The sequence below is a fragment of the Streptomyces sp. ADI95-16 genome, assembly GCF_003721495.1.
GTDB classification, from domain to species: Bacteria; Actinomycetota; Actinomycetes; order Streptomycetales; family Streptomycetaceae; genus Streptomyces; species Streptomyces goshikiensis.
On the sequence record NZ_CP033581.1, the window covers coordinates 2,285,736 to 2,399,045 of the forward strand.

General features: G+C 72.1%; 106 protein-coding genes, 3 rRNA genes, 1 pseudogene and 1 riboswitch (2 of these 111 running past the window's edge). Of the genes and pseudogenes, 42 read left to right on the forward strand and 68 right to left on the reverse strand.

Translation table 11 applies throughout. The features are described 5' to 3' along the window. Nucleotides 1-1,318, forward strand: partial view of a PucR family transcriptional regulator gene (locus tag EES41_RS09870; protein ID WP_123077347.1) — the 3' portion only. It extends 302 nt beyond the left edge of the window; only the last 1,318 of its 1,620 coding nucleotides appear in the window; its start codon lies off the left edge, out of view; it ends in the stop codon at nt 1,316-1,318. Between the two features lie 49 nt (nt 1,319-1,367). Here EES41_RS09870 and EES41_RS09875 read toward each other — a convergent pair whose 3' ends face one another. The 8 genes from EES41_RS09875 to EES41_RS09910 form a co-directional block, all read right to left on the reverse strand. Then, entirely contained in the window at nt 1,368-1,928 is a 561-nt protein-coding gene (locus EES41_RS09875) for a hypothetical protein (protein ID WP_123077349.1), read from the reverse strand. A gap of 44 nt (nt 1,929-1,972) precedes the next feature. Continuing rightward, nucleotides 1,973-3,784, reverse strand: coding sequence for an alpha/beta hydrolase (locus EES41_RS09880; protein WP_123077351.1), 1,812 nt, complete (start codon nt 3,782-3,784; stop codon nt 1,973-1,975). A gap of 8 nt (nt 3,785-3,792) precedes the next feature. Beyond that, entirely contained in the window at nt 3,793-4,233 is a 441-nt protein-coding gene (locus EES41_RS09885) for a hypothetical protein (RefSeq protein ID WP_164495800.1), read from the reverse strand. Nucleotides 4,234-4,329: 96 nt separating this feature from the next. After that, nucleotides 4,330-5,442, reverse strand: coding sequence for a glycosyltransferase family 4 protein (locus EES41_RS09890; RefSeq protein WP_254211393.1), 1,113 nt, complete (start codon nt 5,440-5,442; stop codon nt 4,330-4,332). A gap of 307 nt (nt 5,443-5,749) precedes the next feature. Further along, nucleotides 5,750-7,477 carry a DNA repair protein RecN gene (gene recN / locus EES41_RS09895; protein ID WP_123077358.1) on the reverse strand — a complete coding sequence of 576 codons (1,728 nt, stop codon included), beginning with the start codon at nt 7,475-7,477 and terminating at the stop codon, nt 5,750-5,752. A gap of 81 nt (nt 7,478-7,558) precedes the next feature. Beyond that, complete coding sequence (locus EES41_RS09900) at nt 7,559-8,500, reverse strand: NAD kinase (RefSeq protein ID WP_123077360.1); 942 nt, start codon at nt 8,498-8,500, stop codon at nt 7,559-7,561. Between the two features lie 8 nt (nt 8,501-8,508). Further along, complete coding sequence (locus tag EES41_RS09905) at nt 8,509-9,324, reverse strand: TlyA family RNA methyltransferase (protein WP_008742731.1); 816 nt, start codon at nt 9,322-9,324, stop codon at nt 8,509-8,511. A 7-nt stretch (nt 9,325-9,331) separates the two neighbouring features. Then, nucleotides 9,332-9,601, reverse strand: coding sequence for a hypothetical protein (locus EES41_RS09910; protein WP_123077362.1), 270 nt, complete (start codon nt 9,599-9,601; stop codon nt 9,332-9,334). Nucleotides 9,602-9,665: 64 nt separating this feature from the next. Here EES41_RS09910 and EES41_RS09915 point away from each other — a divergent pair, with 64 nt between their 5' ends. Continuing rightward, nucleotides 9,666-10,013, forward strand: coding sequence for an SCP2 sterol-binding domain-containing protein (locus tag EES41_RS09915; protein ID WP_037799459.1), 348 nt, complete (start codon nt 9,666-9,668; stop codon nt 10,011-10,013). 48 nt (nt 10,014-10,061) lie between these two features. On the opposite strand, the gene EES41_RS09920 is transcribed toward EES41_RS09915, so the two are convergent. From EES41_RS09920 to EES41_RS09935, 4 genes are all read right to left on the reverse strand, one after another. After that, nucleotides 10,062-10,928, reverse strand: a complete 867-nt coding sequence (locus EES41_RS09920; RefSeq protein ID WP_123077364.1) for an ABC transporter ATP-binding protein — start codon at nt 10,926-10,928, stop codon at nt 10,062-10,064. Then, complete coding sequence (locus EES41_RS09925; protein ID WP_164496100.1) at nt 10,925-11,989, reverse strand: iron chelate uptake ABC transporter family permease subunit; 1,065 nt, start codon at nt 11,987-11,989, stop codon at nt 10,925-10,927. The genes EES41_RS09920 and EES41_RS09925 overlap by 4 nt, the downstream gene beginning before the upstream one ends. Nucleotides 11,990-11,991: 2 nt before the next feature. Further along, nucleotides 11,992-13,041: an iron ABC transporter permease gene (locus EES41_RS09930; RefSeq protein ID WP_174261665.1), complete on the reverse strand. Its 1,050-nt coding sequence runs from the start codon at nt 13,039-13,041 to the stop codon at nt 11,992-11,994. Nucleotides 13,042-13,112: 71 nt separating this feature from the next. Further along, nucleotides 13,113-14,150, reverse strand: a complete 1,038-nt coding sequence (locus tag EES41_RS09935; protein ID WP_123077370.1) for an HAD hydrolase-like protein — start codon at nt 14,148-14,150, stop codon at nt 13,113-13,115. An 88-nt stretch (nt 14,151-14,238) separates the two neighbouring features. On the opposite strand from EES41_RS09935, the gene EES41_RS09940 reads away from it, so the two are divergent. Beyond that, nucleotides 14,239-15,510 (forward strand): DUF1015 family protein, encoded by a 1,272-nt coding sequence (locus tag EES41_RS09940; RefSeq protein WP_123077372.1) that lies wholly within the window; start codon nt 14,239-14,241, stop codon nt 15,508-15,510. A gap of 69 nt (nt 15,511-15,579) precedes the next feature. Here the strand turns inward: EES41_RS09940 and EES41_RS42310 are convergent, their stop codons facing one another. The 6 genes and pseudogenes from EES41_RS42310 to EES41_RS09970 form a co-directional block, all read right to left on the reverse strand. Further along, the gene (locus EES41_RS42310; RefSeq protein ID WP_254211746.1) at nt 15,580-16,422 is read right to left on the reverse strand and encodes a tetratricopeptide repeat protein; all 843 of its coding nucleotides are present in this window, start codon (nt 16,420-16,422) and stop codon (nt 15,580-15,582) included. An 828-nt stretch (nt 16,423-17,250) separates the two neighbouring features. Next, nucleotides 17,251-17,934, reverse strand: a pseudogene (locus EES41_RS43805) (tetratricopeptide repeat protein); the annotation flags it as partial. 183 nt (nt 17,935-18,117) lie between these two features. Continuing rightward, nucleotides 18,118-18,234: ribosomal RNA gene (rrf, locus tag EES41_RS09955) — 5S ribosomal RNA — on the reverse strand. Between the two features lie 106 nt (nt 18,235-18,340). Further along, nucleotides 18,341-21,462, reverse strand: a 23S ribosomal RNA gene (locus EES41_RS09960). A 286-nt stretch (nt 21,463-21,748) separates the two neighbouring features. Then, a 16S ribosomal RNA gene (locus EES41_RS09965) occupies nt 21,749-23,273 on the reverse strand. Together the 16S, 23S and 5S rRNA genes form the textbook arrangement of a ribosomal RNA operon. A gap of 618 nt (nt 23,274-23,891) precedes the next feature. Further along, nucleotides 23,892-24,533, reverse strand: coding sequence for a DNA-3-methyladenine glycosylase (locus tag EES41_RS09970; protein ID WP_123077376.1), 642 nt, complete (start codon nt 24,531-24,533; stop codon nt 23,892-23,894). A 122-nt stretch (nt 24,534-24,655) separates the two neighbouring features. On the opposite strand from EES41_RS09970, the gene EES41_RS09975 reads away from it, so the two are divergent. The 3 genes from EES41_RS09975 (at nt 24,656) to EES41_RS09985 (ending at nt 26,679) form a co-directional block, all read left to right on the forward strand. Continuing rightward, complete coding sequence (locus EES41_RS09975) at nt 24,656-25,438, forward strand: sporulation protein (protein WP_008743857.1); 783 nt, start codon at nt 24,656-24,658, stop codon at nt 25,436-25,438. Nucleotides 25,439-25,493: 55 nt separating this feature from the next. Further along, the gene (locus EES41_RS09980) at nt 25,494-26,027 is read left to right on the forward strand and encodes a YbhB/YbcL family Raf kinase inhibitor-like protein (RefSeq protein WP_123077378.1); all 534 of its coding nucleotides are present in this window, start codon (nt 25,494-25,496) and stop codon (nt 26,025-26,027) included. 148 nt (nt 26,028-26,175) lie between these two features. Continuing rightward, the gene (locus EES41_RS09985) at nt 26,176-26,679 is read left to right on the forward strand and encodes an HNH endonuclease (RefSeq protein WP_037795412.1); all 504 of its coding nucleotides are present in this window, start codon (nt 26,176-26,178) and stop codon (nt 26,677-26,679) included. Between the two features lie 57 nt (nt 26,680-26,736). Here the strand turns inward: EES41_RS09985 and EES41_RS09990 are convergent, their stop codons facing one another. The 4 genes from EES41_RS09990 to EES41_RS10005 all read right to left on the reverse strand — a co-directional run bounded on the left by EES41_RS09990 (nt 26,737) and on the right by EES41_RS10005 (nt 29,974). After that, complete coding sequence (locus EES41_RS09990; protein ID WP_174261666.1) at nt 26,737-27,513, reverse strand: sulfite exporter TauE/SafE family protein; 777 nt, start codon at nt 27,511-27,513, stop codon at nt 26,737-26,739. A gap of 89 nt (nt 27,514-27,602) precedes the next feature. Further along, on the reverse strand, nt 27,603-28,571 hold the full coding sequence (locus EES41_RS09995) for an SPFH domain-containing protein (RefSeq protein WP_008743861.1): 969 nt from the start codon (nt 28,569-28,571) through the stop codon (nt 27,603-27,605). A gap of 104 nt (nt 28,572-28,675) precedes the next feature. Beyond that, nucleotides 28,676-29,104: an NfeD family protein gene (locus EES41_RS10000; protein ID WP_008743862.1), complete on the reverse strand. Its 429-nt coding sequence runs from the start codon at nt 29,102-29,104 to the stop codon at nt 28,676-28,678. Between the two features lie 75 nt (nt 29,105-29,179). After that, nucleotides 29,180-29,974 carry an ABC transporter ATP-binding protein gene (locus EES41_RS10005; protein WP_008743863.1) on the reverse strand — a complete coding sequence of 265 codons (795 nt, stop codon included), beginning with the start codon at nt 29,972-29,974 and terminating at the stop codon, nt 29,180-29,182. A 145-nt stretch (nt 29,975-30,119) separates the two neighbouring features. Between EES41_RS10005 and EES41_RS10010 the strand changes: the two genes are divergently transcribed. After that, a complete protein-coding gene (locus tag EES41_RS10010) occupies nt 30,120-30,902 on the forward strand; it encodes a hypothetical protein (protein WP_123077380.1) in 783 nt (260 codons plus the stop codon). Nucleotides 30,903-30,970: 68 nt separating this feature from the next. Here the strand turns inward: EES41_RS10010 and EES41_RS10015 are convergent, their stop codons facing one another. From EES41_RS10015 to EES41_RS10025, 3 genes are all read right to left on the reverse strand, one after another. Then, nucleotides 30,971-31,207: a chaplin gene (locus EES41_RS10015; protein WP_100583365.1), complete on the reverse strand. Its 237-nt coding sequence runs from the start codon at nt 31,205-31,207 to the stop codon at nt 30,971-30,973. 151 nt (nt 31,208-31,358) lie between these two features. Continuing rightward, nucleotides 31,359-32,009 carry a response regulator transcription factor gene (locus EES41_RS10020; protein WP_123077382.1) on the reverse strand — a complete coding sequence of 217 codons (651 nt, stop codon included), beginning with the start codon at nt 32,007-32,009 and terminating at the stop codon, nt 31,359-31,361. Continuing rightward, nucleotides 32,002-33,132 carry a GAF domain-containing sensor histidine kinase gene (locus EES41_RS10025; RefSeq protein ID WP_123077384.1) on the reverse strand — a complete coding sequence of 377 codons (1,131 nt, stop codon included), beginning with the start codon at nt 33,130-33,132 and terminating at the stop codon, nt 32,002-32,004. The genes EES41_RS10020 and EES41_RS10025 overlap by 8 nt, the downstream gene beginning before the upstream one ends. 157 nt (nt 33,133-33,289) lie before the next feature. On the opposite strand from EES41_RS10025, the gene EES41_RS10030 reads away from it, so the two are divergent. From EES41_RS10030 to EES41_RS10040, 3 genes are all read left to right on the forward strand, one after another. After that, nucleotides 33,290-34,087, forward strand: a complete 798-nt coding sequence (locus EES41_RS10030) for an SDR family oxidoreductase (protein WP_123077386.1) — start codon at nt 33,290-33,292, stop codon at nt 34,085-34,087. Between the two features lie 44 nt (nt 34,088-34,131). After that, nucleotides 34,132-35,175 carry an S-adenosylmethionine:tRNA ribosyltransferase-isomerase gene (locus tag EES41_RS10035; RefSeq protein ID WP_123082374.1) on the forward strand — a complete coding sequence of 348 codons (1,044 nt, stop codon included), beginning with the start codon at nt 34,132-34,134 and terminating at the stop codon, nt 35,173-35,175. Between the two features lie 313 nt (nt 35,176-35,488). After that, the gene (locus tag EES41_RS10040; RefSeq protein WP_123077388.1) at nt 35,489-36,160 is read left to right on the forward strand and encodes a transglycosylase SLT domain-containing protein; all 672 of its coding nucleotides are present in this window, start codon (nt 35,489-35,491) and stop codon (nt 36,158-36,160) included. A 120-nt stretch (nt 36,161-36,280) separates the two neighbouring features. Here the strand turns inward: EES41_RS10040 and EES41_RS10045 are convergent, their stop codons facing one another. After that, nucleotides 36,281-38,779, reverse strand: coding sequence for an FHA domain-containing protein (locus EES41_RS10045; RefSeq protein ID WP_123077390.1), 2,499 nt, complete (start codon nt 38,777-38,779; stop codon nt 36,281-36,283). Nucleotides 38,780-39,513: 734 nt separating this feature from the next. Between EES41_RS10045 and serB the strand changes: the two genes are divergently transcribed. Next, complete coding sequence (gene serB, locus EES41_RS10050) at nt 39,514-40,713, forward strand: phosphoserine phosphatase SerB (protein WP_123077392.1); 1,200 nt, start codon at nt 39,514-39,516, stop codon at nt 40,711-40,713. 93 nt (nt 40,714-40,806) lie between these two features. On the opposite strand, the gene EES41_RS10055 is transcribed toward serB, so the two are convergent. The 4 genes from EES41_RS10055 to EES41_RS10065 all read right to left on the reverse strand — a co-directional run bounded on the left by EES41_RS10055 (nt 40,807) and on the right by EES41_RS10065 (nt 43,227). Beyond that, nucleotides 40,807-41,328, reverse strand: coding sequence for a histidine phosphatase family protein (locus EES41_RS10055; protein ID WP_123077394.1), 522 nt, complete (start codon nt 41,326-41,328; stop codon nt 40,807-40,809). 67 nt (nt 41,329-41,395) lie between these two features. Further along, the gene (locus EES41_RS10060; RefSeq protein ID WP_123077396.1) at nt 41,396-41,635 is read right to left on the reverse strand and encodes a hypothetical protein; all 240 of its coding nucleotides are present in this window, start codon (nt 41,633-41,635) and stop codon (nt 41,396-41,398) included. Between the two features lie 159 nt (nt 41,636-41,794). Beyond that, on the reverse strand, nt 41,795-41,914 hold the full coding sequence (locus EES41_RS42900) for an SGM_5486 family transporter-associated protein (RefSeq protein WP_254211394.1): 120 nt from the start codon (nt 41,912-41,914) through the stop codon (nt 41,795-41,797). Nucleotides 41,915-41,919: 5 nt separating this feature from the next. After that, a complete protein-coding gene (locus tag EES41_RS10065; RefSeq protein WP_123077398.1) occupies nt 41,920-43,227 on the reverse strand; it encodes an MFS transporter in 1,308 nt (435 codons plus the stop codon). A 70-nt stretch (nt 43,228-43,297) separates the two neighbouring features. Between EES41_RS10065 and EES41_RS10070 the strand changes: the two genes are divergently transcribed. Then, nucleotides 43,298-43,969, forward strand: coding sequence for a FadR/GntR family transcriptional regulator (locus tag EES41_RS10070; protein WP_123077400.1), 672 nt, complete (start codon nt 43,298-43,300; stop codon nt 43,967-43,969). Between the two features lie 56 nt (nt 43,970-44,025). Here EES41_RS10070 and EES41_RS10075 read toward each other — a convergent pair whose 3' ends face one another. From EES41_RS10075 to fabG, 3 genes are all read right to left on the reverse strand, one after another. Further along, complete coding sequence (locus tag EES41_RS10075; protein WP_367995810.1) at nt 44,026-44,313, reverse strand: hypothetical protein; 288 nt, start codon at nt 44,311-44,313, stop codon at nt 44,026-44,028. A 438-nt stretch (nt 44,314-44,751) separates the two neighbouring features. After that, nucleotides 44,752-45,522: an enoyl-ACP reductase FabI gene (gene fabI, locus EES41_RS10080; protein ID WP_008743222.1), complete on the reverse strand. Its 771-nt coding sequence runs from the start codon at nt 45,520-45,522 to the stop codon at nt 44,752-44,754. Between the two features lie 5 nt (nt 45,523-45,527). Next, nucleotides 45,528-46,247: a 3-oxoacyl-[acyl-carrier-protein] reductase gene (fabG, locus tag EES41_RS10085; RefSeq protein WP_037794840.1), complete on the reverse strand. Its 720-nt coding sequence runs from the start codon at nt 46,245-46,247 to the stop codon at nt 45,528-45,530. Nucleotides 46,248-46,432: 185 nt separating this feature from the next. Here fabG and EES41_RS10090 point away from each other — a divergent pair, with 185 nt between their 5' ends. The 3 genes from EES41_RS10090 to tyrS all read left to right on the forward strand — a co-directional run bounded on the left by EES41_RS10090 (nt 46,433) and on the right by tyrS (nt 50,693). After that, the gene (locus tag EES41_RS10090) at nt 46,433-47,956 is read left to right on the forward strand and encodes a TldD/PmbA family protein (protein WP_123082376.1); all 1,524 of its coding nucleotides are present in this window, start codon (nt 46,433-46,435) and stop codon (nt 47,954-47,956) included. Further along, nucleotides 47,953-49,356 (forward strand): metallopeptidase TldD-related protein, encoded by a 1,404-nt coding sequence (locus tag EES41_RS10095; protein WP_123077402.1) that lies wholly within the window; start codon nt 47,953-47,955, stop codon nt 49,354-49,356. Before EES41_RS10090 ends, EES41_RS10095 begins: the two co-directional genes overlap by 4 nt. A 71-nt stretch (nt 49,357-49,427) precedes the next feature. After that, complete coding sequence (gene tyrS / locus EES41_RS10100) at nt 49,428-50,693, forward strand: tyrosine--tRNA ligase (protein ID WP_123077404.1); 1,266 nt, start codon at nt 49,428-49,430, stop codon at nt 50,691-50,693. Nucleotides 50,694-50,792: 99 nt separating this feature from the next. Here the strand turns inward: tyrS and EES41_RS10105 are convergent, their stop codons facing one another. Beyond that, nucleotides 50,793-51,068 carry a GlsB/YeaQ/YmgE family stress response membrane protein gene (locus EES41_RS10105; protein ID WP_123077406.1) on the reverse strand — a complete coding sequence of 92 codons (276 nt, stop codon included), beginning with the start codon at nt 51,066-51,068 and terminating at the stop codon, nt 50,793-50,795. A gap of 130 nt (nt 51,069-51,198) precedes the next feature. On the opposite strand from EES41_RS10105, the gene EES41_RS10110 reads away from it, so the two are divergent. Beyond that, complete coding sequence (locus tag EES41_RS10110; RefSeq protein WP_174261667.1) at nt 51,199-51,579, forward strand: DUF3099 domain-containing protein; 381 nt, start codon at nt 51,199-51,201, stop codon at nt 51,577-51,579. Nucleotides 51,580-51,717: 138 nt separating this feature from the next. After that, a complete protein-coding gene (locus tag EES41_RS10115) occupies nt 51,718-51,972 on the forward strand; it encodes a hypothetical protein (protein WP_123077410.1) in 255 nt (84 codons plus the stop codon). A 39-nt stretch (nt 51,973-52,011) separates the two neighbouring features. Here EES41_RS10115 and moaA read toward each other — a convergent pair whose 3' ends face one another. From moaA to EES41_RS10130, 3 genes are all read right to left on the reverse strand, one after another. Further along, nucleotides 52,012-53,001, reverse strand: coding sequence for a GTP 3',8-cyclase MoaA (gene moaA / locus EES41_RS10120; protein WP_123077412.1), 990 nt, complete (start codon nt 52,999-53,001; stop codon nt 52,012-52,014). Between the two features lie 207 nt (nt 53,002-53,208). Continuing rightward, nucleotides 53,209-54,843 (reverse strand): cation acetate symporter, encoded by a 1,635-nt coding sequence (locus EES41_RS10125; RefSeq protein ID WP_123077414.1) that lies wholly within the window; start codon nt 54,841-54,843, stop codon nt 53,209-53,211. After that, nucleotides 54,840-55,205 carry a DUF485 domain-containing protein gene (locus EES41_RS10130; protein WP_008743232.1) on the reverse strand — a complete coding sequence of 122 codons (366 nt, stop codon included), beginning with the start codon at nt 55,203-55,205 and terminating at the stop codon, nt 54,840-54,842. The genes EES41_RS10125 and EES41_RS10130 overlap by 4 nt, the downstream gene beginning before the upstream one ends. Nucleotides 55,206-55,465: 260 nt before the next feature. Between EES41_RS10130 and EES41_RS10135 the strand changes: the two genes are divergently transcribed. Further along, nucleotides 55,466-57,007: a S8 family serine peptidase gene (locus tag EES41_RS10135; RefSeq protein ID WP_123077416.1), complete on the forward strand. Its 1,542-nt coding sequence runs from the start codon at nt 55,466-55,468 to the stop codon at nt 57,005-57,007. A 79-nt stretch (nt 57,008-57,086) separates the two neighbouring features. Here EES41_RS10135 and EES41_RS10140 read toward each other — a convergent pair whose 3' ends face one another. From EES41_RS10140 to EES41_RS10170, 7 genes are all read right to left on the reverse strand, one after another. After that, nucleotides 57,087-58,130, reverse strand: coding sequence for a zinc-dependent alcohol dehydrogenase family protein (locus EES41_RS10140; protein WP_073798853.1), 1,044 nt, complete (start codon nt 58,128-58,130; stop codon nt 57,087-57,089). Nucleotides 58,131-58,180: 50 nt separating this feature from the next. Beyond that, complete coding sequence (locus tag EES41_RS10145) at nt 58,181-58,813, reverse strand: lysoplasmalogenase (RefSeq protein ID WP_164496101.1); 633 nt, start codon at nt 58,811-58,813, stop codon at nt 58,181-58,183. A 41-nt stretch (nt 58,814-58,854) separates the two neighbouring features. Then, nucleotides 58,855-59,844: a sterol desaturase family protein gene (locus EES41_RS10150; RefSeq protein ID WP_123077419.1), complete on the reverse strand. Its 990-nt coding sequence runs from the start codon at nt 59,842-59,844 to the stop codon at nt 58,855-58,857. 199 nt (nt 59,845-60,043) lie between these two features. Further along, complete coding sequence (locus EES41_RS10155) at nt 60,044-61,267, reverse strand: amidohydrolase family protein (RefSeq protein ID WP_123077420.1); 1,224 nt, start codon at nt 61,265-61,267, stop codon at nt 60,044-60,046. Beyond that, nucleotides 61,264-62,556: an amidohydrolase family protein gene (locus EES41_RS10160; RefSeq protein ID WP_123077421.1), complete on the reverse strand. Its 1,293-nt coding sequence runs from the start codon at nt 62,554-62,556 to the stop codon at nt 61,264-61,266. The genes EES41_RS10155 and EES41_RS10160 overlap by 4 nt, the downstream gene beginning before the upstream one ends. A 12-nt stretch (nt 62,557-62,568) precedes the next feature. Then, a complete protein-coding gene (locus tag EES41_RS10165) occupies nt 62,569-63,453 on the reverse strand; it encodes an SDR family NAD(P)-dependent oxidoreductase (RefSeq protein WP_123077422.1) in 885 nt (294 codons plus the stop codon). Nucleotide 63,454: 1 nt separating this feature from the next. After that, nucleotides 63,455-64,252, reverse strand: coding sequence for an acetoacetate decarboxylase family protein (locus tag EES41_RS10170; RefSeq protein WP_123077423.1), 798 nt, complete (start codon nt 64,250-64,252; stop codon nt 63,455-63,457). A gap of 123 nt (nt 64,253-64,375) precedes the next feature. Here EES41_RS10170 and EES41_RS10175 point away from each other — a divergent pair, with 123 nt between their 5' ends. From EES41_RS10175 to EES41_RS10195, 5 genes are all read left to right on the forward strand, one after another. Continuing rightward, the gene (locus tag EES41_RS10175; RefSeq protein ID WP_123077425.1) at nt 64,376-65,020 is read left to right on the forward strand and encodes a TetR/AcrR family transcriptional regulator; all 645 of its coding nucleotides are present in this window, start codon (nt 64,376-64,378) and stop codon (nt 65,018-65,020) included. A 105-nt stretch (nt 65,021-65,125) separates the two neighbouring features. Beyond that, nucleotides 65,126-66,103 (forward strand): DEDDh family exonuclease, encoded by a 978-nt coding sequence (locus tag EES41_RS10180; RefSeq protein ID WP_123077427.1) that lies wholly within the window; start codon nt 65,126-65,128, stop codon nt 66,101-66,103. Nucleotides 66,104-66,167: 64 nt separating this feature from the next. Beyond that, nucleotides 66,168-66,401, forward strand: coding sequence for a hypothetical protein (locus tag EES41_RS10185; RefSeq protein WP_008743243.1), 234 nt, complete (start codon nt 66,168-66,170; stop codon nt 66,399-66,401). Nucleotides 66,402-66,512: 111 nt separating this feature from the next. Next, complete coding sequence (locus EES41_RS10190) at nt 66,513-67,319, forward strand: SURF1 family protein (protein WP_123082377.1); 807 nt, start codon at nt 66,513-66,515, stop codon at nt 67,317-67,319. Between the two features lie 9 nt (nt 67,320-67,328). After that, the gene (locus EES41_RS10195; RefSeq protein WP_123077429.1) at nt 67,329-68,084 is read left to right on the forward strand and encodes an SDR family oxidoreductase; all 756 of its coding nucleotides are present in this window, start codon (nt 67,329-67,331) and stop codon (nt 68,082-68,084) included. Between the two features lie 232 nt (nt 68,085-68,316). On the opposite strand, the gene amaP is transcribed toward EES41_RS10195, so the two are convergent. Genes amaP through EES41_RS10220 form a run of 5 tightly spaced genes read right to left on the reverse strand, consistent with a single transcriptional unit; the run spans nt 68,317 to nt 70,535 of the window. After that, nucleotides 68,317-68,880 carry an alkaline shock response membrane anchor protein AmaP gene (amaP, locus tag EES41_RS10200; protein WP_123082378.1) on the reverse strand — a complete coding sequence of 188 codons (564 nt, stop codon included), beginning with the start codon at nt 68,878-68,880 and terminating at the stop codon, nt 68,317-68,319. Nucleotides 68,881-68,890: 10 nt separating this feature from the next. After that, nucleotides 68,891-69,478 carry a DUF6286 domain-containing protein gene (locus tag EES41_RS10205; RefSeq protein WP_123077431.1) on the reverse strand — a complete coding sequence of 196 codons (588 nt, stop codon included), beginning with the start codon at nt 69,476-69,478 and terminating at the stop codon, nt 68,891-68,893. Beyond that, complete coding sequence (locus EES41_RS10210; RefSeq protein WP_254211395.1) at nt 69,475-69,816, reverse strand: alkaline shock response membrane anchor protein AmaP; 342 nt, start codon at nt 69,814-69,816, stop codon at nt 69,475-69,477. Before EES41_RS10210 ends, EES41_RS10205 begins: the two co-directional genes overlap by 4 nt. A gap of 26 nt (nt 69,817-69,842) precedes the next feature. After that, a complete protein-coding gene (locus tag EES41_RS10215; RefSeq protein ID WP_123077435.1) occupies nt 69,843-70,061 on the reverse strand; it encodes a hypothetical protein in 219 nt (72 codons plus the stop codon). 24 nt (nt 70,062-70,085) lie between these two features. Further along, nucleotides 70,086-70,535 (reverse strand): Asp23/Gls24 family envelope stress response protein, encoded by a 450-nt coding sequence (locus EES41_RS10220; protein WP_037794857.1) that lies wholly within the window; start codon nt 70,533-70,535, stop codon nt 70,086-70,088. Nucleotides 70,536-70,765: 230 nt separating this feature from the next. On the opposite strand from EES41_RS10220, the gene EES41_RS10225 reads away from it, so the two are divergent. After that, nucleotides 70,766-71,716: a zinc-binding dehydrogenase gene (locus EES41_RS10225; protein WP_123077437.1), complete on the forward strand. Its 951-nt coding sequence runs from the start codon at nt 70,766-70,768 to the stop codon at nt 71,714-71,716. Between the two features lie 85 nt (nt 71,717-71,801). Here EES41_RS10225 and EES41_RS10230 read toward each other — a convergent pair whose 3' ends face one another. From EES41_RS10230 to EES41_RS10240, 3 genes are all read right to left on the reverse strand, one after another. Then, nucleotides 71,802-72,581, reverse strand: a complete 780-nt coding sequence (locus EES41_RS10230) for an enoyl-CoA hydratase/isomerase family protein (protein WP_123077439.1) — start codon at nt 72,579-72,581, stop codon at nt 71,802-71,804. A gap of 219 nt (nt 72,582-72,800) precedes the next feature. After that, nucleotides 72,801-73,022: a helix-turn-helix domain-containing protein gene (locus tag EES41_RS10235; RefSeq protein ID WP_008743254.1), complete on the reverse strand. Its 222-nt coding sequence runs from the start codon at nt 73,020-73,022 to the stop codon at nt 72,801-72,803. 353 nt (nt 73,023-73,375) lie between these two features. Beyond that, nucleotides 73,376-74,974, reverse strand: a complete 1,599-nt coding sequence (locus EES41_RS10240; RefSeq protein ID WP_008743256.1) for an ABC-F family ATP-binding cassette domain-containing protein — start codon at nt 74,972-74,974, stop codon at nt 73,376-73,378. 262 nt (nt 74,975-75,236) lie between these two features. Here EES41_RS10240 and EES41_RS10245 point away from each other — a divergent pair, with 262 nt between their 5' ends. Together EES41_RS10245 and EES41_RS10250 are read left to right on the forward strand one after the other, a co-directional pair. Beyond that, the gene (locus tag EES41_RS10245) at nt 75,237-76,127 is read left to right on the forward strand and encodes a neutral zinc metallopeptidase (RefSeq protein WP_123077441.1); all 891 of its coding nucleotides are present in this window, start codon (nt 75,237-75,239) and stop codon (nt 76,125-76,127) included. A gap of 69 nt (nt 76,128-76,196) precedes the next feature. Continuing rightward, nucleotides 76,197-76,592, forward strand: a complete 396-nt coding sequence (locus tag EES41_RS10250; protein WP_037794869.1) for a VOC family protein — start codon at nt 76,197-76,199, stop codon at nt 76,590-76,592. An 80-nt stretch (nt 76,593-76,672) separates the two neighbouring features. Here EES41_RS10250 and EES41_RS10255 read toward each other — a convergent pair whose 3' ends face one another. Both EES41_RS10255 and EES41_RS10260 read right to left on the reverse strand, forming a co-directional pair. Further along, complete coding sequence (locus EES41_RS10255) at nt 76,673-78,028, reverse strand: hypothetical protein (RefSeq protein ID WP_254211748.1); 1,356 nt, start codon at nt 78,026-78,028, stop codon at nt 76,673-76,675. Between the two features lie 256 nt (nt 78,029-78,284). Further along, nucleotides 78,285-79,418 carry an alpha/beta hydrolase gene (locus tag EES41_RS10260; RefSeq protein ID WP_254211396.1) on the reverse strand — a complete coding sequence of 378 codons (1,134 nt, stop codon included), beginning with the start codon at nt 79,416-79,418 and terminating at the stop codon, nt 78,285-78,287. A 368-nt stretch (nt 79,419-79,786) separates the two neighbouring features. On the opposite strand from EES41_RS10260, the gene EES41_RS10265 reads away from it, so the two are divergent. The 7 genes from EES41_RS10265 (at nt 79,787) to EES41_RS10295 (ending at nt 88,305) form a co-directional block, all read left to right on the forward strand. Continuing rightward, complete coding sequence (locus EES41_RS10265; RefSeq protein ID WP_123077447.1) at nt 79,787-81,055, forward strand: inorganic phosphate transporter; 1,269 nt, start codon at nt 79,787-79,789, stop codon at nt 81,053-81,055. Nucleotides 81,056-81,083: 28 nt separating this feature from the next. Further along, the gene (locus EES41_RS10270) at nt 81,084-81,305 is read left to right on the forward strand and encodes a hypothetical protein (RefSeq protein WP_037797364.1); all 222 of its coding nucleotides are present in this window, start codon (nt 81,084-81,086) and stop codon (nt 81,303-81,305) included. A 155-nt stretch (nt 81,306-81,460) separates the two neighbouring features. Further along, nucleotides 81,461-81,547, forward strand: a riboswitch (cobalamin riboswitch). A 58-nt stretch (nt 81,548-81,605) separates the two neighbouring features. Then, a complete protein-coding gene (locus EES41_RS10275) occupies nt 81,606-82,565 on the forward strand; it encodes a cobalamin biosynthesis protein (RefSeq protein WP_123077449.1) in 960 nt (319 codons plus the stop codon). Next, on the forward strand, nt 82,562-84,082 hold the full coding sequence (locus EES41_RS10280) for a cobyric acid synthase (protein WP_123082379.1): 1,521 nt from the start codon (nt 82,562-82,564) through the stop codon (nt 84,080-84,082). Before EES41_RS10275 ends, EES41_RS10280 begins: the two co-directional genes overlap by 4 nt. A 70-nt stretch (nt 84,083-84,152) precedes the next feature. After that, nucleotides 84,153-86,276, forward strand: a complete 2,124-nt coding sequence (locus tag EES41_RS10285; protein ID WP_123077451.1) for a putative cobaltochelatase — start codon at nt 84,153-84,155, stop codon at nt 86,274-86,276. Then, nucleotides 86,276-86,875, forward strand: a complete 600-nt coding sequence (gene cobO / locus EES41_RS10290) for a cob(I)yrinic acid a,c-diamide adenosyltransferase (RefSeq protein WP_037797369.1) — start codon at nt 86,276-86,278, stop codon at nt 86,873-86,875. The genes EES41_RS10285 and cobO overlap by 1 nt, the downstream gene beginning before the upstream one ends. 5 nt (nt 86,876-86,880) lie before the next feature. Further along, on the forward strand, nt 86,881-88,305 hold the full coding sequence (locus EES41_RS10295) for a cobyrinate a,c-diamide synthase (RefSeq protein ID WP_123082380.1): 1,425 nt from the start codon (nt 86,881-86,883) through the stop codon (nt 88,303-88,305). Nucleotides 88,306-88,307: 2 nt separating this feature from the next. Here EES41_RS10295 and EES41_RS10300 read toward each other — a convergent pair whose 3' ends face one another. Beyond that, nucleotides 88,308-89,033 (reverse strand): ZIP family metal transporter, encoded by a 726-nt coding sequence (locus EES41_RS10300; protein ID WP_037797370.1) that lies wholly within the window; start codon nt 89,031-89,033, stop codon nt 88,308-88,310. A gap of 89 nt (nt 89,034-89,122) precedes the next feature. On the opposite strand from EES41_RS10300, the gene cobC reads away from it, so the two are divergent. Both cobC and EES41_RS10310 read left to right on the forward strand, forming a co-directional pair. Next, nucleotides 89,123-90,544 carry an Rv2231c family pyridoxal phosphate-dependent protein CobC gene (gene cobC, locus EES41_RS10305; RefSeq protein WP_254211397.1) on the forward strand — a complete coding sequence of 474 codons (1,422 nt, stop codon included), beginning with the start codon at nt 89,123-89,125 and terminating at the stop codon, nt 90,542-90,544. Nucleotides 90,545-90,619: 75 nt separating this feature from the next. After that, a complete protein-coding gene (locus tag EES41_RS10310; protein ID WP_123077453.1) occupies nt 90,620-91,834 on the forward strand; it encodes a CapA family protein in 1,215 nt (404 codons plus the stop codon). Between the two features lie 8 nt (nt 91,835-91,842). Here the strand turns inward: EES41_RS10310 and EES41_RS10315 are convergent, their stop codons facing one another. Both EES41_RS10315 and EES41_RS10320 read right to left on the reverse strand, forming a co-directional pair. Beyond that, the gene (locus EES41_RS10315) at nt 91,843-92,781 is read right to left on the reverse strand and encodes an SCO1860 family LAETG-anchored protein (RefSeq protein WP_123077455.1); all 939 of its coding nucleotides are present in this window, start codon (nt 92,779-92,781) and stop codon (nt 91,843-91,845) included. Nucleotides 92,782-93,016: 235 nt separating this feature from the next. Next, nucleotides 93,017-94,114 (reverse strand): amidohydrolase family protein, encoded by a 1,098-nt coding sequence (locus EES41_RS10320; RefSeq protein ID WP_073778677.1) that lies wholly within the window; start codon nt 94,112-94,114, stop codon nt 93,017-93,019. Nucleotides 94,115-94,178: 64 nt separating this feature from the next. Here EES41_RS10320 and EES41_RS10325 point away from each other — a divergent pair, with 64 nt between their 5' ends. Further along, a complete protein-coding gene (locus EES41_RS10325) occupies nt 94,179-95,270 on the forward strand; it encodes an alanine--glyoxylate aminotransferase family protein (RefSeq protein WP_123077457.1) in 1,092 nt (363 codons plus the stop codon). Nucleotides 95,271-95,283: 13 nt separating this feature from the next. Here the strand turns inward: EES41_RS10325 and EES41_RS10330 are convergent, their stop codons facing one another. From EES41_RS10330 to EES41_RS10365, 8 genes are all read right to left on the reverse strand, one after another. Further along, nucleotides 95,284-96,342 (reverse strand): aminotransferase class V-fold PLP-dependent enzyme, encoded by a 1,059-nt coding sequence (locus tag EES41_RS10330; protein WP_123077459.1) that lies wholly within the window; start codon nt 96,340-96,342, stop codon nt 95,284-95,286. Nucleotides 96,343-96,420: 78 nt separating this feature from the next. Then, nucleotides 96,421-97,128: a DsbA family oxidoreductase gene (locus tag EES41_RS10335; protein WP_123077461.1), complete on the reverse strand. Its 708-nt coding sequence runs from the start codon at nt 97,126-97,128 to the stop codon at nt 96,421-96,423. Nucleotides 97,129-97,199: 71 nt separating this feature from the next. Then, on the reverse strand, nt 97,200-97,691 hold the full coding sequence (locus tag EES41_RS10340; RefSeq protein ID WP_123077463.1) for a GNAT family N-acetyltransferase: 492 nt from the start codon (nt 97,689-97,691) through the stop codon (nt 97,200-97,202). A 63-nt stretch (nt 97,692-97,754) separates the two neighbouring features. After that, a complete protein-coding gene (locus EES41_RS10345) occupies nt 97,755-99,203 on the reverse strand; it encodes a penicillin-binding protein 2 (protein WP_123077465.1) in 1,449 nt (482 codons plus the stop codon). Nucleotides 99,204-99,265: 62 nt separating this feature from the next. Continuing rightward, nucleotides 99,266-99,961 (reverse strand): response regulator transcription factor, encoded by a 696-nt coding sequence (locus tag EES41_RS10350; RefSeq protein ID WP_123077467.1) that lies wholly within the window; start codon nt 99,959-99,961, stop codon nt 99,266-99,268. Beyond that, complete coding sequence (locus tag EES41_RS10355; RefSeq protein ID WP_123077469.1) at nt 99,958-101,244, reverse strand: sensor histidine kinase; 1,287 nt, start codon at nt 101,242-101,244, stop codon at nt 99,958-99,960. The genes EES41_RS10350 and EES41_RS10355 overlap by 4 nt, the downstream gene beginning before the upstream one ends. Then, entirely contained in the window at nt 101,244-102,272 is a 1,029-nt protein-coding gene (locus tag EES41_RS10360; RefSeq protein ID WP_216827254.1) for a hypothetical protein, read from the reverse strand. The genes EES41_RS10355 and EES41_RS10360 overlap by 1 nt, the downstream gene beginning before the upstream one ends. A gap of 93 nt (nt 102,273-102,365) precedes the next feature. Continuing rightward, nucleotides 102,366-103,151: an IclR family transcriptional regulator gene (locus tag EES41_RS10365; protein WP_123077472.1), complete on the reverse strand. Its 786-nt coding sequence runs from the start codon at nt 103,149-103,151 to the stop codon at nt 102,366-102,368. 211 nt (nt 103,152-103,362) lie between these two features. Here EES41_RS10365 and EES41_RS10370 point away from each other — a divergent pair, with 211 nt between their 5' ends. The 4 genes from EES41_RS10370 (at nt 103,363) to EES41_RS41355 (ending at nt 106,848) form a co-directional block, all read left to right on the forward strand. Further along, the gene (locus tag EES41_RS10370) at nt 103,363-104,901 is read left to right on the forward strand and encodes an aldehyde dehydrogenase (NADP(+)) (RefSeq protein ID WP_123077474.1); all 1,539 of its coding nucleotides are present in this window, start codon (nt 103,363-103,365) and stop codon (nt 104,899-104,901) included. 111 nt (nt 104,902-105,012) lie between these two features. Further along, nucleotides 105,013-105,234 (forward strand): hypothetical protein, encoded by a 222-nt coding sequence (locus tag EES41_RS10375; protein ID WP_037797386.1) that lies wholly within the window; start codon nt 105,013-105,015, stop codon nt 105,232-105,234. A 53-nt stretch (nt 105,235-105,287) separates the two neighbouring features. Then, a complete protein-coding gene (locus EES41_RS10380) occupies nt 105,288-106,568 on the forward strand; it encodes a TerD family protein (RefSeq protein WP_123077476.1) in 1,281 nt (426 codons plus the stop codon). A 103-nt stretch (nt 106,569-106,671) separates the two neighbouring features. Beyond that, nucleotides 106,672-106,848, forward strand: a complete 177-nt coding sequence (locus EES41_RS41355; RefSeq protein ID WP_164495802.1) for a hypothetical protein — start codon at nt 106,672-106,674, stop codon at nt 106,846-106,848. A 73-nt stretch (nt 106,849-106,921) separates the two neighbouring features. Here EES41_RS41355 and EES41_RS10385 read toward each other — a convergent pair whose 3' ends face one another. Both EES41_RS10385 and EES41_RS10390 read right to left on the reverse strand, forming a co-directional pair. After that, nucleotides 106,922-108,361, reverse strand: coding sequence for an alkaline phosphatase PhoX (locus EES41_RS10385; protein WP_123077478.1), 1,440 nt, complete (start codon nt 108,359-108,361; stop codon nt 106,922-106,924). A 165-nt stretch (nt 108,362-108,526) separates the two neighbouring features. Further along, nucleotides 108,527-110,047 carry a hypothetical protein gene (locus tag EES41_RS10390; RefSeq protein ID WP_123077480.1) on the reverse strand — a complete coding sequence of 507 codons (1,521 nt, stop codon included), beginning with the start codon at nt 110,045-110,047 and terminating at the stop codon, nt 108,527-108,529. 342 nt (nt 110,048-110,389) lie between these two features. On the opposite strand from EES41_RS10390, the gene EES41_RS10395 reads away from it, so the two are divergent. Further along, nucleotides 110,390-112,231 carry an endonuclease/exonuclease/phosphatase family protein gene (locus EES41_RS10395; RefSeq protein WP_123077482.1) on the forward strand — a complete coding sequence of 614 codons (1,842 nt, stop codon included), beginning with the start codon at nt 110,390-110,392 and terminating at the stop codon, nt 112,229-112,231. 174 nt (nt 112,232-112,405) lie between these two features. Next, the gene (locus tag EES41_RS10400; RefSeq protein WP_123077484.1) at nt 112,406-112,663 is read left to right on the forward strand and encodes a hypothetical protein; all 258 of its coding nucleotides are present in this window, start codon (nt 112,406-112,408) and stop codon (nt 112,661-112,663) included. Between the two features lie 120 nt (nt 112,664-112,783). On the opposite strand, the gene dapD is transcribed toward EES41_RS10400, so the two are convergent. Continuing rightward, a protein-coding gene (dapD, locus tag EES41_RS10405; protein ID WP_123077486.1) for a 2,3,4,5-tetrahydropyridine-2,6-dicarboxylate N-succinyltransferase crosses the window boundary here: on the reverse strand, nt 112,784-113,310 show its 3' portion. The gene runs 454 nt beyond the window's last position; only the last 527 of its 981 coding nucleotides appear in the window; the start codon falls outside the window, past its right edge; it ends in the stop codon at nt 112,784-112,786.

The window sequence follows — 113,310 nt, forward strand, 5'->3', positions numbered from 1 at the left end:
CGTCGAGACGGCGCGGGCGGCGGGGCTGCCGCTGGTCCAGCTGCACCGGGAAGTCCCCTTCGTGGCGGTGACGGAGGAGGTCCACACCGAGATCGTCAACCACCACTACGCGCTGCTCCAGCGGGCCGAGGAGGTCCACCGGCGCTGTACGGAGGCCCTGCTGGGCGGCGGCGGCATCCCGCAGGTGCTGCGGATCCTGGCGGACTTCACCGCGAACCCGGTGTTCCTGGAGACCCCCGACGGGCAACTGCTGTACGGGGCCGGCCCGGTCTCCGGGGAGGCCGCCGCGGACCCGCTCCAGGTGTGGGAGGGCCTGCGGGGGCAGCGCGAGGCGGAGCCGTCGGCCAACACGGTGGTCATCGACGTCCCCGGCGGCGGGCACGGCACGGGATCGGTCCGCGCGCGGGTCGTCCTGGTCGGGGTCTCGGCGCCGCTGCAGCCGGTGCACCGGATGGCGGCGGAGCGGACGGCGGGGGTGCTGGCCGTCGTACTGATGCAGGCGCGGCAGGAGGACGAGCTGGCGGCGCGCGGGCGCGGGGACTTCCTCACGGACCTGGCGGAGGGCCGCATCTCGGCCGAGGACGCACCGGCGCAGGCACGCGTCCTGGGCTTCAAACCGGGCTCCGGACCGCTCCTGCCGGTGGTCATGCGGCTGTCCTCGGACCTCGGGCCTTCGGGCAACTGGGCCGTCCTGGCCCGGGCGGTCCTGGAGGAGCTCTCCTCGGTCGGGGTCCCCGTCCTCCTCGGGGTCCGCCCGGTGGAGGGCCGGGTGCCGCTGCTGATCTCGCTCCGCGCGGAATCGGAGCGCACGACGGTCGCGGACCGGGTCGCGGCGGCGCTGCGGGCGGGCGTGGAGCGGGCCGGCCTGGACCGGGCCGCCGCCCCGCCGGCGGTGGTGGTCGGCGTCGCGGGCGGCTGGGCGGCGGCTTCCGCGGGGCTGCGCCACGCCGCCGAGACGGCGACGGCCGCCCACGGCCTGCCGGCCCGGCCCTGGTACGACGCGCGGCGCCTGGACATCGACCTGCTGCTGTGGCGGCTGCGGGAGCATCCCGACCTCGCGGCGTTCGTGGACCGCGCGATCGGCCCGCTCCGGGTGCACGACACCACCTCGCGGCCGCCGCTGCTCCCGACCCTGGAGACGTACCTGGCCCACGCGGGCCGCAAGGCGGAGACGGCGCGCGAGCTCCACCTGAACCGCCAGACGCTGTACAACCGGCTGGCCCGCATCGCGGAGCTGCTGGGCACGGACCTCGACGACCCGGAGACGGTCCTCTCCCTGAGCCTCGCGCTGCGCGCCCGCCGCCACACGACCTCCTGACGCCGCCCGGGGCGCCGCCCGGGCGGAACCCCGGGGCGCCCCGCCCGGGTCAGAACCTGTCGACTTCCTTGCCCTCGGGGACCTGGTAGCAGCCGGAGACGACGGTCAGGCTCAGCTTCGGCGGGTCGTTCTTCTTCATCTGGACGACGCTGACGCTGTACTTCTTCTCGGTGTTGTCCGCGGTGAGGTTGAGGTTCTTGTTCTGGCTCGTGTCCGGCTCGTACCGGACGACCTTCCAGCCGTGCTTGGGCAGTTCGGCCTTGAGCCGCTCCATCGCCTCGTCGAGCTGGTCGGCCGAGGCCGGGTAGAAGCTCCACGGGTGGAAGACCTTGAAGTACGTGGCCGGGTCCTTGCCCTCGCACTCCATGACGCCGGAACGGCTCTCGGAGCCCTTCCCCTTGACCCCGATCAGGTCGTAGAGCTCGCTCGACGCCTTCTCCACGGCGGCGGCCGCGTCGCGCGAGGTGCTGGTGCCCACGAGGGGGGCTTCGGCCGAGTCGGCGGAGCCGGAGGGGGCGGAGGAGCCGGAGGAGTCGTTCATGCCGCATCCAGTGAGGGTGATGAGGGCCAGGGACACGAGGAGCGCCGGGGCGCCCGGTTTGATCTTCAAATCGGGAGTCTCAATCGTCGGTCGGACCGGGGAGCGGGAATGCCTTACTTCACGTGCTCCCAGTGGTTCGGAGGCGGCTTCAGGGTCACGTTCTCACCGTGGCCCGCCACGACCTGACCCTGGTTGCGCAGGCTCTCGGACCCCTCCTTCCAGTATTCGCTGTGGCCGGAGACGTTGCTGCCGGTGGTCATCTGGTTCGCCCCGAACACCTCGTCGCTGGGGATCCGCCACGGACCGTCCCAGTCGGTGCCGCCGTGCCCGAAGCGGCCGATGTCCGGTACCGGGTCGCCGTCGGCCTCCTGGTTCCAGACGTGCCCCTTGGGCACGTCCAGCTGCTCCGCCTTGGGCACCTGGACGCCCGGGCTGCCCGCGGTGATGATGTCGTCCGCGTTCAGGTCTCCCTGCCGGGCCGCCGATCCGATGAGGGTCGTCCCGTACGAGTGGCCGATCGCGGTGCGGTGCGGGTCCGAGTCGCCGGTGTGCGAGGCGTCGAGGCCGTCCATGAACCGGTTGAAGGCCGGGGCCCCGTCGTTGGCGTAGTGGCTGAACGGCGAGTCCTTGACGATGTCCTGCGGGGCGTCGTAGCCGAGCCAGGTGATCGTGGAGACCGGCTTGCCGTCCGCCGCGTCGGTGGCCGTGCGCCAGACGTTCTCCATGCGCCCGATGTCCCCGCCGATGCTCCCCAGGTTCGAGGTCGTGCCCGGTACGTAGACGGCCTGGTGGACGGCCGTGTCCGGGTTCCCGTTGGCGACGATCGCGCGGCCGTTGCCTTCCGGGCTGAAGCCGAGCAGGTACGCCTCGGGCAGGTCGTTCAGCCCCGTCGCGTCGAACCGCTTCTGGATGCTCTCCATCCCGTGGAGGGAGGTCTTCAGGTGCCGGTACTCGTCGCCGTACTTCTTGTCCCACTCCATCCATTCGTCGGTGTGCACCTTGGAGGGGTACATCCCGGCGGTGATCCACGTCCACTCGTTGGCGGGCGGCTTGGGGATGCCGTTCAGCGTCGTCTGGTACGTGCCCCGCTTCTCGTCGAAGACCGTGCGGTTGGCCTCGTCGCGGGTCGTCGCGGGCAGGCCGTCGAGCCCGCCGACGGCGTCCGGGCGGAGCGAGATCCACGCTGCCTGCTGGCCCGCGTCGAGCCCCTTCCACCAGTCCGCGTTGGCCTGCGGGCTGCCGTCCTTGGGGGGCTGCGGCAGCGAGTCCAGGTAGTGCCGGCCCGCCCCGCTGACGCCCTCCGCGTCCTTCCCGACGTCCGCCCAGTCCCCGTCGGAGACGACCAGGTCGTCGTCCGCCTTGAGCCCCCGCAGCTGAGGCGCCCACTTCTGGTCCGCCTCGGTGGCCTCCCGCACCGCCTCCGCGATGCGGTTGGCGATGTCCTGGGCGAGCGCGTAGTTCGGGTTCGGGTCGAAGTTGCCGGCCTGCCGCTGGAGCGCACGGGCCTGCTCGGACAGGGTGCCGTTCGCCGAGCCGGGCCCGGGCGGCGAGCCGCCGGGGTTCTCGCCCGCCGCCGGATAGGACACCGAACCGTCGGCGCCCACCGTGAACTTCCGCTCGGCTGCCTCCGACAGCGCCTGCTCCAGCTTCTTCTGCGCGGGGCGCACGTCGGCCGCGAAGGCGTTCAGGGCGGTGCCCACCAGGCCGCACTCGACCTGGACGTAGTGGAAGTCCTGCGCCACCTCACGCAGCTGGGTGACCGCGGCGTCGACCGCCTTGCCCTTGAGGGCCTTCTGCATCTGGGCCGTGATCCGCTGCTCCAGCGCGTCCTTGGCCTGGCTCGCCATGTCACTGGCCGAGCGGTACCCGGTCGCCGCCTCCTCGAACTCGTGCGGCTTGAAGGTCTTCAGTGCCTCGATGTCCATGGCTCAGGTCACCTTTCCTGACCGCCGGTGGCCGGGGTGTCCTGGTAGTGCTTCGCCAGCTCGGTGAAGAGGCCCTTGAGGTTGTCGTCGGTCAGGAACAGATCGTTGCCCGCCCGCTCCAGCTTGCCCTGCAAGGCGGTGCACCGGCCGGACAGCGCCTCCAGGTACGTCTTCCAGCTCGTGTACACCTCGGACTGCGCGCCCGCGCTCTCCACGCCCTTGGCGGCGAGGCCCGTCTGGCCGGTTTCGAGACCGGTCAGCGCCTTCTTCACGTCGCCGGCCAGGCCGCCGACCGCGGTGCCCGCCGCCGTCCACGCGGGCCTGGTGGACTGCACGTCAGCGTCCCCGCCTCCGCCGCCGTCCGCGGCGGGGACGCTGGCGAGCCGCATGCCGGGCTCACCCGAAGCGCCGCCCCTCAGACGCGCCCATTCCTCCTCGAACGAACCCACCCGGTTCCCCCTTGCATGTACCCGTCACAGGATTCCCGGGGGCAACCCTACGCAAGGGCCTTCCCGGGGACGCCAGGAGGTGGCCCCCCGGGAGCGTCAGCGGGGCCGGCGTTCCATCAGCTCGTCGTAGACCGCCAGGACCTGCGCCACCGTGTCGTCCTCCGACGGCCACGTCGCCGCCTGCGCCCGGCCCGCCGCGGCGAGTTCGGCGCGCCGGGCCGGGTCACCGAGCAGCCCGGCGACCGCCGCGGACAGCGCGCCCCGGTCCCCGTACGGCACCAGCACCGCCGCGTCCCTGACCAGCTCGGGTACGCCCCCCACCGCCGTGGCCACCAACGCCACCCCGGCCCGCAGCGCCTCCTGCGCGAGCAGCGAGCGGCCCTCCCAACGGCTCGTCAGCACCGCGACGTCCGCCGCCGCCAGCAGCTCCGCCGCGTCCCGGCGCCGGCCCAGCAGCCGCACCGGCAGCGCCTCCAGCTCGATCCGCCGGGCCAGTTCGTCCCGTTGCGGCCCCTCCCCCGCGATCACCAGCAGCGGTACCGGGTCCAGTCCCCGCCACTCCCGCGCCGCGTCCAGCAGTACGGAGTAGCCCCGCCGCGGCACCAGACTGCCGACCGCGATCACCAGCGGCCTCTCCACCGCCCCGAGTTCCGCCCGTGCCTTCCCCGGATCCGCGGCGGTGGCCGCCACCGGCCCCGGGGCGGCCACCGCCGCGAGCCGCGCGTCCCGCGCACCGCGCAGCCGTGCCAGGTCCACCTGGTCCGACGAGGACCCCAGGACCACCGCCGCCGCCCGCGCCACCCGCCGCTCCAGCAGCCGGCTCAGCCGCCCCAGCGCGCCCCCGGCCTCCGGGGCGCCGTGCCAGGACACCACCAGCGGCGCCCGGTGCCCGCGCAGCGCCAGCGAGGCCCGCAGCCCGGCCCGTACGCCGTGCGCGTGCACCACGTCCGCCCCGGCGCACGCCGCCCGCAGCGCGCTCACCGCGTCCGGCGCGAACGAGGCCCCGGCGCCGGTGAAGTCGTACTCCCTCTCCGCCTCGGCGGGGGCGCACACGGTGACCCGCACCCCGCGCGCGGCGAGCCCGGTCGCGAGCGACCGCACGTGCGTACCACTGCCCGCGCCGACGCCGTCGAGCACTTGCACGGTGCGCAGCGGCGTCCGCCCGTACGGCGGGGCCTGGGCGGGTACCGGGACCGGGGAGCTGCTCACGGGCCGAAGCTCCTGGGTGAGGGAGGGAGGCAGAGACGACGCCCAGAATGCCAGTCCGCACGCGCGTTCCGGGACCATACGGGTGCGTATCCCGTACGAGATACCGCGAGACGCCCCCCAGCCTCACCCACAAGGACTACCCCCGCCCACCCCGACGCCCTGTCAGAGGCCCCTGGGATCCTTGCCGTCAACGGACGCGGTCCGGCGACTACCACGAGGGCGGATACGGGCGGATGGGCCGGCCCCGGCTCATGGAGGAGTTCCACGTGCCCCCGGCTGACGCGGGCCGGGGGCCGGGTGTCGGCGGTTATGCGTCCGCGCGGGCCGCCGCGAGGAGTTCTTCGGCATGGGCCCGGGCGGTCTCCGAGTCCTCCTGGCCGGCCAGCATCCGGGACAGTTCGCGGATGCGGTCCTCGCCCTCCAGGACGGTGACGCCGCTTCGGGTCACGGCCCCGTCGACGGTCTTCTCCACGAGGAGCTGCCGGTCGGCGAACGCGGCCACCTGCGGAAGGTGCGTGACGACCACGACCTGCGCCGACTTGGCCAGCTTCGCGAGCCGCCGGCCGACCTCGACCGCCGCCTTGCCGCCGACGCCCGCGTCGACCTCGTCGAAGAGGTACGTCGGCACGGGGTCGGAGCCCGCGAACACGACCTCCACCGCCAGCATCACCCGGGACAGCTCACCGCCCGAGGCGCCCTTGGCGATCGGCCGCGGCTGGGCACCCGGGTGCGGGGCCAGCAGCAGTTCGACCTCGTCGGCGCCCGAGGGGCCGTACGCCACGTCGCGGCCGCCGACCTCGACGCCGTCGGTACCCTCGGCGGACTCGGTCTGGCGGATGTCGAAGGTGACCCGCGCGTGCGGCATCGCCAGCGAGGCCAGCTCCTGCGTCACGGCGGACGCGAACCGTGCGGCCGCCTCCACCCGGGCGTCGGTCAACGCCTGCGCCAGCTGCGAGAGTTCCTCGCGCAGCCCGTCGCGCTCGGCGGTGAGTTCGGTGATCCGCCCGTCGTCGCCGTCGAGTTCCAGCAGCCGCGCCGAACCCCGCTGGGCCCACTCCAGTACGGAGTCGATCGAATCGCCGTACTTGCGGGTCAGCTGCGTCAGCGCCGCCCGGCGCTCCTCCACTGCGGCGAGCCGCAGCGGATCGGCGTCCAGGTCGTCGGCGTACCCGGCCAGTTCCCCGGCCACGTCGCCGAGCAGGATGCCCAGCTCCCCGATCCGCTCGGCGAGCGCGCCGAGGGCCGGGTCGTGCGACCGTACGGATTCCAGTGCCCGGTGGGCGCCCGCGACCAGGGTGTTCGCGTCGATGCCCTCGGGGTCCTCCGGATTGCCGGCCAGGGCCGCGTGCGCGAGCTGCGCCGCCGAGGCCAGCCCCTCCGCGTGCCCGAGCCGTTCGGCCTCGGCCGCGAGTTCGGTGTCCTCGCCGGCCAGCGGCTCCACGGCGGCGATCTCCTCCAGCCCGAAGCGCAGCAGGTCCGCCTCCTGGGCCCGCTCCCGGGCCCGGGTGGTGATCTCCTCCAGTTCGGCGGCGACCGCGCGCAGCCGCCGGTAGGCGCCCGCGTACTTCTCCAGGGGGACGGCGACGGCGTTCCCGGCGTACCGGTCGAGGGCCTGGCGCTGCCGGGCGGGCCGCAGCAGCCCCTGCTGGTCGGTCTGCCCGTGGACGGCGACCAGGTCGTCGGCGAGTTCGGCGAGCAGCCCGACGGGCACGGAGCGGCCGCCGACGTGGGCGCGCGAGCGCCCCTCGGCGGACACCGTCCGGCTGATCAGCAGGGCGCCGTCGTCGAGCTCGGCCCCGGCTTCCTCGGCGCGTACGGCGGCGGCCGCGTCGGGACGCATGACGAGGCGGCCCTCCACGACGGCCGCCTTCGCGCCGATCCGTACCAGGGCCGGGTCGGCGCGGCCGCCGAGCAGCAGCCCGAGGCTGGTGACGACCATGGTCTTGCCCGCGCCGGTCTCGCCGGTCACCGCGGTGAAACCGGGCGACAGCTCGACCACCGCGTCGTCGATGACACCGAGCGACCGTATCCGCATCTCCTCAAGCACGGGACGACGATACCGAGGTTGACCGGTGCCATGTGACGTCACCCTTGGAGAGTTCCCCGAACGGATGTGCTAATGCGGTGCCCCGCGCCACCCCGACACGGGCAGCGCGAACTTCGCGACGAGCCGGTCCGTGAACGAGGCGTGGTGCAGCCGGGCGAGCCGTACCGGCACCGCGCCCCGGCGGACCTCCACCCGCGCGCCCGACGGCAGCTCCAGCGTCCGCCGCCCGTCGCACCACAGCACCCCGTGCGGGGTGCCGGTCTGCACCTCCACCGCCAGCACCGAGTCCGGCGAGGTCACCAGCGGCTTCGCGAACAGCGCGTGCGCGCTGATCGGAACCATCAGCAGCGCCTCCACCTCCGGCCAGACCACCGGCCCGCCCGCCGAGAAGGCGTACGCCGTCGAGCCCGTCGGCGTGGCGCAGACGATCCCGTCGCAGCCGAAGCCGGACACCGGGCGCCCGTCGACCTCCAGGACCACCTCCAGCATCCGCTCCGGGGACACCTTCTGGACGGCCGCCTCGTTCAGCGCCCAGTCCTGGTGGACGACGTCCCCGTTGGTCCGCACGATCACGTCGAGGGTCATCCGCTCCTCGACCTCGTACTCGCGCGTCACCACCCGGTCGACGACCTTGTCCAGGTCGTCCCGCTCCGCCTCGGCGAGGAACCCCACCCGGCCCAGGTTGACGCCGAGCATCGGCACCCCCGAGCCGCGCGCGAACTCCGCGCCGCGCAGCAGGGTGCCGTCCCCGCCCAGCACGATCAACAGCTCACAGCCGTCGAACACCTCGGGCGTGCACTCGTCGACGAGCTCCACCTCGGGCGGCAGCGGCAGGTCCGCGGCCTCGTACCGCAGGACCCGCACCCCCAGTCCGCTGCGCAGCAGGCCCCGTACGACCAGCTCGGCGCTCCGGATGGCCGCCGGCCGCCCGGTGTGCGCGAGCAGGAAGACTGTGCGGCCCTCCGCGGCCCCCGTCTCCGAAGCCCGTTCCTCTGAAGTCCGTTCCCCCACAGAATCTGTCACTGAGGCCCCTCCGCCACTGCACGGTCAACTTCCGCCGGGTCGAGCGCCGGTGCCCCCGCCCTAAGCCACAGAAAGTACTCGACGTTGCCCGAGGGCCCCGGCAGCGGACTCGCCGTCACCCCGGCCACGCCCAGTCCCGACTTCCACGCCTGCGCCGCGACGTCCCGTACCGCCTCGGCCCGCAGCTCGGGGCTGCGGACCACTCCGCCGCTGCCCAGACGCTCCTTGCCGACCTCGAACTGCGGCTTGACCATCAGCACCAGATCGGCGTCCGGGGCGCAGCAGCGCACCAGTGCGGGCAGGACGAGCCCGATGGAGATGAAGGACAGGTCTCCGACGACCAGGTCGGCCGGTACCCCGTCGATCAGCTCCACGGTGAGTTCGCGGACGTTCGTCCGGTCCTTGACGGTGACCCGCTCGTCGCTCTGCAGCGACCAGGCGAGCTGTCCGTAGCCGACGTCGACGGCGACGACGTGGGCCACGCCCGCGCGCAGCAGCACGTCGGTGAAGCCGCCCGTCGAGGCCCCGGCGTCCAGCGCCCGGCGGCCCTCGACGACGAGCCCCTGCGGCCGGAAGGCCGCGAGGGCGCCCGCCAGCTTGTGGCCGCCGCGCGAGACGTAGTCGGGGTCGCTGTCGTCCTTGAGGACCACGAGGGCCGCGCTGGTCTCGACCTGGGTGGCCGGCTTGGTCGCGGTGGCGCCGCCGACGGTCACCCGGCCCGCGGCGATCAGCTGGGCCGCGTGCTCGCGCGAGCGGGCCATGCTGCGGCGTACCAGTTCGGCGTCCAGGCGGCGTCGTGCCACTCCTGCCACGTTCGGTTCAGCTCCTGTTTTCGTACGGTCCGGGGACGGGCGGTGCGTCCAGCGCGGTCAGCGCGTCGCGCAGTCCCCTGTGCACATCCTCGTACACCTCGACGTGCCCGTCCGCCGTGAGGTGGTCGGCGTCGGCCAGCCGCTCCAGGCGCGCGTCCACCCCGGCGTGGCCGGTGGGGGTGCGTACGAGGCCCAACGGCACGGGCGCCGCGGGCGCCGCGAGGTCCTCGGGCTCCTCGGGGACGTCCGGAGCGGATGCGGGCACTTCGTCGGTCATGCCCCGACGCTACCCCGTAGCGCGCCGCGACCACACACGGCTCTGCGGTACGGTCGTGATCACGATGGCTACGATCGAGGAGTGCCGCGAAGCACTCGACCAACTCTCCGGCAACCTGGCGCGGGCCGACGGCGACGTGCGCGGCGCGGCCGCGCTCGACCGCTCCCTGAGCTGCCACATCACCGACCTGGACCAGACCTTCACCGGCCGCCTCGAAGGCGGCCGGATCCGGGTCGACGCGGTCGCGCCCGGCCCGCCCGCCGCCAAGGCCGAGATCCGGCTGGCGATGACGGGCGACGACCTGGTGGCGATGGTGGCGGGCGAGCTGAAGTTCGCCAAGGCCTGGGCCTCCGGCCGGGTCAGGCTGGAGGCCGGCTTCCGCGACCTGCTGCGGCTCAAGAGCCTGCTCTGACCCCTCAGGCCCCTCAGGCCCCTCTGACCCCTCAGGCCCTCAGACCTCTCAGACGGAGGTCCTCGCCCGAGCCTGCCGGGCTGCCGGGATCACCAGCGGGGTCCCCGTCTCGGGGTCGTCGATGACCTGGCAGCGCAGCCCGAACACCTTCTCCACCAGCTCCGCGGTGACCACCTCGGCCGGCGGCCCCTCGGCGATGACCTCGCCGCCCCGCAGCGCGATCAGGTGCGTGGCGTAGCGGGCGGCGTGGTTGAGGTCGTGCAGCACGGCGACCAGGGTCCGGCCCTGGTTCTCGTGCAGCTCGGCGCACAGGTCCAGCACGTCCAGCTGGTGCTGGATGTCCAGGTAGGTCGTGGGCTCGTCGAGCAGCAGCAGCGGCGTCTGCTGGGCGAGCGCCATCGCGATCCACACGCGCTGGCGCTGCCCGCCCGACAGCTCGTCCACGGCCCGGTCGGCGAGTTCGGCGACCCCGGTGGAGGCCATCGACTCGTGGACGATCCGCTCGTCCTCCTGCGACCACTGGCGCAGCAGCCCCTGGTGCGGGTAGCGACCGCGCGAGACCAGGTCGGAGACGGTGATGCCGTCCGGGGCGATCGAGGACTGCGGGAGCAGCCCGAGGGTCTTGGCGACCTTCTTCGCGGGCAGCGACCCGATGGCCTGCCCGTCCAGCAGCACCCGGCCGGCGGACGGCTTCAGCATCCGCGACAGGGCGCGCAGCAGCGTGGACTTGCCGCACGCGTTGGGACCGACGATCACCGTGAAGGAGTTGTCGGGTATCTCCACCGAGAGGTTCTCGGCGATGACCCGCTGGTCGTAGCCGAGGGTCACGTTCTCCGCGGTCAGCCGCTGCACTTGGGTACTCCTAGGGTTTACGAGCCCGGCGGCCGATTCCGCCCCGCTCACGGTCGCGCTCATATCCGTCCCGCCTTGCGCTCGGTGACGAGCAGCCACAGCAGGTACACACCGCCGACGAGCCCCGTCACCACGCCCACCGGAAGCTGGTCGGCGCCGAAGGCCCGCTGCGAGGCCCAGTCGGACAGCATCAGCAGGACGGCGCCCATCAGGGCCGCGGTCAGCAGCCCCGCCCCGGGCGAACGGGTCAGCCGCCGGGCCAGCTGCGGCGCGGCCAGCGCGACGAAGCTGATGGGCCCGGCCGCGGCGCTCGCCGCCGTGGTCAGCAGGATCCCCGCCACCATCAGCAGCAGCCGGGTCCGCTCCACCCGCACGCCCAGGGCGTGCGCGGCGTCGTCGCCCATCTCCATCATCCGCAGGGCCCGGCCCTGGCCGAGGACCAGCGGGAAGAGTACGGCGCAGGCCGCCAGCAGCGGCCACACCTGCCCCCAGTCCCGGCCGGCCAGCGAGCCGGTCAGCCAGACCATCGCCCGGGTGGCCTCGACGAGCTGGGCTTTCGTCAGGAGGTACTGGATCACCGCGACGAGCATCGCGGAGGCTCCGATGCCGACGAGCACCAGCCGGTAGCCGTTGATGCCCCGCTTGTACGCGAGCACGTACACGGCGAGGCCGGCGATCAGGCCGCCGACCAGGGCGCCGAGCGCCACCTCGGTGGCGCCGCCCTTGAACACGATGATGACGACGAGCGCGCCGACCGCCGACCCGTACCCGAAGCCGAGCAGGTCCGGGGAGCCGAGCGGGTTGCGCGAGACGGACTGGAAGACGGCGCCGGACATCCCGAGGGAGGCGCCGACCAGCAGTGCGACCAGGACGCGCGGCAGTCGCAGGTCGTTGACGATGAAGTCGTTGGCGGGGGTGCCGTTGCCCAGCAGGGTCTGCACGACGTCCGCCGGGGCTATCTGGAAGTCGCCGGTCCCGATGAGTACCACGGCCAGCGCGAGCGCCGCCACGGCGAGCAGCAGCCCGACGGCGAGCGCGCGCCGTTCCAGACGCAGGGATACGCCGCCGGGGATCCGCAGCGGCCGGGGCCCGGCGGGCCGGCCCGCCCGGAGTTTCGTGGGCACGGTCACAGCTGGGCCATCCTCTTGCGCCGAACCAGGTAGATGAAGACGGGGCCGCCGATGAGGGCGGTGACGATGCCGACCTGAAGTTCGGCGGGCCGGGTGACGATCCGTCCGACGACATCGGCGCCGAGCAGCAGCGCGGGCGACAGGGCCGCCGAGTAGGCGAGCACCCAGCGCATGTCCGGGCCGGTGAAGAACCGTACGAGGTGCGGGATCATCAGGCCGATGAACACGATCGGCCCGCACGCGGCGGTGGCCGCCCCGCACAGCAGGGTGATGGCGACCATGGCGCCGATCCGGGTCCGCGTCAGGTTGGCCCCGAGCGCGCGGGCGGTGTCGTCGCCCATGGCCATCGCGTTGAGCGGCCGGCCGAGCGCCAGCGCGAGGACCGCGCCGACCAGCAGGAACGGGGCCACCTGCGTGACGGTGTCCATGGTGGCCGAGGCCAGCGAACCGACCGTCCAGAAGCGGAGCTTGTCCAGCGCCTTGCTGTCCATCAGCTGGACGGCGTTGATGTAGCCGACCAGGGCGGCACTGGCTGCCGTACCCGCGAGGGCCAGCCGGACCGGGGTGGCGCTGCGGCTGCCGCCGAGGACGTACACGACGACGGAGACGACCCCGGCGCCGAGGAACGCCCACCAGACGAACTCGCTCAGGGAGTTCGCCCCGAGGAAGCTGATCGCCGATACGACGGCGGCCGCGGCGCCCGCGTTGACGCCGAGGATGCCGGGCTCGGCCAGCGGGTTGCGGGTCAGCGCCTGCATCACCGCGCCGGACAGGCCGAGGCCGAGCCCGACCAGCAGCCCGAGGATGGTGCGCGGCACCCGCAGGTCCCGCACCACCACGTCGGAGGTGGTTCCCGAGTAGTGGAAGAGGCCGTGCCAGACCTCGTCGAGCGGCATCTGCTTGGCGCCCACGGCGACGCTCGCCACCGCGATCAGGGCCAGCACCGCGAGGGCGGCCAGCAGGCCGACGGCGCGCGCGCCGTGGCGTGACCGGGTGGCAGCGGCTTCGGACGCCGCGCTCTGTTCTGGGGGACTCTCGACCAACACGGAGGTTAGGTTAGCCTACCCTGCTATCCACAAGATCCCCCGGATGGGTAGTCACCACCCGGCCACCCGGCCTACAGTGCCAGCCGGCCCAGCGCCTCGCCGGCGTCCAGACCGCACGAGCCGTCCCCGGCCTCCGTCCAGGCCGCCGCGCACAGCGCCCGGAGCCCGTCCAGCGGATCCCCGTCCTCCCCGCGCAGCTCCAGTGCCCCGTCCACCGCGACCGCCGTCCAGGCCCCGCAGCGAAAGCCCCCGTCAGTCGCTCCGACGACCTCCGGCTGACCCGTGAGCAGCCCGCGCAGATCCCGGTCCACGTACGTCGGCCGGTGCCTCGGCTCGGCGCGCAGCAGCTGCTCCGCGTCCGTCACCCCGGTCAGCACCAGCAGCGAGTCCACCTCCCCGTTGAAGGCGCCCTCGATGTCGGTGTCCAGCCGGTCCCCCACCACCAGCGGCCGCTCCGCCCCGGTCCGCAGCACCGTCTCCCGGTGCATCGGCGGCTGCGGCTTCCCCGCCACCCGCGGCTCCGCGCCCGTGGCGATCCGTACGACCTCCACCGCCGCCCCGTTCCCCGGCGCGATCCCGCGTGCCGACGGAATCGTCAGGTCCGTGTTCGAGGCGAACCAGGGCACCCCGTGGTTGACCGCGTACGAGGCCTCCGCGAGCCGCGCCCACTCCAGTTCGGGCCCCCCGTACCCCTGGACCACCGCCGCGAGGCCCTCCTCGTCGGCCGACTCCACCGGCACGAGCCCGCGCTCGCGCAGCGCGACCCGCAGCCCCTCGCCGCCGATCAGCAGCACCTTCGAGCCCGCCGGCACCTGCTCCGCGATCATCCGCGACACCGCCTGCGCCGAGGTGATCACCTCACCGGCCTCGCTCGGGACGCCCAGCTCCGTCAGGTGCGCGGCCACCGCGTCCGGTGTCCGCAGCGCGTTGTTCGTGACGTACGCCAGGTGCATCCCGTCCGCCCGGGCCGCCACCAGCGAGTCCACGGCGTGCGCGATGGCCTCCCCGCCCGCGTACACGACCCCGTCGAGGTCTAGGAGAGCCGTGTCGTACGCCCGGTGCAGACTGCGCTCACTACCCCCGGGACGGGTCCTGCTCTGCGAGGTCATCGAGCCCTCTCCTCATACAGTCGATCTTGTCTCATTTCCGTACTCCCCCGATCATCCCGCATGCCGAGACGCGTCTTACGATGCACCAATGACCACTTCTGACCCTGCGGAGCACGGGCTGCGGCTGATCCCCTTCCCCGGACTGCGCTATGTACCGGAGCGTGTGGGCAGCCTCGCGGCCGTCACCTCCCCGCCGTACGACGTGGTCGTGCGCCCCGACGGAGTCGACTACCTCGAATCCGCGGACCCGCACAACATCGTCCGCCTGATCCTCCCCCAGGCCGACACCCCCGCGGCGCGCAACGACCAAGCCGCCCGCACCCTCCGCGACTGGCTCGCCGAGGGCGTCCTCAGCGCCGACGCCGAGCCCGCCCTCTACGTGTACGAGCAGCGCAGGGCCGGCATCCTCCAGCGCGGCGTGGTCGGCGCCCTGGCCCTGTCCGACGCCGCCGCCGGCATCGTCCTGCCCCACGAGGACGTCATGCCCGACGTGGTCACCGACCGCGCCGGCCTGATGCGGGCCACCTCCGCCAACCTCGAACCCCTGCTGCTCACCTACCTCGGCGACGGACCCGACCAGGGCACCGCCGCGGTCGTCGAGCGCACCGCCCAGCGCCCGCCGCTGTTCTCCACCACCACCGAGGACGGCTTCCGCCACCGTCTCTGGGCCATCACCGACCCCGCCGACCTGGCCGCCGTCACCTCGGACCTCGGCCACCGTCAGGCCCTCATCGCCGACGGCCACCACCGCTGGGCGACGTACCTGCGCCTCCAGGAGGAGCACCAGTCCCCCACCGGCTGGGACTTCGGCCTGGTCCTGCTCGTCGACACCGCCCGCTACCCGCTCCAGGTCCGCGCCATCCACCGGATGCTGCGCCGCCTGCCGCTCGCCGAGGCCCTCGCCGCGCTCGACGGCTCCTTCCAGGTCCGCCCCGTCGACGGCCCGCTCCCGCTCGCCCTGGAGGCCCTCTCGGACGCCGTCGAGCGCGGCAACGCCTTCCTGCTGACCGGCGACGGCACCTTCCACCTGGTCACCGACCCCGACCCGGCCCTGATCGAGCGCACCGTCCGCCGCGACCGCCCCGAGGCCTGGCGCCGGCTGGACGCCACCGTGCTCCACGCGACGCTGCTCGACACGCTGTGGCACGTCCCGGACGCCCCCGAGCACATCGCCTACATCCACGACGCGGAAGCCACCGTCGCCATGGCCGAACGCCACGGCGGTACGGCGGTGCTGCTCCACCCCGTACGGGAGGCCGTGGTCCGCGACCTGGCCCGCCAAGGCGTCACCATGCCCCGGAAGTCGACCTCCTTCGGACCAAAACCAGCCACCGGGCTGGTCCTGCGCAGCATCGACTGAGACCCGGAAAACACGAAAGGGCGGCACCCCCCGGAGGGGGTGCCGCCCTTTCGTTCAGGCAGGCGCGGACTAGGCCTTGTCGTCGGCCCGGTCGTCGTCGAGGTCGGCGACGACCTCGTCGGTCACGTCGATGTCGGCCTCGGAGCCCTCGTCGAGGGGCTCGTACTCCTCGTCGTCCTCGTCGTAGTACTCGGCCTGGTCCGAGGCGCGCTCGGCGGCGGCGACCTCGGCGTCGTCCGCCTCGTCGTCGTCCTCGTCGACCTCGTCGGCCTCGTCCTCGTGCATCGCGTCGACGAACTCGACACCGTCCAGCTCGGCGAGCCGGTCGGAGGCGTCGGTCGCGCCGTCCTTGTCCCCTTCGAGGGTCTTGCCGAACCACTCGCGCGCCTCGTCCTCACGACCGGCCGCCAGCAGGGCGTCGGCGTAGGCGTAGCGCAGGCGCGCGGTCCACGGCTGGACGGAGCTGGAGGCCAGCTCCGGGCTCTGCAGGGTCACGATCGCGGCGTCGAGCTGACCCAGGTCGCGCCGGGCACCGGCGGCGACGAGACGCATCTCGACCTGGCCGGCCTTGTCCAGCTTCGCCACCTCGGGCTCGCCGGCCATGGTCAGCGCCCGCTCCGGACGGCCGAGGCCGCGCTCGCAGTCGGCCATGACGGGCCACAGCTCGACGGAACCGGTCATGCGCTTGGCGGCGCGGAACTCGGCGAGCGCCTCGCTGTACTTCTGCGTCGCGTACGCGGCGAAGCCGGCGGCCTCGCGAACGGCGGCGACACGGGAGGCCAGCCGCAGGGCGATGCGCGAGTACGCGTACGCCTGCTCGGGCTCCTCGTCGATCAGCCGGGCCACCATGACCAGGTTCTTCGAGACCTCCTCGGCCAGACCCTTGGGCAGGCTCAGGAGCTCCTGACGCACATCGGCGTCGATCTCGAAACCGGTGACGTCCTCGTCGATCGGAAGCCGCTTGACCGGGTCCCGGTCGCGGTCCGCGCGGAAGTCACGGTCGCCACCACGGTCGTCACGCCCACCGCGGTACCCACCACGGTCATCGCGCCCACGGAACCCACCACGGTCGCCACCACGGTCATCGCGGCGCGGGTAGGACGGACGGTCGCCACCACGGTCATCACGGCCACCGCGGAAACCACCACGGTCGTCATCGCGACGGGGGTAGCTCGGACGGTCCCCACCACGGTCGTCACGGCGCGGGTACGACGGACGGTCGCCACCACGGTCATCACGACCGCCACGGAACCCACCACGGTCGTCATCACGACGCGGGAAGCTCGGACGGTCCCCACCACGGTCATCGCGACGCGGGTAGGACGGACGGTCGCCACCACGCTCGTCACGACCGCGGAAACCACCGCCACCACCGGAGGGACGACCACCACGGTCATCATCGCGACGGGGGTAGCTCGGACGCTCGCCACCACGGTCATCGCGACGCGGGTACGACGGACGGTCGCCACCACGGTCATCACGACCGCCACGGAACCCACCACGGTCGTCATCACGACGCGGGAAGCTCGGACGCTCGCCACCACGGTCATCGCGACGCGGGTAGGACGGACGGTCGCCACCACGCTCGTCACGACCGCGGAAACCACCGCCACCACCGGAGGGACGACCACCACGGTCATCATCGCGACGGGGGTAGCTCGGACGCTCGCCACCACGGTCATCGCGACGCGGGTACGACGGACGGTCGCCACCACGCTCGTCACGACCGCCACGGAACCCACCACGGTCGTCATCACGACGCGGGAAGCTCGGACGCTCGCCACCACGGTCGTCACGACGCGGGTAGGACGGACGGTCGCCACCACGCTCGTCACGGCCACGGAAACCACCGCCACCACCGGAGGGACGACCACCACGGTCATCATCGCGACGGGGGTAGCTCGGACGCTCGCCACCACGGTCATCGCGACGCGGGTACGACGGACGGTCGCCACCACGCTCGTCACGGCCACCGCGGAACCCACCACGGTCGTCATCACGACGCGGGAAGCTCGGACGGTCCCCACCACGGTCGTCACGACGGAAACCGCCGCCACCACCGGAGGGACGGCCGCCACGGTCGTCATCACGGCGCGGGTACGAGGGACGGTCGCCACCACGGTCATCACGGCCGCGGAAACCGCCGCCGCCACCACCGGAGGGACGGCCGCCACGGTCGTCATCACGACGGGGGTACGAGGGACGGTCGCCACCGCGGTCGTCACGGCCACGGAAGCCGCCGCCGGAAGGACGGTCGCCGCCGGAAGGACGGTCGCCGCCGGCGGGACGCCCGCCACGGTCGTCACGGCGGAAACCGCCGCCACCACCGGTCGGACGGCCACCGCGGTCGTCGCGACGGAAGCCGCCACGGTCACCGCCACGGTCGTCACGACGGAAGCCGCCCCTGTCACCGCCGTCGTTGCGCCGAGGCTCGCGCTCCGGACGATCGTCGGGAGAGTTGGACATGGGTGTGACTCCTGTCTTCGGGGTACCGCTAGTCATTCTCGCGCAACCAACCCATGGCCGCGCTTCGGCGTAAAAAAGGTGAAAAACAAAAAGACCCTTGGTCCAGCGTTGAACGCTGGACCAAGGGTCCTTTGAAAGATTGTTCGGCGGCGTCCTACTCTCCCACAGGGTCCCCCCTGCAGTACCATCGGCGCTGAAAGGCTTAGCTTCCGGGTTCGGAATGTAACCGGGCGTTTCCCTAACGCTATGACCACCGAAACCCTATCGGTTTCGAGCGAACAAGCACACTTTGTAGTTATGTTCTAGCTCTAGAAACCAGCAACCGTTCGTTGCTTCAGAACTAACACAGTGGACGCGAGCAACTGAGGACAAGCCCTCGGCCTATTAGTACCAGTCAGCTCCACCCGTTACCGGGCTTCCACATCTGGCCTATCAACCCAGTCGTCTACTGGGAGCCTTACCCTCTCAAGGAGGTGGGAATACTCATCTTGAAGCAGGCTTCCCGCTTAGATGCTTTCAGCGGTTATCCCTCCCGAACGTAGCCAACCAGCCATGCCCTTGGCAGGACAACTGGCACACCAGAGGTTCGTCCGTCCCGGTCCTCTCGTACTAGGGACAGCCCTTCTCAATATTCCTACGCGCACAGCGGATAGGGACCGAACTGTCTCACGACGTTCTAAACCCAGCTCGCGTACCGCTTTAATGGGCGAACAGCCCAACCCTTGGGACCGACTCCAGCCCCAGGATGCGACGAGCCGACATCGAGGTGCCAAACCATCCCGTCGATATGGACTCTTGGGGAAGATCAGCCTGTTATCCCCGGGGTACCTTTTATCCGTTGAGCGACGGCGCTTCCACAAGCCACCGCCGGATCACTAGTCCCGACTTTCGTCCCTGCTCGACCCGTCGGTCTCACAGTCAAGCTCCCTTGTGCACTTACACTCAACACCTGATTGCCAACCAGGCTGAGGGAACCTTTGGGCGCCTCCGTTACCCTTTGGGAGGCAACCGCCCCAGTTAAACTACCCATCAGACACTGTCCCTGATCCGGATCACGGACCGAGGTTAGACATCCAGCACGACCAGAGTGGTATTTCAACGACGACTCCACAACCACTGGCGTGGCCGCTTCAAAGTCTCCCACCTATCCTACACAAGCCGAACCGAACACCAATATCAAACTGTAGTAAAGGTCCCGGGGTCTTTCCGTCCTGCTGCGCGAAACGAGCATCTTTACTCGTAGTGCAATTTCACCGGGCCTATGGTTGAGACAGTCGAGAAGTCGTTACGCCATTCGTGCAGGTCGGAACTTACCCGACAAGGAATTTCGCTACCTTAGGATGGTTATAGTTACCACCGCCGTTTACTGGCGCTTAAGTTCTCAGCTTCGCACGCCCGAAAGCGCACTAACCGGTCCCCTTAACGTTCCAGCACCGGGCAGGCGTCAGTCCGTATACATCGCCTTACGGCTTCGCACGGACCTGTGTTTTTAGTAAACAGTCGCTTCTCGCTGGTCTCTGCGGCCACCCCCAGCTCACGGAGTAAATCCGATCACCAGTGATGGCCCCCCTTCTCCCGAAGTTACGGGGGCATTTTGCCGAGTTCCTTAACCATAGTTCACCCGAACGCCTCGGTATTCTCTACCTGACCACCTGAGTCGGTTTAGGGTACGGGCCGCCATGAAACTCGCTAGAGGCTTTTCTCGACAGCATAGGATCATCCACTTCACCACAATCGGCTCGGCATCAGGTCTCAGCCTTAATGAGGGACGGATTTGCCTACCCCTCGGCCTACACCCTTACCCCGGGACTACCACCGCCCGGGCTGGACTACCTTCCTGCGTCACCCCATCGCTTACCTACTACAAGTCTGGTTCGTCGGCTCCACCACTTTCCTTTCCCCGAAGGGTCCGGAACGGCTTCACGGACTTAGCATCGCCTGATTCGATATTGGGCGTTTCAAAGCGGGTACCGGAATATCAACCGGTTGTCCATCGACTACGCCTGTCGGCCTCGCCTTAGGTCCCGACTTACCCTGGGCAGATCAGCTTGACCCAGGAACCCTTAGTCAATCGGCGCACACGTTTCTCACGTGTGTATCGCTACTCATGCCTGCATTCTCACTCGTGAACCGTCCACAACTAGCTTCCGCTGCTGCTTCACCCGGCACACGACGCTCCCCTACCCATCACAACACCCGTTGGGGCTATACGCTGCAATGACACGACTTCGGCGGTACGCTTGAGCCCCGCTACATTGTCGGCGCGGAATCACTTGACCAGTGAGCTATTACGCACTCTTTCAAGGGTGGCTGCTTCTAAGCCAACCTCCTGGTTGTCTCTGCGACTCCACATCCTTTCCCACTTAGCGTACGCTTAGGGGCCTTAGTCGATGCTCTGGGCTGTTTCCCTCTCGACCATGGAGCTTATCCCCCACAGTCTCACTGCCACGCTCTCACTTACCGGCATTCGGAGTTTGGCTAAGGTCAGTAACCCGGTAGGGCCCATCGCCTATCCAGTGCTCTACCTCCGGCAAGAAACACGTGACGCTGCACCTAAATGCATTTCGGGGAGAACCAGCTATCACGGAGTTTGATTGGCCTTTCACCCCTAACCACAGGTCATCCCCCAGGTTTTCAACCCTGGTGGGTTCGGTCCTCCACGAAGTCTTACCTCCGCTTCAACCTGCCCATGGCTAGATCACTCCGCTTCGGGTCTAGAGCGTGCAACTCAATCGCCCTATTCGGACTCGCTTTCGCTACGGCTTCCCCACACGGGTTAACCTCGCTACACACCGCTAACTCGCAGGCTCATTCTTCAAAAGGCACGCAGTCACGACCGTTGTTCCGAAGAACAACGGCGACGCTCCCACGGCTTGTAGGCACACGGTTTCAGGTACTATTTCACTCCGCTCCCGCGGTACTTTTCACCATTCCCTCACGGTACTATCCGCTATCGGTCACCAGGGAATATTTAGGCTTAGCGGGTGGTCCCGCCAGATTCACACGGGATTTCTCGGGCCCCGTGCTACTTGGGAGATTCTTAAGCAAGCCGCTGATGTTTCGTCTACGGGGGTCTTACCCTCTACGCCGGACCTTTCGCATGTCCTTCGACTACATCAACGGTTTCTGACTCGCCGACCGGCCGGCAGACCGATCAAAAGAATTCCCACAACCCCGCATGCGCAACCCCTGCCGGGTATCACACGCATACGGTTTGGCCTCATCCGGTTTCGCTCGCCACTACTCCCGGAATCACGGTTGTTTTCTCTTCCTGAGGGTACTGAGATGTTTCACTTCCTCGTTCCCTCCACACTGCCTATGTGTTCAGCAGTGGGTGACAGCCCATGACGACTGCCGGGTTTCCCCATTCGGACACCCCCGGATCAAAGCTCAGTTGGCAGCTCCCCGGGGCCTATCGCGGCCTCTCACGTCCTTCATCGGTTCCTGGTGCCAAGGCATCCACCGTGCGCCCTTAAAAACTTGGCCACAGATGCTCGCGTCCACTGTGTAGTTCTCAAGCAACGACCAGCCACCCATCACCCTCATCCCTAAGGACCAGGTTCACTGGGGCCGGCATCGCGAAGATAAGACCTTACGGCCGTACCTTCAGATACCCAACAACGTGCCAGGCACGATCCCCCTCAACTATCACTGTTTTCCACGCCGAAGCAGTACTTACAGGATGTCTCGGAAGACCGTGCCAAATAATCAACGTTCCACCCATGAGCAACCGTGCGAGTCATTCGCTCGCAGTCGGCTATATGCTCCTTAGAAAGGAGGTGATCCAGCCGCACCTTCCGGTACGGCTACCTTGTTACGACTTCGTCCCAATCGCCAGTCCCACCTTCGACAGCTCCCTCCCTTACGGGTTGGGCCACCGGCTTCGGGTGTTACCGACTTTCGTGACGTGACGGGCGGTGTGTACAAGGCCCGGGAACGTATTCACCGCAGCAATGCTGATCTGCGATTACTAGCAACTCCGACTTCATGGGGTCGAGTTGCAGACCCCAATCCGAACTGAGACCGGCTTTTTGAGATTCGCTCCACCTCACGGTATCGCAGCTCATTGTACCGGCCATTGTAGCACGTGTGCAGCCCAAGACATAAGGGGCATGATGACTTGACGTCGTCCCCACCTTCCTCCGAGTTGACCCCGGCGGTCTCCTGTGAGTCCCCATCACCCCGAAGGGCATGCTGGCAACACAGGACAAGGGTTGCGCTCGTTGCGGGACTTAACCCAACATCTCACGACACGAGCTGACGACAGCCATGCACCACCTGTATACCGACCACAAGGGGGGCACTATCTCTAATGCTTTCCGGTATATGTCAAGCCTTGGTAAGGTTCTTCGCGTTGCGTCGAATTAAGCCACATGCTCCGCTGCTTGTGCGGGCCCCCGTCAATTCCTTTGAGTTTTAGCCTTGCGGCCGTACTCCCCAGGCGGGGAACTTAATGCGTTAGCTGCGGCACCGACGACGTGGAATGTCGCCAACACCTAGTTCCCAACGTTTACGGCGTGGACTACCAGGGTATCTAATCCTGTTCGCTCCCCACGCTTTCGCTCCTCAGCGTCAGTAATGGCCCAGAGATCCGCCTTCGCCACCGGTGTTCCTCCTGATATCTGCGCATTTCACCGCTACACCAGGAATTCCGATCTCCCCTACCACACTCTAGCTAGCCCGTATCGAATGCAGACCCGAGGTTAAGCCTCGGGCTTTCACATCCGACGTGACAAGCCGCCTACGAGCTCTTTACGCCCAATAATTCCGGACAACGCTTGCGCCCTACGTATTACCGCGGCTGCTGGCACGTAGTTAGCCGGCGCTTCTTCTGCAGGTACCGTCACTTTCGCTTCTTCCCTGCTGAAAGAGGTTTACAACCCGAAGGCCGTCATCCCTCACGCGGCGTCGCTGCATCAGGCTTTCGCCCATTGTGCAATATTCCCCACTGCTGCCTCCCGTAGGAGTCTGGGCCGTGTCTCAGTCCCAGTGTGGCCGGTCGCCCTCTCAGGCCGGCTACCCGTCGTCGCCTTGGTGGGCCATTACCCCACCAACAAGCTGATAGGCCGCGGGCTCATCCTTCACCGCCGGAGCTTTCAACCCCCACCCATGCGGGCGGGAGTGGTATCCGGTATTAGACCCCGTTTCCAGGGCTTGTCCCAGAGTGAAGGGCAGATTGCCCACGTGTTACTCACCCGTTCGCCACTAATCCACCCCGAAGGGCTTCATCGTTCGACTTGCATGTGTTAAGCACGCCGCCAGCGTTCGTCCTGAGCCAGGATCAAACTCTCCATGAATGTTTACCCGTAATCGGGTGCACACGCACTTAGAGCGGGTCAGTCATGTCGGAATAAGACCGACTGACCACTGCGTCCTCGCTGTGTAATTGCCTGCAAGCATCACCCGAAGGCGGCCTCACAGGTCTTTTTCAAAGGAACCTCATCCACCGAAGTGGACGGGGTATCAACTTCTGGCGTTGATTTTTGGCACGCTGTTGAGTTCTCAAGGAACGGACGCTTCCTTTGTACTCACCCTCGCAGGCTTTCCTCCGGGCTTTCGTTCTTCGTTCTTGCGTTTCCGACTCTATCAGAGTCAGTCCCGCTCGCTTTCCAGGTGATTCGCTTTCGCGTTTTCCCTTTCCGGCGGTTCCAACCTTACCAGATCATTTCCGTGTCGTTTCCGACTTGGATTTGAATTCGGTGGCCGTTGGAGGGCCTTTGCCTTTCGGCGCTCCACCACATTAGCGCTTGTCCCTTGCGGCTCATAATCGGCCGCTTGGAATCGAATTCGGGCATGCCGAATAGGACCCCGCCAGGGGCAAGTCGTAGTGGGTGGTTTGGCCGCTCTGGGGGTCTGCTGATGGCAGTGCCCCGTTCAAGCGGCTCGGGCTACGTTAGGCGTCCGCCAGACCCGAGTCAAGTTGAGCGGCGCCGTGGCGCGTGGGCGCGGTACGGGCTCACCGTCGGGTCGTGGGTGATCCAGTAGCGGTACGGGTGGGCCGCGCCGGCGCCGCCGACTCCGGTGCGGGGGCCCGAGCTCACCAGGTCGGGCGGGGTGGGCGTGCCCGCCAGCAGGGACAGGGGGGAATCGCCGCCGCCGCAGAGGTCCGTTCCGTCCAGGGAGCGGTCCACGTCCAGGGCGGTGGCCAGGCAGGCCGGGCCCTTGGCCAGTTCTCGGTCCGATCTGGCGGAAATGCGGCGTTTGCGGGCGAGGTCCGCGCCCGTGGTGATCTCCCCCGCGCGCAGCAGGACACCGCTCGCGTGGTCCGGCGGGCCGCACACCAGGTTGAGGCTGAACCACATGCCGTAGATGAAGTAGACGTACGCGTGTCCGGGCGGACCGAACATCGACGCGTTGCGGGCGGTGCGGCCCCGGTAGGCGTGGGAGCCGGGGTCGGCCTCCCCCTCGTAGGCCTCGACCTCCGTGATGCGGAGTTCGAGGGGGCCCTGCGGGGTGCGGCGGACCAGGGTGCGGCCGAGGAGGTCGGGGGCCACGGTGAGGACCGGCCTGTCGTAGAAGGACCGGGGCAGGGGCGTACGGTCGGGACGCGCGCTCATCCGGTCGAGCGTAGTGGAACCGGCTCGAATCCCCGGGTGGTGCAACCGGGGCCTAAGGTTCCGCGTGGGTATGAGGTAGTCGCACAACAGTCCTTCAGCAGTCCGTTTAGGGGAGTCAGAGCATGGGGTTCAGGAAGCTGTTCGCGAGCCTGGGTGCCGGTGGTGCTTCGGTGGACACGATCATCACCGAGCCGAACGTGGTTCCGGGCGGGATCGTGCAGGGCGAGGTCCGGATCCAGGGCGGATCCGTGGAGCAGCAGATCGAGGGGCTGTCCGTCGGCCTGCAGGCCCGGGTCGAGGTCGAGGCCAACGACGGCGAGTACAAGCAGGACATCGTCTTCAACAAGCAGCGCCTCGGCGGGGCCTTCCAGGTGCAGGCGGGCGCGCTGCACGTCGTGCCGTTCGGGCTGGAGATCCCGGCGGAGACGCCGATCACCCACTTCGGCGGTCAGCACCTGCACGGGATGAACATCGGGGTCAGCACCGAGCTGGAGATCGCTCGCGCGGTGGACGCCGGTGACCTCGACGCGATCAACGTGCACCCGGTGCCGGCGCAGCAGGCGATCCTGGATGCCTTCCGGCAGCTCGGCTTCAGCTTCCGCAGCGCGGACATGGAGCGCGGGCACATCCGCGGGACGCGTCAGACGCTGCCGTTCTACCAGGAGATCGAGTTCCTGCCGCCGTCGCAGTACCGCGGGCTGAACCAGGTGGAGCTGACCTTCGTCTCGGACGGCCACGAGATGGACGTCGTCCTGGAGATGGACAAGAAGCCGGGTCTGTTCAGCGAGGGCAGCGACACGTACCGCTGCTTCCAGGTGGGTCTGCAGACGTACCAGAGCACCGACTGGGCCGCCTACCTGAACCAGTGGATCGCCTCGGTCGGTTCGCAGCGCAACTGGTTCTGATCGGTCCTAGGCTCGCAGCCGTAGTCGTACCGGTCCGCGATCAGGAGGTTCATCAGTGACCGAGCAGAGCAGGGCGCCCCTCCCCCACGACTTCCACCCCGAGGTGCACGCCTTCTCCGTCGTGAGTTCGGACATGACGCACGGGGCGGATCTGGGTGACGCCCAGGTCCTGCGGGGCGGGAACGTCTCGCCGCAGCTGCGGTGGGAGGGCTTCCCCGAGGGGACGAAGAGTTTTGCCGTGACGTGCTTCGACCCGGACGCGCCCACGGGCAGCGGGTTCTGGCACTGGGTGCTCTTCGACCTGCCGGCGTCGGTCACCGAGCTGCCGGCCGGGGCGGGCAGCGGGAAGTTCGAGGGGCTGCCGGCCGGGGCGGTGCGGGTGCGCAACGACTACGGCACGAAGGACTTCGGCGGGGCGGCCCCGCCGGCCGGTGAGCGGCACCGTTACGTGTTCACCGTGTACGCGGTGGATCAGGAGAAGCTCGGTCCCGGTGACGACGTCTCGCCGGCCGTGGTCGGGTTCAATCTGCGGTTCCACACGCTGGGGCGTGCTCAGCTGATCGCCGAGTACGAGGCTCCCGCGGGCTGATCTTCGCCGAGCGTTTGCCCGGTCCTGGTCTAAAGACGACCAGGACCGGGCATTTTTATTGCGTTGTCCCGCGTGGCGCGCGCGACCAGAGTGGTTGCGGGCCTTGCCGCCAGGGTGGTCGCGGGCCTGCACACGGGAGGTGGGCGAGATGCGGGACACGCTGGTGCTGAATGCGAGCTTCGAGCCGCTGTCGACGGTGACGCTGAACCGGGCTGTGGTCCTGGTGCTCCAGGACAAGGCGGTCGTCGAACAGTCGCACCCCGAACTGCGTGTCCGCGCGGCCACCATGGAGCTTCCGATGCCCCGGGTGATCAGGCTGTGCAGGTACGTACGGGTGCCCTTCCGAAGACATGCGCCCTGGTCACGGAGGGGGGTGCTGGCCCGGGACCAGCACCGGTGCGCGTACTGCGGGAAGCGCGCGACGACCGTGGACCACGTACTGCCGCGGGCCCAGGGGGGCGGGGACACCTGGTTGAACACGGTGGCGTCCTGCGCGGAGGACAACCACCGCAAGGCGGCCCGGACTCCGGAGGAGGCGGGGATGCCGCTCCTCCGGAAGCCGTTCGTGCCGTCGCCGGCGGACGCGATGCTGCTGGCTCTGGGGGCGGGAGCGCGGGAGGTCCTGCCGGAGTGGCTGGAGCGTTCCGCGTAGGACGGTCCTTTTGACGGTCTGGCCGGTCCGCTGGGCGACGTACGTTCTCTACGTCGTTCAGCGGAGCAGCAGCTGGACGATCGCGAGGGTTCCGACTACCACGATGACCGCGCGGAGCACGGTCGGCGAGAGGCGGCGGCCGACCTTGGCGCCGATCTGGCCGCCGATGGTGGAGCCGACGGCGATCAGGACGACGGCCGTCCAGTCGAAGTCGGCGACGAAGAGGAAGAAGACGGCCGCGATCCCGTTGACGAGGGCCGCGACCACGTTCTTGACGGCGTTGATCCGTTGCAGGTCGTCGCGGAGCAGCAGGCCCATGAGGCCGAGGTAGAGCACGCCCTGAGCGGCGCCGAAGTAGCCCCCGTACGCGCTGGAGAGCAGCATTCCGGTCAGCAGGGCCGGTCCGCCGTCGGGGTGTCCGGTGTCTCCTCCGGCGGCTTCCTGGCGCTTGCGCAGGGCGGCGGCCAGCCGGGGCTGGAGGATGACGAGCACGAGGGCCAGTCCGATGAGGATCGGCACGATCGTGTCGAAGGAGTCGGACGGCAGGGTGAGCAGCAGGATGGCGCCCGCGAGTCCGCCGACGAGGGAGACGGCGCCGAGCCGGATGACGCGGCGGCGCTGGCCCGCCAGTTCCTTGCGGTAGCCGATGGCTCCGCTGATGGAGCCGGGCACCAGGCCGAGGGTGTTGGAGACGTTGGCGGTGACCGGGGGCAGGCCGGTGGCGAGGAGCACCGGGAAGGTGATCAGGGTGCCGGAGCCGACGATGGTGTTGATGGTTCCGGCGCCGATGCCGGCGGCGAAGACCGCGAGTGATTCCCAGATGGACATGGACATGGACTGGGCCATCCCCTTTGCATGAGTGAGTCGCCTCCCCGCCATGAAGGTCGAGGGGCCTCACTGATCATGCAGGAGGGGAGGGGCCGTCAGTCGATCGGGGGCTGTTCGCGGCGGTCCGCCGCGCCCGTGTCGCCCGCGCTCTTGCCCTGGTTCTGCGGGTTGAAGCCCGAACCGCCACCCATGGGGCCGAAGTTGCCCATGGCGCCGGAGAGGCCCTTGAGGGCGTCGCCGATCTCGCTGGGCACGATCCAGAGCTTGTTGGCGTCGCCTTCGGCGATCTTCGGGAGCATCTGGAGGTACTGGTAGGCGAGGAGCTTCTGGTCGGCGTCTCCGGCGTGGATGGACTCGAAGACCGTACGGATCGCCTGGGCCTCGCCCTCGGCGCGCAGGGCGGCGGCTTTGGCGTCACCTTCGGCGCGCAGGATGGAGGACTGCTTCTCACCCTCGGCGCGCAGGATCTCGGACTGGCGGACACCTTCGGCCTGGAGGATCGCGGCGCGCTTGTCGCGGTCGGCGCGCATCTGCTTCTCCATCGAGTCCTGGATGGAGGTCGGCGGCTCGATGGCCTTGAGCTCGACGCGGTTGACGCGGATGCCCCACTTGCCGGTGGCCTCGTCGAGGACCCCGCGCAGCGCGGCGTTGATCTCCTCGCGGGAGGTCAGGGTCCGCTCCAGGTCCATGCCGCCGATGATGTTGCGCAGCGTGGTGACGGTGAGCTGCTCGATGGCCTGGATGTAGCTGGCCACTTCGTACGTCGCGGCGCGGGCGTCGGTCACCTGGTAGTAGATGACGGTGTCGATGTTGACGACCAGGTTGTCCTGGGTGATGACCGGCTGCGGCGGGAAGGGGACGACCTGTTCGCGCAGGTCGATCCGGTTGCGGATCGAGTCGATGAACGGGACGACGATGTTGAGGCCCGCGTTGAGGGTGCGGGTGTAGCGGCCGAACCGCTCGACGATGGCGGCGCTGGCCTGCGGGATCACCTGGATCGTCTTGACCAGTGCGATGAAGACCAGAACCACCAGAATGATCAGGACGATGATGATCGGTTGCATGCGGTTCCCCGTGCCCTTCCGGCTGTCTGTGCTGCCCCGTTGATCGGAGTCTCGCAGACCCCGGGGCCGCGAGTCGGCTGCTTAGCGCACAAGCTCTTGTCAGCTCACATCACGACCGCGGTGGCTCCGTCGATCTCCACGACGTCCACCTGCCGGCCCGGTTCGAAGCTGGCGTCGGCGTCGAGGCTGCGGGCGGACCAGATCTCGCCCGCGAGCTTGATGCGGCCGCCGCTGCCGTCGACGCGTTCGAGCACGACGGCGCTTCTGCCCTTCAACGCGTCGATTCCGCTGCGGTGTTGGGGCCGCTGGTCGCGGTGCCGGTTCGCGATCGGCCGGACGACGGCGATGAGCGCGACCGACACGACGACGAAGACCAGGACCTGCGCCACCACTCCCCCGCCGAGCGCGGCCGTGATCGCGGCGGCGACGGCGCCCACGGCGAACATTCCGAACTCGGGCATTGCCGTCAGGACGAGGGGGATGCCCAGTCCGACCGCGCCGATGAGCCACCACACCCATGCGTCGATGTTCACATGGTCATGGTAGGTCGGGCGGGCGCGGTCCGGACAGGGTGCGGGGGCAGGCGTACCGCTCGTACCGGGGCCGTACTAGCGCAGCGGGAGGCCCCGGGCGCTCCAGCGGTCGTGCTCGGTGCGCTCGACGACGAGCGGGAGGCCGAAGCAGAGCGAGAGGTTGCGCGAGGTCAGTTCGAGGTCGATGGGGCCGGCGGTGACGACCTTGCCCTGCCGGATCATCAGCACGTGGGTGAAGCCGGGGGCGATCTCCTCGACGTGGTGCGTGACCATGACCATCGACGGCGCGAGCGGGTCGCGGGCGAGGCGGCCGAGGCGGCGTACGAGGTCCTCGCGGCCGCCGAGGTCCAGACCGGCGGCGGGCTCGTCGAGGAGCAGCAGCTCGGGGTCGGTCATCAGGGCGCGGGCGATCAGGGTGCGCTTGCGCTCGCCCTCGGAGAGGGTGCCGAACTTCCTGTCGAGGTACTCGGTCATGCCGAGGCGGTCGAGGAAGGCGCGGGCGCGCAGCTCGTCGATCTCCTCGTACTCCTCCTGCCAGGTCGCCGTCATGCCGTAGGCGGCGGTGAGGACGGTCTGGAGGACGGTCTGGCGCTTCGGGAGCTTGTCGGCCATCGCGATGCCGGCGACGCCGATGCGCGGGCGCAGCTCGAAGACGTCCACCTTGCCGAGGGTGCTGCCGAGGATGGTGGCGGTGCCCTTGGTGGGGAAGAGGTAGCTGGAGGCGACGTTGAGCAGGGTGGTCTTCCCGGCGCCGTTGGGGCCGAGGATCACCCAGCGCTCCCCCTCCTTGACCGACCAGGAGGCCTGGTCCACCAGAGCCCGGCCCTCGCGGACCACGGATACGTCCACCAGCTCCAGAACATCGCTCATGAGCGTGTTGTCTCCCCTTGCAGTCTCGGTTCGCTGTGTGCACCTGTAGGCGCAGCCCCAAGGGAAAACCTACGCCACTCGCGGAGCGGTCCGGGCGCCAGGCCGGGTGCCGGGGGCTCCGGGGGTAGATCCGTAAAGTGGGGGGATGCTTTTCGAACCACGTTCAGGGCGGCTGGCCGCCTGGGGGAACGCGCTGCTGGCAGGTCTGGTCTCGCCCGACGAGGCCGTGTCGTCGATCGTGGGCGAGGACGCCGTGCACCGCGTGGCGGGACTGCCGGGGGAATCGGGTCCGGTGGGGCTCACGCTCGCGCTGGGCCGGATGCGGGCGCTGGGGGTCAGCGGACTGCGGGTCGCGCTGCCGGCGCCGGGGCATCCGCTGGGGCTGAGCGGGCCGCCGGAGTTCAACGCGCGGGCGCTGGAGGCGCAGGAGGCGGTGGTCGCGGTGGGGACGGCGCTGGGTCTGGTGCCGGAGGTGGCCGAGGCCGGACCGGCGGGTGACGTGCACGTCTCGGTGACCTGGCACGTACTGCCGGTACGGGAGGCTCCGCCGGCGGACGTGCCGTCGCTCGGCGAGGCGGAGCGGGAGCTGGCGGAGGCGCTGCGCGAGGCGACGGTGGTGCTGACGCGGCTGGACGTGGCGGCGTCGGGGCCGGTCGCGGAGGCGGCGCTGTCGGCGTACCGGGCGCGGGCGGAGGCCGGGCGGGAGGCGTTGGCGCCGGGGTATCCGGCGCGGGCGGTACGGGTGCTGGCGCTGGCGCAGCGGGTGGACCTGATGGTGTCGCTGGCGTACGAGAACGGGCACGGGGGTGCGGTGGCCGCCTCGGAGATGGCGGCGCGGGCGGAGGCGTTGCGGCCGGTGGAGCGGGTCGCCCGGCGGGCGCTGGTGGCGGCCTACAACTCGGCCGTCGAGGAGCGGGAGCGGGGTTAGGGCGTGCCTCGGCCCCGCTTCCCGGGGAGAAGGGGGGAAGCGGGGCCGGGGTGTCTCGCGGGGCGGGGTCAGGCGTTGACGCCGGTGTTGCCGAAGGCGCCGTTGAGCAGGCCGATCACGGTGACCGTGTTGCCGACCACGTTCACGGGGACGTCGACGGGGGCCTGGATCAGGTTTCCGGAGCCCACGCCGGGCGAACCCACGGCCGTGCCCCCGGCCGACGCCGCCGAGGAGACGCCGGCGGCCGCGGCAAGGAGACCGCCCGCGATCATCGTGACGGCAGTGGCCTTCTTGAAGTTCTTCACGTTCTTCGTCCTCCAGTACGTCTGCCGCGACAAACCGCCGCGGCACGTACTGGAGAACGGTCGCGCGGCGATCGGGATACGCCATGTGGGCTACATACACCCGACCGTATGAATCTCATATCGGAACTGAACGGTCCGCTCGGGCCCGGAATCAGTCCCCGATGCCGTGCCGGACGGCCCACAGCGCCGCCTGGGTGCGGTCCGCCACGTCCAGCTTCATCAGGATGTTCGAGACGTGCGTCTTCACCGTCTTCTCCGACAGCACCAGCGCCCGGGCGATCTCCCGGTTCGAACGCCCGTCCGCTATGTGCGACAGCACCTCGCGTTCGCGGTCCGTCAGCGCGCCGCCCCGGCTCGACGACGGATTCTGGTCGTCCTGCGTGAGCAGGGCCACCGCCACCTCCGGCTGGAGGAGGACGTGGCCCGCGTGCACCGAGCGGATGGCCCCGGCCAGGGCGTCGGGGTCGATGTCCTTGTAGACGTAGCCGGCGGCGCCGGCCCGCAGCGCGGGGACCACCGTCCGCTGCTCGGTGAAGCTGGTGACGATCAGCACGCGCGCCGGGTTCGCCAGCTCCCGCAGCCGCCGCAGCGCCTCGATGCCGTCGGTGCCCGGCATCTTGATGTCCATCAGGATCACGTCGGGCCGCAGTTCCTCGGCGCGGGCGATGCCCTCCTCGCCGTCCGAGGCCTCGCCGACCACCTCGATGTCGTCCTGCACCTCCAGGAAGGTGCGCAGCCCGCGCCGGACCACCTGGTGGTCGTCGACGAGCAGTACGCGGACCCTGCCGGGTGTGTCAGCCACCGGGCACCTCCATCTCGATCGTGGTGCCCGTTCCGGGCTCCGAGTGCACGGCGAGGCGGCCGCCGACGCCGCTCGCCCGGTCCCGCATGGAGACCAGTCCGAGGTGCCGCCCCGCGCGGCGGACCGCCGAGGGGACGAAGCCCTGCCCGTTGTCCGTCACGCGGAGGGCCGCGCCGGCGCCGCGGCGGGCGAGGGTGACCTCGACGAGGTCGGCGCCCGAGTGCCGCAGGGCGTTGTGGAGGGCTTCCTGGGCGACCCGGAGCAGCGCCTCCTCCTGGGTCGCGGGCAGGGCCCGTACCCCGTCACAGGTGAAGGTGACGCGCGCGGCGTGCGCGCGGTCGAGTACGCGTACGTGGTTGCGCAGGGTCGCCACCAGCCCGTCCTCGTCCAGGGCGGCGGGGCGCAGTTCGGTCACGGCGGCGCGCAGTTCGTCGGCGGCCTCGGCGGCGAGGGCCGCGACCTGCTGGAGCTCGTCCTTGGCGCGGGCCGGGTCGCGGTCCACGAGGGCGGCGGCGGCCTGGGCGGTGAGGCGGAGCGAGAACAGCTTCTGGCTGACGGCGTCGTGCAGCTCGTGAGCGAGGCGGGAGCGCTCCTCGGCGATGGTGAGCTCACGGCTGCGCTCGTAGAGCCGGGCGTTGGTGAGGGCGATCGCCGCGTGCTGGGCGAGGAGGCTGAGGAGGTCCTCGTCCTCGTCGGTGAAGCCGCGGGCGCCCTTCTTGTTGGCGAGGAAGAGGGCGCCGAGGGTTTCCTCGCCGTCGCGGACGGGAGCGCCGAGGAAGTCGGACATCTCGGGGTGCCCGGGGGGCCAGCCCTCGAAGCGCGGGTCCCTGCGTACGTCGGCCAGTCGTTCGGGGCCGTCCTGGTGGAGCATCGCGGCGAGGATGCCGTGCTGGCGGGGCAGCGGGCCGATGCGGCGCCACTGCTCCTCGGTGATGCCGTCGACGACGAACTGCGCGAAGCCGCCGTGGTCGTCCGGGACGCCGAGGGCCGCGTACTCGGCGTCCAGCAGCTCGCGGGCCGAGACGACGATCGTGCGCAGGACGTCGCGGACCTCCAGGCGGCGGCTCATGGCGAGCAGCGCCGTACTCACGGCGGCCAGGCCGGTGCGGGGTCCGTTGTGCATGGATTCACCGTACCGGCGGCCTTGATCACGCGGATCGGGCCGCGGACGTAGGCCGAAGGGCCCGGTGGGAGTGGGGCGGGCGGCCGAGGCGGCGGGGCGGGCCGCGTTCCTAGGTTGGGGGCATCTGCTCATGAGGACGGAAGGCGGGGGTGCGGTCATGTCGGTGGCGATGGTGACGGGGGCTTCGCGGGGGCTGGGCCGGGCACTGGCCGGAGAGCTGGCGGCGCGCGGCTGGGACCTGGTGGTGACGGCGCGGGGTGCGCGGGCGCTGGCGGAGACGGCATCGGAGCTGGTGCGGGCGCCGGGGGTGCGGGTGACGGCGGTGGCCGGGGACGTGTCCTCGGCGGAGCACCGGAGGGCGCTGGTGGCGGCGGCGCGGGCGCTGGGCGGGCTGGACCTGCTGGTGAACAACGCGGGGGTGCTGGGGACGGAGCCGCTGGTGGCGCTCGCGGCGCAGCCGCTGGACGGGCTGCGCGAGGCGTTCGAGGTGAATGTGGTGGGGCCGCTGGGGCTGGTCCAGGAGGCGCTGCCGCTGCTGCGGGCGGCGGGGGCCGGTGCGCAGGGCGAGGCCGGGGCCCGGGCCGGGGCCGTGCTGAACATCAGCTCGGACGCGGCGGTGGTGGCGTACGGGACGTGGGGGGCGTACGGGGCGACGAAGGCGGCGGGGGACCTGCTGTCGGCCGTGCTGGCGGTGGAGGAGCCGGCGCTGCGGGTGTGGTGGGCGGACCCGGGCTCGATGCGGACGCGGATGATGGCGGCGGCGGAGCCCGGGGAGGACCTGGCGGGGCTGCCGGCGCCGGAGGAGGTGGCACCGGTGCTGCTGCGGCTGGTGACGGAGGGGCTGCCGGGCGGGCGGTACACGGCGCAGGAGCTGGGGGTCACGGCGGCGGGTGCGGGCGAGGGGGAACCGGGCGCGGAACCGGCCGCGGAGCCGGGTGCGGGGGGTCGGCGGTGAGCGGGGCGCGGGGTTCCGAAAAGCCGAGTGTGTATATAAGGGACATTCCGCCGGAGCTCGTGGCGCGGGTTCCGGCCGAGCAGCGGGGGCCCGGGCTCGGCCGGGACTCGGTGCGGCTGCTGGTCTCACCGGGCGCCGGCGCGGTGTCGCTGCACGCCTTCCGGGAGCTGCCGGGGCTGCTGCGGGCCGGGGACGTCCTGGTGGTGAACACCTCGGCCACGCTGCCGGCCGCGCTGGACACCCGGCTGGGCGGCGAGGACGTGGTGGTGCACTTCTCGACGCGGGGCGAGGACCGCCGCTGGGCGGTGGAGCTGCGGGACCGGGCCGTACGGGGGACGACCCGGCCCCGCGCCGGAGGCCCCGCCGGGGCGGTGGTGGAGCTGCCGGGCGGGCGGGCCCTCGTACTGGAGGAGCCGCTCGCGGCGGGCGCGGACCGGCTGTGGTGGGCGCGGCCCTCGTGGGACGACGTACCGGCGCTGCTGCGGGCGTACGGGCGGCCGATCCGGTACGCGTACACGGAGCGGGACCAGCCGCTGTCGGCGTACCAGACGGTGTTCGCGGTGCCGGCCGCCGACGGTTCGGGGTCGGCGGAGATGCCGAGCGCGGCGCGACCCTTCACGGCGGAGCTGGTGGCGGCCCTGGTGAGCAGGGGGGTGCAGTTCGCGCCGCTGACGCTGCACACGGGGGTGGCTTCGCAGGAAGCGCACGAGCCGCCGTACCCGGAGCGGTACGGGGTACCGGGGACGACGGCGTGGCTGGTGAACGCGGCGCGGGCGGCCGGGGGCCGGGTGATCGCGGTGGGGACCACGGCGGTACGGGCGCTGGAGTCGGCCACCGGGCCGGACGGGGTGGTCCGGGCGGCCGGGGGCTGGACCGACCTGGTGGTGACGCCCGAGCGCGGGGTGCGGGCGGTGGACGGGCTGCTGACGGGGCTGCACGAGCCCGGGGCCTCGCACCTGCTGATGCTGGAGGCGGTCGCGGGGGCCGAGGCCGTACGGCGCGGGTATGCCGCGGCGAGGGCCGGACTCTGCCTCTGGCATGAGTTCGGGGACGTTCATCTGCTACTCAAGGATGAGAAGCGTTACTGATTGCATTGCGTACGCAACGCACGGTGAGACCGTTATGTGCGCGATGTGAGCCCGGGCATAGGACCCAGGTCACTTACGAAGTTCCCTAGTGGATGGATAAAGGCTCTGTCAGGTCTGCTGCGCCTAGCGCCCGGACCCGAATTCGGGCATCGCCGGGCGCCCCTGATCCACTAAGTCGGATCGTACGTCACACCTTTGCCAGGCGTTTTTGCCACCGCTAAGAATGGCCGTCGTCGCACAGCACCGCAGACCAGATCCCGGATCGGCGCGGAGCAGTACCTGCGGCTCCCGCTATTCGAAGAGGTTGCCACTCATGACCGAGACCACCACTCCCGGCCACAGTCGTCGTCTGACGAAGGCGAACAAGCTGTCGATCGCCGGCGTCGCCACTCTTGGCGCTGCTGCGCTCGCCTTCTCCCTCGTCCCGGCCCAGGCCGGCGAAGAGACCGGGACCACCATCTCCGCCGCCCCCGTCGCCTGGACCCAGGCGGTCAACGGCGCCCAGACGAAGACCGTCCAGACGCACCTCGGCACCCAGCAGGCCGTGGCGACCAAGGTCGCGAAGGCCGACGCGGACGCCAAGGCGAAGGCCGCGGCCGCCGCGAAGAAGGCCCGCGAGACGAAGACCGCCGCCAGCCGGTCCGCCGTCCGTACGCCCGTCTTCGCGAACAACCTGGACGGCTGGATCAAGGAAGCCCTCTCCATCATGAAGAAGGAGGGCATCCCGGGCACGTACGCCGGCATCCACAAGAACGTCATGCGCGAGTCGAGCGGTAACCCCCGCGCGATCAACAACTGGGACATCAACGCCCAGAACGGCATTCCGTCGAAGGGCCTGCTCCAGGTCATTCAGCCGACCTTCGCCGCGTACCACGTCAAGGGCACCAAGTTCGACCTGTACGACCCGGTCGCCAACATCGTCGCCGCCTGCAACTACGCGGCCGACCGCTACGGCTCGATGGACAACGTCAACAGCGCCTACTGAGCGCGCTGACGGACCTCGCCACGCGAAGACGGACCCCCCACGCGCCTCAGGGCGGCCCCCGGTATCCGGGTGCCGCCCTGAGGCGTTCGCGCAAAGGAGCCGTGCGGGCCGTGCGAGCCGTTACTTGCCGGCGCGCATGACCTCCGGCTCGTGGCGGCGCAGCAGGCGCTGCACCGCGAAGCCGCAGGCGACGCCGAGGAGCAGCAGGACGGTGATGTTCAGGCTCCACTGGCCGACCGTGGCGTCCCAGAGCGGGTCGGTGTTGGTCGGGTTGTCGGCGTCCCACGGCGGCATGAGCACGCCGAGGTGCAGGGTGCTGCCGGCGGCCGCGATGGCCCAGCGGGAGGGCATCAGCCAGGCGAACTGCTCCAGGCCCGGGGAGTCGTACACCTGGAAGAGGATGCCCGTGAACACGACCTGGACGATCGCGAACATCACGAGCAGCGGCATGGTCTTCTCGGCGGTCTTCACCAGCGAGGAGATCACCAGGCCGAACATCATCGAGGTGAAGCCGAGCGCGATGACCGACAGGCAGATCTCGACGGCCGGCGGCATGATCAGGCCCTCGGCGGGCAGCTCGCGCGGATAGAAGCCGATCCCGCAGATGACCACGCCCTGGACGGCCGTGATGACGCCGAGGACGATCACCTTGGACATGAGGTACGCCGACCGGGACAGGCCGGTGGCGCGCTCACGCTCGTAGATGACGCGTTCCTTGATCAGCTCACGGACCGAGTTCGCGGCGCCCGAGAAGCACATGCCGACCGCGAGGATCAGCATGATCGTGCCGGCGTCGCCGTTGAAGCGGGACGGGGCCACGGGGGGCGCCAGGCCGAACTTCGCGGGGATGACCGTGGAGACCACGCCCAGGACGGCGGGCAGGATCAGCATCAGCCCGATGAAGCCCTTGTCGGACGCGATCACCGAGACGTAGCGGCGGATCAGGGTCCAGAGCTGCGAGCCCCAGCCCTGCGGCTTGGGCGGCATCATCTGCTGCGGCGAGGGCATCGCGACGGACTGCGGGGCGACCGCGTCGATGTCGGCGGCGTACAGCTGGTAGTGCTGCGAGCCCTTCCAGCGGCCGGCCCAGTCGTAGTCGCGGTAGTTCTCGAACGCCGAGAAGACGTCCGCCCAGGTGGTGTAGCCGAAGAAGTTCAGCGCCTCGTCCGGCGGGCCGAAGTAGGCGACCGAACCGCCCGGGGCCATGACCAGCAGCTTGTCGCAGATGCCCAGCTCGGCGACCGAGTGGGTCACGACGAGGACCGTGCGGCCGTCGTCGGCGAGGCCGCGCAGCAGCTGCATGACGTCGCGGTCCATGCCCGGGTCGAGGCCGGAGGTCGGCTCGTCAAGGAAGATCAGCGAGGGCTTGGTCAGCAGCTCCAGGGCCACGGACACGCGCTTGCGCTGACCGCCCGAGAGCGAGGTGATCTTCTTGTCCTTGTGGATGTCGAGCTTGAGCTCGCGCAGCACCTCGTCGACGCGGGCGGCGCGCTCGGACTCGGCGGTGTCGCCGGGGAAGCGGAGCTTGGCCGCGTACTTGAGGGCCGTGCTGACCTTCAGCTCCTTGTGCAGGATGTCGTCCTGCGGGACCAGGCCGATGCGCTGGCGGAGCTCCGCGAACTGCTTGTACAGGTTGCGGTTGTCGTAGAGGACGTCGCCCTCGTTGGCGGGCCGGTAGCCGGTCAGCGCCTTGAGCAGGGTCGACTTTCCGGAGCCGGAGGGGCCGATGACGCCGATGAGCGACTTCTCCGGGACGCCGAAGGTGACGTCCTTGAGGATCTGCTTGCCGCCGTCGACCGTGACGGTGAGGTGGCGGGCCGAGAAGGAGACGTCACCGGTGTCGACGAACTCCTCAAGGCGGTCGCCGACGATCCGGAACGTCGAGTGGCCGACGCCGACGATGTCGTTCGGGCCGAGCACCGCGCTGCCGGACTTCGCCAGGGGCTGGCCGTTGACGTACGTGCCGTTGTGGCTGCCGAGGTCGTGGATCTCGAAGCGGCCGCCGGGCATCGAGCGGAACTCGGCGTGGAGGCGGGAGACCTGGAGGTCGGAGACCACCAGCTCGTTCTCCAGCGCACGGCCGATCCGCATGACGTGGCCCAGCGAGAACTCGTGGAACGTCGTGGGGCTGCGGTCGTCGTAGCCGGGGGTCGCGCCCTGGCCGCCGCCCTGCTGGTGCGGGACGTGCGGCTGCGGCTGCGACTGCTGCGGCTGCTGGTACTGCTGCGGCGGGGCCTGCTGCTGCCAGGCCTGCTGCTGCGGCTGGGCCTGCTGCTGGGCCTGGTACGCGGGTGCCTGCGCCTGGTGTGCCACGGGCTGCGGCGCGGCGGCGGCGCTCAGATTCAGCCGCGGGCCGTCGGTGGCGTTGCCCAGGTGCACCGGCGTACCGGGCGCGAGCTCGGTCTGCTGGACCCGCGCCCCGTGCACGTACGTGCCGTTGGTGCTGCCGTGGTCCTCGATGCCCCAACCCCGGCCGTTCCAGCTGATGGTGGCGTGTCGCCACGACACCCGGGCGTCATCGATCACCACATCTCCCTGGGGATCACGCCCCAGGGAGTACGACCTGGACGGATCGAGCGTCCAGGTCCTGCCATTCAATTCCAGTACGAGTTCCGGCACTCCAGCCCCACTTAAGTCCCCCGAGAATCCCCCTGATGCCAGGGAGTCTAGGGATGGCGAACATCCGGGGGAACTATTTCAGGCCTGCGGCCACATGTGGAATCGGGGCCGCTGAAGGGCGCGTACGCCTGCCCGTTGACGGGGTCGAAAGCCACCCGGAGAGTGCGATAGGGGACTTCTCACCCGCCACCCCCGACGATTCCGCCGCACCCGTCCCGACCGACAATCCGACCGCCGGCCGCAGCCAGGACACCCGCCCGACCCGGCCGGGGCCCCGGTCAGGCCGGTCCGCCGGCACGGCCAGGACCGGAGCAGCCTGCCGGGTCCGCCGGAGTGGGCGCGGACGGGGGCAAGGCAAGGAGCACTCCGCGGACGCGGTCGGAGGGCCGTCGCAGTGGGAGACTCCGGGCCCTGAGACGGACGGATCGTGGGACGTGACGATCACAGGGCGGCCGTCACAGGCGGCCGGGCCCGTGCGACGGCCGCCCTTGCACGGACCCCGCCCACGTTCGGGGCAGCGGCGTGGCGCCCGAGCGCTCGCTCGGGCAGCGCACCCGCAGCCGGCACGGATCCCGCCCGCGTTCGGGCAGCGCAGCGGCGTGGCGGCCCGGCGCTCGTTGGGGCGGCGCGCGCGTAGCGGTAGGGCAGGCTGGCGCACCGGGCGGGCGGCGCGGCGTTCGGTGGGTGGGACGGGGGTCCTGCCTTGTGGCCGGGGAAGATACGGTGAGGGCACCATGAGCGCTTCGCAGACCTCCGACGTCCCCACCCTCCTCGTCAAGATCTTCGGCAAGGACCGTCCCGGGATCACCGCCGGGCTGTTCGACACCCTCGCCGCCTACTCGGTCGACGTCGTCGACATCGAGCAGGTCGTCACCCGTGGCCGCATCGTCCTGTGCGCCCTCGTCACCCAGCCCACCGGCGCCGCCGAGGGCGAGCTGCGGGCCACCGTCCACAGCTGGGCCGAGTCGCTGCGGCTGCAGGCCGAGATCCTTTCCGGTACCGGTGACAACCGGCCGCGCGGCAGCGGCCGTTCCCACGTCACCGTGCTCGGCCACCCGCTGACCGCCGAGTCCACGGCGGCCATCGCCGCCCGGATCACCTCGACCGGCGGCAACATCGACCGTATCTTCCGCCTCGCGAAGTACCCGGTGACGGCGGTCGAGTTCGCCGTGTCCGGCGTCGAGACCGGGCCGCTGCGCACCGCGCTGGCCACCGAGGCCGCGCAGATCGGCGTGGACGTGGCCGTGGTGTCGGCGGGGCTGCACCGCCGGGCCCAGCGGCTGGTCGTCATGGACGTGGACTCGACCCTGATCCAGGACGAGGTCATCGAGCTGTTCGCGGCGCACGCCGGCTGCGAGGCCGAGGTCGCCGAGGTGACCGAGCGGGCCATGCGCGGCGAGCTGGACTTCGAGCAGTCGCTGCACGCCCGGGTCTCGCTGCTGGCCGGGCTCGACGCGTCGGTGGTGGACAAGGTGCGCGCCGAGGTGCGCCTGACCCCCGGCGCCCGGACCCTGATCCGTACCCTCAAGTCGCTCGGCTACCAGGTCGGTGTGGTGTCGGGCGGGTTCACCCAGGTGACGGACGACCTCCAGGAGCGGCTGGGGCTGGACTTCGCCTCCGCCAACACGCTGGAGATCGTGGACGGCAAGCTGACCGGCCGGGTCACCGGCGAGATCGTCGACCGGGCGGGCAAGGCCCGGCTGCTGCGCCGGTTCGCGGCGGAGGCCGGGGTGCCGCTGGACCAGACGGTGGCGATCGGTGACGGCGCCAATGACCTGGACATGCTGAACGCGGCCGGGCTGGGCGTGGCCTTCAACGCCAAGCCGGTGGTCCGCGAGGCCGCGCACACCGCCGTGAACGTGCCGTTCCTGGACGCGGTGCTGTACCTGCTGGGGATCACCCGGGAAGAGGTCGAGGCCGCCGGTCTCTCCTGAGCCCCCGCGCGCGTACGAGGGCGGGCCCTGGCGGATCTTCCGCGCCGGGGCCCGTCCTCGTGGTGGGGGCCGTGCTGCCGGCTCCGCTCCGGCTCAGTGTTCCTTGGGCGTCCAGTAGTCCTGCAGCGTGCCGACTCCGTGCTCCAACGACTTCCACGAGCCGGTGAAGGAGACGATCGCGAGCGCCGCGGTCGGGAAGCCCGTGCGGTTCATCCTCGTCGCGGTGTCTCCCTCCGCGCGCCCGGCCAGGGCGTCGGCGAGGGCGTGCATGCCGGGGTTGTGGCCGATGACGACGAGGTCGGACACGTCGTCCGAGGTCTCGTTCAGCAGGGCGATGAGCTCACCGAGGGAGGCGTCGTACAGCCGCTCCTCGTAGTGGGTCTTCGGCCGGTGCGGCAGTTCGTGGACGGCGAGCTTCCAGGTTTCGCGGGTGCGGGCGGCGGTGGAGCAGAGGGCCAGGTCGAAGGAGATGCCGGTTTCGGCCAGCTTCAGACCGACGGCCGGTGCGTCCTTGCGGCCTCGCTCGGCCAGCGGGCGTTCGTGGTCGGACACCTCGGGCCAGTCGGCCTTGGCGTGCCGGAGGAGGACGATCCTGCGGGATGTGTCGGCGCTCATGACCCCCAGCTTCGCATGAAATGAGCCACGGGGCCCGGGGTGTTGGCGTGCTCCCCCGCCACCCGGTTCAGCCGACGACGCGCAGCAGTTGCTCGGTCACCTGGAGCAGCGCGGAGGCCTCGCCGGCGGCGGCGTGGGCCTCGGCCGATCCGGCGAGGAGGAGCAGCAGGAGCCCGAAGGCCAGGGCGGGCAGGGCCAGCGCCCACCAGTGCAGGCGGGCGTTCGCGCCGGCGGCGGCCGGGCGGCGGGAGGAGGCGGCGGCGGCGGCGGCGGTCGGGAGGTAGCGGGTGTGCGTGGGGGCCGACATGGCCGCCTCCGTGGGTGTTCGGGCGGGACTGGCTCGCTGACTTCGAATCTATGGATTCGGGGCAGCGGATCCCATCCGGGGGACACCCCATCTGACCCTGAGCCTTACCCCCTAGGGGTTGGTGGGGGTAGCCCTACCAAGCCCGCGGGGCGCCGTGGCTCAGGGGGAGGCGAGCGACGCGATGACGGAGATGATGACGGTCACGACGAGCATCGCGCCGAGGACGAGGCCGAGCTTCTTGTGGCTGTCCTGGGGGTTCGGTTCGAGTACGGGCGACATGTGCCTCAGTTTCGCATGCCGCATTCGTCCTCGATCGTGCGGTCCCGGCCGGCCAGCACGCCGAGCGCGACCTGCGGGACGAGCAGCCCGGCCATCAGGGCGAGCGGCAGGTCCCAGCCGCCGCTGTGCTGGTAGAGGGCGCCGATGAGCAGCGGTCCGGGGATGGAGATGAGGTAGCCGGTGCTCTGGGCGAAGGCGGAGAGCCTGACGACGCCGGCCGAGGACCTGGCGCGCAGTCCGATCATGGTGATGACCAGGGGGAAGGCGCAGTTGGAGATGCCGAGGAGGAGCGCCCAGGCCCAGGCTCCGGCGGCCGGGGCGAGGTAGAGCCCGAGGTAGCCGGCGAGGCCGAAGAGGCCGAGGGTGACGGCGATGGGGCCCTGGTTGCGCATCCGGCCGGCGAGGCGCGGGATGACGAAGGCGAGGGGGACGCCCATGACCATGGTGACGGCGAGCAGGACTCCTGCGGTGGCGGCGGAGACCCCGGCGTCGCGGAAGATCTGCGGGAGCCAGCCCATGGTGACGTACGCGCCGGTGGCCTGGAGGCCGAAGTAGCAGGCCAGGGCCCAGGCGGTACGGCTGCGGACGACGCGCGGCCCGGTGTCGGCCGGTGCGCCGGGGGCGGTGCCCGCGGCGGCCTCGGCGGCCCGCGTGCGGCGGGCCGCTGCGGCGATGGGCAGCCAGGGCAGTACGGCGGCCAGCGCGAGCACGGCCCAGACGAGCAGGCCGGTGCGCCAGTTGCCGCCGAGGGCGGAGGTCAGCGGGACGGTCGCGGCGGCGGCGAGCGAGGTGCCGGCGGCCAGGGCCATGGAGTAGAGGCCGGTCATCGTGCCAACGCGGTCGGGGAACCAGCGCTTGACGATCACCGGGAGCAGCACGTTGGTCAGGGCTATGCCGGCGAGGGACAGGACGCTGGCGGCGAGGAACCCGGCGGCGTTGCTCGCGAAGGGCCGGATCAGCAGGCCGGCGGCGATGGCGGCCATGCCGGCGCAGACGACGGCGGCGGGCCCGAAGCGGCGGGAGAGCCGGGGCGCGGTGACGCCGACCGCGGCGAAGCAGAGGGCGGGGACGGAGGTGATCAGTCCGGCGACGGTGCCGCTCATGCCGAGGCCGGTGCGGGTCTCCTCGAAGAGGGCGCCGAGGCTGGTGATGGCGGGCCGCAGGTTGAGGGCGGCGAGGACGATGCCGACGATGAGGACCGGGCCGAGCCATTGCGGTTGCGGGGCGGCGGCCGGGGTGGCGGCGGGTCGCGGGAGCGCCTGGTGAGGGGCGGCCTTCGGCCGGTTCAGTGTCTGGATTTCATCGTCGGGCATGAGGCCATCATAGAATCATGGGATGATTGGTTGTCCAATTGCCTGACGGCTCCGAGAGGACCCCGCCCCCATGCCGTTGACCTCGCCCCGGCGATCCGCGCTCGTCGACCAGGTGATCGCCCAGCTCCGGAACCAGATCACCTCCGGTGAGTGGCCGGTCGGTTCCCGCATCCCCACCGAGCCGGAGCTGGTGGAGCTGCTGGGCGTCGCCCGCAACACCGTGCGGGAGGCCGTCCGGGCCCTCGCCCACAACGGGCTGCTCGACATCCGGCAGGGGTCGGGCACCTACGTACTGGCCACCAGCGAGCTGGCCGGTGTGATGCACCGCCGGTTCGCCGGGGCCGACCCGCGGGACATCGCGGAGCTGCGCTCGACGCTGGAGTCCTCGGCCGCGCGGCTCGCGGCGGAGCGGCGGACCGCGCGGGACCTCGTACAGCTGGACGCGCTGCTGGCCCGGCGCGAGGAGGCGTGGGCGAGCGGGGACGCGGAGCGGTTCGTCGCGGCGGACGTGGCGCTGCACATGGCGGTGGTGGCCGCCTCGCACAACGAGGTGCTGATCGAGCTGTACGCGGACCTCGGCGATCTGGTGGCGGACTGGCTGCGGGCGGACGTCGGCACGGTGCTGGATCCCGCGTCGCATGTGGACCACGCCCGGCTGGTCGAGGCGGTCCGGCGCGGGGACCCGGACGCGGCGGCCTCGGAGGCGGCCGGCTACCCGTTCGTCTGCCTCGGCAGGAACTGAGCGGCAGGGACTGAGCGGCCAGTGGGAAAGACGAAGCGGGGAAGACGAAGGGGCCGTCAGGGCCGCTCGTGGGTCACCCAGGCCGAGCGGACCTCTTTCCAGCAGCGGCCGGCGAGTTCGACCCGGCCGGCGGGGCCCACGGCGACGGCGGCCCCGTCCCCGTCCAGGTCCCACCAGCGGTCGCACTCCACGTGCAGCCGGATCAGGTCGGTCTCGGGGTAGCCGTTGTGGCAGTACACCGTCACCCGCGAGCCCTCGATCTCGGTGTCGCAGTCGGCGCCGAAGAGCTCCCGGGCGGCGGGCGGCGCGGGCCGCGCCGGCGGCTCGGCGGGGATGTCGGCCAGGTTCACGACAGCCCGGTCCCCCGCTAGCCGGTCCGCGAGCCCCGGGGCCGCCGCCCCGGCGTCGGACGCGGCAGCCGGCACGGCACGCGGCACGGCACCTGACGCGACGTCCGGCACGGCGCCCCGCACGGCATCCGCGCCGTCGGGCTGCGCGAAGGCTCCGGGGATCAGGAATCCGGTGAGAACCACCGAGGTGACCAGCAGCGATACCGCTCGGTTCTGCCTCGCGCGCACTCCCGTACCTCCTCCCCGCAGGAGCCGGGCAGATCCCGACGAGGTTAGTTTGCAGGCAAATGTCCGTCTTTTCGACTCGGGCAGATCTCGCCGGACGGCGCACATCCGATCGAACGGCCGTGTCCGCTCCGGGAAACACGGCGGCGGCCGCGGCCCCCGGAAGGGAGCCGCGGCCGCCGCCGTACGGACGTACCGGTACCTCGCTCAGGCACCCATCGCGTGCAGGCCGCCGTCCACGTGGACGATCTCGCCGGTGGTCTTCGGGAACCAGTCCGACAGCAGGGCGACGATGGCCTTGCCGGTCGGCTCCGGGTCGCTCATGTCCCACTCCAGCATCGAGCGGGAGTTCCACACGTCCGCGAGGTCCGAGAAGCCCGGGATGGACTTCGCGGCCATCGAGCCGAGCGGACCGGCCGAGACCAGGTTGCAGCGGATGTTCTCCTTGCCCAGGTCACGGGCGAGGTAGCGGCTGGTGGCCTCCAGGGCCGCCTTGGCCGGGCCCATCCAGTCGTACTGCGGCCAGGCGAACTGCGCGTCGAAGGTGAGGCCGACGACGGCCGCGCCCTCCGCCGGGAACAGCGGCTTGCAGGCCATGGTCAGCGACTTCAGCGAGAACGCCGAGACGTGCATGGCGGTGGCCACCGACTCGAACGGGGTGTTCAGGAAGTTGCCGCCGAGGGCGTCCTGCGGCGCGAAGCCGATCGAGTGCAGGACACCGTCGAGGCCGCCGAGCTCGTCGCGGACGAGGCCCTCCAGGCGGGCGAGGTGCTCGTCGTTGGTGACGTCGAGCTCGATCACCTTGACCGGCTTGGGCAGCTTCTTGGCGATGCGCTCGGTCAGGCTCGGGCGCGGCCACGCCGTGAGGATGACCTCGGCGCCCTGCTCCTGGGCCAGCTTTGCGGCGTGGAACGCGATGGAGGACTCCATCAGCACCCCGGTGATGAGGATGCGCTTGCCGTCGAGAATTCCGCTCATGGTGATCAGTGACCCATGCCCAATCCGCCGTCAACGGGAATGACGGCTCCGGTGATGTACGCGGCGTCGTCGGACGCCAGGAAGCTCACGGCTGCCGCGATTTCCTCGGGCTGCGCGTAGCGGGCGAGCGGCACCTGGGCCACGATGGCCGCGCGCTGCTCGTCGGTGAGCACCTTCGTCATGTCGGTGTCCACGAAGCCGGGAGCGACCACGTTGAACGTGATGTTGCGGGAGCCCAGCTCACGCGCCAGCGAACGGGCGAAGCCGACCAGGGCCGCCTTGGAGGCGGCGTAGTTGGACTGGCCACCCGCGCCCAGCAGACCCACGACCGAGGAGATCAGGACGACGCGGCCCTTCTTGGCACGGAGCATGCCGCGGTTCGCGCGCTTGACCACCCGGAAGGTGCCGGTGAGGTTGGTGTCGACGACCGACGCGAAGTCCTCCTCGGACATGCGCATCAGCAGCGTGTCCTTGGTGATGCCGGCGTTGGCCACCAGCACCTCGACCGCGCCGTGCTTGTCCTCGACCTCCTTGTAGGCCTGCTCCACCTGCTCGGAGTCGGTGATGTCGCAGCGGACGGCCAGGACACCGAGGGCCGTGAGCTCCTGCGGGGGCTCGCCGGACCGGTACGTGATGGCGACCTTGTCTCCGGCCTCCGCGAAGGCTCGGGCGATGGCGAGGCCGATGCCCCGGTTTCCTCCGGTGACGAGAACCGAGCGGCTCAACAGATCACCCTTTCGCTTGGCGGTATGAGTACCGAAAATCTATAGGCCTAATAGGCCATACAAAGAATCCGGCTCCGACAGGGCCTTGCGACGGGCTCTGTCGAGTCCCTACAGAAAGATGTAGGCACATGAGCCCCGAGCGCGACATGATCGGGGCGACCGGCCCCGACCCCGGGAGGAATTCCGTGCCCCATTCCATCGACGCGGCCTTCGCCGCGCTGCCCCTGCGGGCGCTCGCCGACGCGGCGCTCGCGCGGGCCCGCGCGCTCGGCGCCGACCATGCCGATTTCCGGCTGGAGCGGATCCGCAGCGCCTCCTGGCGGCTGCGTGACGCCAAGCCCTCAGGCGGGTCCGACACCACCGACCTCGGTTACGCGGTCCGGGTGGTGCACGGCGGCAGCTGGGGGTTCGCCTCCGGCGTGGACCTCACCATGGACGGCGCCGCCAAGGTGGCCTCGCAGGCCGTGGCCATGGCGAAGCTCTCCGCCCAGGTGATCAAGGCCGCCGGTTCGGACGAGCGCGTGGAGCTCGCCGGCGAGCCGGTGCACGCCGACAAGACGTGGATCTCCGCCTACGACGTGAACCCGTTCGAGGTTCCCGACGCGGAGAAGGCGGCGCTGCTCGCCGACTGGAGCTCCCGGCTGCTGGCCGCCGACGGGGTGGCGCACGTGGACGCCTCGCTGCTCGCCGTCCACGAGAACAAGTTCTACGCCGACACGGCGGGCACCGTGACCACCCAGCAGCGGGTCCGGATCCACCCGCAGCTCACGGCCGTCGCCGTGGACGCCACCACCGGCGGGTTCGACTCGATGCGCACCATCGCCCCGCCGGCCGGCCGCGGCTGGGAGTACCTGACGGGCACCGGCTGGGACTGGAACGCCGAGCTGGAGCAGATCCCCGGCCTGCTCGCCGAGAAGATGCGGGCGCCGAGCGTCGAGGCCGGGCGCTACGACCTGGTCGTGGACCCGTCCAACCTGTGGCTCACCATCCACGAGTCCATCGGCCACGCCACCGAGCTCGACCGGGCCCTGGGCTACGAGGCGGCGTACGCGGGCACCTCCTTCGCCACCTTCGACCAGCTCGGCACGCTCAAGTACGGCTCCTCGATCATGAACGTGACGGGCGACCGCACCGCCGAGCACGGCCTGGCCACCGTCGGGTACGACGACGAGGGCGTCGCGGCGCAGAGCTGGGACCTGGTCAAGGACGGCATCCTGACCGGCTACCAGACGGACCGCCGGATCGCGAAGCTGACCGGCCTCGGCCGCTCCAACGGCTGCGCCTACGCCGACTCCCCCGGGCACGTCCCGGTGCAGCGGATGGCGAACGTCTCCCTGCGGCCGGACCCGGGCGGGCTCTCCACCGAGGACCTGATCGGCGGGGTGGAGCGCGGGATCTACGTGGTCGGCGACCGCTCCTGGTCGATCGACATGCAGCGCTACAACTTCCAGTTCACGCAGCAGCGGGCGTACCGGATCGAGAACGGCAGGCTGGCCGGTCAGCTGCGCGACGTCGCGTACCAGGCGACCACCACCGACTTCTGGGGCTCGATGGAGAAGCTCGGCGGCCCCCAGACGTATGTGCTGGGCGGCGCCTTCAACTGCGGCAAGGCGCAGCCGGGCCAGGTCGCGGCGGTCTCGCACGGCTGCCCCTCCGCGCTGTTCCGCGACGTGAACATCCTCAACACGACGCAGGAGGCCGGCCGATGAGCACGCTTTCGAACGGACGCACCAAGCCGCACGAGATCGTCGAGCGGGCCCTGGAGCTGTCCACCGCCGACGGCTGTGTCGTCATCGCCGACGAGGAGTCGTCGGCGAACCTGCGCTGGGCGGGCAACGCGCTGACGACGAACGGCGTCACGCGCGGCCGGACCCTGACCGTCATCGCCACGGTCGACGGCAAGGAGGGCACGGCCTCGGGGGTCGTGTCGCGCGCCGCCGTCACCGCCGCCGACCTGGAGCCGCTGGTACGGGCCGCCGAGGCGGCCGCGCGCGGGGCCGGCCCGGCGGAGGACGCCCGGCCGCTGGTCACCGGGACCCCTGCCTCCCCGGACTTCGCCGACGCCCCCGCCGAGACCTCCTCGGCGGTGTTCGCGGACTTCGCCCCGGCGCTCGGCGAGGCCTTCGCCCGGGCCCGCGCGGGCGGGCGGGAGCTGTACGGCTTCGCCAACCACGAGCTGGTCTCCACGTACGTCGGCACCTCGACGGGGCTGCGGCTGCGCCACGACCAGCCGAGCGGCACCCTGGAGCTCAACGCCAAGTCGCCCGACCGGCAGCGCTCGGCCTGGGCCGGCCGCTCCACCCGGGACTTCAAGGACGTGGACCCGGCCGCGCTGGACGCGGAGCTGGCCGTACGCCTGGGCTGGGCGGAGCGGAAGATCGAGCTGCCCGCCGGGCGGTACGAGACGCTGCTGCCGCCGACGGCCGTGGCCGACCTCCTGATCTACCAGATGTGGTCGGCGGCGGCCCGGGACGCGACGGAGGGCCGGACGGTCTTCTCCAAGCCCGGCGGCGGCACCCGGCTCGGCGAGAGGCTGTCCGAGCTGCCGCTGACCCTGCGCAGCGACCCGCACGCCCCGGGCCTGGAGTCGGCGCCGTTCGTGATCGCGCACAGCTCCGGCGACGACGCCTCGGTGTTCGACAACGGCCTCCCGGTCCCGGCGACCGAGTGGATCCTGGACGGGGAGCTGAACCGGCTGACCACGACCCGGCACAGCGCCGCCCTGACCGGGATGCCGCTCTCCCCCGGCTTCGGGAACCTGATCCTGGACGCGGGCGGCGAGAAGTCGCTGGAGGAGATGGTCGCGAACACCGAGCGGGGTCTGCTGCTGACCTGCCTCTGGTACATCCGCGAGGTGGACCCGGCGACGCTGCTGCTCACGGGCCTGACCCGGGACGGCGTCTACCTGGTGGAGAACGGGCAGGTCGTCGGCGAGGTCAACAACTTCCGGTTCAACGAGTCCCCGGTGGACCTGCTCTCGCGGGCCTCGGAGGCCGGCCGGACCGAGAAGACCCTGCCGCGCGAGTGGAGCGACTGGTTCACCCGGACCGCGATGCCCGCGCTGCGGGTCCCGGACTTCAACATGAGCTCGGTCAGCCGCGGCGTCTGAGTCCACCCCCGCCCCACCTAGACTGGCCGGGACAGCTGTTTCCCGGATCCCTCAGAAGGAGACCCAGAACCGTGACGGACATCGTCGACGAACTGAAGTGGCGCGGGCTCTTCGCCCTGTCCACCGACGAAGAAGCGCTGCGCAAGGCCTTCGCGGACGGTCCTGTCACCTTCTATTGCGGATTCGACCCGACCGCCGCCTCGCTGCACGTCGGTCACCTGGTGCAGGTGCTCACCGTGCGCCGGCTCCAGCAGGCCGGGCACCGGCCGCTGGCGCTGGTCGGCGGGGCCACGGGTCAGATCGGTGACCCCCGGCCCACCGCCGAGCGCACCCTGAACGACCCGGAGACCGTCGCGAACTGGGTGAACCGGCTGCGTTCGCAGATCGAGCCGTTCCTGTCCTTCGAGGGCGAGAACGCGGCGGTCATGGTGAACAACCTGGACTGGACGGCGGGCCTGTCCGCCATCGAGTTCCTGCGGGACATCGGCAAGCACTTCCGCGTCAACAAGATGCTGACGAAGGACTCGGTCGCCCGCCGGCTGGAGTCCGACCAGGGCATCAGCTACACGGAGTTCAGCTACCAGCTGCTCCAGGGCATGGACTTCCTGGAGCTGTACCGCCGCCACGGCTGCACCCTCCAGCAGGGCGGGTCCGACCAGTGGGGCAACCTGACGGCGGGTCTCGACCTGATCCACCGCCTGGAGCCGCACGCGAACGTGCACGCCATGGCGACGCCGCTGATGGTCAAGGCGGACGGCACCAAGTTCGGCAAGTCCGAGAGCGGGGCCGTCTGGCTGGACCCGGAGATGACCACGCCGTACGCGTTCTACCAGTTCTGGCTGAACGTGGACGACCGGGACATTTCCACCTACATGCGGATCCTTTCCTTCAAGACCCGTGAGGAGCTGGAGGAGCTGGAGGCGCAGACCGCCGAGCGGCCGCAGGCGCGCGCCGCCCAGCGGGCGCTCGCGGAGGAGCTGACCACGCTGGTGCACGGCGCGGACCAGTGCGCCGCCGTGATCGCCGCCTCGAAGGCGCTGTTCGGCCAGGGCGACCTGGCCGAGCTGGACGAGGCCACGCTCGCCGCGGCCCTGTCCGAGCTGCCGCACGCCCAGGTCGCCGAGGCGGGTCTGGTCGTGGACCTGCTCGCGGAGACGGGGCTGGTCGCCAGCAAGTCGGCCGCGCGCCGGACCGTGAAGGAGGGCGGCGCCTACGTGAACAACGTGAAGGTCGCCGCCGAGGACGCGGTCCCCGCCAAGGAGGACCTGCTGCACGGGCGCTGGCTGGTGCTGCGCCGCGGCAAGAAGAACCTGGCGGCGGTCGAGGTCACCGGCTGACGCCGGCAGTACGGCGCGGGGGCCGGTTCGGACGTTTCGTCCGGCCGGCCCCTTCGCTGTGCCGCGGTCGCGGTCGCGGCCGGGCGCCGGTGCCCGGTGCTAGGCCGTCCGCTTGTTGCCCCTGACGGCCATGTACGCCATGTCGCCCAGCCCGACGATCAGGACGGCTCCGGCAAGCTGCAGCAGGTGCCGGATCCAGTCGATGCCCTTGGTGTCCTCCACGCCGATCCACCGCGAGACCGCGTTGCCGAGGAGGGCGCCGACGATGCCGAACAGCGTGGTCAGCCAGAGGGGCTGGTGCTGCTTGCCCGGCAGGATCGCCCGGGCTATGAGGCCCAGTACGAATCCGACGATGATCGCCCACAACCATTCCATGTCGAGCCTCCTCGTGGCGCGTGGTGCGCATGTGCGCCCAGCTTCGGTCCGTCCGGCCCGGCACGCATGTCGGCGGCTCCGTTCGGGCTACACCCACCCTCCTCACCGCCGGAGGGGCGGCGTACCGTGGATGTCACCGGGCCGGGGCGTGTCCGGCGGACGAATCGGGTGGTGGAGCGTGCAGCGGACGAAGCGGAACGGGGCCGAGGTCTTCCGGATCACCGGGGCGCGGATGGGTCTCGCGGAGGACGTGCGCGGACGGCAGCGCCGGTACGTGATCTCGATGGTGATCAGGACGCTGTCGGTCATCGCGACCGTGCTCCTGTGGAACGTGGAGCGTCATGTGGCGATCGTGACGCTCGTGGCGGGTGCCCTGCTGCCCTACGTGGCCGTGGTCATCGCGAACGCGGGGCGCGAGTCGGCGCCCTCGCTGCCCTCGCATTTCATCCCCGCGCCTGTGCGTCCCGCACTGGGCGCGGGAAACCTCAAGAAAAGCTCAGATCAATCATGAAGTTCCGGTGCACCGCACCGGGTCCTGCGTGACATACTGCCTACGCGCTCCGCATCCCCCGTCGGAGCGACGGACCGACGCCGGGCAGCTCCCCCCGTGGCTGCTCGGCGTCGCCCTTCCGTTTGTAGGGTTGAGGCCGTGAACTCCCCTGATACGGACACCAACACCGCCGCACCCGCCCCCACCTGCTCCGCCAAGGGCTGCCGTGACGCGGCGGTCTGGGTCCTCGCGTGGAACAACCCGACGCTGCACACGCCGGAGCGGCGCAAGACCTGGCTGGCGTGCGAGGAGCACCGTGAGCACCTCTCCCAGTTCCTGGGCGTACGGGGCTTCCTGAAGGACGTCGTGAAGCTCGACGAGTGGGTCCAGCCGGAGGGCTCGGAGCGGCAGTAACCGCGGGGCGCGGGCCGGCGGCCGGCGGCCGGCGGGACCCTAGCCGCCGATCGCCGACATCGGCCGGTCGGGCTGCAGGAAGGAGGGGTCGTCCAGGCCGGAGCCGGCCTTCTTGCCCCACATGGCCACCTTCCACAGCCGGGCGATCTCCTCGTCCGGCGCGCCCGAGCGCAGTGCCGCCCGCAGGTCCGACTCCTCGGTGGCGAACAGGCACGTACGGACCTGGCCGTCGGCCGTGAGCCGGGTGCGGTCGCAGGCACCGCAGAACGGGCGGGTGACCGAGGCGATGACCCCGACGGTGGCCGGGCCGCCGTCGACGACCCAGCGCTCGGCGGGGGCGGATCCGCGCTCGTCGGCGCCTTCCTCGGTGAGGGTGAAGCGGGTGCGCAGGGACAGCAGGATGTCCCCGGCGGTGATCATGCCGTCGCGCTTCCAGCCGTGCTGGGCGTCGAGGGGCATCTGCTCGATGAAGCGGAGCTCGTACTCGTTCTCCACGGCCCAGGCGAGCAGGTCGGGGGCCTCGTCCGCGTTGAGCCCCGGCATCAGGACCGCGTTGACCTTGACCGGGGTGAGGCCGGCCTCGCGGGCCGCGGCCATGCCGTCGATGACGTCGCGGTGGCGGTCGCGGCGGGTGAGGGTCTTGAAGACCTCGGGCCGCAGGGTGTCGAGGGAAACGTTTACCCGGTCCAGGCCGGCGGCCTTCAGCGCCTGTGCGGTGCGCTTGAGGCCGATGCCGTTGGTGGTGAGCGACATCCTCGGGCGGGGCTCCAGGGCCGCGCACCGCTCGACTATCCCGACGAGGCCGGGCCGCAGCAGCGGCTCGCCGCCGGTGAAGCGGACCTCGGTGATCCCGAGCCGGGTGACGGCGATGCGGATCAGCCGGACGATCTCCTCGTCGGTGAGCAGATCCGACTTGCCGAGCCACTGCAGACCCTCCTCGGGCATGCAGTAGGTACAGCGCAGATTGCATCGGTCGGTGAGTGAGACGCGCAGGTCAGTGGCCACGCGGCCGTATGTGTCGAGAAGCACTGTGGGCCCCCTCCCCTGTCCGGTTCCTTCAGAGCCAGCGCCGCTTCGGATGGAGGCTGGCGCTGGTTTCGAGCCTACGCGACGGCCGTGACATGTAGGGGTGCCCGAATGAACGAGACGCGACAGGGCCACGTCGTAGGGAAGTACGACGTGGCCACGCCGGGTGTTCGGTGGATCTCTCTGAGGCGCGGGCCCCTGCGGGGTGGCTCAGTGGGCGCCGGTGCCCGTCAGCGAGCGGACCTCCAGCTCCGCGAACTTCTGGGGGTCGGCCTCCTCCTTGGTGAGGACGGTGCCGAGCCAGCCGAGGAGGAAGCCGAGCGGGATGGAGATGATCCCGGGGTTCTCCAGCGGGAACCAGTAGAAGTCGGCGTCCTTGAACATCGAGGTGGGCTTCCCGGAGACGACCGGGGAGAACAGCACCAGGACGACCGAGGAGACGAGGCCGCCGTAGATGGACCACAGCGCGCCCTGGGTGGTGAAGCGCTTCCAGAACAGGCTGTAGAGGATCGTCGGCAGGTTGGCGGAGGCGGCGACCGCGAAGGCGAGGGCGACGAGACCGGCCACGTTGAGGTCGCGGGCGAGGGCGCCGAGGCCGATGGCGACGGCGCCGATGACCACGGTGGACCAGCGGGCGGCCCTGACCTCCTCCTTCTCGGTGGCCTGTCCCCTGCGGATCACGTTCACGTAGATGTCGTGCGCGAAGGACGAGGACGAGGCCAGCGTCAGGCCGGCGACGACCGCGAGGATGGTGGCGAAGGCGACGGCGGAGATCACGGCGAGCAGGATGGCGCCGCCGGTGGAGTCGGCGCCGCCGCCGACGGCCTGGGCGAGCAGCGGGGCGGCGGTGTTGCCCGCCTTGTTCGACTTGATGATCTCGTCCCGGTTGAGCAGCGCCGCGGCGCCGAAGCCGAGGGCGATGGTCATCAGGTAGAACCCGCCGATGATGCCGATGGCCCACAGGACGGACTTACGGGCGGCCTGCGCGGTGGGCACCGTGTAGAAGCGGATCAGGATGTGCGGCAGGCCGGCGGTGCCGAGGACCAGGGCGAGGCCGAGCGAGATGAAGTCGAGCTTGGTCGTCGGGTCCTTGCCGTACTTGAGACCCGGCTCCAGGAACTTGGCGCCCTGGCCGCTGTTCTCGGCGGCCTTGCCCAGCAGGTCGGAGATGTTGAAGTTGAACTTCACCAGCACCAGGAAGGTGATCAGCAGGGCGCCCGCGATGAGCAGGACGGCCTTGACCATCTGGACCCAGGTGGTGCCCTTCATGCCGCCGATGGTCACGTAGAGGATCATCAGGAGGCCGACCAGGGCGACGATGGCGATCTTGCCGCCGTCGCTGGTGATGCCGAGGAGCAGCGAGACGAGCACGCCGGCGCCGGCCATCTGGGCGAGCAGGTAGAAGATCGAGACCACGATGGTGGAGGTGCCCGCGGCGGTGCGGACGGGCCGCTGGCGCATCCGGTACGCGAGGACGTCGCCCATCGTGTAGCGGCCGGAGTTGCGCAGCGGTTCGGCGACGAGCAGCAGGGCGACCAGCCAGGCCACGAGGAAGCCGATGGAGTAGAGGAAGCCGTCGTACCCGAAGAGGGCGATGGCGCCGGCGATGCCGAGGAAGGACGCGGCGGACATGTAGTCGCCGGAGATGGCGAGGCCGTTCTGGAACCCGGTGAACTGGCGGCCGCCGGCGTAGAAGTCGGCGGCGCCCTTGGTCTGGCGGCCGGCCCAGACCGTGATGATCAGGGTGGCGACGACGAAGAGCCCGAACAGGGTGATGATCAGCGGCCGGTGCTCGGTGGCCCCGGCGGCCGTCGTGAACTGGAGCGGGGTGAGGGGGGCGCTCATGCTCCGGCCTCCATGCGCTTCTTGATGGCCTCCGCCTTGGGGTCGAGCTGGGCGGCGGCGTGACGCGCGTACAGCCACGCGATCAGGAAGGTCGTCGCGAACTGGGCGAGGCCGAGCGCGAGGGCGACGTTGATGTTCCCGAAGAGCTTGGTCCCCATGAAGCCGCCCGCGTAGCTGGACAGCAGGACGTAGAGCAGGTACCAGGCGATGAAGGCCACGGTGAGCGGGAAGGCGAACGAGCGGTGGGCGCGTCGCAGTTCGGCGAATTCGGGACTCTGCTGGACGCTCACGAACTCTTCGGCCGTGCTGCTCGCCACGGATGGTCCCGCGCTGCCCGGGGGCGGCGCTGCTTCGGTGGTCACGGGGGGCTCTCCTTGTGACGCGGGTGCGGTGGGGACGACGGACAAAACAACCTCCGTGTGGGGGGACGGTGACGCTGATCCCCCCTGTCAACGGCACGGACGGCGTGTCGGGACGGTTCAACACCCGTCGTTTCTTTGGAAACTGATTTCTCGAACTGATGGCGCGATCACGAACACGCGCACTAGGTTCACCTGTCATGAACCCGTTCATCGCGGATCGCGCTGGACGGCTTTTTCACGACGGATGATGTGGAGAACCCATGGCTCATCTGGGATCCGGCCGCCGGCGCCTCGCCGTACCGGTCGGCCTGGCGCTCACCGCCTCGCTCGCCCTCCTGCCCGCGGTCGCGGCCTCCGCCGCCCCGCTGGGCAACACGGCGGAGACGGCGAAGGTCTCCAAGCCCGACACCTCGGGCCCGAAGCTCTCGTACGTCGCGAACCTGACCGCGTACGGGACGGTGAAGCAGGCGCAGAAGGCCATCGAGCGGGCCGGCGGAACGGTGGTGACGTCCTACGAGCAGATCGGGGTCGTCGTCGCACATTCCCAGAACCCGGAGTTCGCCAAGCAGCTGCGGGCCCAGCGCAGTCTGTTCGTGTCGGTCGGTGCCACCCGGACGGCCCCGCTCTCGCCGGTGCAGACCACCGAGGAGGGCACCACGCAGAAGCTGAGCGCGGCCGACGCCGCCAAGGCCGCCGCGCAGGCCACCGCGGGCGAGGAGCCGCTGGAACCCAACCAGTGGGACCTGCGGGCGATCAAGGCCGACCAGGCCCACAAGATCAACGACGGCAGCCCCGACGTCACGGTCGGCGTCATCGACACGGGCGTGGACGACACCCACCCCGATCTCGCGCCGAACTTCTCCGCGAGCCAGTCCGCCAACTGCGTCGGTGGTGTCGCCGACACCACCGAGGGCGCCTGGCGCCCGTACGCCGACGGCAGCGACCACGGCACGCACGTGGCCGGCACCATCGCGGCCGCGCGCAACGGCATCGGCATCAGCGGTGTCGCGCCGGGCGTGAAGGTCGCCGCGATCAAGGTGAGCGAGCCCGCGACCAGCCTCTTCTACACCGAGGCGGTCGTCTGCGGCTTCATGTTCGCCGCCGAGAAGGGGATCGAGGTGACCAACAACAGCTACTTCGTCGACCCGTGGAACTACACGTGCAAGAACGACGACGACCAGAAGGCGCTGGTGGAGGCCCTCGCCCGGGCCACGAAGTACGCCGAGCGCAAGGGCGTCCTCAGCGTGGCCTCGGCCGGCAACTCGGACCACGACCTGGCGTCGAACGCGATCGAGGACACCACCAGCCCGAACGACACCACCCCGGTGACGCGCACCATCGACCCCAAGGTCTGCCTGGACCTGCCGACCCAGCTGCCGGGCGTGGTCACGGTCAGCGCGACCGGTGACCAGGGCTTCAAGTCGTACTACTCCAGCTACGGCCTGGGCGTCGTCGACGTCGCGGCCCCCGGCGGCGACAAGTACCAGGTCCCGGGCACCCCGGACGCGAACGGCCGGGTGCTGTCCACCGTCCCGGGCGGCGGCTACGGCTACAAGCAGGGCACCTCGATGGCCGGCCCGCACGTCGCCGGTGTCGCGGCGCTGCTCAAGAGCGCGCACCCGCACGCCACGCCGTCGCAGCTCCAGGCGATGCTGAAGGCCCAGGCCACCAAGGCGGCCTGCCCCGACAAGATCTACGACGGGACGGGCGCGCTGATCGACGCCACCACCTGCAACAGCAAGTGGGGCCAGACCGGCTACTACGGCTACGGCGTGGTCGACGCGCTGAAGGCCGTGAAGTAGACCGGACGGACGGACGCGACGCGCCGAGGGGCCGCGGGGGACGTTCCCCGCGGCCCCTCGGCCGTTCGCCCCGCTCAGGTCAGAGCTTGATGAGCACCTTCAGCGCGCTGCGGTCGTCCATCGCCCGGTAGCCCGCCGGGACCTCGTCCAGGGACACGGCGCGGTCGAACACCGGCGCGGGGTCGATCGCCCCGCTCAGGACGTCCTCCAGCAGCTCCGGGATGTAGGCGCGCACGGGTGCGACGCCGCCGCGCAGGGTGATGTTGCGGTCGAACATCACACCGAGGTCGAGGCCGGTGCCGCTGCCGTGCGGGACGCCGACGTAGCCGATGGCCCCGCCGTCGCGGGTGATGTTCACGGCGGTCCGCATGGACTGCTCGGTGCCGACGGCCTCGATGACCGCGTGGGCGCCCTGTCCGCCGGTGAGTTCACGGACCGCCGCCTCGGCGGCCTCGCCGCGCTCGGCGACGACGTCGGTGGCCCCGAAGAGCTTCGCGATGTCGGTACGGACGGTGTGCCGGCCCAGGGCGATGATCCGCTCGGCGCCGAGCCGCTTGGCGGCGAGGACGCCGCACAGGCCGACCGCGCCGTCGCCGACGACCGCGACCGTGGAGCCCTTGCGGACCCCCGCGCCCAGGGCCGCGTGGTGGCCGGTGCCCATGACGTCGGAGAGCGCGAGCAGCCCGGTCAGCAGGTGCTCGTCGGAGGCCGCGTCGGCGGGGAGCTTCACGAGGGTGCCGTCGGCGTGCGGGACGCGGACGGCCTCGCCCTGGCCGCCGTCGTGGCCGACCGAGCCCCAGAAGCCGCCGTGCACGCAGGAGGTGTACAGGCCCTCGGAGCAGTAGTCGCAGGTGCCGTCGGACCACATGAACGGGGCGACGACGAGGTCGCCGGCGCGCAGGCCCGAGACCGCGGAACCGGTCTCCTCGACTATGCCGAGGAACTCGTGCCCGATCCGCTGGCCGGGCTCGCGCGCGGCCTCACCGCGGTAGGCCCACAGGTCGCTGCCGCAGATGCAGGCGCGCAGCACGCGGACGACGGCGTCCTCGGGACGCCGGATCGCGGCGTCGGGCACCTCCTCCACGCGGATGTCGTTGGGGGCGTGGATGACGGTGGCGCGCATGGTGGTGCAGTCCTCCGGCTCGGGGGTGACGAGGTCTTTTTGGGACCCGCCTACCGTACGCCTGTCCGACGGTCGGGTGTTCCGGTGGCCAGCAGGTACTGGGCCGCGAGGTACGTGGCCATGATCCACAGATCCGGGCGGGGCAGCTGAGGCCACTCGGCGACGCCGGTCGCGATGAGCGTGTCGGAGAGCAGGAACAGCGCGCCGCCCACCCCGGCGCGCACGCCGAGGGCGCTGGAGCGGTAGGCCATGGCGGTGAGCAGCAGGCTGTAGCCGGCGACGGGGATGCGCAGGTCGGGCGGCAGGTCTCCCCAGAGCAGGCCGATGGTGGCGAGCAGGGCGACGGCGTACGCGGCGCCGAGCAGCGGGTTCGTCCGGCCCCGGCCGAAGAGGACGAGGTAGCAGACGTGCCCGGCGGCGAAGGAGCCCATGCCGATGAGGAAGGCGGGGTCGGCGTCGAAGAGCAGGGCCAGGTCGCCGCCCCAGCCGAACAGCAGGGCGGCGATCAGCAGCCGGGGCGCCCGGCGGGTGACCATGTAGGCGACGAGCAGCGGCATCAGCAGCGGCTTGGCGATGGCGTGCCCGAGGTCCCAGCCGGCCAGCAGCGCGCCGAGGTCGAGGGCGGTGGCGGCGGCGAAGGCGCCGAGCAGTACCCGGGCTCCGAGGCCGTCGGCGACGGACACGACGGGACGGGCCCAGGAGGGCGTACGGGATTCGGTGGTGCTCACGCGGCGTGCTCCGGGGCCTTCGCGGGTTCGGCGGCGCCGGTCGCGGCCGCCTCGGACGGGGTGGCCCGGTCGGCGGCCGGGTCCGGGGCGGGGGGCCCGGGCTGAGGAGAGGCCGCGGCGGTGGCCGGGGCGGCGGGCGCGGCGGTGGCCGCGGCCGCGGCGGGCTGCCAGCCGGGGCCGCGGAAGACGCGCCCGGCGCGCTCGCTCCAGGTGCGGGCGGCCCGGACGTCGCGGGCGATGGCGGCGTACTCGTGGGTGGCCACCCGCAGCGGGTTGTGGGTGGCGATGTTCTTGGTGAGCCCGTACACGGGCCGCTCCGTCTCCCCCACCCAGGAGCCGAACATCCGGTCCCAGACGATCAGGATCCCGCCGTAGTTGCGGTCCAGGTACCCGCCCTGGGAGGCGTGGTGGACGCGGTGGTGGGAGGGGGTGTTGAAGACGTACTCGTAGGCGCGCGGCAGCTTCCCGATGCGCTCGGTGTGGACCCAGAACTGGTAGAGGAGGTTGATCCCGTAGCAGAAGGGGATCACCGCCGGGTGCACGCCGAGTGCCACCATCGGCAGGTAGAACCACCAGGTGGTGGCGCTGGTCCAGGGCTGGCGCAGGGCGGTGGTGAGGTTGAACCGCTTGCTGCTGTGGTGGACCACGTGGCAGGCCCACAGGATGCGGACGACGTGGTGGCCGCGGTGCTGCCAGTAGTAGAGGAAGTCCTGGGCGAGCAGCATCAGCGGGACGGTCCACCACAGGAACGGCACGCGCAGCGGGGTCAGCTCGTATACGGCGGTGAAGACCGCGACGACCGGCAGCTTCCAGAGCAGGTCGAAGCCGATGCTGCCGAGCCCCATGCCGATGCTCGTGGCCGCGTCCTTGGCGTCGTAGCCGGCGGCGTCATCGTCGGGATGGAGCCGGTAGCTCACCATCTCGATGACGGTGAGCAGCACGAAGGCAGGTATGGACCACAGCACGACATCGGGCAGGTTCGGCATGACGGCACCATAGAGGCGCCGTCCGGGGTGCCGCTAGGGGTTGTTACCGATCGGTATCCGTCGATGTTACCGACGGTTCGATCCAGGCGCCTCCGACCGGGGCGGCGCGGGTCCGGCGGGTACCCGGACCGCCCCGGCGGGGGTCACCGGCCCACCCGATCACCCGCCCACCCGATCACCCGATCACCCGCCCGGCCGGTCACCAGACGCGGACCGAGCCGCCGCGGGCGAAGGCCGGGCTGGTGGCCCGGGGCGGGACCTCCGTCAGCGGGACGGCGATCTCCGAGACCAGGGGGCCGTGCTTCGCGGCCACCGCGTCCAGCAGGGGCAGGTCGAAGCCGTAGACGCGGGCCGCGTTGCCGCCCACCATGGCGGCGACCTCCGCGCGCGGCAGGCCCGCGTACGCGATGCGCAGCCCCTCGCGGGAGAACGGGGTCGTGCCCTCGTCGTGGGGGTAGTCGCTGCCCCACATGATCTTTTCGAGGCCGATCCGCCCCCGCAGCGGGACCTCGTGCGGGCGCATGAAGCTGGCCCCCACGAAGCAGTTGTCCCGCCAGACCTCACTCGGCCCCTTGCCCATGGACTCCGCCAGCCCCGCGCCGAACTTGGCCTCGGCGGTGGCCGAAGCCGCGACCAGCCGGCCGTGGTAGTAGTCCAGCATGTCGAGCACGCCCGGGATCCAGCCGGAGCCCTGCTCGGTCAGGACCAGCTTCAGGCCGGGGTGGCGGCGGAAGGCCCCGCCGAAGATCAGGTGCCACAGGGCCCGGTGCGAGAACCAGGTGGTCTCCACCATGAACACGGCCCGGGCCGCGGGTTCGTCGCCGAGCGGCGGGGACGCCGAGCCGCCGTGGTGGTTGACCGGGACGTCCAGTTCGTCGCACACCGCCCAGATGGGGTCGTACGCCGCCGAGTGCAGCTCGGGGACCGTCGAGCCGGGCGGTACGCCGGGCAGCAGGATGCCGCCGGTCAGGCCGGCCTCCCTCGCGCGGCGGATCTCCCGCACCGCCGCGTCCACGTCGTTGAGGAGGATCTGCGCCACGCCCGCCCGGCGGCCCGGCGCGTCCGCGCAGAAGTCGGCCAGCCAGCGGTTGTGGGCCTGGAGCCCGGCCCACCGCAGCGCGTAGTCCTCGGCGGCCGGGGGCTGGGCCATCAGGGAGCTCTTCGGGAAGAACGGCGGGATGGTGTTGGGGAAGAGGACTTCGGCGACGATGCCGTCCGCCTCCAGTTCCGCCAGCCGGCGCGCGGAGTTCCAGTTGCGGTCCGCGGTGTCCGCGAGGAGGTCCTCGTACGGATTCACGTACGAGGCCGCCCAGGCGTCGAACTCGTCGTGGTACCGCCTCTCCAGGTACGGCTTGTAGTCCAGCAGGTCGGCGCCCGCGTGGCAGTCCGCCGAAATCACCGTGTAGCGGTCCTCGGACGTCACGGGTTCACCCCCAGCACCGGGAACTCGTTGTCCGTGAGCCAGTGCCGGCCGACCTCGCGCGAGCGCGCCCAGGAGGCCTCCACCGCCGCCTGGTCGGCGGACTGGCCGAGTTCGGCCGGGGTCGGGCCGATCCGGCGGGCGATCGGTGCCAGCTTCTCGGTGTCGAAGCCGAAGGCCTCCGCCGCGGCCAGGCCCAGCATCCGCCGGGTCTCGCCGACCGGGATGTCGTGGAAGGTGTTGCGCAGCCAGTTGCGGGTGTCGGGCCAGGTGCCCTCGGGGTGCGGGAAGTCCGAGCCCCACAGGATGTTGTCGACGCCGATCTCGTAGCGCTGCGCCAGCTCGCGGCGTTTGGTGTTGGTGGCGCACACGAACACCTGGCGGTCCAGGTACTCGCTCGGGGGGCGCTTCAGCTCGGCGAACGGGGACAGCTTCTTGCCCCCGTGCGCGCCCAGGTAGAGCCGGTCCATGAACCACAGCTGGTTCGGCAGCCACCAGCAGCCCGCCTCGGCGACGCCGAACTTCAGGCCGGGGTGGCGCTCGAATACTCCGGACCAGAGCAGGAACCAGAGCGGGCGGGCGGGCCACCAGGTGACCTCGGAGACGTAGATGCCGAGGTGGTCCCCGTACTCGTGGCGCGGCGCGGCGCCCGAGTGCGTGACGACGGGCATCGCCGTCTCGGCGGCCGCCGCCCACACCGGGTCGTAGCGGCGGTCGTGGTAGGGCGCCCGGTCCACCCACATGGAGGGGATCATCAGCGCGCCGAGCCCGGACTCCTTGGCCCGGTGTATCTCCGCGACCACCTTCGCGGGCTCGCCGGTGACGGGCAGCAGCGCGACCCCGCAGTGGCGTTCGGGGTTCGCGCCGACGAACTCGGCCAGCCAGCGGTTGTGCGCCCGCGCGCCCGCCATGCCGAGCTCGGGGTCCTGGTCGCCGGAGAGCCCGAGGCCCACCCCGAAGGGGGCGGCGGTCTGGCTGTCGACGGCGTCCGCGTCGGGGAAGACGACCTCGGCGGCCACGCCGTCGCCGTCGAGTTCCTTCAGCCGCTGCCCGGTCTCCCAGCCGCCCCGCAGGCCCTCTTCGTGGTCGTGGAACCACTTCTGGGCGAAGGCCTCGTTGCGGATCCCGAGGCGGGTGGCCTCCTCGCGGCGCGCGTCGCGCTGGCCGAGGAACTCGTCGAACCGGTCGTGGAAGCGGGAGTCGAGGTAGGGGCGGTACCGCTCGGTGGGCAGCCCGGCGTGGCAGTCGGAGGAGATGATCAGGTACGGGTCTTCGTACGGGGTGTCGCTCACGGCGGACGCTCCTCAGTCGAGGATGAAGCTCTCCAGGTAGGCGGGGTTGGCGCGGTCGAGCATCGACCGCGACCGGGCGCGGATCTGACGGTCGCTGTGCTCGCTCGCCGGCAGCATCCAGAAGCGGTCGGCGCGGATGCCGTCGACGACGTGCTCGGCGACCTCCTCGACCGGGGTGAAGTCCACCGCGTGGCCGGCCTCGCGCATCGCGGCCTCGTACTGGTCGAGGCTGCGGTACGGGGTCTTGCGCGGGCGCTCCTTCGCGTACCGCTCGGGCCGGTTGCGGTGCGACTCCCACAGCCCGGTGCGCAGCATGTGCGGTCCGGGGAAGAGGACGGAGGCGCCGACGGGGGCGCTCTCCGCCTTCAGGTGCGCGTACAGGGACTCGGTCATGGTGACCACCGCCGCCTTGGTGACGGCGTAGACGGAGGCGGTGGGCAGCGGGGCGATGCCGCCGTCGCCGGAGGAGGTGTTGACGACGTGGCCGGGGCCACCGCCGGCGATCATGCGGGGGACGAAGGCCTGGATGCCGTGGAAGACGCCCCAGACGTTGACGGAGAAGGCCCATTTCCAGTCGTTGGGCTCGTGCTCCCACATCCGGCCCTCGGCGCCGGAGCCGACGCCCGCGTTGTTGCAGAGCACGTGGACGGCGCCGAAGGCCTCGTACGCGGCGTCCGCGAGGGCGGTGACCTCGGCGCGGTCGCTGACGTCGACGCGCCGGGCGAGGACCCGGGCGCCGTCGGCGGTCAGTTCGTCGGCCGCCTTGCGCAGGGCGGCCTCCTCCACGTCGGCGAGGACCACCCGCAGTCCCTCGGCGGCGAACCGGCGGGCCATGGCGAGGCCGATGCCGCTCGCGGCCCCGGTGACGACGGCCGTCTGTCCGGGTTCGAGCCGCATCTCAGACGCTCCCCTCGGGCGGGCCGTCCAGGATCTGGAGCGGGTCGTCGTAGCGCTGGTGGATGTACGGGAGCAGGGCCCGGGCGCTGACGCGTTCGGCGACCTTCCCCTTCTGGTCGGTGGTCTTCTCGCCGACGGTGATCTCCACGATCCGGCGGACGGGGAGGTCGGCGACGGGGTCGAACATCGACTCGCGCAGGACCACGTCACCGGTGATGTGCTCCAGCTTGCGGACCTTCTCGTTGCGGGTGACGTGTACGAGGACCGGGTCGGCGTCGAATCCCGAACCGTCCACCGCGGGCAGGAACTTGAAGTAGAAGTCCGTCTTCGGGGCGGGCTCGGGCAGCGGCAGCGTCCGGTCCACCGCGCCGCGCACCTCGACGAAGGCGATCCCGTGCCGGGCGAGCGAGGCCCGTACGACGAGCCCCTCGCGCTCCACGGTGACCTCGCCCAGCTTCTTCGGCTCGCCGAACACCTCGCGGCCGCCGGTCAGGGCGCGCTCGTGGGTCATCGGCATCACCAGCGGGTACCAGCCCTCGACCCCGCCGTGCCGGGCGGCGACCGCCACCGAACCGGCGCCGAGCGGGTAGCCGGGCAGGTCGACCTTGCTGATGTTGGCCCGTACGAGGGGCCGTTCGGCGGGCTTCAGGGGCGGTGGCAGGACCGCCGCGATCACGTCCGGATCGCTCTCCCAGACGGCCACCACACCGGTGGACCAGATGTCGGGGAGCTTGGCGCTCTTCTCGCGCGAGGCCGTGATCTCCGCCTCGGTGCGCGCTCCGTACCGGATGCGTGCCATGGGTGTACCACCCTTCGATCGAGTTCGTCCGGGGGTTCTGTAACACAGTTACACCGCTGCCGATGAAGGGTAAAGCCCCCTGCACGCACCAGAACTGACGTTCCGACAGATCGGTTGACGGCCATGACCAGAAGTGCGCTCACCCGAGACGAGGTGCTGGCGGCGGCCGCCGCCCTGGTCAAGCGGCACGGCCCGGCCGCCCTCACCATGCGGGGGCTCGCCGCCGAGCTGGGTACCGCCGTCACCTCCATCTACTGGCACGTCGGCAACCGCGAATCGCTGCTCGACGCCCTCGTGGAGCGGACCGTCCAGGACATGGGGGTGATCCGGCCCACCGGCCGGACCCCCACCGGGCGGATCGTGTCCGTGGCCCGGATCCTGCGCCGCGAACTGCGCGAGCGCCCGCACCTGATCGCGATGGTCCACGAACGCGGGCTCACCGAGCGGATGTTCCTGCCCGCCCAGCGGGCCCTGGTCCACGAGGTGCACGCGGCCGGGCTGCGCGGGGCCCGGGCCGCCGACGCGGTGCGCGCGATCCAGTTCCAGATCGTCGGCTTCCTGCTCGTGGAGCGCAACCGCGAGCGCTCCCCCGCCCAGTCCCCCGCCGAGGGTGAACTCTGGGACCCGCGCGCCGCCCCCGACGACCCCGGACTGGCCCGCGCCCTGGGCCGCCCGGCGGATCCGGAGCGGCTGTTCCTGTTGTCCGTACGGGCCCTCGCGCAGGCCCTGCTGACCCCGGACGCGGCCGCCCCGCCGGCTTCCGGGTGACCCGGACCGCGGCCGGACGCCATCCGGCGGGACCCTTCGCGGCGTCGGGGTGACGGCCGGGGAGACCCGTCGGGCCCCGCGTGTCAGTCCGTGCCGATATCCTCTGTGACCATGCTCGACGACCGTACGACCGCAGAGACGACCTGGCCGACCGCGTACCCCGAGGGGTACGCGGTCGTCGACGTGGAGACCACCGGGCTCGCGCGCGAGGACCGGATAGTCTCCGCCGCCGTCTACCGGCTCGACGCTCAGGGCAACGTGGAGGACCACTGGTACACGCTGGTCAACCCGCAGCGCGATCCCGGCCCGGTGTGGATCCACGGGCTCACCAGCGACATGCTCCAGGACGCGCCGCTCTTCAAGGACATCGCCGAGGAGTTCGCGGGCCGGCTCGCCGACCGGGTGCTCGTCGCGCACAACGCCATCTTCGACTGGCAGATGATCGCCCGGGAGTACGCCCGGGCCGAGGAGACCGCGCCGGTCCGTCAGCGGCTGTGCACCATCGCCCTGTCGAAGGAGCTGAACCTCCCGCTGCCCAACCACAAGCTGGAGTCGCTCGCCGCCCACTTCGGCGTGGTCCAGCAGCGCGCCCACCACGCGCTCGACGACGCCCGGGTACTGGCGGAGGCGTTCCGTCCGTCGCTGCACGCCGCCGCGCGGGACGGCGTACGGCTGCCCCTGCTGGAGTGCCGCCCGCTGACGGAGTGGTCGGACTCCGCGGTCACCCCGCGCGTCGGGTACCAGAGCTCGTACCGGGGCGGCGGCTGGCGGCCCTCGCGCAAGCGGCCGGCGTGCCCGCACCCGAACCCGGGGCGCTTCGAGGACGGCAAGCCGCTGAAGCAGGGCATGCGGATCGCGTTCTCGGGTGACACCTCGGTGGAGCGGGAACTGCTGGAGGACCGCGCGGTCGAGGCGGGGCTGCACATCGCGACGAGCGTGTCGCGGCTCACCAGCCTGCTGGTGACGAACGACCCCGACTCGGCGACGTCGAAGACGGTCAAGGCCAAGTCCTTCGGAACGCCCGTCGTCGACGAGGCGGCCTTCACACAGCTGCTGCGGGACGTGGCTGCGGCAGACGGGTGAGCGTCGGGCGACTCGCCCGGCGACCGCTTTCCCGGTCCGCCCGTCGGGTCCCACCCTGTGGCGCATGGCACGTTGTGAGGTCTGCGGAAACGATTACGGCATGTCCTTCGAGGTGCACGCGCAGGGCGCCGTGCACGTCTTCGACTGCTTCTCCTGCGCCATTCACCGCATGGCGCCCATCTGCGAGCACTGCCGGGTCCAGATCATCGGACAGGGCGTCGAGGTCGAGGGCCAGTGGTTCTGCGGAGGGCACTGCGCCCGCGCCGAGGGGAAGGCGGGCATCATCGACCACGTCTGACGCTCCACCGCTGCGCGTCCACCCCGCCGCGTCTCCCGCCGGTACGGCTTTCGGCCCCGGACGGCCACCCGGCCTCCGGGGTCCTCACGGCGGGGGGGTACCGTCGTGGGCGTGTACCGCTTTGTACTGACCCGGCAGTGGGTGTGCCTCACCCTCGTGACCCTCGCGCTCATCCCCGCGATGATCAAGCTGGGGTTCTGGCAGTTCCACCGCCATGAGCACCGGGTCGCGCAGAACGAGCTGATCGCGACGAACCTGAGCGCGAAGCCGGTGGCGATGACGGACATCACCTCCCCCGGGCACGTCGTCCCGCGCGCCGACTACTGGCGGGCGGTCACCGCCACCGGTACGTACGACTCCGCGCACGAGGTCGTCGTCCGGATGCGCACCGACAACGACGACAAGGTCGGCTTCCACGTCCTGACCCCGCTGGTGCTGGCCGACGGCCGGGTGGTGCTGGTCAACCGCGGCTGGGTGGCGGGCGGCGACGACCCGCGCGCGTATCCCCCGGTACCGGCGGCGCCCTCGGGCGAGGTGACGGTGACCGGGCGGCTGAAGGCCGACGAGACGAGCGGCGGCAGCGGGATCAAGGACCGCAAGGGCCTGCCGGACCGCCAGGTGATGCTGATCAACAGCGGGCAGCAGGCGGAGTACCTGGGCAAGTCCGTGCTCGGCGGCTACCTGGAACTCACCGCCCCGGTCCCGGCGGACGGCAGCCCCGAGGTGATCGCCGAGCCCGACCACGACTCGATCGGCCCGCACATGGCGTACGCCGTGCAGTGGTGGCTGTTCGCGGCGGCGGTGCCGGTGGGCTGGGTGATCCTCGTACGGCGGGAGCGGCGCGACCTTGAGGCGGCGAAGGCCGCCGGCGCGGACGAGGCCGCGGCCGCCGAGCGGGAGCCTGCGCCGAGCGCGTAGCGTGTCGGCATGGATCTTGGACTGAAGGACCGTGTGTACGTCGTCACCGGCGCCACCCGGGGGCTGGGTTACGCCTCCGCGCGCGAACTGACGGCCGACGGGGCGAAGGTCGTCGTGACCGGGCGGGACGCGGCGCGGGCGGCCGAGGCGGCGGCCACGCTCGGCCCGAACGCGGTGGGTGTCGCGGCGGACAACGCCGACCCGACGGCGGCGGCCACGCTGATCGCGACGGCGAAGGAACGCTTCGGCCGCTTCGACGGCATCCTGATCAGCGTCGGCGGCCCGGCGCCGGGGGCCGCGGCGGACAACACCGACGAACAGTGGGCGGCGGCGTTCGAGTCCGTCTTCCTGGGCGCGGTCCGCCTGGCGCGGGCGGCCGCGGATGAGCTGGGCGAGGGCGGGGTCATCGGCTTCGTCCTGTCGGGCTCCGTCCACGAGCCGATCCCCGGCCTGACCATCTCCAACGGCCTGCGGCCGGGCCTGGCGGGCTTCGCGAAGTCCCTCTCGGTGGACCTCGGCCCGCGCGGGATCCGGGTCGTGGGCCTGCTCCCGGCGCGCATCGACACCGACCGGGTGCGGGAGCTCGACGCGCTGTCGGGCGACGCGGGGGCCGCGCGGGCGGCGAACGAGTCCCGCATCCCGCTGCGGCGCTACGGAACCCCGGAGGAGTTCGGGCGCACGGCGGCGTTCGTCCTGTCCCCGGCGGCGTCTTACCTCACGGGCCTGATGCTCCCCGTCGACGGCGGCTCCCGCCACGGCTTCTGACCGCTCGCCTCGCCGGCGGGTCTTACCCACCCCGCCCGGGCCGCGCGTCCGCTCCTCGGCCGGGGCGCGCGGCGCCTGCGCGCCTCAAGACCCCTGGGGCTCCGCCCCAGACCCCGCGCCTCAAACGCCGGCGAGGCTGGATCTACCCCCAGCCCCGCCGGCGTTTGAGGCGCGCGGGGGTCCGGGGGCCGGCCCCCGGCGACGGCGCCGCGGATGGGCAGCCCTGGCGGGGTCAGGTGACGCGGGCCGCGCGGTGGGAGGAGACCTGGAGGCGGGCTTCCGCGGGGAGGGCGGGGAGACCCGCCGAAGTGCGGGCGTGGGTCAGGACCGGCCCGGCCAGCGCGGCCAGCGCATCGGCCGGGACCGCGTGCGGCTCCAGCTCCAGCGCGACCCGCAGGGTCGGGGATCCCCGCCGCCCCCGCAGCGCGACCCGGCAGGAGGCGACCCCGTCGACCGCCCCCGTCTCCGCGGCCACCGCCGCTTCCAGCGCCCGCCCCCGCAGCACCGCGTACGCCCCGTCGCCCGTGTCCACTTCCACCGCCGCCAGCCGCGAGCGCCGCAGTTGGGCCAGCAGCCACCACAGCGCCAGCACCACGCACACCGCCAGCCCCGCCACGACGGCCCACCACCACCAGCCCTCGGCATGCCAGTGCAGCCGCCGGGTCCGGGCCGCCAGCAGCGGCGCGTGCCGCCCGCCCAGCGGCCGGAACCCGGTCAGCAGCACGGCTCCCGCCGCGAGCAGCAACAGTCCGAAGATCCCGAGCAGGATCCGGTTCACCACCCCGAGCGTCCGCATCCGCATCCCGTCACTCCTTTCCCCGGCGGACCCGCACCCGCGCCGGCAGCGGACGCGCGAGGCCCAGTTCCTCGACGGCGACGGCGACCACCCCGTCCAGGTCGGTCCGTACGTCGTCCAGCTCGCGGAAGTGCGAGGTGGCCCGGACCCTGACGCGGCGGCGGCCGGCCTTGACCCGGGCCGACCGCACCCCGGAGACCTCCATCGCCCGGTCCCGCAGCACCAGCGCGGCGGCCTTCCGCCCGAGCCCGGCCCGTACCCCCGGTCCCGCGCCCTCCGGCGCCCGCATCACGAGGATCCCGCGCAGCCCCGGCGCGATCGCCAGTACCAGCAGCACCACCCCGGCCAGTGCCAGCACCCCGCCCGCGATCAGCACGGTCGTGTCCGCCGGGGTGTGCCGGTCCAGTTGGCGGGCGAGCTCCCGGCGCCAGCGCATGCCGGGCCGGTGCGCCCGTACCGCCGCCAGGTCGTACAGGAACAGGCAGGCGACCGCGAGGATCACGAGCGCGGTCAGCGCGGCGGGCACCCGCCGGACCGACCAGAACCGATGCGGAGGCGAATGCGGATGCCGAGCAGGCGACCCCGCCGGGGCCGTCACAGCAGCCCCCGGTCCCGGCCGGCGCCCGGCCGGGTGTGCCTGGAGTGCAGCTGCTCGATGTCGATGTCCACCTCGGGTACGGACATGCCCGCGCACTGCTCGACGCGGTGGACGACCTGGCGCCGTACGTCCGCGCACTGGGCGGCGACGTCGGACGGGTAGGCGAGCTCCAGGCTCACCCGTACCCGCGCGATGTCATGGTGCACCGTCACGGTGGCGTGCGGCGGGGCGCCGTCCGTCGGCGGGGAGCCGGCGAGCGCCTCCCGGGCCGCCTGCGCGGCGATCTTGGCGACGACCCGGTCGGCGATCCGCGTGGCTCCCAGCTCGCCGGGCGGCACGCGGGGCGGCGTGGCCCGTGGCGTACTCACCGGCGCCGGTCGCCGCGGTCGTCCCGGTCACCGCGTTCCCCGCGGTCGCGGGGGCGGAACACATCGCCGGCGTGCAGGTCCCCGTCGAGGAACCGGCCGCCGATGAAGCCGACGGCGCCGAGCGCCGCCACCAACAAGAAGGCCCCGAAGCCGCCGAAGTACCCGGCGAATCCCAGCGCCAAGCCGGCCAACATGCCGGCGACCGCCATGTTCATGCGGACTCCTCTGGCTCCTCGTGGCTACTGGAGCCGGGATTCCGGCTCTTCGTCTTCCTCGTCGGGCAGCTTGACGTCGCTCACCGCGATGTTGACCTCGACGACCTCCAGGCCCGCCATCCGCTCGACGGACGAGATGACGTTCTCACGGACCGCCCGGGCCACGTCGCGGATCGACACGCCGTAGTCGACGATGATCTCCAGGTCGAGGGCCGTCTGGACCTCGCCGACCTCGGCCTTGACGCCACGGGAGGCGGAGGATTTCGCCCCGCCGGGCACCCGGTCGCGCACGGCGCCGAACGTACGGGAGAGGGCGCTGCCGCTGCCCATGGCGTGCACGCCGGCCACCTCGCGGGCGGCGAGTCCGGCGATCTTCTCGACGACGCCGTCGGAGATGGAGGTGCGCCCCCGGTCGGCGGGGTACTTGAGGTCCTTGGCGGGCTTGGCTGCGCCCCCGGATACGGATTCACTCATCGCGTGTCCCTTCGCGTGGATGGGCTCACTCACCACCGTAAGCGCGCGGAGCCGCCGCCGCGCCGGGGACTACTCCGGTCGGCCCGGTCCTCCCGTCCGGCGCCGCGCGGCGTCGCATCACGTCGCGTCGCGCCACGGGAGGCACTTGACCTCAACCATGGTCGAGGTCGGAGAGTGGGTACGCGATCGGGGCCGCGGGCCTTGGCGCCGTTACGAGACGGGGGAAAGCCATGCGGGCGATACGGGTGGACGGGTACGGCGGTCCGGAGGTCCTGGCCGAGGTCGAGCTGGCGGACCCGGTGCCGGCGCCGGGCGAGGTGGTGCTCCGGGCGGAGGCCGTGGACACCATCTACGTGGAGACCCAGATCCGCGGCGGCTGGGGCGAGGCCTTCGGGATCGCGCCGCCGTACGTGCCGGGCGGAGCGGCGGCGGGCACCGTGGTCGCGGTGGGCGAGGGCGTCGCCCCGGGCTGGCTGGGCCGCCGGGCGGTGGCCGGGCCGGGCACGAAGGGGACGTACGCGGAACTCGTACGGGTACCGGTGGAGCTGCTGGTCGCGGTTCCCGACGGGCTCGGCCTGTGGGAGGCGGCGGCGCTGGCGCACGACGGGGTGACGGGGACGGGGATCGCCGAGGCCGCCGGGATCAAGCCGGGCGAGCGGGTGCTGATCCTGGGCGCGGCGGGCGGCATGGGCACCCTGCTGGTGCAGCTCGCGGTGGCGGCGGGCGCGGTGGTGGTGGGCGCGGCGCGGGGCGAGCGGAAGCTGACGCTGGTCCGGGAGCTGGGCGCGGAGCCGGTGGACTACACGGAGCCCGGCTGGACCGAACGGGTCGGCGGCCCGGTGGACGTGCTTCTGGACGGGGTCGGGGGCGAGCTGGGCCTGGCGGCCTTCGGGCTGGTCCGCGACGGGGGCCGGGTCTCGGCGCACGGGGCGCCGAGCGGCGGGTTCACGGAGCTGGACCTCGCGGAGGCCGAGCGGCGGGACATCGCGGTGCGGGGCATCGCGGACGTGCAGTTCCCGCCGGAGGAGATCGTCCGGCTGGCGGGGGCGGCGTTCGCCGAGGCGGCGGCGGGCCGGCTGCGGCCGGTGATCGCCCGCACCTTCGCCCTCACGGACGCCGCCGCGGCCCACCGCGCGATCGAGGCCCGCGAGATCCCGGGCAAGGCCCTGCTGATCCCGTGACCGGGCCCGCCGCGACCGCCCGGCCCGGCACGCGCCCGGGCCCCGCCCGGCGGTGCGCCGTACGGGGCCCGGGCAGGGAGGGGCGTCAGTCGGAGAGGCCCGCCAGGTCGCGCAGGCGGCGGGCCTGGGCCGCGCGCTCGGCGTCGCGCTGCGCGTCGTAGGGGCGCGACAGGGCGTCGCGGAGCAGCGCCTTGGTCTCGATCACCGCGGCGCGCGGCGGAGCCACGAGTGCCGTGGTGAGGTCGGACACCGCGGCATCGAGCTCCGCCGCCGGGACGACCAGGTTGGCGAGGCCGATCCGCTCCGCCTCCTCGGCGTGCACGGAGCGGCCCGTCACGCAGATCTCCAGCGCGCGGGCATAGCCCACCAACGAGGCCAGCGGCTGGGTGCCGGCCAGGTCGGGGACCAGGCCCAGGCTGGTCTCGCGCATGGCGAACTGCACGTCCTCGGCGACGACGCGCAGGTCGCACGCGAGCGCGAGCTGGAAGCCGGCGCCGATCGCATGCCCCTGCACGGCGGCGACGGTGATGAGGTCATTGCGCCGCCACCAGGTGAAAGCCTCCTGGTACTCGGCGATGGTGGAGTCGAGCAGCTCGTCGGAACCGCGCGCGAGCTCGATGAAGGACGGCTCGCCCTCGAAACCCTCGGGCGTGAACGCCTGCCGGTCGAGGCCCGCGGAGAAGGACATGCCTTCGGCGCGCAGCACGACGACGCGGACAGTGCCCGGCAACGACCGTCCGGCCTCCGCCAAAGCCCGCCAGAGCGCGGGGGACTGAGCGTTTCGCTTGGCCGGATTGGTCAGTGTCACCGTGGCGACCGTGTCATCGACGGCGAGCCGTACGCCGTCCTTGTCGAGCAGAGCCATCGCTACGCCTCCGGTGTGCAGTCGGCCGCGAGCACGGCCTAAGTGACTGCACAGTAACCACCCGGTCGGCCACGGAGCCGACCGGGGGTCACCGAAGGAATCGCGTTGAAGCCCGGATCACGAGCGTAGAGCTGGAGATGGAACTGGGGCTGGGTCTTGAGTCGGCGTAGCGGACTGCGACCCCGACCCCGACCCCTGGCCTGACGGCCAGGGCCTGGGTCAGAGCGAAGCCGCCTTCTTGCCGCGCGTCGCGCCACCGCGACCGCGCAACACGACTCCGGACTCGCTGAGCATCCGGTGGACGAATCCGTAGGACCGGCCGGTCTCTTCGGCCAGCGCCCGGATACTCGCACCGGAGTCGTACTTCTTCTTCAGGTCTGCCGCGAGCTTGTCGCGCGCGGCGCCGGTTACCCGGCTGCCCTTCTTCAGAGTCTCGGCCACCCGTGCCTCCTCATGGGAAGTGCGCTCTGGACTTCTCATGATCACCCCTCCCCGGCTTCCTGGCCACCCATTCAGCAAGGTCGGTACGGCCGCATTTCCCGAGGAGTGGACACACGCGCAGAACGGAATCTCCCCTTCCGCTGCATGACTTCCGTCACACTTCCGCGACCTCGCGGGGAATCACCAGGTCAGGGGGCGGACGCCGGAAAAACAGCGGCCCCGGTCGCGTACCCGCAGGGGTACGGCCGGGGCCGTCGTACAGGGTGCGACGGTATGAGACCGCCTCACTCAGATGATGGATCACACGTGGGCCGAATGATCCATAAGGAACTGGATCACCCCGCCGGACGGGATCAGGCGAGGGTCACGAGGTCCCGGTAGTCCGGGCCCCACAGGTCCTCCACGCCGTCCGGGAGCAGGATGATCCGCTCCGGTTCCAGCGCCTCCACCGCGCCCTCGTCGTGCGTGACGAGGATGACCGCGCCCTTGTACGTGCGCAGCGCGCCCAGGATCTCCTCGCGGCTGGCCGGGTCGAGGTTGTTGGTGGGCTCGTCGAGCAGCAGCACGTTCGCGGAGGAGACCACCAGCGTGGCCAGGGCCAGCCGGGTCTTCTCACCGCCGGACAGCACGCCCGCCGGCTTGTCCACGTCGTCGCCGGAGAACAGGAAGGAGCCCAGCGTCTTGCGCACGGCGACCAGGTCCAGGTCGGGTGCGGAGGACCGCATGTTCTCCAGGACCGTGCGCTCCGGGTCCAGGGTCTCGTGCTCCTGGGCGTAGTAGCCGAGCTTGAGCCCGTGCCCGGCGGTCACGACGCCGGTGTCCGGCTTCTCGGTGCCCGACAGCAGCCGGAGCAGCGTGGTCTTGCCGGCGCCGTTGAGGCCGAGGATGACGACGCGGGAGCCCTTGTCGATGGCCAGGTCGACATCGGTGAAGATCTCCAGCGAGCCGTACGACTTCGACAGGCCCTCGGCGGTCAGCGGAGTCTTGCCGCAGGGCGCCGGGTCCGGGAAGCGCAGCTTGGCGACCTTGTCGGAGACGCGGACGGCGTCCAGGCCCGCGAGCAGCCGGTCGGCGCGCTTGGCCATGTTCTGCGCGGCGACCGTCTTGGTGGCCTTGGCGCGCATCTTGTCGGCCTGCGAGTTCAGGGCCGCGGCCTTCTTCTCGGCGTTCTGGCGCTCGCGCTTGCGGCGCTTCTCGTCGGCCTCGCGCTGCTGCTGGTAGAGCTTCCAGCCCATGTTGTAGACGTCGATCTGGGCGCGGTTGGCGTCCAGGTAGAAGACCTTGTTCACGACGGTCTCGACGAGGTCGACGTCGTGGGAGATCACGATGAAGCCGCCGCGGTAGTTCTTGAGGTAGTCGCGCAGCCACACGATGGAGTCGGCGTCGAGGTGGTTGGTCGGCTCGTCGAGGAGCAGGGTGTCGGCGTCCGAGAAGAGGATCCGGGCGAGCTCGACGCGGCGGCGCTGACCACCGGAGAGGGTGTGCAGCGGCTGGCCGAGGACCCGGTCGGGGAGGCTCAGGGCGGCCGAGATGGTCGCGGCCTCGGACTCGGCGGCGTACCCGCCCTTGGTGAGGAACTCGGTCTCCTGGCGCTCGTACTGCCGCAGCGCCTTCTCGCGGGTGGCGCCGGCGCCGGTGGCGATGCGCTCCTCGTTGGCGCGCATCTTCTTGATCAGTACGTCGAGCCCGCGCGCGGAGAGGATCCGGTCGCGGGCGAGCACGTCGAGGTCGCCGGTGCGCGGGTCCTGCGGGAGGTAGCCGACCTCTCCGGAGCGGGCGATGGAGCCGCCGGCGGGCAGGCCCTCGCCCGCGAGGCACTTGGTGAGGGTCGTCTTGCCCGCTCCGTTGCGGCCGACCAGGCCGATGCGGTCGCCCTTGGCGACGCGGAAGGAGGCGGACTCGATGAGGACGCGGGCGCCGGCGCGCAGCTCGATGCCGGTGGCGGTGATCACGGAAATACTCCAGGGCGGGGTGGGGACGGCGGAAGGCAGGACGCGAGGCTTCGACGCCGCTAATCCGCGAGGAGATTTGCCATGGGATTCATTCTACCGGGCGTGCGCAACCAGTTTCCGGGCCGCCGGACGGCCTGCGGCCGCCGCCCGGCGTCCCCCGTTCGGCTCAGCGGCGCCATCCGGCGCCCTGGGGCGCGTATCAGGACGAACGGGTTGATACTCGCCGCAGGGCAGCGGACACGCGGATGCGAGGCGGTGCGGGATGCAGTTCGACGACGACGCCAATCTGGACACGTCCGAGGTCAAGGACGCGCGCGGCAGTCGGATCCCGGGCGGCCGCGCCACGATCGGCGGCGGTCTGGTGGGCCTGGTCGCGCTGATCCTGGGACTGCTCTTCGGGGTGGGCCCGGACCAGCTGGGACTGTCGGAGGGGAGCCCCGATCCCGCGGCGACCTCGTCCTCGGCGGCGCAGGTGCAGCAGACCTGCCGGACGGGCCGGGACGCGAACACGCGCGACGACTGCCGGCTGGTGGCTGTGGTCAACAGCACCCAGGACTTCTGGAAGCAGGAGTTCCAAAGGCGCGGCGGCCGCTACAGCCCGGCGTCGACGGTCTTCTTCACCGGCCGCGTGAACACCGCCTGCGGGACGGCCACCTCGGCGGTCGGCCCCTTCTACTGCCCCGCCGACCGGCAGGTCTACCTGGACCTGGGCTTCTTCAACGAGCTCCGCTCGCAGTTCGGGGCGAACGGCGGGCCCTTCGCCCAGGCGTACGTCGTCGCCCACGAGTACGGGCACCACATCCAGAACCTGACCGGCACCCTCCAGAAGGCCCAGGACGGGCGGCAGGGCGCGAACAGCAACGCGGTCAAGGTCGAGCTCCAGGCCGACTGCTACGCCGGGGTGTGGGCGCACAACGCGACGCGGACCCCGGACGAGTCCACGGGCAAGCCGCTGATCACCCGGCTGACCGACGAGGACATCAGGGACGGCCTGGACGCGGCGGCGGCGGTCGGCGACGACCGGATCCAGGAGAAGTTCCAGGGGCGGGTCACCCCGGAGTCCTGGACGCACGGCTCGGCGGAGCAGCGCCAGCAGTGGTTCTACCAGGGGTACCGGACCGGTGACATGGCCCAGTGCAACACCTTCCGCTGACTGTCAGCGGCACCTGCCATGCTGTGCCGTGGGTCACAGTCACGTACTCACGAGAGGGGAGTGATCGTCATGGCGGGCGTTCCGGCCGTCTATCCCACACTGGTCTTCGCCGATGCGAAGGCGGCGATCAAGCTGCTGACCGAGGCGTTCGGATTCACCCAGGTCGCGGTGTACGAGGGCGACGACGGCTCCGTGGTCCACGCGGAGCTCGCGTACGGCAACGGCATGGTGATGCTGGGCAGCAAGGGCCGGGGCGGGGCCTTCGACAAGGCCATGACGGACGCGGGACCGTCCGGCGTCTACGTGGTGGTGGAGGACGTCGACGCCCATCACCGGCGGGCCGCGGAGCACGGCGTGGAGATCCTGATGGAGCCCACCGACCAGGAGTACGGCTCCCGCGACTACATGGCGCGGGACGGGGAGGGCAACATCTGGAGCTTCGGGACGTACGCGCCGCAGGTCTGACTCCGCCGCGGCGCGTCCGTCGTGCGTCCGTAAGTCCGTCCGTAGGTCCGTCCGTACGCCCTTCCGCGCTTCCGCGTTCCCTAGACGCCGCCGGTGTGGACCTGGAAGGCGGCCCGGCGCACCGCTTTGGCCAGGGCCGGGTCGGGGTGCGCGGCCGCCAGGGCGACCAGGACCTGCACGGTGCGGGGGTGGCCGACCGCGCGGACCTCGTCCAGCAGCCGGGGGACGGTGGTGCGGACCGCGGAGTCGAGGTGCCGGGCCAGCAGCTCGGCCTCGCCGTGGTCGGCGATGGCCGCGGCGGTGTCGACCCAGAGCCAGGTCGACTCCTCGGCGGTGAGGACGTCCTGGGCGTCGTCGGGGTCCACTCCGTCGTGCTCGGCGAGCCAGAGCAGGGCGTAGGGCCGCAGGGCGGGTTCGCGCACGGCGGCGCGCACCTCGGGCTCGGCCGGGGCGCCGACCACGCGGAGCGCCTCGAAGGCGAGCCCGCGCAGCAGGGCGTCCTCGCCGCGGGCCGCCTGGAGCAGCTCGGTGACGGCGTGTCCGACGGGCCGGGCGGCGAGCCAGGCCTGGTACTCGGCGCGGGCCGGTCCGGGGGTGAGCCGGGCGCAGCCGTGCAGCATGGCGGCGGCGGACTGCTCGATGTTCCCGGCCGGGCTCTGCGCGGCCACGCAGATCTGCTCCAGCTTGACCCAGACGGCCCAGCTGCCGAGCGGTGTGAGGGCGGCCCGGGCGGGGCCGAGGGTGACGGCGTCCACGGCGGCGAGCCCGCCGAGCGCCCAGCGCAGCAGGCGGGCGAGCGGCACGGCGGAGGCGGCGGCAGCAGCGGAGTCGGCGGATCCGGACGTGCCGTTGGAGTCGGGGGTCTCCTGCGCCGGGGCGTCGTAGGGGACTTCGCAGCGTTCGTCGCGCAGCTCGGCGACCCGCTGGCCCAGCAGGTCCAGCAGGTCGGGCACGGTCACGGGACCGGCGGACAGCTGGAGCAGGGAAAGCAGTTGGGGCATCGCCTCGACCACCTCGGCGACGTCCGCCGGGGCGATGTCGGCGGGGGCCGGGTGGACCAGCGACCAGGCGTCGAAGAGCGCGACCCAGCCGCGCAGCACGGCGGTGTCGTCGCGGTCCCAGGCGCGCAGCCGCCAGCCGGGCCGGGCGTGGCCGCCGTGCACCTCGACCAGGCCGGCGAGCCGGGCGCGGTCCCAGCCGACCCGGATCTGGCCGTGCGTCAGGCCCAGTTCACCGGCGGCGCGTTCGACGTCGGCGGTGGGCAGCGCGCCCGCCGGTGCGGGTCGTCCCCCGTCGCCCGCGCCGAGGTGCAGCTCGGCCCAGCGGGTCAGCCGTACCGCGTCGGCGAGCGAGGCGCGGGCCCTGCTCGCCAGCTCGGCGGTGGCGGGTGTGCCCGCCGGAGGCCGGGAGGCGGAGCGGGCACGCCGGTCCGTCACCGCCTTGCGGGCCGCGGCGACGGAGCGCGGGGAGACGAGTCGGAGTCTGGAGTCGCGAGCCAACTGCTCATCAGGCTTTCGGGACGTCACGGAAGCAGTCTCGCCCGTCACTGGCCGAAAGCCCAAACGGAATGGGGTGTTACCACTGGTCGACAGGGGTGCAGATCAGGACAACCCGGCCTCCCCGCCCCGCATGTGACAGCAGCTTCACCGCGGCGTCACATGCCCCGGTGAGGGCGGTGTCACATAAGAGGGGTCACATGAGGGGGGTCAGGAACCGGCGCAGCGCCTCCTCGTAGCGCGCCGGATCGGCGTTCCACATCGCCCCGTGCGGGGCGTCCGGGACGGTCTGCAGGGTGACGAGGTCCGGCCGCGCCTCCGCGAGCCGGCGGGAGGGCTCCCAGGGGGCGAGGGTGTCGCCGGGGCCGTGGAAGATCAGGACGGGCATCTTCAGCGCGCCGGGATCCGCGCCGGGGCCCTGCCGGTCGGCCGCCCGCAGCCCCGCGCGCCCCTCGGCGGCCCGGACCGCGAACGGCAGCAGCACGGCCGGAGTGTGGCGGGCGGCCACGAGCGCGCGCAGGGTGACGTGCCAGTCGAGCACCGGCGAGTCCAGCACCAGCCCCGCGATCCGCCCCGCCAGCGCCGAGCGCTCGGCGGCGTGCAGGGCCATGGCGGCTCCGGTGGACCAGCCGTGCAGGACCACGCGGCGGGCGCCGTAGCGCAGGGCGTAGCGGATCGCGGCGTCCAGGTCCCGCCACTCGGACTCACCGAGGTGGCCGAGCCCGTCCGGGGAGGCGGGGGCGCCGAGGTCGCCCCGGTAGGCCAGGTCGAGGACCGGCAGCCGGAGGCCGTGGAGGAAGGGCATGACCACCATCGGGTGCTCTCGGCCGGCGCCGAGCCCGTGCGCGGTGATCACCCAGGTGTCGCGGGCGCCGGGCACGAACCAGGCGGGCAGCGCGCCGAGCTCCCCGGGGACGTCCACGTCGGCGTGGTCGAGCCCGAGGGCGGTGCGCGGATCGCCGAGGTGGACCTGGGGCGTGAGGGTGACGCGGGCGCCGGGGGCGAGGCTGCCGTGGGTGACGGCGAGGAGCTCGCGGACGACGGCGTCGGGACCGTGCGGGACGCCGGTGACGACGGGGCCGACCACCGCGTGCACCCCGGGCGCGGTCAGTCCGTACCTGCCGGGCCGGAGGGAGGCGAGCGAGCGGGTCAGCGTGACCCGGCCGGCGGCGGCGCCGTGGACGGTGAGTCTGCGCCCGCCGGGCAGCGGGCGGCCGGGGTGGGGCCGCAGGGCCGCGTCCGCCGCGTACCGGCCGGCGGCGACCGCGGCCGCCCCGGCTCCCAGGAGCGTCGTCGTGACGGCCGCGGCCGTCACCATTGCTGTACGCACGGCTCCAGTGTCGGCGGGCAGGGCCGGGGCGGCCACCGGAACTGGTCCTTCCGCCGCGTGTTCCGGCGCCCTTTCCACCGATAAGCGGAAGGAGCGGAGGGGCGGGGCCGCAGTCACCGGCCCCGAGGAGTGATCTAGGTCTCTTCAGGGGCCCCGGGTGATCACCGAACGCGCCAGGGACGCCACCCGGAGGAGTGCGCAGACCCGCCCCTGACGTGCATTAATCGATATATCTACGGTGGAATCCGGACGAAGGTCACGATGGCGGGACGGGTCGCTCCACTGCGCCGCCCATTCCAGTTCACCTTCCGTTCATCCAGGTTGCCTACGGTCGCCCTGCCAATGACGCCAAACAGAAGCCTGGGTAAATGGAGCACATAACGCTTCTCCTCGGGATCGTGATCATCACCGCTCTCGTGTTCGACTTCACGAACGGTTTCCACGACACAGCCAACGCGATGGCCACCACCATCTCGACCGGCGCCCTCAAGCCCAAGACCGCGGTCGCCATGTCGGCCGTGCTCAACCTCGTCGGCGCGTTCATGTCCGTGGAGGTCGCCAAGACGATCTCCAAGGGCCTGATCAACGAGGAGGGCATCCAGCCTGAAGTGATCTTCGCGGCCCTGGTCGGCGCGATCCTCTGGAATCTGGTCACCTGGCTGGTCGGTCTCCCCTCCAGCTCTTCCCACGCTCTGATGGGCGGTCTGATCGGTGCCGCGGTCGCCTCCGCCGGCATCGGCGCGGTCAACGGCAGCGTCGTCGTCACCAAGGTGCTGATCCCCGCCGTCGCCGCCCCGATCGTGGCCGGTGTGGCCGCGATGCTGGCCGCCCGGCTCACGTACAAGCTCGGCGGCAAGGTCGGTGAGCGGACCTCCACCAAGGGCTACCGCGCCGGCCAGATCGCCTCGGCCGGTCTCGTCTCCCTCGCGCACGGCACCAACGACGCGCAGAAGACGATGGGCATCATCACCCTCGCGCTCGTCGCGGGCGGCGCCCTGGAGTCGGGTGCGAACCCGCCGGTGTGGGTCATCGTCTCCGCCGGTCTGGCCATCGCGCTGGGTACGTCCCTGGGCGGCTGGCGCATCATCCGCACCATGGGCAGCGGCCTGACCGACCTGCAGCCGCAGCAGGGCTTCGCCGCCCAGACCTCGGCCGCCAGCGTCATCCTGGCCTCCTCCAGCCTGGGCTTCTCGCTCTCCACCACCCACGCCTGCTCGGGCGCCGTCATGGGCGCGGGCCTCGGCCGCAAGGGCGGTGTGGTCCGCTGGTCCACCGCGACCCGCATGTTCATCGCCTGGGGCCTGACGCTTCCGGCCGCCGCGCTGGTCGCCTCCGGCGCCGAGCTGGTCATGCGCACCGGTGACGTCGGCGTCGCCGCCGTCGCGGTCTTCCTGGTCGGCTCCTGCTTCGCCATCTGGGTCATCTCGCGCCGCCAGGTCGTCGACCACCACAACGTGAACGAGGCCCCGCCGGCCGCCGTCGAGGAGCCGGGTGTCGTCACCACGGCGATGGCAGCCGTCACCGTCCCGCCGACCGTCGCCGCCGCGGGTACCACCGCCGCCGTGACGGACGAGGACCTGAAGGCCACCATCCCGGCGGCCACCCCGACCCCCGCGGCTCCGGCCGCGGCGGTCTGACCCCGAGAACGACAGAGGATTCAGCGGTATGAAGATCGACTGGGAAGCACTCGGCTCCGTCTTCGGGGTCAGCCTCTCCGCCACCGTCGCCCTCGTGGCCCTGTTCACCCTGGGCCTGGTGGGCCTGTCCAAGCACGAGGCCGCCACCGAGCAGGGCGGGGCCGCCACCCTGGCCCGCAGCGGGGCGTACGCCTGCTTCGCCCTCTGCGCGGCGGCCGTGACGTACGGGTTCTACCTGATCGTCGCCTGACCCACCTCGTACGCGAGCGCTCCCTCCGGATCTTCCGGGGGGAGCTTTCGCATGCCGTAGGCGCCGCCGTGTGACATGTCTCGCCGCAGGTCAACTGCGAGTTGACGGGCATTCGCACTGCGTGGTGGACTGCCCGAGCCAATACGGCGGCATGGAGAGGAAGTCCGGTGCGAATCCGGCGCGGTCCCGCCACTGTCACCGGGGAGCACCCGCCGCACGGGTGCCCCGGGAGCCAGGAACTCTCGCCGCCGGACACGTCGAACCAGGGCGCGGACCCTGAGTGAGGACATACCTGCCACCATGCGTGCCGATCGCGTCTACGCGTACGGCGCCGCGGCGGGCCTGATCGGCGACCGGATCCTCGGAGATCCGCGCCGAGGGCACCCCGTGGCCGCCTTCGGACGAACCGCCGCCGCCGTCGAGCGCGCCCTGTGGCGCGACGACCGCGCCCGGGGCGCCGTGCACACCCTGGTGTGCGCCGGTGGCGCCGCCGTCGTCGGTGCGCTGGGCGCCCGCGCCGTGCGCTCCCGGCCCGCGGCGGCCCGTATCGCCCTCACCGCCGCCGCCACCTGGGCCGTCGTGGGCGGCACCTCCCTGGGCCGCGAGGCCCGGGCCATCGGCGGGGCCCTCGCCGCCGGGGACGCCGAGGTGGCCCGCGAGCGGCTGCCGCACCTGTGCGGGCGCGATCCGCAGGCGCTGGACGAGCGGCAGATGGCCCGCGCCGTGGTGGAGTCCGTCGCCGAGAACACCTCCGACGCGGTGGTCGGCGCCCTGGTCTGGGGCGCCCTCGCCGGCGTGCCCGGGCTGCTGGCCTTCCGCGCCGTGAACACCCTGGACGCGATGGTCGGCCACAAGTCCCCCCGCTACCTGCGCTACGGCTGGGCCTCGGCCCGGCTCGACGACCTCGCGGGCTGGCCCGGCGCCCGGCTGACGGCGCTGGCCGCCGTACTGGCCGGCCCCGACCGGCGGGGGGCCGTACGGGCCTGGCGCTCGGACGCCGCCCGGCACCCCAGCCCGAACGCGGGGCCGGTGGAGGCCTCGTTCGCGGGGGCGCTCGGCGTACGGCTGGGCGGGACCCTGGCGTACGGCGGCCGGGTCGAGCACCGGGCCGTGCTGAACGGCGAAGCCGGGCGGCCGGTGGAGGTCGCGGACATCGAGCGGGCGGTACGGCTGTCGCGACAGGTGACGTGGCTGGCACTGGGTACGTGCGTGGCACTGCGGTGCGCGGTGTCGCGCTGGTCGGGGAAGGGGCGCGCATGAGCGGCGCGAAGCGCGGCGGCGGACTCCTCGTCGCCGGCACGACATCGGACGCGGGCAAGAGCGTGGTCACGGCCGGCATCTGCCGCTGGCTGGTCCGCCAGGGCGTCAAGGTGGCGCCGTTCAAGGCGCAGAACATGTCGCTGAACTCGTTCGTGACGCGCGAGGGCGCCGAGATCGGGCGGGCGCAGGCGATGCAGGCGCAGGCCGCGCGCGTGGAGCCGACGGCGCTGATGAATCCGGTGCTGCTCAAGCCCGGCAGTGACCGAAGCAGCCAGGTGGTGCTGCTGGGCAAGCCGGTGGGCGAGATGAGCGCGCGCGGCTACCACGGGGGCCGCCAGGAACAGCTCCTCGGTGTCGTCACGGACTGCCTGGAGCAGCTGCGGGGCACGTATGACGCCGTGATCTGCGAGGGGGCGGGCAGTCCGGCCGAGATCAACCTGCGGCGGACGGACATCGTGAACATGGGGATCGCGCGGGCCGCGCGCTTCCCGGTGGTCGTGGTCGGCGACATCGACCGGGGCGGCGTCTTCGCGTCGTTCTTCGGGACGACGGCGCTGCTGTCGCCGCAGGACCAGTCGCTGATCGCCGGGTACCTGGTGAACAAGTTCCGCGGCGACGTCTCGCTGCTGGAGCCCGGCATGGAGATGCTGCGCGGGCTGACGGGGCGGGCCACGTACGGCGTGCTGCCGTTCCGGCACGGGCTGGGCATCGACGAGGAGGACGGGCTGCGCGTCTCCCTGCGGGGCGCCGTCCGCGAGTCGGTGGTGGCCCCGCCGGTCGGCGAGGACGTACTGCGGGTCGCGGTGTGCGCGGTGCCGCTGATGTCGAACTTCACGGACGTGGACGCGCTGGCGGCCGAGCCGGGGGTCGTGGTGCGGTTCGTGGACCGGGCCGAGGAACTGGCCGACGCCGACCTGGTGGTGGTGCCGGGCACCCGGGGCACGGTGCGCGCACTGGAGTGGCTGCGCGAGCGCGGCCTCGCCGACGCGCTGCTGCGGCGGGCCGCCGAGGGGCGGCCGGTCCTGGGCGTCTGCGGCGGCTTCCAGGCGCTGGGCGAGCACATCGAGGACGAGGTCGAATCGCGGGCGGGATCCGTGGAGGGGCTCGGGCTGCTGCCGGTACGGGTCCGCTTCGAACGGGAGAAGACCCTGGCGCGCCCGGTCGGCTCCGCGCTGGGCGAGCCGGTGACGGGGTACGAGATCCACCACGGGGTCGCCGAGGTGCTGGGCGGGGAGCCGTTCCTGGACGGGTGCCGGGTGGGGTCGGTGTGGGGCACGCACTGGCACGGCTCGCTGGAGTCGGACGGCTTCCGGCGGGCGTTCCTCCGGGAGGTGGCCGCGGCCGCCGGGCGCCGCTTCGTGCCGGCGCCCGACACGTCCTTCGGGGCGCTGCGCGAGGAACAGCTGGACCTGCTGGGCGACTTGATCGAGGAACACGCCGATACGCGTGCGCTGCTGGAGCTGATCGAGACCGGAGCCCCGTCCGGCCTGCCGTTCCTCCCCCCGGGCGCGCCGTGACCCGCCACGACGCCCCGCGGGGGGCAGGCGTCCCGCACATCCGTATCCGCCCAGAAGGAGTGAGCAACGCATGAGCACGCCCTATCCGTTCACCGCAGTGGTCGGCCAGACCGACCTGCGGCTGGCGCTCCTGCTCAACGCCGTGAGCCCGGCGGTCGGCGGGGTGCTCGTGCGCGGTGAGAAGGGGACCGCCAAGTCCACCGCCGTCCGCGCGCTGTCGGCGCTGCTGCCGCAGGTGGACGTCGTGCCCGGCTGCCGGTTCAGCTGCGCGCCCGGCGCGCCCGACCCGGCCTGCCCCGACGGCCCGCACGAGCCCGGCCCCGGCGCCGTCCGTCCCGCCCGCATGGTGGAGCTGCCCGTCGGCGCCTCCGAGGACCGCCTCGTCGGCGCCCTCGACATCGAGCGGGCCCTCGCCGAGGGCGTCAAGGCCTTCGAGCCCGGCCTGCTCGCCGACGCGCACCGCGGGATCCTCTACGTCGACGAGGTCAACCTGCTCCACGACCACCTGATCGACCTGCTCCTCGACGCGGCGGCGATGGGCGCCTCCTACGTCGAGCGCGAGGGCGTCTCCGTCCGCCACGCCGCCCGGTTCCTGCTCGTCGGCACCATGAACCCCGAGGAGGGCGAGCTCCGCCCGCAGCTCCTGGACCGGTTCGGGCTCACCGTCGAGGTGGCCGCGTCCCGCGAGCCCGCGCAGCGCGTCGAGGTCGTACGCCGCCGGCTCGCCTACGAGGACGATCCGGCGGCCTTCGCGACCCGCTGGGCCGGGGACGAGCACGAGGTCCGCGCCCGGGTCGTGGCCGCGCGGGCGCTGCTCCCGAAGGTCTCGCTCGGCGACACCGCCCTCCTGCAGATCGCGGCGACCTGCGCCGGTTTCGAGGTCGACGGGATGCGCGCCGACATCGTGATGGCCCGGACCGCGACCGCGCTGGCCGCCTGGGCCGGGCGGACCGAGGTGCGCAAGGAGGATGTCCGGCAGGCCGCCCTGCTGGCGCTCCCCCACCGGCGCCGCCGCAACCCCTTCGACGCGCCCGGGCTCGACGAGGACCTGCTCGACCGGATCCTGGACGAGTTCCCCGACGAGGAGCCCGACCCGGACCCCAACCCCGACCCGGACCCGGAGCCCGGACCCGAGGGCCCCGACGGCAACGGTCCCGACGACAGCGGTCCCGGGGACGGCGGTCCTGACGGCGGCCCCGGCGGCACTCCCCCGCAGGAGTCCGGCCCCGACGCCCCCGCGAGCGATGCCGAGGCCCCGCAGACCCCGCAGGGCTCCGAACCCCAGCCCTCCGCCCAGGAGAACGGTGGCGCCGGTCCCGAACAGGCCCCCGTACGGGCCGCGGAGCCGTTCCGGACCAAGATGCTCAGCGTGCCCGGCCTCGGCGAGGGCGCGTCCGGCCGCCGCTCCCGCGCCCGCACCGCCCACGGCCGCACCACCGGGGCCCAGCGCCCGCGCGGCCACCTGACGAAGCTGCACCTGGCCGCCACCATCCAGGCCGCCGCCCCGCACCAGAAGGCGCGCGGGCGCAGCGGGCGCGGGCTGGTGGTCCGCAAGGACGACCTGCGCCAGGCCACCCGGGAGGGCCGCGAGGGCAACCTCGTGCTGTTCGTCGTCGACGCCTCCGGCTCGATGGCCGCCCGGCAGCGCATGAGCGCCGTCAAGGGCGCGGTGCTGTCGCTGCTGCTGGACGCCTACCAGCGCCGCGACAAGGTCGGCCTGATCACCTTCCGCGGCGCCGGCGCCCAGCTGGCGCTGCCGCCCACCTCCTCCGTCGACGCCGCCGCGGCCCGGCTGGAGCAGCTGCCGACGGGCGGCCGCACGCCGCTGGCCGCCGGGCTGCTCACGGCGCACGAGACGCTGCGGATCGAGCGGCTGCGGGATCCGAGCCGGCGGCCGCTGCTGGTCGTCGTCACCGACGGCCGGGCCACCTCGGCCGGGGCGCTCGGCGGGGACCCCCGTGAGCTGTCGCGGCGCAGCGCCCGGATACTCGCGGCCGAGGGGGTCGCCTCGGTGGTCGTCGACTGCGAGTCGGGGCCGGTCCGGCTGGGGCTGGCCGGGGTGCTGGCCGCCGACCTGGGCGGGCCCGCCGTCTCCCTCGACGGGCTGCGGGCCGACTCGCTGGCCGGGCTCGTGAAGAACGTACGTACCGCAGTGACCTCTCAGTCATCCCACACCAACAGGAGGGCCGCGTAATGCCGCAGGGACAGCCGACCAGTGTTCCGGACGACGGGCTCACGACGCGCCAGCGGCGCAACCGCCCGCTCGTCTTCGTCCACACCGGCCCGGGCAAGGGCAAGTCGACGGCGGCCTTCGGGCTGGCGCTGCGCGCGTGGAACCAGGGCTGGCCGATCGGGGTGTTCCAGTTCGTCAAGTCGGCGAAGTGGAAGGTCGGCGAGGAGAACGCGCTCAAGGTGCTGGGCGCCTCCGGCGAGGGCGGCTCCGTCGTCTGGCACAAGATGGGCGAGGGCTGGTCCTGGGTCCAGCGCGACGCGCAGCTCGACAACGAGCAGGCGGCGAAGGAGGGCTGGGAGCAGGTCAAGCGCGATCTGGCCGCCGAGACCCACAAGCTGTACGTGCTGGACGAGTTCGCCTACCCCATGCACTGGGGCTGGATCGACGTGGACGAGGTCATCGAGGTGCTGCGCGACCGCCCGGGTACGCAGCACGTGGTGATCACGGGCCGCAACGCGCCGGAGAAGCTGGTGGAGTTCGCGGACCTGGTCACCGAGATGACCAAGGTCAAGCACCCCATGGACGCCGGCCAGAAGGGCCAGAAGGGCATCGAGTGGTGAGTTCCGTGAACATCCCGCGCCTGGTCATCGCCGCGCCGTCGTCCGGCAGCGGCAAGACCACCGTCGCGACGGGCCTGATGGCGGCCTTCTCGGAGCGCGGCCTCGCCGTGTCCCCGCACAAGGCCGGGCCCGACTACATCGACCCGGGCTACCACGCGCTGGCCACGGGGCGGCCGGGGCGGAACCTGGACGCCTTCATGTGCGGGCCGGAGCTGGTCGCTCCGCTGTTCGCGCACGGGGCGGCGGGGTGCGACCTGGCGGTGGTCGAGGGCGTCATGGGGCTCTACGACGGGGCGGCGGGGCGGGGCGAGCTGGCATCGACGGCGCAGGTGGCGAAGCTGCTGCGGGCGCCGGTGGTGCTGGTCGTCGACGCCTCGTCGCAGTCGCGGTCGGTGGCGGCGCTGGTGCACGGCTTCGCCTCCTTCGACCCCCAGGTGCGGCTCGGGGGCGTGATCCTGAACAAGGTGGGCTCCGACCGGCACGAGGCGATGCTGCGGGAGGCGCTGGAGGAGGCCGGGATGCCGGTGCTCGGCGTCCTGCGGCGGGCGCCGCAGGTGGCGGCGCCGTCACGGCACCTGGGGCTGGTCCCGGTCGCGGAGCGGCGTGCGGACGCGGTGTCCTCGGTCACCGCCCTGGCCGACCAGGTCCGCGCGGGCTGCGACCTGGAGGCCCTGCTCGCCCTGGCGCGGACGGCGCCGCCGCTGGCCTGCGAGGCCTGGTCGCCGGAGCCGGCGATCTCGGCCTCGCCGGCGTTCGAGGCGCGGGGCCCGGGGCGGAGCCCCGGTGGCCGGCCGGTGGTCGCCGTTGCCGGAGGGGCCGCCTTCACGTTCTCCTACGCCGAGCACGCGGAGCTGCTCACCGCCGCCGGGGCGGAGGTCGTGACCTTCGACCCGCTGCGCGACGAGGCGCTCCCCGCCGGCACCTCCGGTCTGGTGATCGGCGGCGGGTTCCCCGAGGTGTACGCGCCGGAGCTGTCGGCGAACGAGCCGCTGCGCAGGGCCGTCGCCGACTTCGCCGCGGCCGGCGGCCCGGTCGCCGCGGAGTGCGCCGGGCTGCTGTACCTGGCCCGTTCGCTGGACGGCAAGCCGATGTGCGGGGTCCTCGACGCCGACGCGCGGATGTCGGAGCGGCTCACGCTCGGCTACCGGGAGGCGGTGGCGGTCTCCGACAGCGCGCTCGCCGCCACCGGCACCCGGCTGCGCGGGCACGAGTTCCACCGGACGGTGATCGAGCCCGGTTCGGGAGCCGCGCCGGCGTGGGGGTTCACGCGTCCCGAGCGCCGCGTGGAGGGCTTCGTACAGCAGGGTGTGCACGCCAGTTACCTGCACACGCACTGGGCGGCGGAGCCGTCCGTGGCCCTCCGCTTCACCGGGGCGGCGACGGAGGCGGCAGCGGTGGCGGAGGCGGCAGTGGTGGCCGGCCACCCGTGAGTTCAGTCCGCGAGGCCCACCACGAGCCAGATCCCGGCCACCCCGCCCACCGTGCACATCAGCGTGGACAGGGCGGGGTGCTCGTGGTGCGCCTCGGGCAGGATCTCGGCGGCGGCCAGGTACAGCAGGACACCCCCGAAGAACCCGAGGTACGCCCCGAGCGGTTCCTCCGGAAGGGTGAACAGCAAGGTGGACGCAGCGCCCACCACCGGGGCGACGGCGTCCGCGAAGAGCATCATCAGGGCCTTGCGGCGCTCGTTCCCGTAGAGCCGGGTGAGGGTGTACGTGTTGAACCCGTCGGCGAAGTCGTGGGTGATGACGGCCAGCGCCACGGCGACGCCCATGCCTCCGCCGACCTGGAAGGCCGCGCCGAGGGCGACCCCGTCGGCGAGGCTGTGGCCGACCATCGCGGCGGCCGCCGTCAGCCCCACCTGGGGCACCCGGGCGCCGTTCTCGGCGCCGTGCGCGGCCTGACGTACCGCCAGCAGGCGTTCCACGACGTGCGCGACCAGGAACCCGGCCACGAAGAGCAGCAGGGCCAGCGGGACCCCGAACACCTCGCGGCCCGCCGCGTGCAGCGACTCCGGGAGCAGGTCGAGGCCGACGACGCCGAGCATCAGCCCGCCGGCGAGGCCCAGCACGAGGTGGCGGCGGTCGGTGACGCGTTGCGCCGTCCATCCGCCCGCCAGGGTCATCAGGAACGCGCCCAACGCCACGATCACGGCCATGTGCCCCTGAATACCGACTGCCGGCCGCGCGCGCACGTCCCCGCGCGGGTGGCGGGACATGAACTGTTGACGAGGGAAGGGTGATCCCGGTGGGCGAGTACGCGACACGGCTGGTGGTCGGGGTCGGTGGCCGCGCGGGGGTCTCGGTGGCCGAGGTGTGCGCGCTGGTCGAGGAGACGCTGCGCGGGGCCGGGCTGCCTACGGAGGCGGTGACGGCGCTGGCCACCCTGGATGCGAAGACCGGGGAGGCGGGGATCGCGGGAGCGGCGGAACGTTTCGGCGTACCCCTGATCGGCTACCCCGCCGAGGAGCTGGCCGCGGTCGAGGTGCCGCAGCCCTCCGAGGCCGTACGGGAAGCCACCGGAACCCCCTCGGTGGCGGAGGCCGCGGCGCTCGCGGGGGGCGGGGAACTCCTCGTACCCAAACGGCGGTCGGCGGCGGCGACCTGCGCGGTGGCCACGGCGCAGGCGCACGACCTGCGCCACCACGGGGACGCGGAGGTGCTGGACACCGGCGGCGCGCTGGTGGACCTGGCGGTGAACGTACGGTCGGACACGCCTCCGGAGTGGCTCAAGCGGAGGATCGCCGCCTCCCTCGGGGACCTGGCCGCGTACCCGGACGGCCGGGCGGCCCGCGCGGCGGTCGCGGGACGGCACGGGCTGCCGGTCGAGCGGGTGCTGCTGACGGCCGGGGCGGCGGAGGCGTTCGTCCTGGTCGCGCGCGCCCTGGGCGCCGTACGGCCGGTCGTGGTGCACCCGCAGTTCACGGAGCCGGAGGCGGCCCTGCGGGACGCCGGGCTCCGGGTGCGGCGGGTGGTCCTGAAGGCGGCGGACGGGTTCCGGCTGGACCCGGCGGCGGTACCGGAGGACGCCGACCTGGTGGTGGTCGGGAACCCGACCAACCCGACGTCGGTGCTGCACCCGGCGGACACGCTGGCCGCGCTGGCCCGGCCGGGCCGGATCCTGGTGGTGGACGAGGCCTTCATGGACGCGGTCCCGGGCGAGCGGGAGGCCCTGGCCGGGCGGATGGACGTCCCCGGGCTGGTCGTCCTGCGGAGCCTGACCAAGACCTGGGGGCTGGCGGGGCTGCGGATCGGCTACGTACTGGCCGAGCCGGAGGTGATCGCGAAGCTGGCGGCGGCGCAGCCGCTGTGGCCGGTGTCGACGCCGGCGCTGGTGGCGGCCGAGGCCTGCGTGGCCCCGGCGGCGCTGGCGGAGGCGGAGGCGGTGGCCCGGCAGGTCGCGGTGGACCGGGCGCACCTGCTGGCGGGGCTCGCGGAGTTCGAGGAGATCACGGTGTCCGGGGTCGCGGAGGGCCCGTTCGTCCTGATCCGGGTGGCGGGCGCCGCGGCGGTCCGCACCCGGCTGCGCGCCCTGGGCTTCGCCGTCCGCCGGGGCGACACCTTCCCGGGCCTGGACTCGTCCTGGCTCCGTCTCGCGGTCCGCGACCGCGCGACGACGGGCCGTCTGCTCCAGGCCCTCGACCACGCCCTCGCGCTCGCCGCGCGCTGAACCCCCGAGGCAATGCGACAGTCGTGTTGCACGATGATCTGACTGACACACAGGTCAATTCCGGGGGGACAAGAAATGAAGGCATCGGCCAAGATAGCCGCGGCCGTGGCGGGGCTGGCGGTCGTGGGCGGCGGGATCTACGCCGTCCCGACGCTGCTCGACAAGGGTGGCGCGGGCGCCGGCGAGCAGCGGCTCCAGGGGAAGCCGGGGGGCAAGTCCGCCGCCCCCGCGTCCGAGGGGAAGCCGTTCACCCTCGTGGCGACGGGCGACATCATCCCGTACCCGTCGATCATCGAGCGCTCGGCCACCGACGCCGGCGGCAAGGGCCACGACTTCCGCAAGATACTCGCGGGCGTGAAGCCCATCGTCTCCGCTGCCGACGTGGCGATATGCCACCACGAGATCCCGTACGCGGAGCCCGGCGGCCCCTACACCGGCTACCCCACCTTCAAGGCCCCGCACGAGCTGGCCGACGCCCTCAAGGACGCGGGGTACGAGAGCTGTTCGACGGCCTCGAACCACACGCTCGACGCCGGTTACGCCGGTCTCGCCCGTACGCTCGACCACCTCGACCGGGTCGGTCTGGCGCACGTGGGATCCGCCCGCAGCGCCGAGGAGGCGAAGGCGCCCGCCCTGCTCGCCGCCGGCGGTGCGAAGATCGCCCAGCTGTCGTACACCTACGGCACCAACGGCATTCCGCTCCCCCAGGACAAGCCCTGGTCCGTCAATCTGATCGACCAGAAGCGGATCGTCGAGGACGCCCGCGCCGCCCGCGCGGCCGGTGCGCAGGTGGTCGTGCTCAGCGTGCACTGGGGCACCGAGTGGCAGACGGCGCCGGACCAGCAGCAGCGCGAGCTGGCACAGGCGCTGACCGCCTCCAAGGGGGCGGACGGCCTCCCCGACATCGATCTGATCATCGGCACGCACAACCACGTGCCGCAGCCCTACGAGAAGATCAACGGGACCTGGGTGGTCTTCGGCATGGGCGATCAGGTCGCCAGCTTCGTCCCGGCCGACAAGCTGCGCGGCAACCAGTCCTCGATCCCCCGCTTCACCTTCTCTCCGGCGGCCTCGCACCCCGGCCGCTGGGAGGTCACGAAGGCCGAGTACCTGACCCAGTACTCGGACATGGGCCCGCCGTTCCGTGTCGTCTGCGCCTCCTGCGCCCCCGGCGACAGCGGCATCGGCGCGGCCAAGCAGAAGGAGTACGCGGCCGTCGACAAGCAGGTCACCACGGCCGTGATGTCACGCGGCGCCGGTGATCAGGGCCTGGAGCACGCCACCCGCTGACGGGCGCCCTACGAGGCGCGGCCGCGCCGGGCCACCGCCAGCGCGCCCGCGCCGGCGCCGAGCAGCAGCACCCCGGCGCCCACCGCGTACGGGGTGAGGGAACCGCCGCCGGTCTCGGCCAGGTTGGCCCGGGGCACTCCGGGCGCGGCGGTACCGGCGGCCGCGGGGGCCACCGCCTGCGGTTTGACGTCGGACTTCGCGGACGGGTCCGGCCCCGGCGCCTTGGGGGACTCGCAGTGCGCCTCGGCCAGCACGATCTCGCCGTCGACCTGGGCGACGTTCAGGTCGAGCGGGTTCACCGACACCTTGAGCCGCAGCGCGGCCGCGGCCGCCGTGGCCGAGGTGGTCCGGGTACCGGACAGCTCCAGGGTGACCGTGCCCGCCTTCGGCACCTCGACCTTGGTGGGGCCGCCGACCGAGAGGGTGACCTTCTTGCCGAGCACGGTCACGGCCCCGAGCGCGTTCGCGCTCGCCTCCGGGTTGCGGCCCGCCTCGCACACCGCCTTGGAGCTGACCTTCTCCACCTGGATCAGCGAGAGCAGCGGCAGCCCCGGCACGTGCACCTTGGCGTTGACGAGGTTCGCCTCCGCCTCGGCGCGGCGGTCGTCCGCCGTGGCCTTGGAGGTGGCCACGTCCGCGCGCAGCACGCTGACCGCGTTTCCGTCCTCGACCCCGTCCAGGGTCACGGTGAGCGCGGTCTTCCCGGCCGTCTCCGGGGCGCTGACCTCGTTGAGTTCGGTCTTCAGCGGGACGTGCACGGTCTTGTTGAGGAGGGCGACGTCGAGGTCGGCGCGCAGGACGACTGCCCCGGCCCCGCCCTCGCGTCCGGTGGGGCCGCCTCCGCCGGGGCCGCCTCCGGTGGCCAAGGCGGGCGGCGCGGTGAGCAGGGCGACCGCTCCCGTGGCGAGCAGTGCGGCCGCGGGCATGCGGAAGGCGTTGCTGTTCAAGGTGGTGGAACCCCCGGGGAGATGGGCGCCGTCGCGCCGCCGATGGGGGACATCGCGCGCGCCGACGGCTTCGGCTCCGGGAATCTTTACGTACTGCGAGTGAACGGGCGCACACCTGACGCGACTTCACTCCAAAGGGTGGTTTCCGTGCATGAATTCGATTCATGTGCCCCACGGAGAACGGGAGTTCCCTCCCACCCCGGAAACGCCGGGAGCACGATCCTCCCGGACGCCCTCAGGCGCGGACCTTGCCGTCCACGACCACCCGCAGCGGCCGCGCCAGGGTGCGGACGTCGGCGCGCGGGTCGTCGCCGTAGACCACCAGGTCGGCGGGGGCGCCCTCGGTGAGACCGGGCCGGCCGAGCCACTCGCGCGCCGCCCAGGCCGTCGCCGAGAGGGCGTCCAGCGGCGGGATGCCGGCCCGCACCAGCTCGGCGACCTCGGCGGCGACCAGCCCGTGCGGCAGGGAGCCGCCCGCGTCCGTGCCGACGTACACCGGGACGCCCGCGTCGTAGGCGGCCCGCACGGTGTCGTACCGGCGGGCGTGGAGCCTTCGCATGTGGGCCGACCACACGGGGAACTTGGCGTCGCCGCCCGCCGCCAGTTTCGGGAACGTCGCGATGTTCACGAGGGTCGGGACGATCGCCACCCCGCGCTCCGCGAACAGCGGGATGGTGTCCTCGGTGAGCCCGGTGGCGTGCTCGACGCAGTCGATGCCCGCCTCGACGAGGTCGCGCAGCGAGTCCTCCGCGAAGCAGTGCGCGGTGACGCGGGCGCCCAGCCGGTGGGCCTCGGCGATGGCCGCCTCCACCTCGGCGCGCGGCCAGCAGGCCGTCAGGTCGCCGGCGTCGCGGTCGATCCAGTCGCCGACCAGCTTCACCCAGCCGTCGCCCCGCCGGGCCTCGCGGCCCACGTACTCGACGAGCTCGGCGGGCTCGATCTCGTGGGCGTAGTTGCGGATGTAGCGGCGGGTGCGGGCGATGTGCCGGCCGGCCCGGATGATCTTCGGCAGGTCCTCGCGGTCGTCGATCCAGCGGGTGTCGGAGGGGGATCCGGCGTCGCGGATCAGCAGGGTGCCGGCGTCGCGGTCGGTGAGGGCCTGAATCTCGGCGGTCTCCGCGTCGACCGGGCCGTGGGCATCCAGTCCCACGTGACAGTGCGCGTCGACCAGTCCGGGCAGGACCCAGCCGGTGACGGTGGTGATCTCGTGGGCGGCGGAGCGCGGACGCTCGTACGAGACCCGGCCGCCCACCACCCAGAGCTCGTCGCGGACCTCGTCGGGCCCGACGAGCACCCGCCCCTTCACGTGCAGCACATCGCTCACATCGCTCATGTCGGCACTGTACGTGCGTGCTCGGTAGGCTCTGCCGGTAACCCCGGACGAAGAGAGCAGCACCGTGACGCACCCCCTCCTGGACCTCCCGCCGCTGACCGCCGAGCGCTTCGCGTCGATCGAGCGGGGGGTCGCCGGACTGCTCGGTACCGGGCACGACGTGGTGATCACCCAGGGCGAGGCGCTGCTGCCGCTGGAGGCCTGCATCCGCTCGGGCGCGCGGCCCGGTTCGACGGCGCTGAACATCGTCACCGGCCCGTACGGGACCACCTTCGGCAACTGGCTGCGCGACTGCGGGGCCAGGGTGGTGGACCTCGCGGTGCCCTTCGACACGGCGGTGACGGGCGAGCAGGTCGCGCGGGCGCTCGCCGCGCACCCGGAGATCGACTTCGTCTCGCTGGTGCACGCGGAGGCGGCGACCGGGAACACGAACCCGGTCGCGGAGATCGGCGAGGCGGTACGGGCCCACGGGGCGCTGTTCATGCTGGACGCGGTCGCCTCGGTGGGCGCGGAGCCGCTGCTGCCGGACGCGTGGGGCGTGGACCTGTGCGTGATCGGCGCCCAGAAGGCGATGGGCGGCCCGGCGGGGGTCTCGGCGGTGTCGGTCTCGGAACGGGCGTGGGCCCGTTTCGCGGCGAACCCGGCCGCGCCCAGGCGCTCGTACCTCTCCCTCCTGGACTGGAAGGAGCGCTGGATCGACGGCGGACGCAAGGCGCTGCTGCACGCCCCGGCCCAGCTGGAGATGCTGGCGCTGGAGGCCTGCCTGGACCGGATCGCGGCCGAGGGCCTGCCGGCCGTGATGGCGCGGCACGCGGCGGCCGCGGCGGCGACCCGCGCGGGCGCGGTGGCGCTGGGCCTGTCCGCGTACGTGCCGCTCGAAGCGGAAGCGGCCCCGGTGGCCACGACGCTGCGGGTGGCGGACGCGGTGGACGCCTCGGAAGTCGTGGCGAAGGCCCTGTCGGCGGATCCGGCGGCGCCGCTCGCGGCGGGCGGTGGCGCGCTGGCCCGGGAGATGATCCGGGTCAACCACTACGGCCCGGCGGCGTCCCCGGACTCCGTACGGTCCTCGCTGACGGCACTGGCCACGGCCCTGTCCACCGACGCCGCTCCGGCCCTGGCGGCGGCGGAGTCGGCATGGACGGCGCCGCGGGCCTGACGGGGGCGGGACCTCAGCCGGACAGCGCGTTGAGCAGGCGGTCCACGTCCGCCTCGGTGTTGTAGAGGTGGAACGAGGCCCGCAGGGCGCCCGCGCGGGCCGCGGTGGCGATGCCGGCCGCGAGCAGCTCCGGCTGGCGCCCGGCCAGGCCCGGGACGGCGACGATCGGTGAGTCGCCCGGCACCGGCTCGTGGCCCAGGCGGGCGAGACCGGCCCGGTAGCGGGCGGCCAGCGCGGTGTCGTGGGCGTGCACGGCGTCGATGCCGATCCGCTCCAGCAGGGCCAGCGAGGGCGCGGCCGCGTGGTAGGCGAGGAAGGCCGGGGACTCGTCGAACCGGCGCGCCCCGGCGGCCAGTTGCGGCATCGGACCGTAGGTGGCCTCCCAGCCGGACTCCGCCGCCACCCAGCCGGCGTGCAGCGGGGTCAGGGTGTGCTGGGCCTCCTCCGAGACGGTGAGGTACGAGGCGCCGCGCGCCCCGAGCAGCCACTTGTACCCGGCGGTGACCGTATAGGCGTAGGGCGAGGCGTCGAACGGCAGCCAGCCCACCGCCTGCGTGGCGTCCACCAGCATCCGGGCCCCGCACCCGGCGGCGGCCTCACGGAGGGCGGACAGGTCGGCGGTGCGGCCGTCGGCGGACTGGACGGCGCTGAGCGCGACCAGCGCCGTGTCCGGGCCGACGGATCCGGCGAGCGCCTCCAGCGGGACGAAGCGCACCTTGAGGTCGCCGCGCACCACGAAGGGGTTGATCACCGAGGCGAACTCCCCCTCGGGGCACAGCACTTCGGCGCCGGCCGGGAGCGCGGCCGCGACGAGGCCGACGTGGGTGGCGACGGACGAGCCGATGGCCACCCGGTCGGAGGCGACGCCGACCAGCCGGGCGAAGGAGTCGCGGACCTGGCCGACGCGGTCGAAGTCGCCGAACCCGGCGGCGGTTCCGGCGCCGGCGGCCTCGGCCAGCTCCCGCACCTCCGCGACGGCGGAACGGGGGAGGACTCCGCAGGTGGCGGTGTTGAGGTAGGTGGTGGAGTGCGCGAACTCGGCGCGGGCGGCTTCGGCGAGTGGAAGGACCATGCCCTCAACTCTGCGTCCGGAACGGCCCCGAGTCCACGGGGCCTCGGGGCCGTCCGGTGCCGCCGGGGGTCTTCGGGATCAGGCTCCCGGGACCGCGCAGGCGCCGTCGGGCTCGCACGCCTCGGCGCCGGCGGCCGGCTCCTCGACCTCGCGGCCGGCCCACGCCTGCTCCAGCGCCCGGGTGAACACCTCGGCGGGCTGGCCGCCGGAGATGCCGTAGCGGCGGTCCAGGACGAAGAACGGCACGGCGTTGGCGCCCAGCTCGGCGGCCTCGCGCTCGTCGGCCCGCACCTCGGCGGCGTAGGCGGAGTCGTCGCCGAGGACCGCGCGGGCCTCCGCCTCGTCCAGCCCGGCCTCGACGGCGAGCGCGACCAGCACCTCGGGGTCGAAGACGGAGCGCTCCTCTCCGAAGTTCGCCCGGTAGGCGAGGTCGAGGAGCTCCTCCTGGCGGCCGCGGGCGGCGGCCAGGTGCAGCAGACGGTGGATGTCGAAGGTGTTGCCGTGGTCGCGGCCCTCGGTGCGGTACGTCAGCCCCGCGGCGCGGGCGCTGGCGGCGACGTGCTCCTCCATGCCGCGCGCCTCGTCGAGGGTGCGGCCGTACTTCTTGGCGAGCATCTCCACGACGGGCGCGGAGACGCCCTTGGGGCTGTTCGGGTCGAGCTCGAACGACCGGAAGACGATCTCCACCTGGTCGCGGTGCGCGAACTCCGCCAGGCCCTGAGTGAAGCGGGCCTTTCCGACATAGCACCAGGGGCAGGCGATGTCGGCCCAAATTTCGACGCGCATGTTGCTTCTTCTCTCCGGTTCCAGGGGATCGCTTCAAGACGGTTTCGGGTTCAACCATCCGGTGGGGCGTCTCATTCCCCGGACGCGGGGCGCAGGCTCAGCCAGAGAGTGAGGTGCGAGCCCGACTTCGCCCCGGAGGGGTCCGCGAGCCAGCCGTGGGCGGCGTAGAAGGCCTGGGCTCGCAGGTTGTGCTCGTAGACCTCCAGCCGCACCCGTCCCACCCCTGCGAGGCGCCAGGCGTCGAGACAGGCGGCGTGCAGGGCGGCCCCGGTGCCGCGGCGCCAGTGTCCCGGATCCACGTGCAGCTGGGTGAGGGTGGTCTCGCCGTCGGCGGTGCGGAAGGCGGCGACCCCGGTGAGCTCGCCGTCGCGCTCGGCGCAGAGCACACCGCCGTCGGAGGCCGCCCGGGCGACGGCCCGGGACCAGCCCTCGCGGGTCCGCGCGAGCTCGGCCTCACCGCTGTAGGCCTCCGCGGGCAGCCGGCCCTGGTAGTAGGTGGCCCGGGCGCGGGTGTGGAGGGCGGCGATGGCATCGAGGTCTGCGGGTCGCGCGGTCCTGATCATGGAAAGGAAAACGCGCCGGGAACCCCGTTCGGTTCCCGGCGCGTCAGCCGTCTGTTCGAATGGCTACTTCTTCAGCCACGCCGCCATCATCTTCTGGGCGATGGGCGCGGCCAGCTTGCCGCCGCCGATCTCGGAGCGGTCGGTGTCCGAGTTCTCGATCACCACGGCGACGGCGATCTGCTTGCCGTCCGCCTTCCCGTACGAGGTGAACCAGGCGAGCGGAGACTTGCTGTTGTTCACGCCGCGCTGGGCGGTACCGGTCTTGCCGCCCACCTCGGCGCCCTTCACCTGGGCGGGCTTGCCGCCGCCCTCGGTGGCGACCGTGCGCATCGCGTCCTGGAGCATCGAGGCGGTCCGCTCCTTCATGACCTGATCGGACTTCGGGTCCTTGAAGCTCTCCAGGACGTTGCCGTTGGCGTCGGTGACCTCGGAGACCATGTGCGGGGCGACGAGCTTTCCGCCGTTCTCGATCGCGGCCGTCACCATCGCCATCTGGAGCGGGGTGGCCTGCACGTCGAACTGGCCGATACCGGTCTGCGCGACCTGGTCGACGGACATCTTCTCCGACGGGTACTTGCTCGGCGGGTTGGTGCGGACCGGGGTGTCGATCTGCGTGTTGAAGCCGAGCTTCTCCGCCGTCGCGCGCATCTTGTCCTGGCCGAGCTTGGAGGCGAGCTCGGCGAAGACGTTGTTGCAGGACAGCCGCAGCGCGGTGCGCGGGGAGACGTTGTTGCAGGCCGCCGAGCCCGCCTCGCTGGGCAGCTGGGTGCGGGTGCCCGGGATGGTGTACGGGTCGGGGGTGCCCGTGGGCGTGTCGATGTTCGTGACCAGCCCGTTCTCGATGGCCGCCGCCAGGGTGACCAGCTTGAAGGTGGAGCCGGGCGCCTGGGGCTTGCGCAGCGCCACGTTCTCCATGGCCTTGCCCTGGTCGGCGGAGAGCTCCTGCCAGGCCTTCTCGTCGTTGGCGCCCGTGATCCGGCCGGGGTCGTACGAGGAGTTGTTCACGACCGCGAGGATCTCGCCCGTCGCCGGGTCGATGGCCACGGCGGAGCCCTGCTTGTCCTGGAGCGCGTCCCAGGTGGCCTTCTGCACGTCCCGGTCGATCGTGGTCAGCACGTCACCCGGGGCGGCCCGCTTGTTGGTGAGCGTGTCCATGACCGTCTTGAGACGGTTGTCCGAGCCGTTGAGGATGTTCTTGTAGACCCCCTCCAGCATCGTCGTGCCGTAGGCCTGCGAGCTGTACCCGGTGATGGGCGCGTAGAGCGGGCCGTCGGTGTACGTCCGCTTGTACCCGAAGTCCTTGCCGCCCGTCTTCGTCGAGCCCGTGATCGCCTCCCCGCCCACGATGATGTTGCCCAGCGGGTTCTCGTACTGCCCGATGAGGTTGCGCCGGTTGTGTTCGTCGTCTGCGAGGGCCTGGCCTTGATATGCCTGCACCCAGGTGACCCGCACCAAAAGGGCCAGCACCAGAAGCAGACAGAAGACCGACGCACGCCTGATCGTTTTGTTCATCCCCCAAAAGGACGTCCGAGCGCCCCCAGACGTTCCGCTCTGCCCCGATTGTGGCGGGGTTCTCAGCTCTTCTTCATGAGGAAGCCTCCCTCGTAGGCCGCGATGACCGCCTGGGTGCGGTCGCGGGAGCCGGTCTTGGCGAGGACCGCGGCGACATGCGTCTTGACCGTCTGCGGCCCGACCCCGAGCCGCTCGCTCAGCTCGTGGTTGGACAGCCCGGTGGCCATCAGGCGCAGTACGTCGGCCTCCCGGTCGGTGAGCCGGGCCGCCCAGGCAGGGGCGGCCGGGGCCGGGCCGCCGGCCGTGCGCGCGACGGCCAGCGCGCGGACGGCGGCCGGGAAGAGCAGCGAGTCCCCGCGGGCGACGAGACGGACCGCTCCGATCAGCTCGTCGGGATCGGCCCGCTTGAGGAGGAACCCGGCGGCGCCCGCGCGCAGCGCGTCGTACACGTACGCGTCGTTCTCGAAGGTGGTGACGACCACGATCCGGGGCGGCTCCGCCATGGTGGCGAGGATCTGCTCGGTGGCCCGGATGCCGTCGATCTCGGGCATCCGGACGTCCATCAGCACCACGTCGGGGGCGAGCGAGCGGACCAGCGGGACGGCCTCGGCACCGGAGGCCGCCTCCCCGACCACCTCCAGGTCGGGTTCGGCCTCCAGGATGACCCGCAGCGCGGTACGGACCATCCGTTCGTCGTCGGCGAGCACGATCCGCAGCGGCGGCCGCCCCGCCGGGGACGGGGGCGACGCCGGGCTCATCGCGGTCCCCCGCCGAGCGGGAGGACGGCCAGCAGCCGCCACTGGCCCTCGTACGGGCCGGCCTCGACGCGGCCTCCGAGCAGCGCGGCGCGTTCCGCGGCGCCGCGCAGCCCGCGGCCGCCGGTGGTGCGGGACTCCCGGCGCTCGGGGTCCGCGGATGGGTTGGTCATGCTGATCTCCAGTTCACGGTGTCCTTCGCCTTCCTGTCCCTGCCGTACGACGATCCCCAGCCGGACCGGGCCCCCGCCGTGGCGCAGGGCGTTGCTCAGGCCCTCCTGCACGATCCGGTACGCCTCGCGGGAGGCGATCGCGGGGAGCCGCGCCCAGTCCCCGCCGGGCCCGGGGTCCTGGTGGGCGGCGACGGCGGTACCCCCGGCCCGGGTGCGGGCGAGCAGTCCGTCGAGGTCGGCGGCGAGCGTCGGCGCGGGCGCGGCATCGGCCCGGGCCGGGTCCCCGTCGCGCAGCAGGCCCAGGACGGCGTCCAGCTCCCCCACCGTCCGCCGCGTGGTGTCCTCGATCGCGGCCAGCGCCTCCCGGACGAACTCCGGGTCGCTGTCCAGCACCCGCCGGGCGGCGCTCGCCTGGAGGGTGACGGCGCTCAGCGCGTGCCCCACCGCGTCGTGCAGCTCCCGGGCCAGCCGGTTGCGCACCGCCAGGTCGGCGGCCCGCTCCTCGGCCGCCGCCAGCCGGTCCGCCCCGGTCGGCCCGAGCAGTACGGGCGCCAGCCGGGCCAGCAGCTCCCCCGCCCCGGCGGCGCACAGGACGACCCCGGCGAGCAGCACCGTCCCGACGAGGGACCCCGCGTAGGGCAGGGTGCCCGGCCCGAACCACTGCCGCCCCAGCGGGGTGTCCTGCAAGGCCCCCACGAACGGCAGGGCGATCAGCGCCACCGCCATCGGCGGGACCGCCAGGCTCATCCCGCTGACCAGCGCGCCGATCCCCAGGTGCAGGGTCCACCAGGCGCAGGCCCGCCCCCGCGCCGCCCAGGACCGGGCCGGCCCCTCGGCCAGCCGCTCCCCCGGCACCCCGCACATGGCTCGTACGGCGGCCACCGACATCGGCCGGACCAGCCCGAACACCGCGGTGGCGGCGGCCAGCGGCAGCGAGAGGGCGTAGGCGGCGAGGGTCAGCGGGAAGGAGTCCAGGGCGTTGGACTCGGCGAGAGCGCCGACCACCACCTGAGCGAGCAGGAAATAGGGCATCAGCAGGGCCCCGCCGAGCACCAGGTGCACCCAGCGCAGCCGGGCCCGCGCCCCGAGCCCCCGGGCCACCGCCCTCCGCATCACGCCGCGCGGCGGGAGGTGAGGAACCTCGCGAGCACGGCGGCGGCGAGCACTCCGGTGATCATCTGGCCAGCGTAGATCAACCGGACTGTCCCGGAGGGGTGTTCGCCGCCGTCGAGCTGCGTGCCCAGCGAGGCGATCAGCGGCCACAGCCCCCAGCACAGGGCCGCCGCCGAGCCGGTCCAGGTGAGGGCCAGCGGCCGCCACACCCGCCGGCCCCCGCCCCGCGCCAGCAGCAGTGCCCCCGCGGCGGCGGCCAGCGCGCATATCGCGTGCACCCCGGACACCACGCCCGTCGTCGCCGAGCGGGCGGCCGCCTGCTCGGCGCCCATCCCGCCCGTCCCGCCGAGGGCCCAGTACACATGGACCCCCGCGACGAGCACAGCGCACACCGCCGCGGCTCCCGCCACCACCCCCGTGGGTGACGGGAGCCCGCGGCCCCGCACGCCCTGCCAGCGCCGGCCCCAGCGCTCCCGCGCATAGGGGACGAACAGCCCGGCCAGGGCGAGACCTTGGACGGTGAAACCGGTGTAGACGACCGTGAACACCCAGGAGTCGAGGAAGGGCCGCACCGCCCCCTCGGCGGGTGCCCGGGCGGCCGGATCCACCGCCCGTATGAGCAGTTGGGCCGGGAACGCGGTGAGGATCGGGGTGAGCAGCCCGGTGGCGGCGAAGGCGGGGACGGTGAGCAGCCAGGGAGGCAGCCGCATCCCCCAGGGTCTGGTGAGGGCCAGGACGAGCAGGATCACGCACGCGTCCATGGCCAGGGTGACGGCGTTGGCCAGGGTGAGGAACATCCCCGGTTCCAGCAGTGGGCTGCCTTCGGGTATCCCGGCCCGGCTCCCCGACAGCCAGGCGGACTTGAGGGCCAGATAGGGCACCGTCGCAGCCAGGGCCACCACCCGCAGGACCCTGCGCCCGGCTCCCGGCGCCGGGCCCGAGGGCCGCGTCCCGTTCCCCTCGCTCCTACTGGCCCTGCTCGTCTTGTTCGTCTTGTTCGGCACGTGGACGGCTCGTGTGGAGGTCATGTCTCAACGGTCGCCCGCGCGGCTCCCCGCCGCCTCCCCCGTGAAGGGGAACCGTCTCCCCCACCCGGGGGAGGAACCGCCCCGTCCACCGCGTCACATGCGGCGCGTGGCCACCGACAGCCGGTCCCGGGCCTCGAACAGCGCCGCCTTGATGGTCTGCTCGTGACCCGGCGTCAGCCGGGCCACCGGCACCGAGCAGCTCACCGCGTCCCGCGCCGGCGTCCGGTACGGCACCGCCACCCCGAAGCAGCGCAGCCCCAGGGTGTTCTCCTCGCGGTCCACCGCGTAGCCCTGCTCCCGCACCAGCTCCAGCTCCTCGATGAGCTGTTCCCGGTCCGTGACGGTGTGCTCGGTGACCGCCTCCAGCCGTCGCGGCAGCAGTCCCCGCACCTCCTCGTCGGTGTGCGTGGCCAGCAGTGCCTTGCCGAGCGCGGTCGAGTGCACCGGCAGCCGCCGCCCGACCCGGGTGAAGGGCCGCAGGTAGTGCTGGGACTGGCGGGTGGCGAGGTAGACCACGCTGGTGCCGTCCATCCGGGCCAGGTGGATGGTCTCGGTCGTGTCGTCGGAGAGCCGGTCCAGGCTGGGCCGGGCCGCCGCGACCACCTCGTCCCCGTCGATGTACGAGCTGCCGACCAGCAGGGCCCGTACGCCGATGCCGTACCGCGTCCCCGACGCGTCCGTCTCCACCCAGCCCAGGTTCACCAGCGTGCGCAGCAGCATGTACAGGCTGGACTTGGGCAGCGAGAGGTCGTGCTGGATGTCGGCCAGGCTGTGCAGCCCGGGCCGCGCCGCGAAGTGCTCCAGCAACAGGACCGTGCGTACCGCCGACTTGACGGCCGCCGGCGCGCCCGCGCCGGGCCCCTCGGGCCCCGCCCCCATCGACTCCACCGACTGCGCGGACTCAGCTGTCGTCATTGGTCTTCGCGCCCCTCTTGATTGTCGCTTTGTCGCTTCTTGTCTCTTGTCAACCCTGAAGACGCGGAAATAGAGTCCACGATGGATGTGATCATTCATCCACCGGAACGGCGTTCAGAATACTGAACGACACCGCGCGGGTCAGCGTAGATCCACGACCAGGAGGCAGTGCGCCATGGCAGCAACCCCAGTCTGGAGTGTGGACCCCCGCACCGGGAAGCAGCGCGAACAGGTCGGCCACGAGGCCACCGCCCGCGAGGTGGACGAGGCCGTGCGCGCCGCCCACGCGACCCGCGGCGCACTCGCCGACCGGACCGTCCGCGCCGCCTTCCTGCGCGCGGCCGCCGACCTGCTCGACGGGGCCGCCGCCGAGGTGATCGGAGCCGCCGACGCCGAGACCGCGCTCGGCGCACCCCGCCTCACCGGCGAGCTCGGCCGCACCACCGGCCAGCTGCGGGCCTTCGCCGACGCCGTCGACGAGGGCGCGTACCTCGACATCCGCATCGACCACGCCGACGCCTCCCTCACCCCGCCGCGCCCGGAACTGCGCCGTTACAAGGTGCCGCTGGGCGTGGTCGCCGTCTACGCCGCCTCCAACTTCCCGCTCGCCTTCTCCGTTCCCGGCGGCGACACCGCGAGCGCGCTCGCCGCCGGCTGCCCGGTGGTCGTCAAGGCGCACCCCGACCACCCGGCGACCTCCGCGCTGTGCGGAGCGCTGCTGCGCCGGGCCGCCGTCGCCGCCGGGCTCCCGGCCGATGTGGTCGCGGTGGTCCACGGGTTCGACGCCGGGCTGGAGCTGGTCCGCCACCCGCTCGTCTCCGCCGCCGGATTCACCGGCTCCATCCGGGGCGGGCGCGCCCTGTTCGACGCGGCCGCCGCCCGGCCCGTGCCCATCCCCTTCCACGGGGAGCTCGGCTCCCTCAACCCCGTCGTGGTCACCCCGGCGGCCGCCGCCGAGCGCGCCGAGGAGATCGGCGGCGGGCTCGCGGGCTCGGTCACCCTCGGCGTCGGCCAGTTCTGCGTCAAGCCCGGCCTGGTCCTCGTCCCGGCGGGCCCGGACGGGGACCGGCTGGCCGAGGCGCTGGCCAAGGCCCTCGGCGAGACCGGCCCGGGGGTGCTGCTCGACCACCGGATGCGGGACGCCTTCATCGCCGGGGTACGGGAGCGGGCCGCGCTGCCCGGCGTCGACGCGCCCGTCACCCCGGGCCCGGGCGGGGAGCACACCGTCACCGCGGGGTTCCTGACCGTGCCGGCCGCCCGCCTCGCCGGGCCGGGGCCCCATGAGCTGCTGCTCGAAGAGTGCTTCGGCCCGGTGACCGTGCTCGTACGGTACGAGGGCCAGGGCGAGGCGACGGCCCTGCTGGACCGGCTCCCCGGGAACCTGACCGCCACGCTGCACCTCTCCACCGCCGAGACCGAGGGCGGCGCGGCCGGGGGCGGCGCGGCCGGGGCGGCGGAGCTGGTGAAGCGGGTCACCGCGCTGGCCGGCCGTGTCGTGGTCAACGGCTGGCCGACCGGTGTCGCCGTGGCCCCGGCCCAGCACCACGGCGGCCCCTACCCGGCGGCCACCTCGCACTCGACCTCGGTCGGCGGGACCGCGATCGAGCGGTGGCTGCGCCCGGTCGCCTACCAGTCGGTGCCGGACGCGCTGCTTCCGGCCGAGCTGCGCGAGGCCAACCCGCTGGGACTGCCGCGCCGCGTCACGGGCGGCTGACCCCGGTCCCGGCTGACCCCGGCCCCGGCTGCCCGGCCCCGGCCGGGCCCGGGGAGCGCCCCGCGGGTAATTGCGTTGCCCGCCCCTCCCGCGCGGGGCAGGCTGCCGGTCATGCCGAGACCGCACGGATTCACGTACGAACAGCGCAGCGACCACAGCGTGGTCATCACGCATCAGGGGCGCGCCGCGAGCACCCTGCGGGGCGGGCGCGCCGAGAAGTTCCTGGCCGAGGTGGAGTCGGGCGACGCCCAGCTCGTCATGGCCCGCTGGACCGGCGCCTACAAGTTCGGCAACGAGCGGATGGCGAAGAACCACCCCCGCAACCGGCGCTGAAATCTCCCGCGAGGGTAAGGGAACGGCAAAGCCCCTCCGGTCGTTCTCCCGGCATGACCGCTATGACCCCTGGTTCCAACCTGCCGCTCAATACCGTCCGTGTGACGGTGGATGTGGCTGCTCCGGTGCGGCTCGACGTGTCGGGGCTTCTCCTCGCGGCGGACGGCAAGGTGCGTTCGGACGCCGACTTCATCTTCTACAACCAGCCGTCCGGGCCCGGTGTCAGCTACCGGTCCGGCGGCGGTTCGGCGCCGGATTCGATCACGGTGGACACGGGCGCGCTGCCGCCGGGCATCGAGCGCGTCGTGGTCACGGCCAGCCCCGATGCCGCCGGGCAGTCCTTCCAGGGCGTCGAGCCCACCACCACCGTGCGTGACGCGGACGGCGGCGCGGTGATCGCCACCTTCACCCCGCCGAAGCTGGGCACCGAGACCGCGCTCGTCGTCGTCGAGGTGTACCAGCGCGGCGGCGTGTGGAAGGTGCGCGCCGTCGGCCAGGGGTACGCCAACGGCCTGGCCGGCATCGCCACCGACTTCGGGGTCTCCGTGGAGGAGGAGGCGGCGCCCACCCCGCCGCCCGTCGCCGCCCCGCAGCCGCCCGCCGCGCCCGCACCCACCTGGGGCCAGACCCCCTCGGCCCCGGCCACCCCCGCCGCGCCGCCGTCGCCGTACCCGGCTTCCCCCTGGCTCGGCGAGTCGACGCCCGCGCAGGCCGCGCCCCCGCCGCCCGCGGCGGCTCCCGCGCCGATGGGCGCCGGGAAGATCAACCTCGACAAGGGCCGGGTCAACCTCCAGAAGAACCAGACCGTGTCCCTGGTCAAGGGCGGCCGCCCGCTGCTCTCCCAGGTCAAGATGGGCCTGGGCTGGGAGCCCGCGTTCGGCGGCCGCGACATCGACCTCGACGCGTCCGTCATCGCGTACGGCCCGCAGCGCAACCACATCGACAGCTGCTACTTCGGCAAGCTGTCCATCCTCGGCGGCGCCGTCAAGCACTCGGGTGACAACCTGACGGGCGAGGGCGCCGGGGACGACGAGGTGATCGTCGTGGACCTCGGCCGGCTCCCCGCGGAGGCCACCGGCCTCGTCTTCACGGTGAACTCGTTCTCCGGACAGAAGTTCAGCGAGGTCGCGAAGGCCTACTGCCGTCTGATCGACGCGGCGAGCGGCGAGGAACTCGTGCGCTTCGACCTCACCGGCGCCGAGCCGCAGACCGGCGTCATGATGGCCAAGCTGATCAAGCAGTTCTCCGGCGAATGGGAGATGACGGCCATCGGTGAGTTTGTGAAATCCCGCACAGTGCGCGGCATGGTGAAGCCTGCCGCCCAGGCACTCTGAGCAGGTGGGCGGGCACATGGAGCTACCAATGACTGCTTTCGGGTGAGGCATTCCACCTTGAAAGCGGGGGTCGCTGTCAGTGCCCGCCCTTAGCCTTGAACTCATGCACACGACACTCCAACCCACGGGACCGTCTCGGCCGTCCGCCTCAGAGGCGAACGAGGCGATACGGCACCTCGTCGAGACCCGTGTGGACGACGAGTGGCCTTCCGCGGCCTACGAATTCCTGCTGGAGGAATGGGCCGTGGCCTCCCGCGCGGAGGTTTCCGGGGCCTCGTAGTCCCGCGCCGTCGGTGCGCCGCCCGTTCGGGCGGCGCCGACATCCGCGCAGGTGCATGCCGCTGTCCGCGCCGTCAGTGCGCGCGTCGCCAGGGGCCGGTGATGGCCAGCATGATGCCCGGCTCCTGAATGTTCGCGAACAGGGTGCGCCCGTCCGGGGAGAAGCAGACCCCGGTGAACTCCGAGTACTCGGGCTCCTCGGCGGTTCCGATGTTGAGCTCGTTGCGCGCCAGCGGGTACGTCCGCCCCGACTCCGTGGCGCCGAACAGGTGCTGGATCCCGGAGCCGTCCTCGGCGATGACCAGGCCGCCGTACGGCGACACGGTGATGTTGTCGGGGCCGTCAAAACCGCCGTCCACCGACGGGTCGGCGTTCACCCCGATCAGGACGGTCAGCCGGACCGTACGGCGCTTGGGGTCGTAGAACCACACCTGGCCGTCGTGCGCGGCGCCCGGGCTCTCCTCGCGGGCGTACGAGGAGACGAAGTACGTGCCCCCGTCGGCCCACCACATGCCCTCCAGCTTGCGCGCCCGCGTCACGGCGCCCGCCGCGAACTGCTTGCGCACCGGGACCGTCCGCGCGTCGCGGTCCGCCACCTCCACCCAGTCGACCCCGTAGACGGTCCCGATCTTCGTGGCCCGCGAGAGGTCGTCCACGAACCGGCCCGCACTGTCGAAGCACTTGGCCGCGGCGAGCACACCCGCGTCGGCGGCGAGGGTGCGCAGCTTGCCGCGCCCGTGCCGGAACCCCTGCGGCGGAGTCCAGCGGTAGAGCAGCCCGTTCGGGCCCGAGGCGTCCTCGGTGAGGTACGCGTGACCCTGTCGCGGGTCGATGACGACGGCCTCGTGCGCGTACCGCCCGAAGGCCTTGACCGGCTTCGGCTCACGGTTGGCGCGGCGGTCGTGCGGGTCGACCTCGAAGACGTAGCCGTGGTCCTTCGTCATGCCGTTCTTGCCGGCGAGGTCCTCGGTCTCCTCGCAGGTCAGCCAGGTGCCCCAGGGGGTGGACCCGCCCGCGCAGTTGGTCGACGTACCGGCGACGCCCACCCATTCGGCGACCTCACCGCCGCGCCGGACCTCGACGACCGTGCAGCCGCCGGCCGCGGCCGGGTCGTAGACGAGGCCCTCGGTGAGCGGCACGGGGCGCGCCCAGCCCGCCCGGGGGCCCTTCAGCTCGTGGTTGTTGACGAGGAGGGTGACCCCGCGGTGGCCCTCGAAGGCGGCCGTCCCGTCGTGGTTGGACGGGGTGGTCTCGCCGGAGTCCAGCTTCGTGACGCCGCTGTGCGTGATCACTCGGTACCGGAAGCCGGCCGGCAGGGCCAGGATGCCGGCCGGGTCGGGCCGCAGCGGGCCGTAGCCCGGCTCGCAGGGCCGGCCGTGCTCATCGCGCAGGGTGCTGTCGTCGGCCGCCAGCGCCCCCGGGGCGGTGGCGAGCGCGGCGACCGTCCCGGTGAGCGCGACTCCCGCACCTGCGATGACGGTGCGGGCGGTGAAGTCTCTACGGCTGAGCGGCATCGGGTCTCCAGGGGTGGGGAGGTGGTGCGCCGGTGATGCGGTCGTCGGCGCACACGCTCCCGCCCGCACGTGAACGGCGGCTGAACTACCCAGGAACGCGAGCGGACCCCTTGCCGGAGCGCGGAATGGCCAACTCCGGCGCGAGAACGGCGTGTTGTCGTGCGCTCAGCCCTGCCGGGAGCGCGCCTTGAAGGCCGCCTTGCGGGCCTCCTTCGCGGCCTTCCGGTCGGGGTGCAGCCGGCCCATCGCCTCCAGCACGTACGCCGTCGCCGGGTGTTCCACCCGCCACGCCTGCTCGAAGAAGCCGGAGTGGTGCGCCGTCAGGGACGCGATCAGCAGCGGCAGTTCCTCGGTCTCCCCGTCCGCCGCGAGCTGCGCCGCGATGGTGTCGACCGTCAGCCAGAACACCATCTCCGCGTCCGGCGCCGGTACGTCGCCCACCCCGCGCTCCGCCAGCCAGACCCGGGCGAGGCCGCCCAGCTCGGCGTCGTCGAGCACGGCGCGGACGGCAGGTTCGGCCTCCGGGCCGGCGGTCGCGAGGGCCTGCTGGCAGCGCAGCCGGCGCAGCGGGGCGCCCTCGTCGTCGCCGCGGGCGGCGGCCAGCAGCTCGGCGACGGCGGCGGGCAGTTCCCGGCCGGCCAGCCACTGCTCGATCTCGGCCTGGGCGGCGCTCTCCGGGAACCGGGAGACCGCGTCGAGCAGGGCGTCGGCGCCCTTGCCGGACAGTTCTCCGATGGCGGGGGCCTCGACGCCCGCCTCCAGCATCCGGGCGCGGATCCCGTACAGGCCGAGCGGGGTCAGGCGGACCATGCCGTAGCGGGACACGTCCTCGTCGTCCCCGGCCGGCGCGCCGGAGGGGCCCGCGGTGAGGTCCTCGTCGGAAGCCTCCGCCATCAGGTCCTCGTCGACGGGCCGGAACTCGACGAGGCCGATCGGCTCCAGCTGCCGGAACTGGTCGTCCAGGCGCATCATCGCGTCCGACACCTGTTCGAGCACCTCGTCGGTCGGCTCGCCCATGCCGTCCGGTACGACCATCGACGCGGCGAGCACGGGCAGTGGCACCGCGCTCTCCCCGGCGCCGCCCTCGGCGACGGTGAGCAGGTAGAGGTTGGCGAGCACCCCGTCGAGGAAGTCCGCCTCGCGCTTGGGGTTCCAGTCGAGCCGGCCGAAGTCGACCTCCCCGCCGGTGTCGAGGGCATCGACGAGCTCGTCCAGATCCGGAACCGCGGCGTCCGCGAGTACGGTCTCCAGCGCCGCCAGCCACAGTCCGAGCACCTCGCCGGGCGCGCCGCCGGTCACCAGGGCGAGGTCCTCGCCGGGCGCGGCGCTGCCGTAGGCCGAACCCTCCGCGCCCGCCTCCGCCACCCCCGCATCTTCCGCGGCGTGCTCGGCGTCCTCATCGGGCTCCGTGACGTCGACCAGCCCGGTGTCCACGGCGACCCGCCAGGCCTGGCTCGCGTACACCGCCGCGTCCTCGTCGGCGGGTTCGAGCCCGAGCGCCGCCGCGGCCTCGGGCAGCTGGGCGGCGGCGAGTTCGCCGCCGACCTCGACGCGGGTACCGGGGCCGGCCCAGCGGGCGAGGCGTACGGCGCGGGCGAACAACGGGGCACCGAGGGCCTCGCGGGCCAGTTCCGCATCGGAGTGCAGCCGTACCGGCGGCAGCGTGTGGTGCGGCTCTGCGGACATGGGGCGGTTCTCCTCGCGGGCGCGGTGCGACGGGGGTGCACAGACGGGTCGTTCAGCGGTTTGCTCAGTAGGTCGTTCAGCGGGTCGTTCAGCGGGTTGGTACGGGGTCGAGCAGGGTCATACGGGCCTGAAGCGGCACCGTACGGCGACCCAGAGTAGACGCATTTCGGGCGCCCCTGGCGGGCCAACATCTTTGGTTCATCCCACAGTCACCGGCCGTCTTCCCTGTACCCCTTGACAACTTTGCTGGCCACACAGGAAATTGACGCGCGTAGATCTAACGGGAACCCGAGCAACGCCGGGTTTCCTCTTCTCCCACCCCACACACCGGAGTTCCTGACCATGCGCTCCTCGCATCCCCGTTCCGCCGCCGTCGCGGCCCTCGTCGCCTCCGCGCTGGCCACCGGCCTGCTCGCGGGCTCCGCCGACGCGGCCGAAGGCGCCGTGTCCGCCGATCCGATACGCATCCACGACATCCAGGGCACCACCCGGATATCCCCGCTCGTCGGCAAGCAGGTCGCCGACGTGGAGGGCATCGTGACGGGCGTTCGTGCGTACGGTTCGCGCGGCTTCTGGATGCAGGACCCCGACGCCGACGACAACGACGCCACCAGCGAAGGTGTGTTCGTCTTCACCAACTCGGTCCCGACCGTCGCCGTCGGCGACGCGGTCAAGGTCTCCGGCCTCGTCGGCGAGTACGTCCCCGGTGGCGCGGCCTCCGGCAACCAGTCGGTCACCCAGATCTCGAAGCCGGTCGTGACCGTCGCCTCCTCCGGCAACGCGCTGCCCGAGGCCACCGCGATCAACGAGTACACGGTTCCCGCCGCGTACGCCCCGGCGGGCGACCCGGCCGCCGCGGGCAGCATCAACGGCCTGGCCCTGGAGCCCTCGCGCTACGCGCTGGACTACTACGAGGCCCTTGAGGGCATGAACGTCCGCATCGGCACCTCCCGCGTCGTCGGCGCCACCGACCCGTACGCGGAGCTGTGGGTCACCGTGAAGGGCTGGGAGAACACCGCCAAGCGCGGCGGCACGATCTACGGCTCGTACGAGTCCCAGAACACCGGCCGCCTCCAGATCCAGCAGCTCGCGCCGCTCGCGCAGCAGCCGTTCCCGGTGGCCAACGTCGGCGACAAGCTGACCGGCACCACCGAGGGCCCGCTGGACTTCAACCAGTTCGGCGGCTACACCCTGGTGGCCCGCACCCTCGGCACGGTCAAGGCGGGCACCCTCGCCCCCGAGAAGACCAAGGCGCAGGCGGCCAACGAGCTCGCGGTGGCCACGTACAACGTGGAGAACCTCGACCCGACCGACCCGCAGGAGAAGTTCGACAACCTGGCCAAGGCCGTCGTCGAGAACCTCGCCTCCCCCGACGTCGTCGCCCTGGAGGAGATCCAGGACGACAACGGCGCCAAGAACGACGGCACCGTCTCGGCCGAGCAGACCCTGACGAAGTTCACGGCGGCGATCACGGCCGCGGGCGGCCCCGCCTACCAGTGGCGGACCGTCAACCCGGAGAACAACAAGGACGGCGGCGAGCCCGGCGGCAACATCCGCCAGGTGTTCCTGTTCAACCCGGCGCGGGTCTCCTTCACCGAGCGCGCCCCGGGCGACGCGGCGACGGCGACCGCTGTCGTCAAGGAGCAGGGCAAGGCCGCCCTGACCCACTCCCCCGGCCGGATCGACCCGGCGAACCCGGCGTGGGCGGACAGCCGCAAGCCGCTCGCCGGCGAGTTCGTCTTCCGCGGCAAGACCGTCTTCGTCATCGCCAACCACTTCGGCTCCAAGGGCGGCGACGAGGGCCTGACCTCGGTCCACCAGCCGCCGGTGCGCTCCTCCGAGACCAAGCGGCTGCTCCAGGCTCAGGCCGTGAACGGCTTCGTCAAGGAGCTCCTGGCGGCCGACAAGAACGCGAACGTCATCGCCCTCGGCGACATCAACGACTTCGAGTTCTCGGCGACGGCGAACGCGCTGGCCGACGGCGGGGCGCTGTACCCGGCGATCAAGTCGCTGCCGAAGGCGGAGCGGTACTCGTACGTCTACCAGGGCAACGCGCAGGTGCTGGACCAGATCCTGACCAGCCCGGCGATCAAGACGTTCACGTACGACAGCGTGCACATCAACGCCGAGTTCTCGGCCCAGAACAGCGACCACGACCCGCAGGTGCTGCGCTTCCGCCCGTAACCGGTGCGGATCTGAACGGCAGGGGGCCGGACGCCGTCCCGCCCGGCCCCCTGCGCGATGTCGGGACTTTCGGCCCTGGCGTGACGCTCGACACATCTACCCCAAAACGGGCGGTTCTGGTGTTGAGTATCTGCCACGCCCGATCATGTACCGCCGCACTCCACGGAGGACAAGGTGTTCCCCTCCATCTCCCCCGCCCAGGAAATCGGCCTGGCCGTCCTGCTCGTGGCTGCCCTCGTCTGGGTTCTCGGTCGCGGTCACGTGCCGCGGGACGGCCGCTTCCACCGCGCGGAGCCCGCCGCTCCCTTCGATGGCCTCTCGGCGATCCCGGCGCAGCGCGGCACGGCGGCGCACCCGATGGAATCGGTGCAGCTCACGGAGGCGGAGGAGCAGGCCTTCGCGGGCCTCATCCGCTCCCTCCCCCGGAACTGAACCCCGCAGACCCGCAGACCGGTGCACCCGCGCTCCCGGCGCCCCGCCCCTGGAACGCAAGGCGCCCTCCCACCCCGGCCGGGGCAGGAGGGCGTCGCCGCGTCAGCGGGCCCGTACGGGTCAGTTGTGGCTGTGGAGGACCTCGTTCAGGCCGCCCCAGACCGCGTTGTTCGGGCGGGCCTCGACGGCGCCGGTGACCGAGTTGCGGCGGAAGAGGATGTTGCTGGCGCCGGAGAGCTCCAGGGCCTTGACGATCTGGCCGTCCGGCAGGGTGACGCGGGTGCCCGCGGTCACGTAGAGGCCGGCCTCGACGATGCACTCGTCGCCCAGGGCGATGCCGACGCCCGCCTCGGCGCCGACCAGGGTGCGCTCGCCGATCGAGATGATCTGCTTGCCGCCGCCCGACAGGGTGCCCATGGTGGACGCGCCGCCGCCGATGTCGGAGCCGTCGCCCACGACGACGCCGGCGGAGATGCGGCCCTCGACCATGGAGGTGCCGAGGGTGCCGGCGTTGAAGTTGACGAAGCCCTCGTGCATGACGGTGGTGCCCTCGGCGAGGTGCGCGCCGAGGCGGACGCGGTCCGCGTCGGCGATGCGGACGCCCTTGGGGGCGACGTAGTCCGTCATCCGCGGGAACTTGTCGATCG

Coding starts and splice junctions, on each gene's coding strand:
- EES41_RS10335 (WP_123077461.1), bottom strand. CDS start 97,128: ATGCGCGTCGAAATTTGGGCCGACATCGCCTGCCCCTGGTGCTATGTC.
- EES41_RS10040 (WP_123077388.1), top strand. CDS start 35,489: ATGACCGAGACCACCACTCCCGGCCACAGTCGTCGTCTGACGAAGGCG.
- EES41_RS10350 (WP_123077467.1), bottom strand. CDS start 99,961: ATGAGCCCGGCGTCGCCCCCGTCCCCGGCGGGGCGGCCGCCGCTGCGG.
- EES41_RS09920 (WP_123077364.1), bottom strand. CDS start 10,928: ATGAGCGCGACCGTGAGCGGGGCGGAATCGGCCGCCGGGCTCGTAAAC.
- EES41_RS10030 (WP_123077386.1), top strand. CDS start 33,290: ATGTCGGTGGCGATGGTGACGGGGGCTTCGCGGGGGCTGGGCCGGGCA.
- EES41_RS09910 (WP_123077362.1), bottom strand. CDS start 9,601: ATGACCGACGAAGTGCCCGCATCCGCTCCGGACGTCCCCGAGGAGCCC.
- EES41_RS10265 (WP_123077447.1), top strand. CDS start 79,787: ATGGAGCACATAACGCTTCTCCTCGGGATCGTGATCATCACCGCTCTC.
- EES41_RS10385 (WP_123077478.1), bottom strand. CDS start 108,361: ATGCCGCTCAGCCGTAGAGACTTCACCGCCCGCACCGTCATCGCAGGT.
- EES41_RS41355 (WP_164495802.1), top strand. CDS start 106,672: ATGCACACGACACTCCAACCCACGGGACCGTCTCGGCCGTCCGCCTCA.
- EES41_RS10070 (WP_123077400.1), top strand. CDS start 43,298: ATGCCGTTGACCTCGCCCCGGCGATCCGCGCTCGTCGACCAGGTGATC.
- EES41_RS10300 (WP_037797370.1), bottom strand. CDS start 89,033: ATGGCCGTGATCGTGGCGTTGGGCGCGTTCCTGATGACCCTGGCGGGC.
- EES41_RS10005 (WP_008743863.1), bottom strand. CDS start 29,974: ATGAGCGATGTTCTGGAGCTGGTGGACGTATCCGTGGTCCGCGAGGGC.
- EES41_RS10280 (WP_123082379.1), top strand. CDS start 82,562: ATGAGCGGCGCGAAGCGCGGCGGCGGACTCCTCGTCGCCGGCACGACA.
- EES41_RS10025 (WP_123077384.1), bottom strand. CDS start 33,132: ATGCACAACGGACCCCGCACCGGCCTGGCCGCCGTGAGTACGGCGCTG.
- EES41_RS10055 (WP_123077394.1), bottom strand. CDS start 41,328: ATGAGCGCCGACACATCCCGCAGGATCGTCCTCCTCCGGCACGCCAAG.
- EES41_RS10170 (WP_123077423.1), bottom strand. CDS start 64,252: ATGGCACGCATCCGGTACGGAGCGCGCACCGAGGCGGAGATCACGGCC.
- EES41_RS10250 (WP_037794869.1), top strand. CDS start 76,197: ATGGCGGGCGTTCCGGCCGTCTATCCCACACTGGTCTTCGCCGATGCG.
- EES41_RS10395 (WP_123077482.1), top strand. CDS start 110,390: ATGCGCTCCTCGCATCCCCGTTCCGCCGCCGTCGCGGCCCTCGTCGCC.
- EES41_RS10370 (WP_123077474.1), top strand. CDS start 103,363: ATGGCAGCAACCCCAGTCTGGAGTGTGGACCCCCGCACCGGGAAGCAG.
- EES41_RS10375 (WP_037797386.1), top strand. CDS start 105,013: ATGCCGAGACCGCACGGATTCACGTACGAACAGCGCAGCGACCACAGC.
- EES41_RS09935 (WP_123077370.1), bottom strand. CDS start 14,150: ATGACCTCGCAGAGCAGGACCCGTCCCGGGGGTAGTGAGCGCAGTCTG.
- EES41_RS09975 (WP_008743857.1), top strand. CDS start 24,656: ATGGGGTTCAGGAAGCTGTTCGCGAGCCTGGGTGCCGGTGGTGCTTCG.
- serB (WP_123077392.1), top strand. CDS start 39,514: ATGAGCGCTTCGCAGACCTCCGACGTCCCCACCCTCCTCGTCAAGATC.
- EES41_RS09915 (WP_037799459.1), top strand. CDS start 9,666: ATGGCTACGATCGAGGAGTGCCGCGAAGCACTCGACCAACTCTCCGGC.
- EES41_RS10225 (WP_123077437.1), top strand. CDS start 70,766: ATGCGGGCGATACGGGTGGACGGGTACGGCGGTCCGGAGGTCCTGGCC.
- EES41_RS10245 (WP_123077441.1), top strand. CDS start 75,237: ATGCAGTTCGACGACGACGCCAATCTGGACACGTCCGAGGTCAAGGAC.
- EES41_RS10310 (WP_123077453.1), top strand. CDS start 90,620: ATGAAGGCATCGGCCAAGATAGCCGCGGCCGTGGCGGGGCTGGCGGTC.
- EES41_RS09940 (WP_123077372.1), top strand. CDS start 14,239: ATGACCACTTCTGACCCTGCGGAGCACGGGCTGCGGCTGATCCCCTTC.
- EES41_RS42900 (WP_254211394.1), bottom strand. CDS start 41,914: ATGTCGCCCGTACTCGAACCGAACCCCCAGGACAGCCACAAGAAGCTC.
- EES41_RS10220 (WP_037794857.1), bottom strand. CDS start 70,535: ATGAGTGAATCCGTATCCGGGGGCGCAGCCAAGCCCGCCAAGGACCTC.
- EES41_RS10380 (WP_123077476.1), top strand. CDS start 105,288: ATGACCGCTATGACCCCTGGTTCCAACCTGCCGCTCAATACCGTCCGT.
- EES41_RS10135 (WP_123077416.1), top strand. CDS start 55,466: ATGGCTCATCTGGGATCCGGCCGCCGGCGCCTCGCCGTACCGGTCGGC.
- amaP (WP_123082378.1), bottom strand. CDS start 68,880: ATGCGGACGCTCGGGGTGGTGAACCGGATCCTGCTCGGGATCTTCGGA.
- EES41_RS10065 (WP_123077398.1), bottom strand. CDS start 43,227: ATGCCCGACGATGAAATCCAGACACTGAACCGGCCGAAGGCCGCCCCT.
- EES41_RS10270 (WP_037797364.1), top strand. CDS start 81,084: ATGAAGATCGACTGGGAAGCACTCGGCTCCGTCTTCGGGGTCAGCCTC.
- EES41_RS10215 (WP_123077435.1), bottom strand. CDS start 70,061: ATGAACATGGCGGTCGCCGGCATGTTGGCCGGCTTGGCGCTGGGATTC.
- EES41_RS10365 (WP_123077472.1), bottom strand. CDS start 103,151: ATGGGGGCGGGGCCCGAGGGGCCCGGCGCGGGCGCGCCGGCGGCCGTC.
- EES41_RS10105 (WP_123077406.1), bottom strand. CDS start 51,068: ATGGAATGGTTGTGGGCGATCATCGTCGGATTCGTACTGGGCCTCATA.
- EES41_RS10360 (WP_216827254.1), bottom strand. CDS start 102,272: ATGACCTCCACACGAGCCGTCCACGTGCCGAACAAGACGAACAAGACG.
- recN (WP_123077358.1), bottom strand. CDS start 7,477: ATGCGGATACGGTCGCTCGGTGTCATCGACGACGCGGTGGTCGAGCTG.
- EES41_RS10140 (WP_073798853.1), bottom strand. CDS start 58,130: ATGCGCGCCACCGTCATCCACGCCCCCAACGACATCCGCGTGGAGGAG.
- EES41_RS10060 (WP_123077396.1), bottom strand. CDS start 41,635: ATGTCGGCCCCCACGCACACCCGCTACCTCCCGACCGCCGCCGCCGCC.
- EES41_RS09880 (WP_123077351.1), bottom strand. CDS start 3,784: ATGGACATCGAGGCACTGAAGACCTTCAAGCCGCACGAGTTCGAGGAG.
- EES41_RS10230 (WP_123077439.1), bottom strand. CDS start 72,581: ATGGCTCTGCTCGACAAGGACGGCGTACGGCTCGCCGTCGATGACACG.
- EES41_RS10345 (WP_123077465.1), bottom strand. CDS start 99,203: ATGAACAAAACGATCAGGCGTGCGTCGGTCTTCTGTCTGCTTCTGGTG.
- EES41_RS10275 (WP_123077449.1), top strand. CDS start 81,606: ATGCGTGCCGATCGCGTCTACGCGTACGGCGCCGCGGCGGGCCTGATC.
- cobO (WP_037797369.1), top strand. CDS start 86,276: ATGCCGCAGGGACAGCCGACCAGTGTTCCGGACGACGGGCTCACGACG.
- EES41_RS10110 (WP_174261667.1), top strand. CDS start 51,199: ATGTCACCGGGCCGGGGCGTGTCCGGCGGACGAATCGGGTGGTGGAGC.
- EES41_RS10125 (WP_123077414.1), bottom strand. CDS start 54,843: ATGAGCGCCCCCCTCACCCCGCTCCAGTTCACGACGGCCGCCGGGGCC.
- fabI (WP_008743222.1), bottom strand. CDS start 45,522: ATGAGCGGAATTCTCGACGGCAAGCGCATCCTCATCACCGGGGTGCTG.
- EES41_RS10175 (WP_123077425.1), top strand. CDS start 64,376: ATGACCAGAAGTGCGCTCACCCGAGACGAGGTGCTGGCGGCGGCCGCC.
- EES41_RS10330 (WP_123077459.1), bottom strand. CDS start 96,342: ATGGTCCTTCCACTCGCCGAAGCCGCCCGCGCCGAGTTCGCGCACTCC.
- EES41_RS09990 (WP_174261666.1), bottom strand. CDS start 27,513: ATGTCCATGTCCATCTGGGAATCACTCGCGGTCTTCGCCGCCGGCATC.
- EES41_RS10320 (WP_073778677.1), bottom strand. CDS start 94,114: ATGAGCGATGTGAGCGATGTGCTGCACGTGAAGGGGCGGGTGCTCGTC.
- EES41_RS10340 (WP_123077463.1), bottom strand. CDS start 97,691: ATGATCAGGACCGCGCGACCCGCAGACCTCGATGCCATCGCCGCCCTC.
- EES41_RS09995 (WP_008743861.1), bottom strand. CDS start 28,571: ATGCAACCGATCATCATCGTCCTGATCATTCTGGTGGTTCTGGTCTTC.
- EES41_RS10390 (WP_123077480.1), bottom strand. CDS start 110,047: ATGTCCGCAGAGCCGCACCACACGCTGCCGCCGGTACGGCTGCACTCC.
- EES41_RS10010 (WP_123077380.1), top strand. CDS start 30,120: ATGCTTTTCGAACCACGTTCAGGGCGGCTGGCCGCCTGGGGGAACGCG.
- EES41_RS10285 (WP_123077451.1), top strand. CDS start 84,153: ATGAGCACGCCCTATCCGTTCACCGCAGTGGTCGGCCAGACCGACCTG.
- EES41_RS09970 (WP_123077376.1), bottom strand. CDS start 24,533: ATGAGCGCGCGTCCCGACCGTACGCCCCTGCCCCGGTCCTTCTACGAC.
- EES41_RS10195 (WP_123077429.1), top strand. CDS start 67,329: ATGGATCTTGGACTGAAGGACCGTGTGTACGTCGTCACCGGCGCCACC.
- EES41_RS09985 (WP_037795412.1), top strand. CDS start 26,176: ATGCGGGACACGCTGGTGCTGAATGCGAGCTTCGAGCCGCTGTCGACG.
- EES41_RS10355 (WP_123077469.1), bottom strand. CDS start 101,244: ATGCGGAGGGCGGTGGCCCGGGGGCTCGGGGCGCGGGCCCGGCTGCGC.
- EES41_RS10150 (WP_123077419.1), bottom strand. CDS start 59,844: ATGCCGAACCTGCCCGATGTCGTGCTGTGGTCCATACCTGCCTTCGTG.
- EES41_RS10095 (WP_123077402.1), top strand. CDS start 47,953: ATGAGCACGCTTTCGAACGGACGCACCAAGCCGCACGAGATCGTCGAG.
- EES41_RS10165 (WP_123077422.1), bottom strand. CDS start 63,453: ATGCGGCTCGAACCCGGACAGACGGCCGTCGTCACCGGGGCCGCGAGC.
- EES41_RS10185 (WP_008743243.1), top strand. CDS start 66,168: ATGGCACGTTGTGAGGTCTGCGGAAACGATTACGGCATGTCCTTCGAG.